Origin of the sequence: Dyadobacter sp. Leaf189, assembly GCF_001424405.1 — a bacterium.
Classification (GTDB): Bacteria; Bacteroidota; Bacteroidia; order Cytophagales; family Spirosomataceae; genus Dyadobacter.
Genome location: NZ_LMPS01000004.1, coordinates 230,687 through 346,029, shown reverse-complemented (window position 1 = coordinate 346,029; position 115,343 = coordinate 230,687). Strand labels below are relative to the sequence as shown.

Below are 115,343 nucleotides of genomic sequence, written 5' to 3'. Positions count from 1 at the left end.
TCGCCCAAACGGCCGACTCGAAAGGGAGCGCCGAGCAGGAAAAATATTCGATGTATTCTTTCTCAGTGCATTTTGTGAAGGTTAAAGTGAACGCACTTACAGGTGCTGTGCGTGTAACCAAAGCCGTCAGCGTAGCCGATTCAGGCAGGATCATCAGTCCAAAAACAGCAGCAAGCCAAATGATTGGCGGCGTGACTGGCGGCATCGGGATGGCGCTAACGGAAGAAGCGATCATTGATCACCGATTTGGCCGGTTTGTCAACAATAACCTGGCGGATTACCACGTAGCAGTCCATGCCGACGTGCCCGCGATCGAAACCATTTTCATTGATAAGCCCGACCCGATCATTAACCCAATGGGCGCAAAAGGAATGGGCGAGATTGCATTGATCGGTTTTTCTGCGGCGGTAGCCAATGCGGTTTTTAATGCGACGGGGAAGCGGATCAGGCAGCTGCCTATTACACCGGATAAGGTGATGCAGCAGGTATCTTGAAGCTCAATTTATGATTCTTGATGGTTCTAGTAAGCCAGTGTATTGCTTTTTGCCATCCGTTCTTTGGATTGCAATAACCGCGTCACCTTTGTGAATCCGATTACTTCGCCCGAGTTATCATGTATAGCAGTAATCACGATTCTTGCCCAGAACCGGGAACCATCTTTTCTAAGGCGCCAACCTTCCGTTTTTGCTGAGCCAACCGCGGTAACCCGCTGGATCAGCAACTGTGGCACCCGAAGCGCCAGATCATCATCACTGTAGAATATACTGAAATTTTTACCAATGACTTCGTGCGCTTTATAGCCTTTTAAAATCTCAGCTCCCTTATTCCAGTTTTCCACATTCCCTTCCTTATCCAGGAGAAGGATCGCGTAGTCTTCAATTTCTTCGACCATTTTGCTGAAACGAAGCGCTTTGATATCTTTTTCAGCGAGTGACTCGGTGACAATAGCACGAATCCGCTGATCCAGCAGATCAGTAGTCTAGGACATCATCGCGATCCATTCTTCATCGACTTCCTGATATCCATTTTTGACAAGACTCACAAGTGCCATGATCGTGGTTAAGGGCTGCCTTATATCATGTGACTGGATGTAAGCGATTTTTACCAGAGACTCATTCTTTGACTGGATTTCGTCCATTTGTTTCTTTAATAACTTGTCACGTATTTCCAGTTCAAGCATAAATACAACCTGTCTTGCCAGAACTGTAAGTGCGGTTTTCTGAATCTCGCTGAGATCATTGGGTTTAAGGTCGAACAAGCACAGCGTGCCAAGTTTGTACCCATTATTAAGCGCAAGGGGAACACCCGCATAAAAACGGACGCCAGGATCAAACTTTACCAGTACATTTTCATGAAACCGCAAGTCTTTCGTTGCATCAGGGACAATCATCAGCTCGTCTTCATCAATGGCATACCGGCAAAAAGAAGTTTCGTGGGGCATTACCTCGTGGTCCACTCCGATCCGTACCTTGATCCAGTTATGGTGCTCGTCCAGAAGCGTTATGAGGGCCACCGGCTTTTCACACAGGCTGGCAGCTAATTCAACGATATCCTGAAACTCCTTCTTTTTGTCAAACTCAGTTTCCAGGAGAAACCGGACCAATTTCAACCTTTCATGCTCCCTGTCCGATCCAGACTTATTCACCATAACCGTATTCTTTATCAACATGCAGTATCCCTGCGTGTCATTTAACTATAATGGGTTCTTAAACATGATATTAATCTAATCACAAAATCTTACACTATGAACTTTAAATGTTAATTCTGCACAAAGATTTCCGCAGTGTTGTTTGCCAAGGACGTTTTCCAAGTAAGTGCATGTACCGCTCAGTTAACACCGGCAAATCCACACAGCTTGGTAGTTCAGCTTTTTATTGCCAACCCAGTTTCACTCGCAAGGCGCTTTTATAGGTATCCCCAACCGGCAGATGTTTTCCTGCAACTACAATCTTTAACTTTTCGAAATAGCTGATTTTGCTGATGTTAACAATGTAGGACTTATGGATCCGGACGAAGCAATTATCCGGTAATATCTGTTCCATATTCTTCATTCGCTCCAATGTCAAAAGTTTGCCAGTTGTGAGATAAAAGACAAGGTAATCGCCCAGGCCTTCGATATAAAGGATCGTTTCGTAATCCACCTTCTGGATCTTGTATTCTGTTTTCAAAAGCACATATCCGGAGCATGGCGGCATCGCCGACGATTCCATTCGCTGCTTTGCCTTGGCTATGCCAATAAGGAAGCGGTCAAAGGTTATCGGCTTTAAAAGGTAGTCTATCACATCATATTCGTATCCATTCAAAGCGTATTCTGTATAAGCTGTGGTGATGATTACTTTGATTTTGCTATTGTTCAAAGACCTCATGATATCAATGCCTGTGATCTCCGGCATTTGTATGTCCAGGAACACCAGGTCAGCCAATCCGTTTTGAATAGCGTCAAGTGCCTGGTTGGCGCTCGTCGTTTGCAGAACAAGTTGAAGCCCCGGTGTTTTTTTGATGTAACCTGCTAACAACCGGATAGCGGGGTGCTCGTCATCTACGACGAGGCAACGCAGCACGTTATGATGCTCCATACAGTAACTGCAGTTTTACGATAAACAGGTCCCCGTTGCTTGTGATATCTAACCGGTAACGTCCGGTATAAAGCAAATTCAATCGCTGCTTTACATTATGAATGCCAATGCCCCCGGTCGCGTCCTTTCGATGACTTCCAATTGCATTGCTGCAAATGAAATCCAGTCGTACCGGGTCACTGCTGATCTCAATATTCAGCCAGCGTTTTTCGTCGCTTACTTTCCCGTGCTTAAATGCATTTTCAATGAATGGGATCAATAGGAACGGAGGTATTCTAGCCTCTTCGTGGCTGATTTTCCGGGTAATCTCTATTTCTGAGGGATGCTCAAAACGGAGTTGTTGTAACGCGACATATTTTTCGAGATAGTTGATTTCAGTGCTTAACAATACCGTTTCGTCGCTGTTGTATAGCATGTACCGGAGTAGCTCAGACAGTCCGGATATCGCCGGTAATGCAAGCGGACTCTGTTCAGACACAAGCGAGTAAATGTTGTTTAAATGATTGAACAGAAAATGCGGGTTGATTTGTGAGCGTAGTAACGACAATTCTGTCTTGCGGTTCTGCAATTCTAATGCTACTTGTTGCACTTCTTTATACTGTGAATACCTGACCAGATAAAAAACGGTAGCAAAGCCCACCTGTGTTGCAATCGGGAAAATGACCAGCTGGAAATAACGCGTCATACGCACAGGGGCATCTTCAAACAGCCTTGTCCAGGACAGCGCACAGAAAAAACTGATGATGCAGATCAGCAACAGTCCGCTGATCAGGGGTAGGTACCGCTTTCCAGGATGGTACCTGAATAGCAGAAGGTAAGCGCTTAGCGCCAGCAGATAATATATCCCAATGTCGCCTGTGAACTGTACCCATTCGGAAAGGCTGTGACTGCCATTCCCAACAGAAAAGTACCCGCGTGCCAAGGCAGGTAATTGCTTTGCGAGACCAAGCAGCGCATAAAAAACAACAAACGCTACCGAGAATAAAAGGAGCCTTTTCTTCATGGAACGAAGGTATTATAAATTTACCCTATCTACCTGACAGGGACTTACCTGTTTGTCGATGTGTTTTGCCTGTTGAACGACTTTCGGGGTTTCGGATAAACCTGCCGCCTACCTTGCCCGAAATTTAAACGTTCGATGATGAAACAATTTCCCCTGTTTTTAGCCCTTTTATGGTTGGTAAATGCAGTTGCATTAGTCCAATCCCAGCCGATTGATTCCTATTTTCAAGAACTCGGCCACCTCAAACAACATAATGGCAACATTTTACTGGCCCAAAACGGAAAGCCGGTTGTCAACTTTTCGTCTGGTTATTCAAACTTCCGCAGGCAGGTGCTAAACACCTCAGGTACTCAGTTTAATCTGGCTTCGATATCAAAGGTCATTACTGCAACTGCGGTATTGCAACTGAGAGACAGGGGCGGTTTTAATCTGGATGACGCAGTAAGTAACTACCTGCCTGACTTTCGGTACAGCGACATCAGGATCCGTCATTTGTTGACGCATACCTCCGGCCTTCCGGACCTGGAATTGTTTGAAAACCTGGTACGGCAATTCCCGGATACAATTATTACAAACCGGAATGTGTTACCGGAGCTGCACAAATGGGAGCGGGGCTTGTATTTCAAACCTGGCGATGAATTCCGGTACTGTAATACCGAGTATAATGTTCTGGCCCTTTTGGTGGAAAAAGTGAGTGGGATGCCGTTTCAGTCATATTTACAAAAATATATTTTCACACCATCGGGAATGAATGAAACCTATGTCGGCGGCGCTGAGATGAGCAGTAAAAAAGCTGCTCGTCCCACGGCGCATCCACACATGAAGCCGCACCCTGGCTACGATTCTTCGTTCGTCCTGGTCGATTCAATGTCAAGGTTCCGGTACTTGACTTATAATAACAGCGGCACAGTAGGTCAAGGCGGTGTAATCAGTACGGTCACAGATATGCTCCGCTTTGACAAGGCTTATTTTGATGGGAAACTTCTTAAAACGGGTACTATGCAGGAAGCAATGACGCCTGTCAAACTCAACAATGGACAGATATATTATTCCAAGGGAATGGATACGATGGCTGGTGAAGGTGAGATGACCTATGGCTTAGGCTGGGAGATTTTTGAGCAGAAAAGGTTTGGGAAATCTGTCGGTCACGGCGGTTTCAAATTCGGACTTGCCACTTTTTACTTGCATAACCTTGCCAAAAATCAGACGATCATAGGCTTTGACAATACTGCTGGCAGCGAGTTCGGGCGGTTCATCACATCAGCATTACTATTGTTAAATAACCAGTCGCCGCTCCCATTCAGGACCCGGAAATCATTGGTGACACTTTACGGAACAGCATTGGTAAAACGGGGTATTGATCACGCCGCAGCGCTTTTCAATGCAAACAAAGGGGACACTTTGACATACTATTTACATGAAGGAGAGATGAATGAGCTTGGCTATAATCTTTTTTATATGTCGGATATGGCAAACCATCGTGAGTTAGCACTCGAAGTTTTTAAACTGGCCACCTTTATTTTCCCTGAAAGCTTCAATACTTACGACAGCTATGGCCAACTGTTGAGGGACACTGGGAAGAAGGAAGACGCTATCCGGATGTACCGGAAATCAATTGAGTTGAACCCGGCTAATGAGGACGGAAAGAGGATCCTCAGTCAGTTATTAAAGTCAGACAGCGATCGCAATTCACCCAATCGGTAAATCCCTGCTCACTATCTGACCAAAAACGAAATCAGACTTGACTATAAACTGCAGCATTACAAATTCTACGTTTTAATTTTTTATTAAGTTAATCCTCAATCCACTAAAGAAGTAAAAACAAAAGATATATTTGAGGTCACGCGACACGATCATTGGTAATCATGAATTCCGGTAGCCTATTCGACGAAAGAGAAAGCCTCGCTGCACTGGCGCGGGGTGACGAGTCGGCGTTCGTGCAAATCTTCCAGGAGTACAGCCCCAAGGTTTACCGGGTCGCATTGAAATTTCTGGACTCCCGAGAAGCTGCGGAAGAGGTGGTACAGGATATTTTTATGGATATCTGGCTCCGTCGTGAGAAAATGGCCGAAGTTCTGAACCTGGGCGGTTACCTGCGGGGAATGGTGAGGAAGCAGGTTTACGACGCTTATCGCTCAAACACCGTATTCTCAAACCTCGCCAGCGAGCTGAATTACCTCAATCAATCAGCCAACACCACCGAACAGCTGATCCAGGAGCATGAATATGAATGCTTTTTAGAAGAAGTAATCGGCAAGCTGCCTGTTCACCAACAGGAAATTTACCGGCTCGCACGCCAGGAAGAACTTAGCCACGAGGAGATCGCCCAGCGACTGAACCTTACCCGTTTGGCCGTCAAATCTCACATGAAGCGTATTCTTAGTTTCATTCGCGTCCGGCTGGAACCCCTTTTAAAAGCTGAAATGCTGGCTTTTATTTCCCCTTTTTTGATGAATTAGAAGATCAGGATTCTCTGATTTCCTCATTATTCATTCCATTCTCAATTTATTTTGAAAATGCGTGCCCCCTGCGACACTTTTCGCAGACATGTATTTTAGAAGCCGGACAATAAGCCGGAACATCATCATTTTTTTGTTCTGATGAAAAAAGAACCAGACGGCGGGGACACACCTGATCCCGGACAAACCCAGCGATTTGATTATTTGATGGCGCGCTATATTGCCCGGGAGGCTTCCGGGGCGGAGCAGGAGGAACTGCGCTGGCTTGCCGAAAATGGTTTCGAGACACAATTCAAAAAATGGATAGACGAGCAGTACAACCTCGAAACCGGCACCGAATCCATGCCGGACCAGGTGCAGGCCGAAATCCTGGTTAATATTCTGGGTGCAACCCCGGCAAAACAAAAGTCATTTCAATTCCGGTGGAGCTGGGCAGCAGCGGCTATCCTCCTGCTGGGTTCGGTATGGTGGCTTACAGCCCGGAATGTGCCCGTCAATGAGAACATTGCCCGCACGGAAATCCATTCAGAGAATTCGGATCAGCTGAATTTTAAAGGAAAGCAATACCTGAACCTCCCCGATGGCAGCAGCGTGCTCATGAACGAAGGCAGTGAGCTGAGCTACTCTCCCGGGATGTTCGCAAAGGGTATCCGTACCGTAAACTTAAAGGGCGAAGCCTACTTTGATGTAGCGCATGATCCGAAAAGCGTTTTCCAGGTGAGGGCAGGAGAGATCCTGACGCGTGTGTTGGGGACCGCATTCAATGTCCGAGTACTGCCGGGTGAAGTGAAGGTGACAGTTACCCGCGGGCTCGTGGAAGTGGGAGGTAATGACCGAATTTATACAAAGTTGAAACCTGACGAGCAGGTTACCGTCAATGTAGAAAGTGATCAGTTCACGACCACGCGCATTGACGCAGAGCGGGAACTCGCGTGGCGAAACAACTACCTGGTTTTTGATAACATAAGACTTGAAGAAGCCCGCGAGCTGATCGAGCATCACTACGGCACCGAGCTTACATTTACCGAGCCCGAAATCCTCAAATGCCGCGTCACCGCTTCCTTCCTGAATGCAGAAGATTTGCCTACCGTTCTCAAAGTACTATCCGCATTGACGGGCGCGACCTATTCCATTGACGGAAAAAAGGCGACTATAACGGGAGGTTCCTGTACCTAACCCTTGCAAAACCAGCTTAACCAACCATAACATGCCAACCCAACACCTCCTCCGCCCACATCCCGACGACAGCTAGACGGCACGACCCGTATATGGAGTAAAAAACAAAGCCCCCCGGCGGCCACCGGAAGGCTTCAATACCGTAGCAAATGGATGTTACGGCTCCGTTTTTAACATTTTGGAATCACTAAAAACGTCTGGTAAATGTATAAAAATTTTATCAACCGGGGAAGGCATGCCCTTTCTGCCCTACAACCCGCTATTAAGTCGATCATGCGAATAGGGTTGCTCTATCTCATTATTACCGTCACCTGTGCACAGCTGCTACTGGCTAATTCGTCAGGTGCACAGTCGCTGGCCGAAATCCAGGTTTCAGTCGAGCTCAGGAACGAAGAAGTCAGGAGTCTTCTCAAACAAATAGAGAAGCAGACTGCACTGCGCTTCGCTTACATGGAAAACCAGCTGAGCCGTAAGGAAAAGTTTAATCTTCCAAAAGGCCGGTACAGGGTTTCAGAGGCGCTGAATGTCACACTTCCCGCCTTGAACCTGGCCTATATGAACACAGGGAATGTCGTGTATATCGTGCGGAAACAGCCCGACCAGAGAGAAGGGAAATCTCCGCAGGCAGGCATAAGTGAGCATACCGGGGTGGCACCTGCCGCGCCTGTTCAACTCACGGTAAAAGGGAAAGTTGCCGATGAAAAAGGGGAGGGGCTGCCGGGTGTCAACATCATTTTAAAAGGCACCCAACAAGGACAAATCAGCGATGTAAATGGCCGGTTTTCCATTGAAGTCCCCGATGAAGATGCCGTGCTGGTGTTTTCTTTCGTGGGGTACATTCCGCAGGAAGTGGCTGTTGGTAAAAAAACGGATATCGAAGTTCTGTTGAAAGTGGATCAGAAGGCGCTCGACGAAGTGGTGGTAGTCGGCTACGGCACCCAGCAACGCAAGAATATCTCTGGTTCCATCGCTACTGCACCGACAGAACTGGTCGCCAACCGGCCGGTCATGAATGTGGGCCAGGCACTACAGGGAACAGTCGCCAACCTTTCCGTGAATGTGGGTAATGGCCGGGCAGACACTTCGCCGAGCTACAACATCCGCGGTCAGAATTCAATCAACGGGACCGACGGGCCGATGGTGGTGATCGACGGCATCATTATGGACGCTGCCGCGCTCAACAACCTCAATCCCCAGGATATTGAAAATGTAAGTGTACTGAAAGATGCTGCTTCGGCCGCCATTTACGGTTCGCGTGCAGCTTTCGGGGTGATTTTGGTCAAAACCAAATCGGGCCGGACTGAAAAACCGCAGATCAGCTATAACAACAACTTCGTGATCAAGCAGCCGACTTACCGGCCGCAGATCGTGGAGGACCCGTATACCAACTTTTGGTACTCTAATCAAATGGGTGCTTTTCAGTTCGGTGCACACGTGCTGGAATATGCCCAGCGTCTGCAAAATGACCCGAGCCTGCCCAAATTCATGGAGTTCGGCGGTTCCTGGACTTACTTTGAAAGCACAAACTGGTATGATCAGATTTTCAGGAAACAAGCATTTTCAACGCAGCACGGGATCGAGATCTCCGGTAAAACGGATCGCGTAAATTATCTGTTGTCCGGAAATTTCCAGCACGAAGACGGTCTGCTTAAACCCGTTGGTGAAGATTTTAACCGCTATAATATTCGCAGCAAGCTGGATTTCAGAGTGACCGACTGGTGGACGATCGGCAACAATACCAGCTTTATGCGTAACAGCTATTCCCGCCCCAGCGCATTCAATGACGCTTTTCTGTTTTACTCTCAAACAATGGGGTCTTATGAGGCAGTACGCAATCCGGAAGGCGGCTGGTCGTCGGCGGGTGTTCAAAGTGTAGGTAAAATGATCGACGGCGGACAAGCGGAAACCACGAACAATCTCTTTCAATCATCGCTCAACACAAAGATTTCTTTACTGAAAGATGTGCTGGATTTGCAGGGCAATTTTGCTTATACCAACAATATGACGCTGAATCAGTGGGGTAATTTCTCCGTTCCCTACAAGCGCGGTCCGAGCCTGCCCTTTATTTCGGGAGGTAACAATGCGGCAGCGAGAGGTACCACGCCCCGCACCCAGATCTATATGGATGCGTATGCGAATTTTACCAAAACATTTGCGCAAAAGCATTTCGTGAACGTAATGGCGGGTTACAGCCAGGAATCGTATCGCAACCAGTATCTGTACTACGACCGGGTGGGGCTCGTTACACCTACTTTCCCTACGCCGCAGCTGGCAACAGGTACCATATCCTTGCAGGAGAGCGTCACGAAGTGGGCGATGCGAAGCGGATTTGCCAGGCTGAACTACATTTTCGACAATAAATACATTATGGAAATGAACGGCCGTTACGACGGATCTTCCCGGTTCCCGAAAGGCAAACGCTTCGTTTTCAACCCCTCGGCTTCCGTCGCGTGGGTACTCTCCAACGAATCGTTTATGGAATTCCTGACGCCGGTAGCGAGCCACCTGAAAGTGCGGGCTTCTTACGGACAACTTGCCAACCAGGCCAGCAGTGTGTTCGGGTATATGCCAACAATGGGTTTTTCAAGATTAAACGCCATGCTTGATGGTACGCGCCCGATGACCGTCGGCGCACCCGGGCTCGTGGCAGGCGACTATACCTGGGAGCGCGTGATCACGCGTAATTTGGGACTTGACATGAACTTCCTGCGCGACAGGCTTTCATTCTCGGGTGACCTTTTCATCAGGGACACAAAGGATATGCTCACCAAAGCCAAAACCTATCCCGGTACACTCGGCGCGGCTGCTCCCAATGTCAATGCGGCCGATTTGCAAACCAGAGGGTGGGAAGTTAACCTGGGCTGGCGCGACCGGTTCAAGTTGGGTAAAGACGATTTCAGATACAATTTCAATTTGATCCTTTCCGATAACCGCGCCAAAATTACCCGGTACGACAATGCGACGGGTACGCTGGACGACCATTATGTAGGGAAGCGGATCGGTGAAATCTGGGGACTTACTACACTGGGCTACTTTGGCAGCAATGATGAAGTGAAAACCCATGCAGATCAGTCGCAGGTATCCTCCAATGCCTATCCGCTTGAAGCGGGTGACCTCAAATTCGCTGACCTTAACGGGGATGGAAAGGTGAACCGCGGGCAATGGACACTCAATGATCACGGCGACTATTCTATTATCGGGAACAGCGAGCCGCGCTACGCATTCGGTCTGAACCTGCGCGGCGAATGGAAAGGCTTTGATGTGGGCGCGTTTTTCCAGGGAGTAGGCAGGCGTAATTTTTACCCGACCTACCGCAGTACTACAACGGATTACGAGTTTTACAGCTATTACGCCACGCAATGGACGCATCTCACACCGCACATGCGTGATAACCACTGGACGCCCGAACGTACTGATACATTCTACCCTCGCCTGAAACCCGGCATTGCTGAGACACCCGGCAGGGAAATGGCAGTGGAGCAAACCCGCTATCTGCAGAACGCTGCCTATTTGCGTTTGAAAAACCTGTCTATCGGGTACACGCTTCCGGCGAATGCGACCAAAGCAATCCGTCTGAGCAGGGTCCGCGTTTTTGCCAGTGGGGATAACCTCTTTACATGGAGCAAGCTTCCGAAGTTCTACCAGGTTGACCCTGAACTTGCCGGACGTGCAAGCAATGGTGGCGGGATCGCCTATTCCTTGCAGCGTGTCTTTTCTTGTGGCCTGAATGTAACTTTTTAAATCTCAAATGTCATGTGCATGCATGACATCATACTGTATCTGTTATGAAAATCAAGCTGATTAAATATAGATCCCTGGTTCCGGCAATTTTAGCCGCAATCTTCCTTGGCAGCTGCGACGACGCTTTTCTAAATGTGCGTCCCGAAACGGAGATTACTGCCGATGCATTCTTCGCTACACCTGCCGATCTTGAAATTTACTCCAATCAATTTTACACCTATCTGCCCGATCCTGTTAATGACCGGGGTTCCGACAATGTGGTGGCCACAGCTATCGATAACGAGTATGCGTATATGGTGATGAGAGGCGTGGTCAATCCGGATAATGTAGGCCAGTGGGCTTCACAATGGAACCGGTTGCGTACGATTAATTTCATGCTCGAAAGGGTAAATCAGACTACCGGAGCTGCTGCGGATATTAACCATTATGTCGGCATTGCACGTTTTTTCCGGGCTCTGCATTACTACGATCTGGTGAGACAATACTCCAATGTCCCCTGGTATGGACGTACATTAAAGACTACCGATACCGAGCTACTTTTCAAATCCCAGGATCCAAGAGCTGTTGTGGTTGATTCGATTATGGCGGACCTTGCGTTTGCGGTGGAGCATATCAAGCCTTCTATCGATGGAAAAGTATCCAAAACACGATTGACGAAGTACGCTGCGCTAGCCGCGCAGAGCCGCATTGCGCTTGAAGAAGGGACCACACGAAAATACCGCAAGGAGCTGGGCCTGAACGATGGAAACCGTTTTCTGGAAACTGCCCGGGACGCAGCAAAACAACTGATGGATACCGGTCTTTTCTCGATTGTTACTGCCAATGGGGCCGGCGAACGTAAACGAGCGTATGAAGCGCTTTTCAACAGCGAAAGCCTGAGCGGTAATCCTGAAATGATCCTGATCAGGGAATACAACCTTGCTGAAAGTGTTACCAATACCAAAAAAGCAGTTTTTAATGAAAATACCGGGTTATCGCGTGATTTGCTGGAAGCGTATCTGGCGGTCCAGAATGGAAAAGCAGTGCCGTTCCAGCAGGTTGCAGGTTATCAGACCATGACCTACTGGCAGGTCTTCCAAAACAGGGATCCCCGTCTGAATCAAACATTCATGCAGCCGGGTTTCAAAATGCCGGGCAATCCGAAGATCGCTTACCCGAACTGGAACATAGGCGGCTACCCGCAGGTCAAATCTTATCCGACAGATGCAGACCAGATTGACCTCGCAGGCGGACGCGGGCATACCGACAATCCTGTTTTCAGACTGGCGGAGGTTTATCTCAACTTCTGTGAAGCCAAGGCAGAGCTGGGTGAGCTTACGCAGGCGGACCTGGACCTGGCGATAAAACCGCTACGTGATCGTGTTGGAATGCCCGCGCCGGTGCTTGCCGACTGGCTCGCAAACATCGATGCGCGCCTTGCCGGCAAATATCCCAATATTACTTCTGCACAACGCGGAGCTGTGCTTGAACTGCGTCGTGAGCGTCGCGTGGAGCTTGCCTGCGAAGGTTTTCGCCTGAACGATCTGAAACGCTGGAAAGTAGCAAACCTCGCGGCTGAAACGCCGGTGGGCATTTACATCAGCAAACTTGGGGCGGTAGATATCTCAGGCGACGGTGTGCCGGAATTCTACATTTCGGAAGCTGGTGAAGGAATTGAGCAGGTACGTCAGCAATATCCGGGTGCCGAGATTTTCGAATATAAACTGAATGCGTCACCTTTTGAATTGACGGGCGGCGATAAAGGATTTATCAGGATCAAAGCGCAGAATAACATTTTCAGCTTTCCGGAAAAGTACTATTACCGTCCTGTCAGCAATCAGGATATACTGGTTAATCCAAACCTGAAACAGCACCCATTGTGGCAATAGCTGCTCATCAAATCCTTCCGGCGGCATAGTCGGGAGTTAATGCGTAGCCAAACGCGAAACGGATAACAAGAAGAGTGCAGATGATTGATTTCAATCGTCTGCACTCTTCTTGTTTTTACCGCAACGGAACAATGTCCGACCAATACTGGATGATTTCAAATATTATGTGCCTTTACTAAGTGTATCCGTAATGCATCCCTTTTCCGGATTTTGGCTAAGCAATGCCCCGATTTCACTACGCCGGGGAGTTAAGGGCTGATGAACTTTGCATTATCAAAATTTAATCAAAGATCAAATGAAACAGTCACAAACACCCATCATGAGTTTTAGTCCGGTTGTATTACCCGTTGCCGGCCGTCACGTAGACCTTGAAATGAAAGTCTCTGCTCCTGCCAGCGGAAATAACCTGCCGGTCATTCTTCTTTCGCATGGACATGGTCCGTCTAACTTTCTTTCTTCGTACAAGGGATATGCCCCCATGGTTGATTTCTTTGCGGCAAAAGGCTTCGTGGTAATTCAACCCACTCATCAAAATTCGAGGGCACTTGCGCTTTCTTCGTTCCTTCCGGAAGCACCCTTGTTTTGGAGTTCACGGGCAACGGATATGCAATTTATCCTGGATCATCTGGACGAAATTATTGCGACAGTACCCGGGTTGACCGGAAGAGTTGATAAAGCAAAAGTGGCTGCCGTCGGTCATTCCATGGGCGGCCAGACCGTGGCCATGCTGGCAGGTATGGAGGTAACCGACCCCGCCACAGGTAAAATAGTGAATGCTGCAGAACCGAGATTAAAAGCCCTGGTGCTGATTGGCGCGTCTGGTGGGCCCGAAGGATTTAACGGAGTAAACAGACAGCATTATCCGGTGTTGGCGGCGGGCAATTTCGGTACCATGACTTTGCCAGCCCTTATTGTGAATGGGGACAAAGACATCAACCTCATGTTCTCTGATGTGGATAATTGGCGTGCGGACGCTTATTATCAAAGTCCGGGACCAAAAGACCTGCTGACTGTTTTCGGTGCCGAACACATTTTTGGTGGCATATCAGGGTATGATGCCCGCGAAACAAGTGATGAAAATCCGGAGCGTGTTGCCTTTGTATGTGAAAGCATTCTTGCCTATGTTCGGAGTATGTTTGATCCAAACGATACAAGCTGGGAAGATGCCAGGAAAAGCCTTAACGGCGTACAGGGTGCATTAGGCAGTATTGAAAGTAAATTATAAAACAGGCATTATTATGAAGGATGAGCTGTCTAGCCATAGATTCCATTCCTTATCAAGGCTGCATAAGGCGCTGGACATTCCGGCACCTATGCACCCATTGGTAAGTTTAATCAACAATGCTGATGGGACCGTTCCGTTGGAAAGACTTCCCAGTCCCCATATTCTTAATTTTTACAAAATCTCTTATAAGATGAACTTCCAGGGGAAGTTTAAATATGGGCAGCATTACTACGATTTCGACGAGGGGGGAATGTTCTTTGTTTCGCCTAATCAGATCACGGGAGGCCACGCACCAATCAGTGATCAGTCTGGTTATACTCTACTTTTCCACCCGGATTTTTTACTGGGTTACGAACTAGCCCGGAAGATCAAAGAGTTCGGATTTTTTTCCTATTCTATCCATGAAGCGCTGCACTTATCCGAAAAGGAAAAGACCACGATCATTTCTGTTTTTGAAAGCATTGAAGAAGAATTAAAAGACAGAATCGATAATTTCAGCCAGGACGTTGTGATTTCTCAGATCGAATTGCTGCTGAATTATGCCAACCGGTTCTACAACCGGCAATTCATTACCCGTAAAGCAGTAAGCAGCGATCTGCTTCAAAAGGTGGAAGACATTTTACATTCCTACTTTCAGTCAACACCCACCCAAAAGCAGGGGCTTCCAACTGTTCAATTTCTGTCTGAGCAGTTAAACGTCAGTGCGAGTTATTTAAGTGATATGCTGCGATCACTTACCGGGCAGAATACCCAACAGCACATTCATAATCACCTGATCGAAAAAGCAAAGGAACAGTTATCGACGAGCGATGCTTCGATCAGCGAAATAGCGTACGAATTAGGGTTCGAACATCCCCAGTCATTCAGCAAACTTTTCAAACTCAAAACCAGTGTTTCGCCGTTGGATTTCAGGCGTTCTTTTAATTAAAGCATAACTGAAAACTTCTTTGGCTTAACACCAATATGCTTTTCGAATACCCTGGAAAAGTGGCTCAGGTTGGCAAAGCCGAGTTGATATCCTACCTCTGAAACCGACAGCTTTTCTGTTTTCAATAGACGCGCCGCCTCATTGATGCGGAATGCCTGATAATAGCTGAATATGCTGTTGCCGAACATTTGTCTGAATAACCTTTTCAGTTTCGTTGGACTCATTTGGGCGCTACTCGCTAATTCGCTAATTACCGGCGGGACTTCCAGGTGTTCCAGCATTTGTTCCTTAATCCGGTAAATGGTTTGAATATCCTTGCCATTTAATGCATAAAGCTGGTTTTCATTCCGCTTTTCCAGGGCCATTAACAACCGGCAAATCAGTTCCTCGGTCTTTACACGCCGAAAAAATAAGGCAAAATTGTCATCAACCGTTTCGCTTACCAGCTGATCAATGATGGTCTGTAAAGCGGGAAATACCATTTCTTCAAAAAACAAAGGCTGCGTGTTTTCCAGCAGGCCCTGCAAGACCGGCGATTTGTGAGACAAAAAGAGTCTTTTCAGATAAGTGGCGTCCATTTCTACATTGATCATTGCCCGGTTCCGTTGAATCGGAATAACCAGGTTAGGGTTCAGGCGACTGGTTACGATCAAAACCGACGGGGCCTGCTGATCTGCTGGTACATCGGTTGATGTCGTTAGCACATGCTGGAACTTAAACAGGATCATTCTTTCCGCAGTTTCTATATCCGGATTGTCAATGACGAGGTCTTCTCGGAGCTGGTAATTGAAAATAATCAGCCGGATAAACTCATTGAACTCGAACCCCGCGCAATAACCACTACCGAATTTCTGGGGAATATCCAGTCGCCAGTTTTTCACCTCTGTCCCTAGTCGATGAGCTAGCCCGATCAGCACTTTGGGTATTGTTGATTGTTTATCTTCTTCCATTAAAGTCTTTTGAGACTATTTTTGAGTCTAATGTAGCTAATTTGCTTCTAACAGACTTGGTAAGTTTGCATTGGGATTAATCAATACCAACTCATGATGCTTAGTAACAAACAGGTAGCCATTGTTGGCGCTGGGCCGGTTGGTCTTACGTTGGCCAGCTTATTACAACAACAAGGTGTCCATGTCACTGTCTATGAGCGGGACAAAGACGCTCAGGCCAGAATCTGGGGTGGGACCCTTGACCTTCATAAAGAGTCGGGGCAAGCTGCCTTGAAAAAAGCAGGTTTGCTCGAACGCTATTTTGCGCTGGCAAAACCAATGGGGAGGACTCTGGCCGATCAGCACGGCAATGTTATTTTTTCTAACAAACCAACCGCTGAAAACCAATTTGATCAACCCGAAATCAGCAGAAATGATTTACGGACTTTACTGCTTGATAGTTTGGCTACCAGCACAGTACTTTGGGACAGAAAATTGACAGGGCTTTCCCGGGACAATGGAAAATGGAAGCTACATTTTGACGGAAAACCGGATGCTGCCGCTGATCTGGTGATCGGCGCAAACGGCGGGATGTCCAGGCTAAGATCTTATGTGACAGATGCACAGGTCGAAGACACTGGCACCTTCATTATCCAGGGCGAAGTGCTTGACCCGGCACAGAAATGCCCCAACTTCTACCAATTGTGTAACGGCAATATTTTGATGAGTTCGTACCAAGGCAACTTACTGGTAGCAAACCCCGATAATCACGGGGCATTGGCTTACGGAGTAACATTCCAAAAACCAGAAGAATGGTCGAACGGTCCTGGACTGGATTTTAAAAGCCCGGCCCGTATCTGCACTTACCTTTCCGAAAGATTTGCGGATTGGGACAAGCGTTATCATGAATTGTTCAAGGCCACATCGTTCTTTGTTGGTTTGCCCACCCGAAAACTGTCTCTTGACAATCCCTGGAAAGTAAACCGACCGTTACCAGTGACACTGATCGGAGATGCCGCACATCTGATGCCGCCTTTTGCCGGTCAGGGTGTAAATATTGGCCTGATGGACGCTTTATTGTTAGCAGGTAATCTGACCAGCGATAATTATGAAACCATGCAGGCCGCTATTGAAGATTATGAGCACAAGATGTTTGCCTATGCATCTGATGCCCAAAGAGCATCCAGCGAGAATGAGATGGAGATTCGTCAACGCGACTTTACTTTCCAGAGATTCATGTCTCCGGTGCAGTAAACAATTTGTATAGGAGGGTTCTGTATGCAGTTGACCGTGAATGCATTGCTGTCAGCCTGTGGCTGTTTTTGCCGCTTTTTGTTATTTGCATTGAATGGAAATATGACACCAAAACCATTCAATAAGAATATTGGGGAAAAAAGAAATGGAGGACGATATAACTCTATTTTTGCCGCCTTTGCATCCCGAAATTTGCACTAACTCAACACAATGGAAACGCCAAGCTTACTACTGATCGACGACGAGATCCAATACAGTGAATTGACCAAGGAATATCTGGAAATGAAGGGCTGCAAGGTCATGCTGAAACACGATGGACAGGCCGGGCTCGACGCATTTAAACTACATTCGTTTGACCTCTGTGTGCTGGATGTTAAAATGCCTAAAAAAGACGGCTTTACACTGGCCGAAGAGATCAAGGAAATCAATGAAATGACACCCATTATTTTCCTGACCGGGCAATCGCTGAAAGAGGACAAGATCAAAGGCCTGACGCTCGGGGCAGACGATTATCTGACCAAACCATTCAGCATGGAAGAGCTTTACTTGCGGATTAAAGCCATTTTGAAAAGGGTAAAAGTGCAGGAGAAATCGGTTGTGATTGACCAATATCAGTGGGGCGATTCAAAATTTGACCTCGAACTCCGGGAGCTCACAGTTGCAGGTGAAAAAATCAAGCTTACTTCCATTGAGTCCAAGCTGCTGAAACTGTTTTGCGACAATCAGAATAAAGTACTCACGCGCGATGCAGCAATGATGGGAATTTGGGGCGATGAGGAGCATTACCGCGGATATAGTTTGAATGTATACGTCGGCAAGCTGCGCAAGTTCCTGAAACCCGATTCTTCCGTGGAGATCCTGAATCTGCATGGAGAAGGTTATAAGCTGGTGTATAAACAAAGTGTGGCCGGATGATCGATTTGTCTTTGCTCAAAAATCTGATGTCAGGCGATGAAAAACTTGTCGCACGTTTTATTTTGATTTTTAAAACACAGGTACCCGCGCAGGTTCGGCAACTGCCTGGCCTTTGCGAGAATCAGGAATGGGAAGAACTTTCAACTTCGTTCCACAGCCTTAAAACCCAGTTCAGCTACTTGGGCATAACGGAATTTGCTGAGCAGATGCGGGAAATGGAAGAAAATGTCGACAATGGAGATACCAGCTCAATCGCAGCCGGGATCAGTCAGTTTATAAAAGCCTTCGATCAATTCATGCAAGCGGAATTTCCGGAAAACAGCTTATAGCGTTTGCTCCATCTGCTTTGTCGCTTCCAGCAATTTCCTGATCTTATATTTTAATTTTTTGGCTTCAATGGGTTTGGTGATATAATCGTTCATACCTGCATTCCGGCACTTTTGCGCTTCGGCCGGATTCGCATTGGAAGTAAAGGCGAGAATAGGCGTGTTTTTATCTTTTTCCCGCAATCGAATCGCCTGAGTTGCCTTGTAACCGTCCATGACGGGCATTTTTACATCCATTAATATGATGTCAAAACTTGCTTCGTCCAGCTTTTTCAGCGCGATCTCACCATTGTCGGCAATCGTAACACGCACGTTCTGGATGATTTTTTTCAAAGTTTCTTCCGCCACGACCTGATTGAAGAGGTTGTCTTCCACCAGCAGGATATTCACGCCGGAAAGTATTCTTTCATTGTCTTCATCCTCCACATGCTCACCAGGGTTGCAGATCTCGAAAGTCAGGTTGAAACTGAATGTGGTACCCTGGCCCAGAATGCTGTTCACCTGCATGCTGCCGCCCTGTTCTTCCACGAGCTTTTTGGCAATAAACAATCCCAGCCCGGTCCCCGATTGTTTGGTGTTCAGATCGTCGTCAATGCGGGTGAACGTTTCAAATATATAAGCCAGCTTGTCCTGCGCAATGCCGATGCCCGTGTCGGTTACCTCGAATAGCAGCTCCTCACTTTCCCGGTCTTTGTTCACTACACTTACCCGGATCGAAACACCGCCATTATCGGTGAATTTGACTGCATTGCCGGCCAGGTTAAGCAAAATCTGATGCAGTCGGATCGGGTCGCCGATCAGTTGCAGACTTACATCATCGTCGACGGCCACTTGCAAATTAAGTCCCTTTTCTTCCGCAATTACTCTCAGGATATAACCCAGTCTGTTCATCCTGTCGCGCACCTGAAATGGTTTATTTACAAATGAAAACTTGCCAGCCTCGATTTTAGAATAGTCGAGAATGTCGTTGATGATCGCCAGCAGGTTTTCGGAAGAGTACCTGATCCCCTTCGCATACTCGGTTTGCTTCGCATCGAGCTGGGTATCGAAGATCAGCTCCGACATGCCCAGGATCGCCGTCATCGGTGTGCGGATCTCGTGGCTCATATTAGCGAAAAACTGCTCCTTGAACCTTGATTTCTCTTCCACAAGCTGCTTCTGACGTTCAATTTCCTCTTTCTGAACCTGGATTTCCGCAGTTCGTACCGCCACTTTTTGTTCCAGCTTTTCATAGAGAATCGCATTCTCAATGGAAACTGCGATTTGCCCTGACAATAACTTTAAAAGCTGTGTGCGTTCATTGGTGAATACCGCTGTGGCCAGGTTATTTTCAAGATAAAGCACACCCACCAGCTTGCCCTGGTTCAATGCCGGAATGCACAATGCAGAGCGGATTTGCCTTTCTGCGATTACCGGATCGTTTTTAAAAGCATCACTGGCAAGTGCGTCGTGCAGGACAACGTCTGATTTTGTGTGAAAAACGTGCTCGATAATGCTGGCCGGAACTTCATTCGAATCGGCCAGTCGCAGCTTGCGGACGTCGCTTACTTCATCAATCACCGATCTTCTGGCTTCAATGTACAATTCACCGCCCCAGTCCAGAACGAAATAGCCCGACTGCGCGCCCGCATTTTCAATGGCGAACTGCATGAGCTTTTCCATTAACCTGCTGAAAACTACCTCGCTGGAAATTGCAGTAGAAGCTTTCATCAGTGTAGCCAGATCCAGTGTGGAAACAATGCTCTCTCCCGCAGTAGCCTTGGAGGTGAATGGAAGCGCCTGATCAAAGATATCCTGTGAAAGCACCGGGAATTCAGCCAACAATTGTCGCTCTTTGATCACACAACCCCATTCTCTATAACCGTCCAATGCCGCACTCAGGTAAGTCAGCGCCATTTTGATCTGGCCTTTTTCATTCCAAAACCTGCCGCAAAGCTCATTGGACAGCGCTGCTTCGTGCAAATGTCCGTTCGCATTGCTGGTCTTAATGGCTTTGTCGTAGCTGACAGCGGCTTGCTCACTCTTCCCTTTTGCAGCAAAAATCTCGGCTTCGAGCAGATAAACCCTGTGTTCCAGGTTGATGGGAATGTGCCGGGAAAGCTTCCTTAATTTATCGCAATGTTTGACAGCATTTTTTAAATGAGAATTACTTCCGCGCCCCGTTTTGTAAACCGCGCTATTCAGCAGACTGAAAAAGAATGAGAAAAGCGATTCGAACTGGGTACCGCGCACATTGGTGGCAAACCGCTCAGCCTGCCGAGCATATTCCAGTCCTTTTTCAGTTTCACCGGAGAAACAGGCAAGCGCCATTTTATAGGCAAAGCAGACAAACATGCGGGAGTTATTCTTCAAAGCAAAAATGCCGGAAAAATGAGCTCCTTCATCGAAATAATCCCCGGTCAAAACGACAGGGTCATTATTCTCGCCCAGCAGGTTGCAGGCGATCTGAATCAGCGGCTCGTTATAATGCGAAACCGGTTCTTTGGAGAGCGATTTGGGCAGCTGCTTGTAACGTAGCATTTCGTGCTTTACCCAATGGAGGTTTTTTCCGGAAAGTAACAAGTGGAAACTGTAAGAGCTTGATGCATAGGAGCAATATTCCACGTCGCCACGTTCAACCCCGGTTTGGTAAGCAACCCGAAGTGGTTCGAGCGATTCATTGATATGTTCGCCCGACGAGCGGTTGACGATGTTGAACAAAAGTAATGTCCGCGCCTTTGCTGCTGAGTTTTCCATCCGGTCGGCGAGCTTCAATGCCACATTTCCGTACCGGTAACAAGCTTTATGATTTGTTTCAATGGCATTCACAATGGCGCCATAAGTCGCAAATGTGATCGCAGATTCAGGCGCGATGCCGTATTTGAGCGACAGCTCGACCATTTTGAGTACCATTACCGGGTACAGCTTGGGTATTGCAGAAAACGAGGCGGCGGTAATGTTCTGCAAAAGGCGCATCGCAGCCAGCTTATCTGGCGCGGTCATTTTAGGCAAGTTTTCAAGATCCTCGATTTGCTTGCCGCGCATCAGCCATTTGGATTTCAAATAGCCAGCGATTGTGTGAACAGTGCTGACCTTCGAAGGGAAAGTAACATTCAGATCTTTTAATACTTTCAATGACAGCGCGATAGCGTCCAAATGCTGCTCGTGAAATATAAGGCTCTGGATCTGGGTATGATACAATTCAATGCGATCTGCTGCATTTTTTGTGTGACCTAATGCCGTTTCGGCAACGCTCATACAAGTTGCTGCGTCGCCAGCCAGGTACGCGCTCTCGGCGAGATGCAGATGCAGGTCGAATGTAAGCTGATATGCATTTGTCCAATCTTCGTGAGTCAGCATTTCCTGCCCGATCCTGAAATAGGCCATAGCTACTGAATATGCAGCGGAGGATCTGGCCTTTTTGCCTGCTTCAAAATTCAGTCCGGCTATTTTATGCCGCTCTTCGGGTTGTGAAAAGTTTTTGGGGTGATGATTGAGATGGTTGACGATCTCGAAAAGCTGCTCGTAACGCTCCGCGGCCGAAAGTCTTTCAAGTAAAAAGTAGCCAATATTCACATGCATTTCGTCCCGGGATTCGGGTGAAAGCAGGTTATAAGCCGCCTGCTGCACCTGGTCATGGACAAACCGGTACCGTTTTGTTGTCAGAAACTGATGCTCATTTCCCCGGTCGGCCGAGAGGCGCAGCAAATTTTCTGTCACCGCCTCGCGCAAATCCTCCGCCGTTTCCTGCGGCGTTTTATCATTTAATGCCGAAAGCATGATCAGATCGAAATCCGAACCAATGCACGATGCGGTCACCAAGGCCTGGCGTGCTGGTTCCCCCAGGTTGTTGATCTTGGAAGTAAGTAGTTGCTGCGATGTTCCCGACAATGCATAACCGGCTACTTCCTGCTGATTCCAGGTCCATTTACGTTGCTGACTGCTGTATGCTACCAGTCCGTTCGCTACCAGGTCTTTGATCGTTTCCGAGACAAAAAACGGGTTGCCGAGCGTGCGGGTGAGCACCACGTCGGCTAGCCGGGCGGCGATGTTCGGGGGACAGGAAAGCGTGTCGGATACCATTTCAGTAATGTCCGCGGATTGTAACGGATACAATGTGAATGGGGTCAGGCCGGCTGTTGCCGCGTCCATATCCTTTAATGCAGCGCGCAGCGGATGGTTTTCAGTCAGTTCATTGTCACGGTAAGTGCCGATGATCAGCAGGTTGGAGCCTTCTACCGAGTAGGTAACCCGGCTCAGAAAGCGCAAGCTGGAAGGGTCGGCCCAATGAAGATCGTCGAGGAAAATGACAAGCGGGTGTTCCTCTTTGGTAAAAACATTGATAAACCGTGTAAACACATTCACAAAGCGGTTCTGCGCTTCAATGGGCGTCAGGCTTTCTACCAGCGGCTGCGTTCCGATGATCTTTTCCAGCTCGGGAATTACATCAATTATGATCTGCCCGAAAAGACCCACTGCGTCCAGTATCTGTGCTTTCCAGCAGCCCCGGTCACCGAGTGAAATCTTGCAGACGAGCTCTTTAAAAGCTTGTATAATCGCCTCGAATGGGATATTCTGCACATATTGGTCAAACTTTCCTGTAATAAACAACACGTTTTGAGCTTCTATCCGGTTTTGCAGCTCCCGGATCAGCGACGATTTACCGATACCCGAATTACCTGAAACCAGTACCATTTCATTGCGCTCACCAATGCGCCCGAAAGCTGCAGTTAAAAGCGCGATCTCCTGGTCACGTCCATACAGCTTATCCGGCAGACTGAACTCGCCGGCAGTATCATGCGCGGCGATTTGGACTTGAAATGCCACATTCCCCTTATTTAAATTTGTCGCGCAACATGCAAGATCGTGCCTGATCCCGCTTGTGGTTTGGTAACGCCCGGAAGGCTTTTTGGATAAAAGTTTTAGAATAATCTCCGAAACCGCAACTGGTACTTCCGGGTTAATTTCTGACGGGTTTGCGGCCGATCGCGCCATGTGTGCATGCACCAGCTCATTGGGATCGGCATTTTCAAATGGTAAAACACTGGTAAAAAGCTGGTAGAACATGACGCCCAAATGGTAGTAATCCGACCGGAAATCCACCGGAATGTCCATCAGCCCGCTTTGCTCAGGCGACATATATTGCAATGCAGCCAGGGAAGTGTTCGCCCGGGTAACCTGACCTGAATTATCCTGTAAAACGGCGTAGCATAAATCAGTCAATCGGGTTTCAAGTGTATCTGTATTGATCAGAAAATGAATCGGCCGCAGATCCGGATGCGCAATGTTATGGTATTGCAGCTCTTCGATGATCTGTGTTAAAGACGATGCAATCTTCAACGCGGCATCAATTGCTGGCCGGTTTTCTGATAGATAAGCTTCCAGGTTGCAGCCTTCGAAATCGTCCATTTCGAGCACCAGGTAATTTTCCGGCCGCAGCAAGCGACGGTGATTTAAAATCCGGCTGAATGTAAACTGGCTGCCAAATTCAAATTCCTGCTCGATTTCCTGACCAGCCGCATCGTGAACACCGTTAAAAGGAACAACCTTCAAAATCAGCGATTCTCCGGTGGCTGAATCTTCCGCGCGTACCGTTGATTTATGCAGTTCTTTATGTAATACATTGAAGATCCGGTATTCCTGAACGTTTATCATAGCCAGAGGTCGTGAGTATCGTAATACTGTGTATATCAAAGTCCTGCAAAGTCTGACTTTCACCTTATATCATCAAATCCCGCCGCCCGATTTTTATAATTTTTTATACTTTTTTAGGACTTCTTTCAATTTGACCCCTTTGCGCCGCCTTACCTTTGTCGTGTTCAAAAAATCAAATGCAAAAACAAAGCGCGATGAGAAAGATAGCAATCATGGGAGCAGGGCAGTCGGGGTTGCACCTGGCGATCAGACTTGTAAAAAGCGGATATGACGTGACGATCATTTCGGAACGTTCTGCCGAAGAGATCTTCAACGGTCCGCCGACTGGAGCAACCTATCTTTTTCACGATACGCTGCAATTGGAGCGCGAGCTTGGTCTCGATTTCTGGAACGACACAGCTTATCATTCCACAGGCTTCAATATCAATTTCGGTAAGCCGGACGGAAACTTCGCTTTCGGTATTAAATCACGCACCAGCAAGCCCGGTGTTTCCATTGATCAGCGTCTTAAATTTTACCAATGGATCAAGCTTTTTGAAAGGCTGGGAGGTAAGTTCGTAGTGAGCGACACCACACCTTCTGATCTGCTCGAATGCACAGCGCAGTTTGATCTTGTCATTGTATCATCGGGAAAGGGCCCGCTCGCGAGGCTTTTTACAAAAGATGAGCAGCGCTCTACACACGAAAAACCGGCCCGGAAGCTTGTACAGCTGCACATCAACGATTTTGAACAAACCGAAAAAACAAAATTTACTTCCATCACCCTGGATGCATTAATGGGCGGCGGAGAAATCATTACCGCGCCATTTTATCAGAAAGACGATATTCAATGTTCTTTTATATTGGTCGAAAGCATTCCCGGCGGGCCAATGGACGTGTTCGATGACGCGACGACTGCCTCAGAATTGCTCGCAAAAGCAAAAGAAATGATGCGGACATTAATGCCATGGCGCTACCCGGCCTTTGCCAATGCGGAGGTGATCGCCGACAATGCATTTTTAAAAGGTTCGTTCACGCCGGTAGTACGTAAACCGGTGGTACAGCTCAACTCAACTGCGGCAGTACTCGGAGTAGGGGATACAGTTATTTTGAATGATCCTATCGTTGGGCAAGGAGGTAATAATGCGTCCAAGATGGCCAACGTGTACGCCAAAGCGATCATTGCGAGAGGCGACAAACCTTTTGACGTAGCCTGGATGAACGAGACTTTTGAGACATTTTGGGAGTATTCGAAATATACAAACCGGTTCTCGGACATATTTCTGGCACCCGCACAGCCGCACGTGGTGGAAGTGCTCCAAGCCGCCACGGAAAATCCTGAAATCGCCTCTGATTTTGTAAACGGCTTTAACCACCCGCCCGCATTATTCCCTTGGCTCGACGATGCGGAAGAGGCTAGAAAATACCTGAACAGCAAAACCCGAACCGCAGAGCCTGTCGTGTAACAGGCCTGCGATACCCAATCGTTACTTACTCACACGTAAAATTCAAACAATGAACAAGCTCAACTTCGCATCTGTCTCAGATGCAGAACAGGAGAACTATGTCTCCGTTCCAACAGAAAAAGACTTTGTATTCGAGTCACAAACGATCTCCATGCTGCGCCAGATGCTGGCGAACGGCGGGCCTGACGAACAGGAGTATCCAATCATCGACCAGATTATGCAGCAGTTATACCGCATGAAGCAAAGTGGGATGATAGGGGAAATGGAAACTGCTTTCCTGCAAAGCATTTTTGGTAATGAATTTTTAGCCAACACCATTCACGGCTACGTGTATCGCAAACCGTTAGGCTATGCAGGCGACTACGCGCTGATCGATATGATCTATACATACGACAGTTTCAACCATCCTGATTACCAAAAGTGGGACCGTTACTTTCACTATCACGCGGCAACAGAGGCAGTGCGAAACCGGAAAGCATTTTTTAAAGACAAATTGCTGGCCAAACTGAAAGACCGCAAATCGCCGCTCAACCTGCTGAATGTAGCCAGCGGTCCCGCGCGTGACCTGTTCGAGTTGTATCAAATGATCGATCCACAGACGCTGCGAACAACTTGCGTGGATATTGATTCCGATGCCATTTCTTTTGCAGGTAACCTTTGTCAACCCTATGAAGATCAGGTTCATTTTTGCAGAAAAAACATTCTGCGCTTTTCAGGAGCTGAGAAGTATGATGTAATCTGGTCGGCTGGTCTGTTTGATTATTTTGAAGATCGCGTGTTTATCATGGCTATCAAACGGCTGCTTACTTTCCTAAAACCTGGCGGTGAGATCCTGATCGGTAACTTTTCAGAAAACAATCCGAGCCGCGGTTACATGGAAATTTTCGGCGAATGGTTCCTGATTCACAGAAGTCCCGAAGAGCTTATCCGGCTCTCCATGGAAGCGGGTGTGAATCGTGCAAACATCACCGTAGAACAGGAGCCGCTGGGCATTAATCTGTTCCTCAAAATCCGCAGCGCATTATCCGCAGAGCAGTCAGCACTCTGCATGAACTAGTCTCGCTTACCCAATTCAATTATATCCATACCAATCAAAAATTCTCAATTAACTCAAAGATGAAAAATCGCTTTTTAAAATCCGGTACATTCTGTTTTGTCTTACTATCGTCCCTGTTTGCCACCAGCTGCCGGGAAGACGAACTGCTTTCGGAGCAGGTTACTACCGAAAAAATTTCGGATTCCACGCGTGCGGCCAAGTTCGGGGTTCCTACCAAGTTTGACCAACATGTATTCGCACAGAAAATAGAAGAATATATGGAGCCGCTCGTGGCGGGATACGGCTACACCATCTACAATGACGGTGTTCCTTATTATGTGTCCAATGGCGGCGATGGTTTTGCGCGCAAACCTGTCGATACTCCTTTGCAATTCCACAGCGCAATGGCGAAACAGGAAATTTCTAAGGTGAGCCAATATGTAACGGCCATTGCGGTGATCCACGCACTTCAAAAGCATAAGGTAGACCTGGGTTCAGCGGTGTGGCCTTACCTGCCCAAATACTGGAAGCCAAGTAAGGAATTCAAGACGCTAACCTTTGAAAGACTGCTGGCGCACCAGACCGGGCTGATTGATTACCACGACCATTACAAACTGTCACTGACAGTCTCAGGCGATGTGAACAAAGCTGTTTTTGAAGCCAAGACTGTTAAAAACGACGACGTGAACTACCTGTTGCTTGGCATTATATTGCCTTATCTGGAAGCGAAGAAGCTCGCTATACAAGGAAACAGCACAAAGCTGAACAGGCTGGAACAGTCGAATGACAATTTTTTTGAGTATGGTGAACAGTTCCGTGCTTATGTGAGAGAGAATGTGTTCAAGGCTGCTGCACTGGAAAGTGCAAGTGTGATCGACTGGGGCGGCTGGAACGAAAAAGGCACTATTCCATCTTCGCAGGCCAGCAAGGGATACCCTACCAAAAATGGCGATGAGCCGGGAACGAAAAAGGTGCAGCACCTGGTCGACTGCGGAGTGACCGGCTTGTACATGAGTGCAGAGCAGTTTGCGAAATTACAATCAGCAGTTGCCCAGTTCAGGATTGTCAGCTTTGATAACCTCAACAGGATGAAATCCAAGCTACTCGGTTTTGACGGAAGCGTTGCAGGCAAAAAGAGCATTTATTACTGGAAAAAGGGCGAAGAAAATAATTGCGAAGCGATGATCATGGATTTTGGAAAAGTGCAGGTTGCAGTATTCGCTACCTCCACACACAGCCAGATCTCCAATCCTGCGGTGCTGTCGCAGATGTATGAGGCTTCTTTTAAAGAGTTGTAACAATTACATTAATATCAGCTCCAATGGCATTTAACTTTCATCATCTCATCGAGAACTTCGAATTAAGGGAACTGAAAAGTGAGACAGATATAGTTGATCATCTTACTTTAAGAAGAGAAGTTTATAAAAAGGAGTATTCCGGCGAATACATGGACAACCAGTACGATCTGTTGCCCAGTGACTGGAAAGCAAACCTGATCGGCATATTTTCAGGAGCGCGGCAGATTGCAACAATCAGGGTTGTCAAAAGACAGGTTAATGCAGCAATTGAAAAGCAGTTGCAAACTATTAACCATCAGTTTGATCTGCAAATCAAGCCTGACTTTTCAAATGTTCTGCCGACGGAATATGCATTTGATCTGGATTGTCAGGGACGGCCGGGCTATAAAGATGCGACCGTTGAGCTGAGCAGGGTTGCAGTATCCGACGAATTCCGGGGCCTGGGTTTGTGCAGGTTCGCCATGCTGGCGGCGGTCGGGATTTCAATCCTGGATAATGCCAAGTATTTTCTTTACTCCTGTTCGACCGGCTCGGTCAGGTTCCATGCAGATCTTCTGCCGATGATGGAGGGAATCACGGCGAAGCAAAACAGCGCAGGTTATCCGGGATTCAAATTCCCGACCTCGTCTGCGGCGGTTCTGTCTTCGGTCGAGCGTATTTCTCAACAACAAACGAACCAGGCCATTCTTGCAGGTATTGTGTGCAGATACGGAATGGGGGTGTTGGGCGATAATTTCTTTGCAAAAACCAATGCCGCCCAGCAGTTGCCGTCTTTCGCTTGATAAACCTTTTAATCATTGCTCATGGATTCAATGACGAAGTGCAACCACAAATCTTCGGAGCATTTAAGCGACACTTTTAAGCCTGTCTTTTATCAGCTGGACGATGTAGATGACAAGAAAAGGCTGGACTTTCTACTGGAACGAAATCCTGATGTCATGATTTTTGATACAATCTACGATCAGCTTTTTGAACTGGTAAAAATTGAAAACGCTGTTAAGAAACTAGATGACGAGCAGGCAGAGGCAGAAATCCGGAAACATCTCGATGGTCGGAAATATGCGGAATATGGTGTCTGGGTGTTTTACCCATGGAGCAGGAGGCTGGTCCATCTGCTTGACTGCGAAGCGTTTTATAAAGTCAGGACAAACAGGAATAATTGTAAAATTACCACCGGGGAACAACAGGTTCTATCAACAAAAAAAGTGGGCATCATTGGCTTGTCAATCGGACATGCTGTTGCAATGACGCTCGCCACCGAGCGATCAGTCGGCGAGCTGCGCCTGGCGGACTATGATCAGATTGAACTTTCGAACCTCAACCGTATTCAGACAAGCACGCACAATCTGGGCATGAACAAGGCGGTTGTTGCGGCCCGGGCTATCGCAGAGATCGATCCGTTCATTAAAGTGCAGGTTTACCGGAGTGGAATTTCGGAAGGCAGTATTGATCAGTTCCTTACAGAGGGAGGGAAGCTTGATGTGTTGGTGGAAGTATGTGATGGCATCGATGTTAAATTCATGGCCCGGCACAAGGCGCGTGAATATGGAATCCCGGTGGTGATGGACACCAGCGATCGCGGAATGATCGACATTGAGCGTTTTGATATGGAGCCGGAACGCCCGGTCTTCCACGGATTGTTGAACGATGTTGATGCTGGCTTTTCGGGGAATCTGACAACGGAAGAGAAAATAGAATTGGTAGGTTCGATCATCGATATGAGCAAAATTTCGGATCGGTTGAAAATTTCTATGACTCAGATAGGCAAGACGATTTTATCCTGGCCGCAACTGGCTTCCTCGGTGGCATTAGGCGGTGCTATTACTGCAGACAGCTGTCGAAAAATCCTGCTCGGCACCAATGTGAAGTCAGGAAGATATTATGTGGATATAGATCAAATAATCGGAGTCTGAATGGCTCCGATTATTTGGTTTTTTATCGAAATCGATTGGATGTACTTGTCAAGATCCACTATTAGCACCACATTGGCAGTAGAAAAAAAATCAGTATTCGGGCCAAATATTTCCTGCCCAGAGTTTATCTTCCGAGCAGGAATGCCATTTCAAAAATACCTGCTTATTCTAATCGGTTGAAACCTTCGGATCACTCAGTTGTAACAATGCGCAGCACCTTATTCAATCCTTCGCTGCTCAGTTGTAACAAATAGAGTGCAGGAGAATGGCGTGATCTGAGCTGTACCTTTTCAACATCTCCGGTTAATGTAACGCGTTTTTCTTCCACAACCCGGCCACGCACATCCCGCAATTCCAAGAGCAAGGACTTGCCTTTCATCCCTCTCACCTCTACCGCAATCTCCCTGCCCGATACCGGGTTACCCAATACCGAGATCTGCGTTACAGTAGTTGGTTCAGCCACGCCCATGCGGGTATTGATCGGAGTAACAGGGCAGACTTCCCGGACATTCCAGACATAAGTGACTGTCACTCCGCTTTGAACAGCATTAAGCGTGATCAACGGTGCGTCGGCGGCGGTACGGAGCTCGTAATCCAGATACTGGTCAGGATTTGTTGTCCAACCGGTTATACCTACCGCGGAAAAGCTGATGGATGTGCCGTCACCGCCCATTGTCTTGAACCTGACTGCACCCGTACTGCAATCATACGCTGGTGGAAGCATGACAAGCGCGTCCCCCACGGGCGGTTCCAGCGGGCATACTTCACGAATATTCCAGACATAAGTGACTGTAATACCGCTTTGCATCGCATACAAAGTAATCAGCGGCGCGTCCGGTGCGGTGCGGAGTTCGAGATCCACAAACTGATCTGCATTCATCGTCCAGCCGCTAATTCCAATGGCGGAAAAGCTGATTGCCGTACCATTGCCTCCGCTAGTTTTGAATCTGAATGCACCCGTTTTACAATCATAAGCTGGCGCAAGCAATACCAATGCGTCTCCCACAGGCGGTTCCAATGGGCATACTTCACGAATATTCCAGACATAACTGACGGTAACACCGCTTTGCATCGCATACAAAGTAATCAGCGGCGCGTCCGGCGCCGTGCGGAGTTCGAGATCCACAAACTGATCTGCATTCGTCGTCCAGCCGCTAATTCCAATGGCCGAAAAGCTGATTGCCGTACCATTGCCTCCGCTAGTTTTGAATCTGAATGCACCCGTTTTGCAGTCATAAGCTGGCGCAAGCAATACCAATGCTTCTCCCACAGGCGGCTCCACAGGGCACACTGCACGGATACTCCATACATAAGCGACGGTAACACCGCTTTGCATTGCCGACAAAGTGATCGACGGGGCATCTGCTGCGGTTCGGAGCTCGAAATCTACAAATTGATCGGGATTTGTAGTCCAGCCCGTGATACCAACAGCTGCAAAGCTGATCGCCGTTCCATCGCCTCCGGAGGTCACGAAAGTGAATGCGCCTGTTTTGCAATCATAAATAGGTGCAAGCAATACCAGCGCGCCGCCCACGGGTGGCTCGACCGGGCAGGCTTCCCGGATATTCCAGATATACGTGATGGTTACGCCACTTTGCGTTGCCGATAAAGTGATTGGTCCGGCGGTCGGTGATGCGAGCACGTCCAGGTCTATAAACTGGTTCGGATCAGTTGAAGATACCGTAATTCCTTCGGCTGCGTAAGTAATGGTTGTTCCGTCGCCACCGGTTATGTTAAATTTAAAAGCACCAGTGGTACAGTCAAAGGTAGGGGCCTGGAATACAAGGGGCGTTTCTACCACAGGCTTGACGGTTATCGTTGCAATTGCCGTGACTTCGCAGGCACCGGTTGTACAGGTTACAGAAACGACCATATCTTCTTTGAGTGGCCCGAGGGTGATGGATTCGGTAGTCTCTCCGGTCGACCATAACAGCGAGCCTGAGCATCCGACAGCTTTAACAGTTGCGCTGGACCCGGACGGGATTGTAACATTGGCAACTGTAACAGGCGCGCACCCGGCTGTGGTAACCAGGAAGGGGCCGGTTACATTTTCCGTCGCCACTTCCGAGTCTGTGATAACAGTTACGTTCCGGAAACCTACTACCGCGTTGCCGGCAATCTGGATATCTGCCTGCAGTTCACCTGCACTCAACACAGTAGTACTTACGATACTGATATCCTCTCCCAGGTTCAATACCGAACTTTTGTTGAAATTGGTATTAACCCCATTTACTGTGACTGTTAACGTTTGTCCAACTGAGCCAGTTGGAGGAGTTATACTGGTGATGGTTGGCGCGAGCGTTGCCGGAGTTACTGAAAATAATCCGATACCCGTGGCGGTCTCTGTCTCGCCACCGTTCAGCGTTGTAGTAATGGTCACATCTTTGAAACCAAGAACTGCACCAGCAGAGATTTTAACAGGGATCTCTATCCTGGTCGTGGAAATGACCGTCGGGGTTCCCGTGGTGATATCGTCGCCAGCAAAATCTACAGATGAGGAGCTATTGAAATTGGTGTTTGTACCCGTGACGGTCAATGTCAACTCACTGCCTACCGGAGCGGCCGACGGCGCTATCAGGGTAACTGCGCTGGAAACGCCGCCTACGATCAGGTTGTAGACCAGATTTTGAAACCTCTCAGTGTCTGCCGGATTTCCGCTGTTGACATCCGGGAAAAACACGAATATACCGCCCGTTTCCTGTGCGATGAACGAGTAAGTATCTATGGCAGACTCGGCGGCAATTAAGTCATTGACGAGATTCACGCCGGGCTTGCCGTCCTTGTTGTCTGATGGCGGGAAGGTATCTCCCGGATTGCTTTCCCCTTTCGAGACCGAAACAGAAGACGCTCCGCTGCAGGTACCTGACAAAAGGGTGCTTACCGACACTTTTCTCAGAATCTTGTACAATTCCACAACGGATTCCTTGCTTTGTCCCGCATGCGCATCGGCGTCGGTGTAGAGGATAATACTTCCTCCATCCTTGATCAGCGGATCGACAGCCTTAAGTGCTTCCACAGAAGCTTCCGGACAATCACTCCCACCTGAGGCGAACAATGCTGATACCTGTGCTATGATCACACTCAGATCACTCGTCGGAGGCCGGATGGTGACATCGTCCTTGAAGGTCACCAATTGAAAAACGGTACCAGTACACGTCGCGCTGGAAGCAAACTTATTCAGGTAGGTAATGATCCCCTGCCGAACACCACCGATTTCCTCTGACATACTTCCGGTATCATCCACTACAAATACAATGTCGGCGGGACGGTTTGGCCCGTCGTCAGCTCCATCTTTATGGAACATTGCTGCCTCGTCTGCGTTCACTTCATTCGTCCCCAGCTTTGTGGTGTGCATAATTGGATTTCCGGGGGAATCCCGGTGGGGTAAACCTCTGCTATGACCGAACTCGTGCATCAGTACTTCTCCCGTGGTCTCGTTACTTAGTCCGGACACAATTATAATCGATGAGCCAGGTGTGTCTGCACATGCGAGTGCCGAACCTGTGGTGCCGCAAACAAGCTCTTTGGCACTGCCCATAATTGCGGTAACTATTTTCACGAATGCACTTTTGTCATCCATGACCTTCCTCAGCTCAGCCTGCGTATTGATCACATCCATTTGATCGTCAGCAGCGCCAAAAGTTCCCATTGATCCGGACGGCGCCACTGTGACCATACATGCCACATCCTGCTCATCATTTACAATATTGTTACATTCCTGAAGAATTTTGGTTCCATAAGCGAGACTTGCAGTAGCTTTCTCCATTGTAAAATCGGCAGCTGGGACTGCCGGATGTTTTCCAAAGGTGAGGCTGTGTTTGTGTTTAATAGGAGACGGATCGATATGCTTATTGATTTGAGCAAACGAACTTATAGAAAGGCAGGATACCACAATGAACAAGACTATCTTTAATCTTTGATCGGAATATTGCGTTGGTGATTTCATAATTATATTTCCTTTCCGAATAGTTTTCTTGCACCATACATTTTGACCTTCTCATTCAATGACATTGCGTCATTAACATTGTCTATCCAATCTTTTCGCAAATCTTTCCTTTTACTCATTTCGCTTAAAATCCTGTAAGCTTCCGGCCGGCCTGATATACCAAGACCCTGAATAGCTTGTCTGCTTAATACCTCGCTTAAAGCTTCTCTTTTATAAATGCCGTAGCTGAATGCAAGCTTCTTTTCCTTCCAACTATTCAGGTTATTGTAGTTTGCGAGTTCAGTTAAAGCCAGCCTGTCTCCACTTTGAGCAATATGCCCAAGAGCCTGAAATGCTGATAAAACAGCGCGGAATCTGTCTACGGAAATTTCACCTTCCTGGCTTTGAATAAATTCTAGCAATGGCTTTGTCGCAGATGGGTTGCCAATATATCCGATAGCGGCTACTATGTTTCCCCAAAATCGTTCGAAGTCGGGATTATTAAGCATAAGAAGGAGTGCAGGAACCGCGGTAACACCATATAATTTTGCCTCATCATAAGGAAGCCCATGTATATATTCGCGCGTTACAAACGTCTTTAAGTCAACTTCCGGCCGGGAAGGTTGGCCGTGGAGGTTCAGGTAGCTCATGAAGACTACCATAAACAGTAGGATATTTACCTTCATAAATTCTTTGAGTTGAGTCAGATGAAATGATGATTTGTATTGTAAAAATTACCCACAATCAGGGCACAGTAATTCCAGTGGACGCCTGTCGGATCCCGATACTTTAATAATAAAGAATGGCTGGGCTAAGAAAATGATCAGGCGACCAATTGCCGCATCGTTTTTTTAAGATGTAAAATAGCAAGCGCGGCGAGAAGCGAGAAAAAAGAAGAAGAAACTGTAAAGATTTGCATAAGTGTAAGGTTGAGTTGTCATGAAAATCTAACTCGGAGCTGGGGCAGCGACATTACCAAACAGTATCACACTGTTTCATACAAAATGATATGGCACAAGCCACATACTTGTAAGCAAAGCAGGCAAATCAACAAGAAATTTTTTTGGTAATTCAATAAAAACACTCGATATCACCGTCGGTATCTAGCTAAACCAAAACGGAAACTATATTCAATTCTCTAAATATAGTTGTGATCAAATGTTCTCTAGCAGAAAAGCTAGGCGGGCTAAATGTTCTGAAAAATTAATTAAAAATAAATCGTTATCCCAAAATATCTACCGATTTCTTTTTTTTTAAATCTTCGTAATTACGAAATGGCTAAGAGTTTCACTTTATCTGTCAACCAGAGTTGAACCATAAATGTGCATGCAATTATACCGGAAGAAGTACAATTTTATATTTTGAATAGAATTTGTAAACAAAGAAGCCCTTCAACCAAGGGTGAAGGGCTTTTGTGCCCAGAGCCGGACAAACGTCGAATCAATTTTTCGAAGAGCTCATAACGATTTTCCATTTTAATATTAAAGTTTCGTTGACTGTAAAGCCTCCATACAGGTTCACCCCGTTTTTCATGGCAAAGCTGATAGCACGATCAGTATTGCCATTCCCACCGGGTTTATACGTACCAGCGGCCACCCACACTTCATCCCCGGCAACGGCAGCATTGATGACTGCCTGCAAATCGCCGCTTGCATTAGCCCAGGAATTAGTCCCCGAACCCGTTCCGTTTTCTTTTACATAAAATGTGGAAGCCAGCGCACCAGACGAAATGCTGGTCAGAAATAAAACAAGTAGGTAGCAAGCTGCTGCACGCAAAGAGACATGAAATGGGGCATTAGTTCTTTTTGCAGGAAGTAAACGTTGAGTCATCTAGTAATGACAAAAGCCCCTCAACTTGCGTTGAAGGGCTTTTGTATCCGCAACGAAACAAATGTCGAACCGGATGCTGGATGATTTGCAATTGTATGACCCAGATATCTGCATTAAGTTCATTAAATGCTTCTCCTTTCGATCAGCTTTTCTGAGTTATGTTCCGTCGGAAAGCGCTACTCTTTTACTATTTTCCTGATTTCGGTAATACTTCCGTTGTCAAACTTTAGAATGTTTAAACCAGGAGACAGCGTGTCTATCATAATAATGTTGGACCCAGGTTGTAAAATCTTGCTTTTATGAGATAGTACTCTCCCTGATACGTTATAATGGGTAATGTTCCAAGTGCCTTTCGTAATTGCATTAATTTCGATGTATACTTTATCAGAACCAGGGTTTGGATAGAAATTTCCGACCAGGTTTTTTTCTGTATCGCTTCCCAATGCAATTGTTTTTGAGTAAGCATATTTGGTGTCCAGATCTATCATTTTCAGGCGGTAATATGCTTTTACGGAAGGTGTTTTGGGGTCAATGAAAGTGTAAGTGCGTGATCCGTTTGGTGCTTGCGTGCCTATTTTTTCAAATGTTTTTGCATTCATGCTCCTTTGGATTTCGAAATGACTGAAATCAACTTCGGAGCTGGTTTTCCAGGTAAGCTCATTGCTTTTCTCAACGGCTTTTCCTGTGAAAGAAATTAATGTCACCGGTAAAGGTTGCGCAATTGATTTCGCTATAAAGCCGCTAAATCCTGATACAGGGAATGTCACTTCCCAAATGGAATTGGTTGCATTCCAAACAAAGCTATAATCTCCTGCATTCCAAGAATTTGCGCCGCTTGGGATATATGTGGGCGACCCGGAATAATTCAAGCCTGTCGGACTGGTCCCTGCAAATTTAACGATCTGGAAGTTGGCAATACCTGATACATCATCCGGACCGGTCGGTAAAAGGCCGGCACTTATGGTTGCATTATAGGCATCAAAATCGGATTGTGAGAAGTATAAGGTTACCGTGCCGGTTGCTGTGTTAGCGTTGGTGGCTGGTGTAATTTCATAATGCCGCGGCACATAGCTGAAAGGTGGGGTTGTTTCAAGCCAGCTCTTGATAGTAGCTTCCGTAAAGCCGTTTGTGGGTGCTACTTTGGCTATATATTCACAACCATTGGCTACCAGGGGCGTTGAGGCTACATTTTGCGTGTTGGTCGTTGCCGCAGTCGGAAGAGAGACGTTGCCACTGCAAGCCGGGGCGACAATATTGACAAGGTAATCTTCCGTCTCGCCCAGGCGATAAGCTCCGCAGGCACTTTCAGTTACGTCACCGTTGCCGGATATAACCCTCATGCGCGTTAAACCTGGCAGGGCAGTTTCCGGAATGGTGATAGAACCAGTTAAAGTGTATTCCGGTGCAAAGTTTTCTGTTGAGAGATACACTCTTTCCCCTGGCGCATCGAAACTTCCGTTATGGTTAAAATCAATCCAGACAGACGTAAAACTAGTGAAGAAAGCGCCACAGCTAGTCATCCCAATAGAAATCGGAATCGTGTTTGCTGCTGTAAGATTCGGAGCAGCAGCGAGGGAGCTGTAATCTGAATATCTGCTGAGCACCGAGCCCGGGCCTCCGGTCTGACCACAGGTAGAGGAATTATTCAATTCGCCCACCGTAACATTGGCTATATCCGCAGAATTGGCATCGCTTGAAATGGAAGTACAGGAGCAATACAGGTAAGGACCTTGCACAGCCACCGGTGTGGATATGGTTGTGCTTGCGCCGGTCGGACAGGTTACTTCGCAGTAAAAATTGTCAGGACCTGTGATGGTCGTAGTGTATGTCGCATTCGTAGCACCTGCAATCGGACCAGCATTATTATACCATTGAAACGTGTTATTGGCAGTATTTATCGCAGGGCTGAGTGAGAAAGTGAAACTCACCTCCGGGCAAACCGGGTTTTGCGTGGCTACTGCATTTAATTGTAACGGAGTTTCGGTGCAGGGAGGAGGTGGTACAATATGGATCAGATAATCTTCCGTTTCCCCTGCTTCGTAATTTTGGCAGGCAGAATTTAGTGGAGCTTGGCCAGCATTCATAACGATGCGCATTCGGGTAACCCCTAGCGATGCAGTGATTGGGATCGTAAAAGAACCGCCGAAGGTTAATTCCTGAACACCTCGTGCCTGAGTGATGAATTCACCCGGACTTTCAAAAGTGCCATTGCGGTTATAATCTATCCAGATAGCAGTATAGAAAGGAGAAGAGGTCGCGCCAGAGGTAATTGAAAATGGAATCGTGCCTAATTGATTAAACACGGGCGCGTCCACCACGGTTGTAAAGTCGCCATAGCTACCCGCCACGGAACCGGGTCCGCCGGTTTCAGAAACAGTAGTCGAATGGTTTAATGTTCCTGCTGTTACATTAGAAATATTTGCTGATGGCGCATATTGGGGGGCAGAAGGGCAATAGCATAACAAGACCGAAACAGGAATTGACCTTGTTGTTTTTGAGCCATTGGGGCAGGTTACTTCGCAATAAAAGTTATCGGGACTTGTAATTGTAGCGGTATAAGTGTTACTAGTTGCACCTGCAATGGGTCCGGCGTCATTAAACCATTGATAGGTGTTGCCAGTTGTATAAATGACTGGACTCAGAGAAAAAGTATACCTTGCTTCCGGGCAAACGGGAAGTTGTGTAGCGATGGTTTTGGTTTGTATCGGGTCACCGGTGCATGCAGGAAGTTCCCCAATGCTGACTAAATAATCTTCGGTTTCTCCCTCTCCATAATTTTCACATGCAGAGCCTACCGGGTTTTGACCGCCATTGGTAATAACTCTCATCCGCGTAGTGCCCGGCAAAGCGGTTGGAGGGATCGTAAAAGAACCGGTCAATGTCTGGTTTCCTGAATTTGGCACTGCGGTTTGATAAGCCTGTTCATCAGGACTTTCGAAAATGCCATTCTGATTGTAGTCAATCCAGATGGAAGTGGCGGCGTTGCCAGTGTTTGCACCAATTTGTATTGAAAATGGAATTGTAGCTAATCCATCAAACACAGGCGCATTAATCACGGTTGTATAATTGGAATATCTATTGATAACGGAGCCGGCCCCTCCGGTTTGAGAAAGATCAGAAGCGTTGTTCAGTGTCCCTGCCGTGACATTAAAAATGTCCGGACCTGTGGTATTGTTAGCAATAGAATTGCAATAGCATTCATTAAAAGGTATTAAACTAATGGCAACCGGAGTCGATTGGCCTGTTTGGGCCGTTTGACTGCATGTGACCTGACAATAGAAATTGTCGGCATTTGTAATGGTCGCCGTGTAGGTTGGGTTGACAGCACCCGCAATAGGACCGGCATTGTTAAACCATTGGTAAGTAAAACCGACAGCTTCAGCACTGTTGAGCGCGGAAGTTGATGAGAATGAGAGATCAATGGTTCCATTGAAGCAAGCAGTTGTTTGACTCGCAAGGGTATTTCCCGGTGCAGGTGCACCATTGCAAAGGGGCGGGGCTACAATATTTACCGTATAATCTTCTGTTTCACCACCCTCGTAACTTCCGCAAGGGTCTTCATATCCAACTGCTGCGGTAATCACACGCATTCGTGTTTGGCCGGGCAATGCATCTCCCGGAACCGTGATTGTACCTGTTACAGTAGGATTTGGTTCAAATAGGGCTCCCGACCGATACGCAAGTTCACCATTGCCGAAATTTCCGTCATGGTTATAGTCGATCCAAATTGAAATTTTAACGGAATGATAACCATTGCAATAGGCGACGCTTACAGAAAAAGGAACGGTTAAAGATCGTACGATATCCGCCGCAGACAGTTCGGTGTAATTCGAATAACTGCCCGGCACAGATCCTGTGCCAGCCGTTTGATTGCAAGTTGAAGGATTACTTAATGTGCCGATCTCCACCTTTACTATATCCTGGACTCCGCCACCGCCGGAGGCGCAATAAGTTTGAGCGTTGATGAGGCCGCTGCTGGCGAGACACAAAAGAATTGATAAAAATGTTGAGTAGAATTTGGTTTTCATCCGAATGTAGTTAAGGTCTTTTGGTCGTATCAGGCGAGGTCTTATCGCTGGCAATGCCCTTTGTTCAAAAAGCAATGCAAGGCTATAAGCGGTAAGTTGTGATACAAAAGACAGGAAATGGTAGGCAGTGCACAATAGCAAATACTTGCTATCCCTGCGTCTAGGGAGCAAGTTGATGGGCTAGCGTATTTAAATCGATAATACTGGTGAGTTCGCAAATTTCTCACGCCAATTTCGACAACGTGTCCAGCTTCGGTTTAGTCAATTGAACCGGAGTCGAACCATTGAAGGGCTGACAAGGGGTAAAGATGAGGTTTTAATAGAGCTATGAAAGCAAAAAAGCCCCTCAACTTGCGTCGAAGGGCTTTTGTACCCAGAGCCGGAGTCGAACCGGCACGAGTGTAACCTCATTGGTGTTTGAGACCAACGCGTCTACCGATTCCGCCATCTGGGCATTCTCTTACTTGTTGGGAGTGCAAAAGTAGACAGAAAAACAGATTAAGCAAGTGTCAGACGGAAAAATTTAAGATCAATTCACATTTAAATTTCGCAAGGCTTCTAACCTCTTTATTCATAGCGCAATGCTTCTATCGGGTCCAGCCGCGATGCTTTGATAGCCGGGTAAATGCCCGATATTACTCCTACAAACACGCAAACTGCAATTCCCATTGCCATCCAAAGCCATGGGATAACAAATGAGCTTTCGCTGCTGATAGAGGTGGAGATCACATTCCCGATAATAATCCCCAGGAAAAGTCCGCCGATACCTCCCAAAATGCAGACGACAATGGCTTCGATCAGGAATTGAAATCGAATAACCCGCGGCGTGGCGCCGAGCGACTTGCGTATTCCTATTTCGCGCGTCCGCTCGGTTACTGACACGAGCATGATGTTCATCAAAGCAATGGACGCGCCGAGCAGCGTGATAATGCCAATACCGAACCCGCCCAGACGAAGGTACCCGGAGACTTCTTCAAAATTCTTTGCAATCGCATCTGCGCGGTCAATTTCGAAGGAATCTTCTTTACCCAACTGGTCCTGGCGGATCGTGCGCATGATGCCGCGTGCTTCTTCCACTATAAAATCCCCGTCTGCAATATTGGGTGCAGAGGCTGTGGTACTATAAGCAAGTGTCTGGTTGGCTGCCAGTCCGCGTGCGTTTTCCAACGGGATCAAAATAATGCGGTCCGAATCATTGTCTCCGCCGAGCGATCCTTTCTTTTGCAAAACACCGATAACCCTGTACCGGCTGCCCATAAATGTGATTTCCTTGTTGACCGGATCAGCGCGTTCAAACAGCTTGCGGGCTATTTCCTGACCCAGCACAGCCACATTGAGCGACTTTTCCATATCGTTGCGGTCAATATTCCGGCCCTGATCGATCTTGTAACCTTTGATCCCGATATACTGATCGTCTGTTCCTACTACACTGCTGTTTGGATTAGTCTTTTTAGACTGGTAATTGACCTGAACTGCACCCGCAATGTCCGACGAAAGCGAAACGCGGGCATCGTATGAGTCTTTAAACTTCTGCGCAAATGCGACCGCCTGCCGGTAGTTGATCGGGGGATACTGCTTGCTGCGCCTGCCGCGGCTGAAAAAGCCGTCGTCGTACCGGTTGCGAATGGTAAAGGTATTGGCACCAAGGTCTGCGAAGCTGCTGTTCACGGAACTTTGAATTCCTTCAATGGCGGTGAGTATACCCACCAGCGAGGTTATGCCAATTGCAATGATAAGTGCGGTAAGTACCGTTCTTAGCAGGTTACTTTGAATGGACTTGAGGCCTTCGTCAACATTTTCACGGATATTCATAAGTACGGTAGCGAATGCACCAGAATGTATTACTCGTCGTTAAAAAGACCTGGGTTCCGAAATAGCAATCAACGTTACAGGATAGTACAGTTTCTGATCGGTTGATTTTATTTCTATATTTAATCATTACAATATGTAAAACTGCGCATGAAACCGGAAAGAATCAAACCAGTGATACGCCTGATTGTCCCGCTTATCATTTTTTTAGTTATCTCATTCAAAGGGATGTCCAACAGGATTTTAATCCCGATGGATGAAAGTCAGAAAAACCATTTGAAGGCTTATGGGATATCTTTCTGGATATTGAAAAATTTTGAAATGGAAATGGACTGGCTGCTCAACTACCGCGGCGGCAGCTTTATGGTGGCACACAACCAGCAGCTCGCTTCTGAAATGACGGTGCGCGGGGTCAGTTTCGAGGTGATTTCAGAAGGACAGGCAGGACAGATCCTCTCGCAGATCAGCGCGCCGGATGTGAATATGGATGCGGTGAAATTGCAGAAAGCGCCTAAAATCGCGGTTTATTCACCCAAATCGAAATTGCCCTGGGATGATGCGGTGACCTTGGTATTGACTTATGCGGAAATACCTTACGACGTGATTTACGATGAGGAGGTGCTGAGTACCAAATTGCCAGAATACGATTGGCTGCATTTGCACCATGAAGATTTCACGGGTCAATTCGGAAAATTTTATCAGTACAAGGATTTCCCCTGGTACCGCGAGCAAAAGAAGGAAGCCGAAGAGACTGCTAACAAATTCCAGTTTGCAAATGTGCCGCAAATGAAGCAGGCGGTCGCCAAGCGGATCGCCGAGTTCGTGGCGGGAGGCGGTTATATGTTTGCGATGTGCAATGCAACGGATACATTTGATATTACCCTCGCTGCCGAAGGGATCGATATTGTGGACGCCATGTACGATGGCACACCCGCTGATCCGACGGCAAACAGCAAGCTGAACTACGAAAATACATTTGCATTCAGGGATTTTAAAACAATTCCTTACCCATACGAGATCGAGTTTTCGGACATTGACAATCAGCCCGATGAACGTGGATTGAGTGAGTCCAATGATTTCTTTTCACTCTTTCAGTTTTCTGCCAAATGGGACCCGGTACCCAGCATGCTGACGCAGAATCACAAGACGATCATCAAAGGGTTTTTGGGACAAACCACTGCATTCAAAAACAGGCTGATTAAGCCAGAGGTAATTATTCTCGCTGAGAACAAATCGGCGAAAGAGGCAAGATACATTCATAGTACACATGGAAAAGGCTTTTTCACCTTTTATGGCGGCCACGATCCGGAGGATTACCAGCATCGGGTGGGAGAAGAGCCGACGGACCTGAACCTACACCCAAATTCGGCGGGGTACCGCCTGATTTTGAATAATATTCTGTTTCCGGCGGCAAAAAAGAAGAAGCTGAAAACCTAGTAACAGTTTCCTGTTCTATAACACACAAACCGTGCGGATCCGCACGGTTTTTTGCTTTTGTAAAAGGAGGTAAGTGTCTGTTGATAAGTGTGTTATCCATTGGCATGATATTCGGACTAGGTAAGGTATTATTAGCCATGAACCTTACTTAAAAAGAAAGCCTCGAAATGGATCGGGAAATTGCCCCTCACTACCTGAAAAACGCCCGCTACCGACGGTTGCTATTTGTGCTGGCCGCCGTCGTTGTGCTCGGGTTTGTTATTTATTTTTTTCGAAAATCACTTTCCAGCACGGTGGAAAGTGCGCGGATCAGGACTGCAGTGGTTGAAACCGGAGATGTTGAAAATACATTGACAGCCAGCGGAGAGATCATTCCTGCCTACGAGCAGATCTTTACCAGTCCGATCCGGGCGAGTATCAAGCGCATCCTGATCACGCCTGGCACACAGGTACGGCCGGGACAGGCGCTGGTCGAGCTTGACAAGTCATTGACCGAGATCGAGTTCGAGCGTTACCAGGACCAGCTTGCATTGAAACGGAACGGGATCGATCAGCTTAAAATGAAGCTGAACAAGGATCTGTACGATGCAGAAATCAACGATCGGATCAAGTCTTTGAACATCAACAAACTACGGGCTGATTTTGAAGATGCAAAGCGCCTGCAGAAAGTAGGCGGCGGTACTTTTGAAGACATTACCCGCGCAGAAAATGCATTGAAAATAGCCGAGCTTGAAAAAAGCCTTCTGGAAAATGACCTGCGCTACAACCGGGAATCAATGGGTGCCAGCCTGAAAGAAACCGAACTGGGTGCGCAGATTGAAGGAAAGAACCTGAAAGAGCTGCAACACAAGCTGAAAATGGCCGATATCGTGGCCGATCGGAAAGGCGTACTTACCTGGGTGAACGAAAATATCGGCTCGTCGGTGAATGAAGGTGAAATGCTGGCCAAAGTCGCCGACCTGGGCAGCTTCCGGGTTGAAGGCAGCTGCTCCGACGTATATGCAGATCAGGTGAAGACGGGCTTGCCCGTTATTATCAGGATCAATGAAGCCGAAATGCGCGGCATGATCACGCAGGTGAAGCCTTCTGTGAAAGACGGGGTGATCGGGTTTACGATTCAGCTCGAAAATGCAACCAACGAATCGCTCAGGCCCAACATGAAAGTGGAGGTATATGTGGTAACCAACAAGAGCAGCAATACGCTGCGGGTTGCCAATGGACCGGCATTTACCGGGAAGAGGAAGCAGCATGTATTTGTACTGCAAAATGGCGTCGCTTATCGCAGGGACGTGGAGCTGGGCTTGTCCAATTTCGATTTTGTGGAAGTAAAAAGCGGGTTGAAAGCAGGAGAGAAGGTGATCCTCACGGACCTGAATGCGTATGAACATCTGGAAGAAATCACCATTCAATGAGCGCGGCGATGAGAAACTTCTTCCATTTGATATTTATGCTTCTGGCTTTCTCCGCCTACGGACAGGTGCAGCAGCTGACGCTCTCCGAAGTAGTGGAAATTGCGCGGGAAAATTCCATTGCTTCCAAGCAGGCGGCTACCCAGAAGAAAACGAACTACTGGCAGTACCGTTCTTTTCTCGCCGATTACAAACCGCAGCTAAGCCTCAGCGGCACGATCCCGGGATTTAAAAGGAGTTATATAGAAGTGGTGCAGCCCGATGGTACGATCCTGTTCCAGCCGGTTTCCAACAACAATGCATTGCTGGGATTGTCACTCAGCCAGAGCATTGCGCTCACCGGTGGCAAGGTTTACGTGCAGCAGCAAATGCAGCGGTTTGATGATTTTGCAAGAAATACAACCCGGTACAATGGAGTACCTTTCGAGATTGGTATTGATCAGCCGCTTTTCAAATTCAATCCTTTGAAATGGGACAGGAAGATCCAGCCGCTGAAATACCAGGAGGGGAACCAGCAGTTTGTACAATCCATGGAGCAGATTGCGCTTGACGCTACCGGGTACTATTTTGATCTGCTGGTCGCGCAGGTGAATCTGCAGATTGCCGAGAAGAACAGGAGCAACAATGATATTTTGTACAAAATTGCGCAGCATAAACTGGAATTGGGTAAAATCTCGCAAAATGACCTTCTTCAACTCCAAATGGGTTTGCTCACTGCGCAAAAAGACCTCGCCTCTGCCCGGCAGGCCGCGGCAGTAGCTTCGCTGAAATTGAAGTTATTTATGGGCCTGAGGGACGAACGCGCCATTGCATTGGGTATCCCATTGGAGACGAAAGAGTTTGAAGTGGATACCCAGGTTGCACTTGACGAAGCTTTCGCGAACCGCTCAGCAGCAATCGGGTTTAAAAGGAAACTTCTGGAGGCAGAGCGCGACGTGCAGTCTGCCCGGAAGGACAATGGGCTGAATGCGTCGCTGGTGGCTACTTTCGGGTTATCGAACCAGGGCAGGGTGCCTGGTGACGTGTACATCAGTCCGCAGGACCGGGAGTTTGTCGAATTGCAGCTGGTATTGCCGATATTAACCTGGGGACGAAACAAGGCGCGGACGGAAGTAGCACGTACCAACCAGGAATTCGCACGGCAATCAGTAGAGCAGGATAAGTTAACCTTTGAACAGGAAATATTTACGCAGGTAACCCTTTTGCAAATGCTTCAAAAGCAGGTAAAACTCACCCGCACTGCCGACGATATTGCTGCCGAAAGGTACCAGATCGCCAAAGAAAGATTCATCCTGAGCGACCTGAGCGTAACCGACCTCGGCATCGCAACTCAGGAAAAAGACATTGCCAGAAGAGATTACGTGCTGGCATTGCGAGACTACTGGCAGTCGTATTACAGTTTGAGATTATTAACTCTTTATGATTTCGAAGCAAAAAGGAAGATAGTTTATTAGGAGGAAGGGGAGGACGGAGGAAGGGGACGAAAGGGGGTATGAGTGTTTACCGTCTGAAGTCCGCATTTATTTCAAAATCAATGTTAATACCTTTCTTCCCGTTCCTCCATCCTCCTTTTCCTCCGTAAAAGTCATTCACTCATTCACTCATTAAAAATGCGCCATGATTAATCTTCAAAATGTTGAGAAAGTTTACCGGACGAGTTCTATTGAAACGCTTGCTTTGAATAACATTAATATTCATGTCAAGAAAGGAGAGTTTGTTTCTATTATGGGGCCGTCGGGCTGCGGTAAGAGTACGCTGCTGAATATTATGGGGCTGCTTGACGAGCCTTCCAAGGGGCATATCGAGATTGATGGCAGCCGGGTAGAGCAGTATTCGGATAAAAACCTGGCCCGGCTTCGCAATCAGAAATTGGGTTTCATTTTTCAAAGCTTTCACCTGATCAATGATCTGTCGGTGATAGATAACGTCGAAATTCCGCTGCTTTACAGGAATAGCTCTGGTAAGGAGCGCAGGGAACTGGCGCAGGAGGCGCTGGAAAAAGTGGGGTTGAGCAACAGGATGAAGCATTTTCCCAAACAGCTTTCCGGCGGACAGAAGCAGCGTGTCGCCATCGCCCGGGCTATTGTAGGTAAACCCGAAATTATCCTGGCTGACGAACCTACAGGAAACCTGGATAGTGTAATGGGGAATGAAATCCTGAATATCCTGCAAAAGCTGAACAGCGACGGAGCGACGATCGTGATGGTAACCCACGACGATGCGATGGCTAAAAAGACCCACAGACTAATCCGCCTTTTCGACGGAACTCAGGTGGGATAAGGGGGAATGGGGAAAGGAGGAAAGGGACGAAGGAAGAAGAAACAAAAGTCCATCCTCCCTTTCTCCATCCTCCCATTCCTCCCCAATAAACAGATTTAACAACAAAGCACAATGCTAGCTAACTATATCAAAATCGCCTGGAAGGTTCTGCTGCGGCATCCTTTCTATACTTTTATAACACTGTTCGGCATTAGTCTTACCCTGACTGTGCTCATGGTGCTGACCTCCTTCCTGGACCATCTGTTTGGGACGCATTACCCGGAAGTGCGGCGGGACAGGTCGCTTTATATCGGGACTGTTATGCAAACGGATTCCACTATGAACAGCATGTCGTCCGGACCGGCTGGCTTTGGGTTTTTGGTAAAACATGCCAAATCCCTGAAATCTGCCGAACGTGTGAGTATCTTTTCCAATTTCAGCTTTTCCAACACCTATGTAAATGGAAAGCGGATCAAGCTGAATACCAAATATACCGACGCTGACTTCTGGTATGTGACGGGGTTCGAGTTTCTGGAAGGAAAGCCTTACAATGAAAACAATATCGCAAATGGCGATCATGTTGCTGTGATTACTGACGCATTGCGTGACCAGTATTTCGAGCCGGGTTCAGGATCTGTGGTCGGGCGAAATATTGAGATCGAGAATGTCATTTACAAAGTGATAGGAGTGGTAAAAGGCGGGCCACCGACTCGGGTGTACACTTACTCGGATATTTACTTCCCTTATACTGCGCCTAAAAGCAACTATGAGAACAAGGGAATGCGTGGCCGGTTCATTGCAATCGTGCTCGCCAAAGACCGCGCCGACCTTCCTGCGATCCAATCAGAATTTGACAGTAATATCTCGCGCATTCCTCTGGCAGAGATCGAGGATGGACAGAAGTTTACGGTACTGATCGTGAAAGCGGACAAGTACTTTAATCATTTTCTCAACACACTGGCCCGGTCCGATTCACAAAAGCTGATCTTTTATGCAATCGTGACGCTTGTGCTGGTCATGTTTATGGGTTTGCCTGCTATTAATCTGGTGAATGTAAATGTGAGCAGAATACTCGAAAGAGCGTCTGAAATCGGTGTCAGAAAAGCATTCGGTGCGCCGGCGAAGGCGTTGCTCTGGCAGTTTATCATCGAGAATGTATTTATCACGTTCATTGGCGGTGCATTCGCGCTTATTCTCTCTTTCGCAATTATCAAAATGATCAACGCCAGCGGCTGGATCGCCTACGCCGACCTGACGATCAACCTGCCCGTTTTCGCCATCAGCATCGCAGTTTGCTTGATCTTCGGTCTGCTATCCGGCGTGTTACCCGCATTCAGGATGTCAAAGCTGAGGATTGTGGAGGCTTTGAAGGGGTGAGAAAGGAGGAAGGAGGAAAGGGAAGAAGGAGGAAAGGGAAGAAGGAGGAAAGGGAGGAAAAAGGGAGGGTAGGCATAGCAGGTCGTAAATCCGGAATTTTCCATCCTCCTTCCTCCATCGTCCATCCTCCCCAAAAATTCAGTCATTCATCATTCAATAATTAAAAATGCTCTCACATCTTTTTAAATTGATCTGGAACAAAAAGGGGGCTCATGCTTTGCTTATTGTGGAGATATGGGCTTCGTTTCTCGTCCTGTTCGGCGTGCTCTCGCTGATTGTGTACAATGTGCGTAACTACTTGAAGCCTATTGGTTTTCAGTATGAAAAAGTCTGGGTTGTCGACCTGGCGAATAACCAGGACACCGTAAATGTAGCAGGCAAGCTGAACCGGATCATGGAACGGATCAGGACTTACCCGGAGGTAGAATCTGCTTCACGGATGAGCAGTAACACGCCGTTTTCGGCCAATCAGATGAGCAATTCGGTGAGCTACAAGAAGGTAAGCATCGGCAGCGACTTCTATTATACCGATGCGGAATTGTCGGAAACCATTGACCTGCCTGCCGTCAGGGGAAGGTGGTACCGCGATGCCGATCTGGTCTCCAAGTTTGTTCCCGTGGTGATCAACAAGGCATTGGAAGAAAAGTTATTTCAGGACGAAGTCGCAGTGGGCAAGGTATTGGGCGGTTCGGATAAGGTTTCTTTTAAAGTAACGGGAGTTGTAGAGCGGTTTAAGGCAAAAGGTGAATTTATGTCTGACAGCCCGGCAATGTTCCAGCTGATAAAGAAAGACGATGCATGGAATTCTAATGTGCTGATCAAAACAAAACCTGGAACAGACGCGCATTTCGAGGCGAGACTTGTGAAGGATATCGCGATGATGGCTCCGGGCTGGGGTATAGAAGTTACTTATCTGAAAGAATCCCTCAAAAACAGGCATAACCTGACACTTGTGCCGGTTATCATCTTCCTGATCGTAAGCGGATTTTTGCTCACCAATGTTGCACTCGGCCTCTTTGGTATTTTGAACCTTAACATCGGTAAAAGAAGAAATGAGATCGGGTTAAGGCGTGCGATGGGCGCAACCGAAGGAAAAGTCGCTATCCAGTTCCTGGGTGAAATATGGGTGCTGGCAAGTTTTAGTCTCCTCCTGGGCCTCGTTTTCGCAGTACAATTCCCGCTTATGCACGTTTTCGATCTCGACAACGAAGTATATCTGGTCGCGATCTTGGCGGCGATCGTAGTTATTTATATCATTGTAACCCTCTGCGCCTGGTTCCCCAGCAAACAAGCCGCCAGCATACATCCGGCGGTAGCGCTGCATGAAGAGTAATTTTAAATGAGTGAATGACCGGGAAGAGTGAATTACGATAATTGATTAAGTCTAATAGCTAACAGCTGAAAGCCAACAGCCGAAAGCCGACAGCCGAAAGCCGACAGCCCCATATTTATGCTCCTTATAGTCGACGACGATATTGCAATCCGGACTTCCCTGACTTTACTTCTCCGAAACGAGGGGTTTGATGTGAAGGGTGTTGGCTCGCCGGAGGAGGTTTTTGAGGTTTTGACATCAGTTACGCCGGAGTTGATTTTACTTGACCTTAACTTCTCTATCGAGACCTCCGGAAAAGAAGGAATGCAGCTTTTGCAGCGAATCAAGAAAAGCTATTCCGCCATTCCGGTGATTTTGATTACGGGCTGGGGTACGATCGACCTGGCTGTGAGAGGGATGCGGGAGGGTGCCATTGATTTTATTACAAAACCCTGGCAGAATGAATACCTCCTGCAATCCGTGCGCACGATCCTGAATCTCGCACAGCAGGAGCAGAAATCGGAAACCCGGCGGAAGCTGGAACAGAAGTACCATCTCGAAAACATCGTTGGACAAGATCCCAAGCTGCTCGAAATCCTTTCTACTGTGGGGCGGGTCGCCGCTACTGATGCGCCGGTATTGATTACCGGTGAAAGCGGGACAGGGAAGGAGCTGATTGCGGAGGCAATCCATTCCAACAGCAAGCGGAAATCGCGTCCGTTCGTAAAGGTTAACCTGGGCGGTATTTCGTCTACATTGTTTGAAAGCGAACTTTTCGGGCACGTCAGAGGCGCATTTACAGATGCGAAGTCTGACCGGATCGGACGGTTTGAAATGGCCAATAAAGGGTCGATTTTTTTGGATGAAATAGGGGAGCTGGATTTGCCAAGTCAGGTGAAATTGCTGCGTGTTTTGCAGGAAAGGACATTTGAGCCGCTGGGAAGCAGCAAAAGCAGGACGGTGGATGTGCGCGTGATTTGTGCTACTAACAGGAACCTGGAAGAAATGGTCGCACTTGGCACTTTCCGGGAAGACCTTTACTACCGCATTAACCTGATCACGGTGAAGCTGCCTGCACTCAGGGAGCGGCCCGACGACATTCCGCTGCTCTCGGCGTTTTTTGTAAATAATCTCAAAACCATTTACCAGCGCCCCGACCTGCAACTCAGTCAGCCTGCATTGAAGTGGCTGAGAACATTGCAATTGCAGGGGAACATTAGGCAGCTGAAAAACCTGGTTGAAAGGACCGTTTTGCTCTCGCCGAAAGACACGCTGGATATTGCTGATTTTCAGAAAAACCTGTCTGCGGGTGGACAGCCTGCTGCCGCGAAAAACCTGCCGGAAGTAGGAAGTATTACGCTTGAAGAAATGGAATACCAGATGATCAGTAAAGCAATGCAGTTTCATCAGAATAAGATCAGCAAAGTAGCGCGGTCGCTGGGTATCACTCGGTTTGCACTCTACCGAAGGCTTGAAAAGTATGGTATATCCTTCGATCCTGACGAACAATGAGGCTATCTACCCGCGCCAAATACATCAGCTACATTGCGGTACTGCATTTGGTGTTAATCATTCTGGTTGCCAATCTGCTTTCTGAAAACAAGCCATTATTCATTGCTTCCGAGGTATTTCTGTTGTTATCTGCTGCCGCATCCATTCAGCTGTACCGAAACTTTATGCAACCTATCCAATTTGTGAAATCCGGGATCGAAGCGATCAAGGACAAGGATTTTTCGATCAAGTTTGTGCCCACAGGCAAGGGTGAAATTGATACCCTGATCGAAGTTTACAACCTGATGATCGACCAGCTGCGGGAAGAGCGCACGCGCCTGCACGAGCAGCATTTCTTTCTGGAAAAGCTCATTGAAGCCTCGCCGATCTCCATTGTGATTCTCGACTATGACGAGAAAATCGATTCTCTTAACCACAAGGCGCAGGAACAATTTGGTGCGGTTGCGGAACAGTTACATGGAAAAGCATTGAATGAAACCAACCTGCCGCTGTTGCACGAGCTGGTGGATATGCAGGATGGAGACTCGCGTGTAGTGAAGACAAATGGCGTCGTGACCTTCAAGGTGCAACGCTCGCATTTTATGGATAAGGGTTTTAAAAGGTCTTTTCTGATGATCGAAGAGCTCACGAACGAGCTGCTGGTATCCGAAAAGAATGCGTATGGAAAAGTGATCAGGATGATGGCGCATGAAGTGAATAATACGCTTGGCGCCACCGATTCTATTTTACAAACTACCCGCAATATCCTGACTGATCCTGGTTTTACGGAGCTTAAAGAAGCACTCGGCGTTGCATCGGAGCGAAACGGGCGACTTACTCGCTTTATGCGGAATTTTGCCGATGTGGTCAGGTTACCGACACCCAATCGCGCAACTGCCGACTTGTCCCTGCTGGTTCGTGATGTAAGTACTTTTATGCAGGCAGCGGCATCTGAGCGTCAGGTTTCCATTCAGTTATTTTTGCCGGAGGCACCTATTGTTAAAAGTGTCGATACCGGCCAAATGGAGCACGTTCTGGTGAATGTGATCAAGAATGCAATGGAGGCTTGTGCGCCTGGGAATGTAATTGGAATACATCTGACTCAGTCGCTGCTGCTGATCAAAAACAATGGCACGCCTATTGAGCAGGAAGTGAATGCAAGTTTGTTTAATCCGTTTTTCAGTACCAAAAAAGATGGTCAGGGAATTGGTTTAACACTGACAAGGGAAATCCTCGTGAACCACAATTTCGGCTTTTCGTTGAAAACGGAAGAATACGGCTGGACTGTTTTTCGGATTGAAATGGAAGAGTGAATAAGGTACCTGACCATTCAAAATCTCATTTCGTCCTTTAATTAAACGATCCTGTATTTCTAATCTTAAAACTGCTTCTTGGATGTTTAAAGCAAGCATTTTACAGATTATGAAAAGCAAGATCACGGGCGGAGAAACTGAATTTCTGTTTTCATTTAAGATACTCCACAAATATGATGTCAAATATTATCGCTGCAAACAGACGGGATTTATTCAAACCGAGGAGCCTTACTGGCTTGATGAAGCTTATAAAACTGCGATTACAAAATTGGATGTTGGTCTGGTTCGCAGAAACTCCAACCTGGCCGATCTAACCGAAAAGCTCCTGGTCAAGTTCTTTGACTACAATGAGCTTTTTTTAGACTACGCAGGAGGGTACGGGTTGTTCACACGTATGATGCGGGATAAAGGTTTCAAATTTTACCACACAGATCAGTTTTGTGATAATCTTTTTGCCGAGTACTTCGATTTCGATCAATTAACAGAAGATAATCGATTTGAGCTTGTTACGGCTTTTGAAGTTTTTGAGCATTTAGCTGACCCATATCGGGAGATAAATGATATTCTTAAATTAGCTGATAACATCCTGTTTACTACCGAGATTATTCCCGCGAACATTGACAATATCTCGGAATGGTACTATATCTCAGGAGAAACCGGTCAACATATATCGTTCTACACAGTGAGTGCATTAGAATATCTCGCCAGGCAGTTTGGTCGCTATTTTTACACAAACGGAACGACAACTCATTTATTTACAAAAAGGTTTTTAAGCGCCGACCCATTTTTCACGCCTATTGTGCGCGAGCCGTTTTTACTTCGTAAAGCCAGAAAATATGTCAGAAGGTACGATGAAAAGGAGCGTATTCAAATGGAAAGCCTAATTGGTCACGACTGGCAATTTGTCAAGAATAAACTTAATGGCTTATGAGCGCACTAGTGCTTACGAATCTTTATCGCGAATGCATTTGCAGGGTTTGTAATCAGCAGCTGATTGATATCTTTTTCGGTAAATCCGCTTTGCTTTAATGCGGGAATGAGCTTGTCGGAAATGGAAGTATACCCTCTGAACTTTCCTCCATCGGGCTCGCCTGGCTGATACCAGCCGGCGTCGTGTGAAATCAGGACCTGATTCAACAGGCGCTTTGCTTTGAGATGATCAAGCAAAGCCGCCATTTTATCAATGTTCTCGTCGTTTATCCCATCCAAACTAATCCAGCAGCCGGTTTTTCCGATCCTTTCCATTTCCTCATAGCTGCCATTTGCATGTACCCAGACGAAAGCTGCGGGACTTACTCCGGCATTTTGCAGGATCTCGATTTCCTGAGCGGCAGGAAGTGCAGGGCCTGTGTGAGAGCAGATGGTCAGTCCCGTTTTCAGGTGTGTCAATGCAGCTGCTTTTATCAGTTTTTGGTGGAGTTCAGATAATGCGCCACTGTTTACGCCGGTTTTGATAAATCCAGGCTTCACATTTGTCCCTTCAATACCATTTTCAAATTCACTTGTCCACCGGGCTGAAAGTTGCTCAGCAGTTTCGGTAAAGGCCCATTGTGGAAGGTATTTATTATCTGATGCGCCGTAGTAGCCGGTATTTGTCAAGATTTGAAGCCCGGATAATTCCGACAGTTTTTGCAATAACCTCACATCCCGCCCCAGGAATGCCGGGGTGCATTCCACAATGCTTTGAAAGCCTCGTTCCTTAATCTCGATCAGGTAAGGAAGTACTTTTTTGATCACCTGCCCGTGCTCCCATCTGTCGGATGAAATTTTGTCGGCGCCAATGAAGTCAACAAGTACGTGTTCGTGAATAAGTGTTTTGCCAAGTCCGGAAGGTTTGATCCTGCCCTGAACTGTGTTGATATAAGTTTCTGAAAAACTGGGTATGTTAGAAAGGAGCACCGTCGCTGCCGAACTTTTGATAAATTCCCTGCGCGAATAGTTGCTGCTGCTTCGTCCCATTATTCGACAATGATAAATGGAGTCGGGCTGAATGAGATTACAAATATGATCAGCGCGCAAATCCCCAGAATAATCCGTGGCGTGTCGAGTGGTTCGTTCTGTTCAGTTTCGGGATGTTTGATTCCCAGAAAACGTCCAAGGATGAATACAAAAGGCAGGAAGCCAGTCGAACCCTGCAAATCTGGTCGCAGGTAAGACAATGCAAATTGGAGTACGACGATGATCAGGCTGCACATCAATGCGGTGCTAAGATTATCGAAAACCCTTTTAAAACAGATATAAAGCAGGTAAATGTAGATGAAAAGATACAGCAGCTGTTCGTAGAAGATTGCGTCGCTGCCCGTTGCGAAAGACTCTGCACGAAAAAGGCCAAGACCCGCATAGAATGCAAAAAGCCCGAACAGAATGGGCGCTACCACATCGAATTTCTTTTTTCCTATCAAACCGTAAAGAATGTGGCCGCCGTCGAGCTGGCCGATCGGGATCAGGTTAAGTGATGTGAAAAACAAGGCGAGATAGCCTGCCAGCAGATAAGGATAATGCTGCATTTCGTAAGGATGCGGCAGTCTCTCCGGGTTTGCAACGTAAGTTTTAAACAGCCAGAAAAGGATATTATCGCCTAATACAAGGTTACCTGAGGCATTTTCATAAACAAACTGCGGGTAGCTGGATCCGAATCGCGCATATTCCGGGTGGATCGTAAAGATATAATCCACTGGCGGCAAATGCGTAAATCCGTACCAGAGTACCGCCAGCGCCGCGACAAAGCCTGCCAATGGACCGGCGATCCCGATGTCAAAGAATTTAAGACGGGATTTTACGAAAGAAGTAATGCGGATGAACGCACCCAGCGTGCCGATACTTTGCGAGAAACCAAACCACATTGGAACGTAATAAGGCAAGGTCACTTTTACCTGATGGGCCCTTCCTACAAAATAGTGACCGAATTCGTGAATGGTCAGTATGGCAAGGAATGGAATGGAGAAATGGAAGCCTTGCTTGAATTGCTCCCAGCCCATTAACCGGGATTCAGCCTCTATGGATTTTGCGGCATCAACCCCGCCAAGAAATGCGAAAAAGTCGTAAACGAATGAGAAAATATTACCAAAAATCCATTCAGCACCTGCCAAAGTGGTTGTGATTACAGTCACAATAAAAAGTATCGCCTGAATCAGATAAGTGCGTGTGCTAGACTGCATATTCTTTTAGATATTCCAGAATGGTGGTCGGCTTTTGAACGTGAATAGTAGCAATGCCAAGCTTCGCTGCGCCTTGAATGTTGTCGTAATTATCGTCTAAGAACAGCGTCTCTTCTGCGTTAATGCCGGCCTGATCGAGCACTTTTTGGTAAATGCGCGTATCGGGTTTCATCAGGCCCATTTCATAAGAGAGGAAGACTATCTCAAAAAGATCTTCCAGCCTGTCGATACCTGTTGAAGCTTTAAGGATTTTGTTAACCTGGGTAATGTGAATGGAGCTGGTATTGCTAAGCAGGAAAATTCGGTATTTGGTCGCCAGCTTTTGAAGCAGTTCCACGCGCTCGGGGGGGAGATCAAGCAGCAGACTGTTCCAGGCTGTATCAATTGCTTCGTCGGACAGATCTGAGAAGTCCAGGATCTTTCTTACAAAATCGCGGAATCCTGCTTCGTCGAGCGAGCCTGTCTCGAAATGCCGGAAAATGTCGTTATCCCTGAAAATTTCGAGTATTTCGCGCTGTTCCCGGCCACTCAGTTCCGCAAATGATTTCGACGCAACAGGAACATCAATGTTCAGAATGACGTCGCCTAAATCGAAAATGATGTTCTTGATCTGCGGGTTTTTCATAGTTTTTTGGGTGTTGCTGGCTATTAGCTACTCAACCACAACTCCCATGGCACAGAACTTCTCAATGCGCTGGTCAATGCGGTCTTGCTCGTTGATGGAAGTAAGTGATGATATGTTTTCGAGGATTACTTCTTTCAGCTTTTCGGCCATCCAGTTATGATCCAGATGTGCGCCTCCGAGCGGTTCGGGGATAATTCCGTCTATCAGGCCGTTTTTCTTCATGTCCTTGGCCGTAATCTTCATCGCTTCCGCTGCCTGCTCCTTGAAATCCCAGCTCCTCCACAGGATCGCAGAGCAGTTTTCGGGAGAGATGACCGAGTACCAGGTATTTTCAAGCATTAAAACACGGTCACCTATCGCAATACCCAGTGCACCGCCAGAAGCGCCTTCTCCGATCACAATACAAATCACCGGTACTTTCAGCATGAACATTTCTTTCAGGTTCCGCGCGATGGCTTCGCCTTGTCCGCGTTCTTCGGCTTCCATACCCGGGAATGCACCCGGCGTGTCGATCAGCGTGACAATGGGCTTGTTGAATTTCTCGGCCAGCTTCATCAGGCGCAATGCCTTACGATAACCTTCCGGATTTGGCATCCCGAAATTCCTGTGCTGACGCTGCTTTGTGTTGCGCCCTTTCTGCTGGCCAATCAGCATAAAAGACTGTCCGCCTACATTCGCGAGCCCGCCAATAATAGCCGGATCATCACGTACCTGGCGATCACCGTGCAATTCAATGAACTCGTCACAAATCAGCTCGATGTAGTCAAGCGTGTAGGGGCGGTCCGGGTGACGTGAAAGCTGAACACGCTGCCAGCGCGTCAGGTTTTCAAAGATCTCTTTTCGAAGATTTGTGATATTGTTTTCCAATAAGGAAATGGCGTCTGAAAAATCCACATTGTTTTCCTGCGCCAATGTCTTCATTTCTTCGAGCTTACGTTCGAGCTCGGCCATAGGTTTTTCAAAATCCAGGTATGTTCTCATCTTTTAGGTTCTGGTTGGTCGGGGAAAAGCGTTTTCAGAGTTCGTAAGTGGTTCCCCTCACAGGTATTTCTACCGATTTAAAGCCATTTTCTTGAATCTTGCTTTGGAATTCAGCCATACTTTGCTGTTCTCCATGGACCAGGAACACGCGTTTGAGCTTTTCCGGGTCCTGCATTTTAACAAATCTCAGAAGATCGTTCTGATCTCCGTGGCCGCTAAATACGTCAATTTTTTCAATATTAGCCAAGACAGGCAGCTGCTTTCCGCGGATCGAGATTGTATCCTGTCCATTGAGCAGGCGCCAGCCCAGCGTGCCTTCGGAAGCATAGCCGATCATCAGGATTGTAGCGTATGGATTGCCGATGTTGGCTTCCACGTGCTGCTCCACTCGTCCGCCTTGCACCATTCCCGATGAGGAAATGATAATGCAGGGTTCATTGTAGTTGGATACAGCCCTGCTCGCATCGGCGCTTTCCAGGTAAATAAGGTTCTCGAAGTCGAAAAGCATATCATTGTCTTCCTGAAAATCCCGTGCCTCTCTGTTCAGCATTCTGGCGTGTTTCTGGTACACTTTCGTACTGCTGTGCGCAAGCGGACTATCCGAGAATACTTTGATAAACGGGAAAGACTTGTCCAGATATAACTGGTTGAGCGTGTACAGCAATGCTTGCGTACGGCCAACGCTGAACGACGGAATAATGAGCCTGCCGGGTATGTCAATGCAGGTACGTTTGATCACATCTGCCAGCGCATCCACCGGCGTGCCTGTATTTTCATGCAGCCGATTCCCATAGGTAGACTCGCAAACCAGGTAATCGACCTGCGGGACCTCCTGAGGATCAATCAGGAGCGGATAGTTTTTACGGCCGATATCTCCTGAGAAACAAAGCCGCTTCTTTTCGCCGTTTTCGTAAACTTCAAGCACAATGTGTGCAGCGCCAAGCAAATGTCCGGCCGGGTAGAAAGTCACAGTTACATTATCTGCAATGCGGTAACGGTTACCAAAAGCAACCGGCACAAAATTGTCCATTGCTTCGATCACATGTTTTTCAACATAGTAGTCTTTCGGTACCTCTTTCTTTTTGCCGCGCTTTTTAGAGGAACCCTGTCGCGCATTAAGCCGCTTCTGGTGCAGGTTGGCAGCGTCTTTCAGCAGTAGCGACGTGAGCGCCATAGTGGGCTCCGTACACACAACTCTGCCTTCGAAACCCTCCTTGTATAAATTAGGAATGTTACCTGAGTGATCAATGTGAGCGTGTGTTAATAGTACTGTATTAATGAGGCTTGGTTCAAACGGAAAGACACCTTTTTGCTCTTCATATCTGTTTTTCCTGCCAATCTCATCCAGGTCAAAATCCGAGCCGCAGTCAATCAAAATCCGGTAGTCGTCAGATTCCAGCAGGAACATGCTTCCGGTCACTTGTTGTGCAGCTCCCCAAAATGTCAATTTCATATAAAAATGGGGTGAAAACCTAAATTGGTTTCATGCATCTGACAAAAGTACCAAAAATCAGGCTGAGATTTGGGCTTAACTTATTAGTTTAGATTCTCAGGCCAAAGTTTTACCCCTGTTTTCAGCTCGACTACATCTCTATGAATTTGCGTATTTTCCTGTGTACTATCCTTTTCTGTCCCGCTGTTTTTGGTCAAAAGGTAGATAGTACCGCATTGAACAACCTGCGCGACGCAGCGCTGGAATTTCAGAACAGCGAAATGATGCGAAGCGGGACACTGGCGATCAGCATCAAGTCGGTGAAGGAGAAGGTACCTGTTTTTGGCCTGCACCAGGAAATGTCTCTTCCGTCGGCATCGACATTGAAACTCGTTTCCACCGCTACTGTACTGGCTGTTTTTGGAGGCGATTATAAATTTCAGACTTTCCTTGAACACGACGGACAAATTAAAGGGGATACCTTGCTGGGGAACCTGTACATTCACGGAACGGGCGATCCTTCGCTGGGCAGTGAGCGGTTTCCGGGCTTTCTCAAATCTCCGGAACTGATTGGTCGATGGTCGGCAGCAGTTAAAAACGCCGGAATAAAGCACATTAAAGGAAAAGTGCTTGCCGATGCTTCTTTTTTCGATAGTGAAACGGTAGCCAGTACGTGGATTTGGGGAGATATGGGCAACTATTACGGAGCTGGTGTGCAGGGACTTAACTTGAATGAGAACCTATACCGCGCCAAGTTCAGGCCCGGCTCGGAACCTGGCGATCCTGCGACATTCTTAGGCATTGAACCGGCTATTCCATATCTCACATTTACGAACCGGGTAATTACCGGTGAAAAGGGGAGTGGCGACAAAACGATTCTTTATTCCAGTCCGCTCGGGAATCAGGTGGTGCTCACGGGAACGGTACCCGCAGGTACTGCCAGCTTCACCGTTAAAGGCTCCATTCCCAATGCAGCTGAATATGCCGCATTCGCATTGAAAACGGCACTTGCTAATGCAGCAATACGAATTTATGATCAGAACCCGCCTTTTTCAGGTGTAGTCACAGGAAGTCAAAGGAAGGTCTTGGATGAATATAAATCGCCTGCGTTGCGAGAGCTTTGCCAGCAGACAAACTACTGGAGTATCAACCTTTTTGCAGATGCATTCTTAAAGCAAGCAGGAAAGAGACTTTCCGGTAAATCGGACTTCGACAATGCGGCACTCGCAGTAACCGGTTACTGGTCTGCAAAAGGAGCTGATTTGCGGGGATTTTACATTAAAGATGGCAGCGGGCTCTCGCCTTCGGGTTCTATTACTGCCGGCAGCCTGACTGAGATTTTAAATCTCGCAAACAAAGAGGCAAGCTTCAATGATTTTTATAAAAGTATTGCGGTTTTAGGTCAAAATGGTACAGTCAGAAACCTGGCAAAAGGTACAAAGGCAGCAGGAAATGTGCATGCAAAAAGCGGCTCCATTGAAGGTACACGAGCGTATGCAGGCTATTTCACGACAAAGTCTGGCGCGTTGATGAGTTTTGCGATTATTGCCAACAAGTATATGCCTGGCAGCCAGCGTATAGTTTCCGACGAACTCGTAAAGCTCATGGTCTTAATGGCGCAGTTGTGAGAAGTCTTGCTAGCTTTGCAGGATAGCTCAACTTTCGGTTACAAATGAATAAAATTGATGTATGCGTTATCTACTATGGTAAACCGTACCAAACGATCATCTCCATACTCTCGCTCCTGAAATTCAGCGGTCAGCACATTAACAAGCTTTACATTACGATAGAAAAGTCACAGCCTTACGACAAGTTCGGAGATGTGTACCATGTGATCAAAACGATTAACCCGCTGGTTGAGATCGACCTTTACTACCCCGAATACTTTTACCAGCTCGATTGTCTTGATTACGAGCGTACCCGACATGACAGCGCGTACCGTTACCATATTCCATATCAGTATGCACTTGAAAATGCGACAAGTGAATACCTGTTTATCATGCATAATGACATGGTTTTTCACCGAGATATGATCGGTGAGATGCTGCCTACATTCACTGATCCGAATGTGGCGGGAACCGGTTCAATCGGGCAATGCTGGTCGTGTCCGGGCTTTTCCGCCGGGCTTTGCCACGGATCGAAGTTTGACCAGTATGTTCCTACTCAGGAAGAGGCAATTGCGTTGCATGAAACATACAACACTCCGCGAAAGGAAAAGGATATTGAAGTGTTAAAAACAGGGCGTGTTCACCCGATGCCCGAGTGCCGCCTGAATGAATATGCCTGCCTGATCAACCTGGATTTATATAGAAAAAACACGCTGCCGGAAGGCAATAACGTATGTTTTGGTGGAAACTGGGGCTTTACTGCCGATTTGGGTACGGGCTGGTTTCACCAGATGGTCAACCAGGGATTCCGTTTTCAGCAATTTGTTTTGGAAGACTATGCGAAGCACTCACAATTCAATCCGGTAGGTCAGGGGATACAAGCTTATACCAAGGCAGACAACTACAACCTGAGCGAGCGGAATGCATTGGAATACCTCAAAGCCAACTTTAAAACAGACGCAGCACTTGACAGGAAATACAAGCTCTTATCGAAACTAAGAGTAGCCAAAGGAAAGCTGGGAAAATTCCAGGCACTCTGGGTTCATCGGGCGAAGAAGGTTTACAGGAAGGTGTTGGGGTAGGGTTTTGTCACCCTGAGCGGACCGGACCGCCGGGCGGTCCGGTCCGCTCAGGGTGACAAAAAGAAAACAATGCTCAGGGTGACAAAGCTTTGGTGAAAAAGCATAGGTAACAAGGAACAGCTACTTCACCTCCTCAATCACAAAGTTGTGATTCGTATAAATGCAAAGATCAGCTGCAACTGTGAGTCCCTCTCTCACCATTTCTCCTGCTGATAAATGCGGCGCGTGTTTTTTCAATGCCTGAGCAGCGGATAATGCATAATTTCCACCCGAGCCGATTGCTGCAATGCCGTTTTCAGGTTCCAGAACATCGCCTGTTCCTGATATAACCAGGATTTCGTCTTTGCTGGCTGTGATCATCATGGCTTCCAACTTTCTTAAATAGCGGTCTGTACGCCAGTCTTTGGCAAGTTCAATAGCGGCGCGTTTCATATTGCCGCCGTATGCATTCAGTTTTTCTTCAAACCGCTCGATCAATGTAAATGCGTCCGCTGTGGAGCCTGCAAATCCGGCGAGGATCTTTCCTCCCATCAATACCCTGATTTTTTTGACATTACCTTTGGCAACAGTATTGCCCATTGTCGCCTGCCCGTCAGCGCCGAGCGAAACTGTTCCATTGTGTAAAACTCCCAGTACGGTTGTTGCGTGTATTTTCTCCATGAATATTGACTCTGAGTGATTCGATTTGGTTAGTGCTTCAAAACAAAAGTGCCAGACCGGGAAGCCTGACACTTTGTGCATTGATTAGTATTTATAGAACTGATTTTGTCATTAAACCAGCATGCTCATCGGCTCTTCCAGCAATTTCTTAACTGTTAGCAGGAACTGGGCAGCAGTTGCTCCGTCCACCACACGGTGATCAGCAGAAAGCGTTACTTTCATAATGTTGGTCGGGTAAACCGTTCCGTCTTCTTTGAAAGCAGCAACCTTCTTGATCCCACCTACTGCAAGAATGCAGGAATCCGGCGGGTTGATGATCGCAGTAAATTCATCTACTCCGAACATACCCAGGTTGGATACAGAGAATGTATTTCCTTCCCATTCTTTCGGCTGCAATTTTTTATCCTTCGCTTTTCCGGCCAGTTCTTTTACCTCTGTTGAAATAGCAGAAAGCGTCTTTTTGTCAGCATCACGTACCACGGGAACAAGCAAACCTTCGTCTACCGCAACCGCAACACCTACATTGACATAATTGTATCTTCTGATCTTATCACCCAACCAGGCGGAGTTAACGGCAGGATGTTGCTTCAATGCAACTGCACAAGCTTTGATCACCATATCATTGAAGGAGATCTTGGCAGGGCTTACTTCATTGAGCTGCGGGCGAAGCGACATGGCTTTGTCCATTGTGATTTCCATGGTAACATAGAAATGCGGCGCAGTGAACAAGCTTTCGCTCAGGCGGCGCGCAATGGTCTTGCGCATTTGCGACACTGGTGTATCCGTGAAATCGCCGGTTGCAGGTGCGCTTGCTGCGGCTGGCGCAGCTTGTTCTGCCTGTTTTGGTTTTTCAGCAGGAGCAGCTGAGGCAGTTTCAGGCGCAGCTTGTTTAGCAGCAGGCTTGAATTCGTCTACATCCCGTTTTACGATCCTTCCATTGTCACCGCTGCCTTCGATCTGGCTCAGGTTGATTCCTTTCTCATCTGCCATTCTTTTGGCAAGCGGAGAAGCTTTGATCCGATCGCCGGAATCTGCTACGGAAACAGATTTGTCTGCTTCGCTTTCGCCAGCAGGTGCAGCTGATTTTTCCGGTGCAGGAGCACTTTCAGCAGCAGGTGCTTCGCCGTTTTCACGGGCGATCAATGCATCTACATTGGCGCCTTCTTCTCCGATTACCGCGATAATTCCATCGACAGGCACCGATTCACCTTCTTTAATTCCGACGAAAAGCAAAGTCCCGTCTTCATATGCTTCCAGCTCCATCGTGGCTTTGTCGGTTTCGACTTCTGCCAGAATATCACCGGATTTCACTTTATCACCTACTTTTTTCTGCCAGGAAACCAAAGTTCCCTCTTCCATCGTATCGCTCATTTTGGGCATACGAACCACAGCAGCATTGATTTTCTCGGCAGGTGCACTTGCAGGAGCGGGTTCCTTGGCTTCCTGCTCGGGGGTTACGGTTTCCACCGCAGCTGCTTCCGGCGCTGGTTTTGTATCCTCTTTTGGTGCGGCACTTCCGTTGCTTGCAGCTCCGTTGCTGCCACCTTCCAGCAGCGATTTATAATCTTCACCTTCGTTACCTACTACCGCCATAACTCCGTCAACTGGCACGGAATCACCTTTATTAACTCCGATGTAGAGAAGCGTACCGTCATAGTAAGATTCCATTTCCATCGTAGCCTTATCGGTTTCTACCTCAGCCAGGATATCGCCGGATTTTATTTTATCACCTACTTTTTTGTGCCATTCCGCGATAACACCCTCTTCCATGGTGTCGCTCATTTTGGGCATACGAATTACTTCTGCCATATCGCTTGTTAAGGTATTTTAGTTTCTTCGGTCTTAAATTAGATTCAGGTCAAAATTACAATAAAAGGCCAATTCTGCACCCAGTTTTGAGATAATTCTAAAACCCGGAACGCATTAATTGATCTTCAATACAGCCATAAACGCCTCCTGCGGGATCTCGACGTTACCAACCTGACGCATTCGTTTCTTTCCTTTTTTCTGTTTTTCAAGAAGCTTTCGTTTCCTTGAAATATCACCTCCGTAACACTTGGCCAATACGTCTTTACGCATTGCTTTCACTGTTTCCCGTGCAATGATCTTCTGACCTATCGCTGCCTGGATTGCAATTTCAAACATCTGCCGTGGGATCAGCTCACGCAATTTTTCGCAAAGCTTTTTACCCCATTCGTAAGATTTTGACCTGTGTACAATAGCAGATAATGCATCCACCGGCTCGCCGTTGAGCATCACATCCAATTTCACCATATCCGACTCCTGGTAACCTGCCAGTTCGTAGTCAAGGGAGGCGTAGCCGCGGGAAATGGTTTTAAGTTTATCAAAAAAGTCAAACACAACCTCAGCCAGCGGGATCAGGAATTGCAGCTCCACGCGCTCGGAAGTAAGGTAAACCTGATTTTTCAGGATACCTCTCTTGTCCATACACAAGTTCAGGATCGGACCGATGTAGTCCGACTTGGTAATAATCTGTGCATTGATATAAGGTTCTTCAATAACCTTAATATGATTTGGATCAGGCATCTCGGAAGGTGCGCTGATGTTCAGGAGCTTGTCTTTTGTATTAACCACCCGGAACTGCACGGAAGGAACGGTCGTAATCACCGTCATATCAAATTCCCTTTCCAGCCTTTCCTGCACGATTTCCATGTGGAGCATGCCAAGAAAGCCGCAACGGAACCCGAACCCAAGCGCAGCAGAAGTTTCCGGCTCCCATACAAGCGCCGCATCGTTCAGCTGCAGTTTCTCCATTGCTTCACGGAGCTCTTCAAATTCGCTGGTGTCAACAGGGTAAATGCCGGCAAAAACCATTGGTTTTACCTCTGAAAAACCAACAATAGCTTCTTTGGCGGGACGATCAATATGTGTGAACGTATCGCCTACTTTTACTTCTTTCGCAACCTTAATACCGGAAATCAGGTAACCTACATCACCACATTCCACGACTTGCTTTGGGATCTGCTGCAAGCCGAGTGTGCCGATTTCGTCAGCAATATATTCTTTTCCGGTCGCCATGAACTTAACCCTGTCGCCTTTACGGATACTTCCGTTTTTCACCCGGAAAATAACTTCGATACCGCGGTATGAATTAAAAACCGAGTCGAAAATCAACGCTTGCAAAGGTGCTTCGGGATCGCCTACCGGGGCAGGAATGCGCTCCACGATGGCATTCAGGATATCTTCAATGCCAATTCCCTCTTTTCCACTTGCAGGAATGATATCTTCCCGCTTGCAGTCAAGCAGGTCCACCATTTCATCTTTGATCTCCTCTGGCATTGCACCGGGAAGGTCAATTTTGTTGAGGACCGGAATGATCACCAGATCGTGGTTGATCGCAAGGTATAAGTTGGATATTGTCTGCGCCTCAGTGCCTTGTGATGCATCCACAAGCAGCAATGCACCCTCACAGGCCGCAATAGAGCGGGATACTTCGTATGAAAAATCGACGTGCCCGGGGGTATCGATCAGATTGAGGATGTATTCTTCTCCCTTGTAAATGTAGTTCATCTGAATCGCGTGGCTCTTGATTGTAATGCCTCGTTCGCGTTCCAGATCCATATTGTCCAGCAGCTGCGCCTGCATTTCCCGCTGCGTTACTGTTTTGGTAAATTCAAGCAGACGGTCGGCCAGGGTACTTTTGCCGTGGTCAATATGGGCAATAATGCAAAAATTACGGATTTTCTTCATGAAAATGGTTACTATTCAAATGCTTTGCGGTACAAACTCGGTTCAAAGCAAACACAAAATTACGAGGGGATTTAATATTTCAACTGCTTTTCTCAGGTAACTTGAAAGTATTACCGCGGTGAGGTGTTTTCAGGAAAATTGACTTAGTCCAGCGACACCATCGCTTTGATCACTCCTTTCGCGGGATCAAGCCAGCTTTCGAAAGTATCTTTTACCTCTCCGAAAGTGACCCGGTGCGTAATATATGTTTTCGGGTCGACCTGCCCGTTTTTCATGTTTTTAATTACATGTTCAAAATCTTCCCGTGTTGCATTGCGGCTGCTCATCAATGTGGCTTCGCGTTTGTGAAACTCAGGGTGGCTGAATGTAATATCTCCCTTTTGCAGGCCCACAAGCACATAACTGCCTCCATGTGCGAGGTAGGTAAACGCCGTGTTGATGGCGCGCAGGCTTCCCGTCGCGTCGATGATCACAGTTGGCATTTCGCCATTTGTGATTTCTGCTAACCGTTCCAAAACAGGCTCCGTTAATGCATTCACGGTGTGTTGCACGCCGATTTTTTCACGACAAAAAGCAAGTCTGGCATCGTTGATATCCAATGCGATGACATTCCCGCCGGCTATTCTGGCAAATTCCATGGTACCCAGCCCGATAGGTCCTGCGCCTACTACCAGCACATTTTCACTTTCCCGAACACGCGCGCGCCTCACCCCGTGTGCGCCAATGGCCAGGGGTTCCACCAATGCAAGTTCGTCGAAGCTGAGGCCGTCGCCATGCACCAGGGAGTAGGAGGGCACCGAGAGATACTCCACCATTCCGCCGTCAATGTGAACACCCGATACTTTCAAAGTAGTGCAGCAATTTGGCTTACCATTCCGGCAGGCAACACATTTCTGGCAATTGAAATAAGGTATGAAGGTGACAGCTTCACCGACTGAAAAATCATTACGATCTGTATTTACAACCTCTCCTGCCAGTTCGTGCCCCAGGATTCGGGGATAGTTGAAAAAAGGCTGCGTTCCTTCAAAGGCGTGCAGATCGGTTCCGCATATCCCTATTCGTCTGATGCGGATCAGCGAGTGACCAGACAGGATTTCAGGCTGTAAAGTATCCTGGTATTCAAAGTGGCCTGGTGTAGTGCAGACAAGTGTTTTCATTTGGCGAGGCGTCACTGAGTATTGGAATTAAAACAGATTAAGAATTGGCAAGCGCACGGTCCAGGTGTACATAGCCACCATCGACATAAATCAACTGTCCGGTTGTGTGGCTGGAACGCTCGGAAAGCAGGAATACTGTAGTATTTGCAATTTCTTCGGAAGTTGTCATCCGATTTTCGAGCGGAATATTGGCGGTAATGGAAGCTAACTTTTCAGCAGGATTTGGCAAAGTTTCAATCCAGCGTTCGTAAAGCGGCGTCCAGCATTCAGCTACAACAACTGCGTTGACCCGGATTCCGTATTTCAACAGTTCAACCGCCCATTCACGCGTTAATGCATTTCTTCCGCCATTGGCAGCGGCGTAAGCTGAGGTGCCTCCCTGGCCTGTATCCGCAGTTTTAGAGGTAATATTTACAATCGCGCCTTTGGATTGTTTCAATGCAGGCAAGGCATAATGCGCCATAAGGTAGTAATGCACAACATTTTTATGCAAAGAGGCGATGAAGCCGTTGTAGTCGCCATTTTCAAGACCAACACCGTCGTTTACACCTGCATTATTGACCAGGCCGTCGATCCGTCCGTACTTTTCCAAAACAGCTTTGACCGCCTTCTCAGATTCTTCCGGTTGCGTAAGCTCTGCAACAACCTGAAATGAGGCGAAACCCTTCGAGGCGAGATCATCCACGATTTTCTGATTATCATCTGCATTCCGGCCTACGATTACCGGAATAGCGCCCTCTTTTGCCAAAACCTGCACGATCCCTTCGCCGATTCCCTTTGCGCCGCCGGTAACGATAACTACTTTATTTTGAAGCTGTAAATCCATATTGTTAAAGAATTCAGGTTAGTGGTTTCAATAAATCAATGTGAAGTTCCGAGTGTGACTTTTTTGATAGAGTTATTTTTAACAGCAAAATAAAGAACAACCAGAAAGCACACCGCAGGAACAACGTAGGCGGTTTGGATAGAAGAAATGTCAGAAACCTGTCCCATAATAACGGGAAAGAAAGCGCCTCCGACAATAGACATAATCACAAGGGAAGAGCCAATTTTAGTCTTTTCACCAAGTCCGCGGATACTCAATGCAAATATTGTAGGGAACATGATCGACATGAAGAACTGCACGCCCACGAGCGCGTATACCGCCGCCATTCCCGTGGTAGTCACCGCTACTGCGAGCAGGGCTACATTCAGAATACTATATAATGCAAGCAGTCGGGGCGGAGCTATGAAACGCATCAGGTAAGTGCCAATGAAGCGGCCGATCATAAAGCTCAAAAATGCGCCCGAGAGGAGGTATGCAGCTGTTTTTTCTTCTATCCCCGCCACTTTATCAGAAAAACGGATAAAAAAGCTGCTGATACAAACCTGTGCACCAACATAGAAAAACTGCGCGGTAGCACCCAGCAGCAGGTTTTTCTCACCCCAAATAGAGCTACCGGCGGTGCCTTCGCTGTCATTTTCGTCCTTGATTTCCGGAAGGGAAGTCCGCCAGATCAGCACTGCTACCAGCAACACAACCAAGCCAATTACTATAAATGGTACCTGCACCGAGGCGGCTTCCGCATTGAGATAGGAGTCAAGTGCTTCGCCGGACATGGCCTGTTGCTCTTGCTCCGAAAGTGTTTTGCCCGACAAGATGAAGGTACCGCCCATCAAAGGTGCCAGAAATGCGGCGAGTCCATTAAAGGATTGTGCAAAATTCAGGCGCTGCGTAGCCGAATCAGGATCGCCTAAAACAGTTATATATGGATTTGCAGCGGTTTCAAGCATGGTCAGTCCGCTTGCAATGATGAATAACGCGATCAGGAAAAAGCCAAAATGGCGCATTTCAGCAGCCGGGTAAAACAGGAATGTGCCAAACGCAAAGAGCAGCAATCCTACAGTAATCCCAGCTTTATAGCCGTATTTTTTCATAAACAGTCCTGCCGGGAATGCGATGAGGAAATAAGCAATGTAAGAGGCGGAGTCGATCAGGGCAGATTCAAAATCGCTGAGCTGGCAGGCCTTCTTCAAATGCGGGATCAGTATCGGGTTGAGGTTGAGGGCAAAACCCCAGAGAAAAAACAGCGAAGTGATCAGGATAACAGCCAGCCGCGTTTTACGATCGGTCATAGGAGGTGGAATTTGAGTTCAGGAACGGGTGTAAAATAAAACAAAACAATTCAAAGGAATTATATTTTTTTACCCGCTAAACCAACCTACCTGATGTTCAGTTGTTGCTGTACCTCGTCTTTTCGCCGGCGGGAGACCTCCACCCGCGAGCCATCGGCGAGTACCAGGTATTCGTTATTGCTGCTGATACGAACGATGTATTCCATGTTCACCAGATGCGATTTGTGCGTGCGGACGAACTTGAAATCCACCAGCATATCTTCAAAATGTTTAAGTGTTTTGCTGGCTATAAAGGTTTTATTGTCTTTCAAATGGATAACCGTGTAGTTCCTGTCGGCCTCAAATCTGAGGATCTCGCCAACCATGAAAAAGAAGATACCCTCGGTAGACGCAACTGCCAGTTTGAATTCCTTGTACTCCTTCTTTTCGAAGTTGCTGACCAGGTTTTCATATCGCTGGACTTTCTGTCTGGCCGAATCGCGTCTGAATAAATGCCTTCTTACTGCCACGACAAGATCCGCAGGATCAATTGGTTTTAGAAGATAATCCACGGCACTGAACCTGATCGCCTGAATGGCGTACTGGTTGTACGCGGTAGTGAAAATGACATTAAAGGAAGGTTTATCAATTGCTTTAAGAAGTTCGAAACCGTTCTGGTGCGGCATTTCGATGTCTAAAAAAACGAGCTCAGGGGAATATACCTGCAGCACACTCAGTGCTTCCGCGACGGAAGATGCAATTCTTAATTCCACGATTTGCGGTACATACTCGTGGATGTACTTATATAGAATGCTGCGCGACTTGAACTCGTCGTCTACTATCAATGCTTTGATCATGAGGGTAATATTTAGTTTGTTGATGGATGTGTACTTATTTCTAAGCACGTCCTGCAAGGTAAGTTGCTTGTGCCATCAGCGCCGATGGAATGTGCAATCGGCACTGATGGTTTATTTGGTGGATTGTCGATAGAGACGCGCCGATTTCCTTTTATTAAGTGGATTTGACCGGCAGCTAATCGGAATAACAGCTAGTGAAAGCATAGGTTAAGTTTGTCTGCTCATGTCAAACTCAATCGTCTTTTATGAAGCACCTTATCCGATTCGTCTTATTTTTCTTCCTCGCAGGCACCGTTCACGCGCAGGTACCGCAACAATTCAGCTTCCAGGGCGTAGCCCGGGACGCAGCCGGCAAAGTGGTTCAAAACCGTAACATCGGTCTGCGCATTTCAGTCAGGCCAACCACTGCACTCGGTAGCCCGGTTTATCAGGAAACACATGCAACGCAGACCTCTGCCAATGGAATTTTCAATATTTCGGTAGGAGCCGGCCTCGTACAAAGCGGTCAGTTTGCCGACATTAAATGGGACAGCGACAAATTTTTCCTGCAAGTAGAAATGGATCCGGATGGCGGAAGCAATTATATCAATCTGGGAGCGACGCAATTATTGAGTGTACCTTATGCATTGCACGCAGAAGAGGCGGGTAGGTGGAAGAATGATGATCCGGTAGTGCAACAGGGAAGTTACTCTAAAGGAAAACAATTGCCAATATTAGATTGGGAGCCTGGTAAAACCAAAATGTTGTGGTATCCACGTAAAGGTTCATTTCGCTTCGGATCCTGGAACGGGGAACACGTTTGGTCTGAACAAGGTATAGGTGACTTTTCCTTTGCTGGTGGAATTAACGCTGTTGCAAATGGCTATATGTCGTTTGCATATGGAGCAACCGTGAAGGCATCTGGACAGTTCTCCTTTGTATTTGGCTCGTCCTCAGAAGCGCTGCTCAACAGTATTGCTCTTTGCTTTGATGCAAAAGCGCTTGGTGAGTCTTCTATTGCCATTGGGGATAGAATACAAAGCCTCGGCTCCAAGTCAGTCGCTCTCGGTTATAATCTTCAGAGCAACTCGAAATACGGAATTAGCTTTGGATTAAGTAATGATATTTCAGATGCTGTTGACAATGATCTTAAACCAACTCATCGTTTATTTCAGATCGGAAATGGTGACGAGAATGTTGGAGGTGCGAGGAGAAATGCACTTACGATTCTGAGAAACGGTAATGTTGGGATTGGTAACAATGTCTTGAATCCAACTCACATTCTTGATGTAGGGCATAGAATTCGATTACGGAACAATCCAAATGGAATGACGGCTGGGCTTTGGCTCGATAATGATGCCGGTGCGCAGTACTGTTTTGTTGGTGGACTTGATAACAACCGGACAGGATTTTACTTTGAAGACGGAGGATGGATGTTTACAGTGCGAAACAATGGAAACACTTTCATCGCAGGAACTCTTACCCAAAACTCCGACCTCCGCCTCAAACGCGATATTCTCCCCATATCTGCCAACTTTGAAAAGCTATCTTCTATTTCCGGTAGGTATTATTACTGGAAAGATCCGCAGCGTAGTCAGGGTTTGCAAACGGGTTTGATCGCCCAGGAAGTGGAAGGTGTTTTTCCGGAGCTTGTTGAGACTGACAAGGATGGATATAAGTCAGTTAACTACATTGGCTTGATCCCGCATTTGCTGGAAGCAGTGAAGGAGTTGAAGCGCGAAAATGCACGGCTTGGCAGCGAGAACAAAAAGCTGGCCTCGGACGCGACCAAAATGGCTGACTTGCAGAAGAGGATAGAGGTAATCGAGGCGAGTTTGGTGCATTTACAAGCAACTTCATCTAACTAAGCGCGCTATGATTATTTTAATATGGATCTGCATCGTGGCAGATGTAGCGGCGGCGGTTTTCCTGCTTGTTACTTCCATGACTTCAAACCAGGATGCAGCAGGTGCAGGAATGGTGCTGCTGCCAGCTATTTTGCTGATCGGACTGGCTTTGCTCTCCTACTTTTTAATGCAGAAACAACACAATGGATGGGCATTTGTAACAAGCGGTTTTCCCGCGCTTATCCTGCTGTATCTGCTCTTTATTTCTGTAACCTGAATCAGGCGTGCTCCTGATACGGTTTGCTTTGGAAACTATAAATAAGGTAAAACAATGCAGGCAGGATAAACACACTGCCTAGCAGCAAAGCCATTCCAAGTGCCTGCATTGTTTTTTCCTGACCGCTGTGCTCTACGAGAGATAAGTACCCGTTTTTTAAAATAACGATATTGGGAAAGTGGCGGAAGGTGGTCGTAAGCAAAATCATGGTTACCTGAAAACCTGCAAGCGGGCGGAGGAGCCTGATCTTTCCCTGATAAAGCTGCTGCCACATATAAACAAGTGAAAGCGTAGCGGCCACAATGGCAATTCTGCCCACCCAATTGCCAAATACCCACTCAAACAAAGGTATGTTCTCAAAATAGGCAGCAGTGAATACCAGCGCGCCGCATACCACCGCAGCAATATTGAAAAACTGCGCCTTATGTGCGAAACGAAGCCTGTCATTTTCATTATCGGTTTCACCTATCAGGTATACCGAGGCCAGGAAGCCGCAAATTGCCACGGTAAACAGTCCAACCGCCACTGAAAACCAGTTAAGCCAACTCATAATATAAGCTTCCATAAAACTTCTTGCCTCTGGATTAATATGTCCTGAAACTGCACTTCCAGCTATTATCCCCAGGAACAAGGGTGTGATAAAACTGGAAACAGCGAAGATTGTATTGTAAATGCTCTGCATATCATCTACAACGGCATCATAATGCCGAAACGTAAAGGCAGTACCTCTCGCGATTATTCCCATCAACATGATCGTCAACGGAATATGCAGGAAGACCGACATGGTGGAATAGATCACCGGAAAGCCAACGAACAGAATCACGATTGCGATAATAAGCCACATGTGATTAGCTTCCCATATCGGGCCAATTGCAGAATAGAGCGTTTTCCGGGTGATTGCCTTGTTCTTTTTCGACGTAAACAACTCAATAATACCAGCACCAAAATCCGCTCCGCCCATCAAAAGATAGAGCAAGATCGATGTCCAGAGGAATGTGATGACGACGTAGAGCATTTTTAATGAGTGAATGAGTGAATGAATGTTTTAAGGAGTAAAGGGAGGATGGAGGAAAGGGACGAAAGGGGGCAAATCAACATCCTCCCTTTCCTCCTTATTTATCATAAAGCGTTCCCACCATCTTAATCTGCCTGTAAAGCATGAAAGCCACGAACATTGCAAGTGATGCGTAAACTGCTGTGAATAGGTAGAATGAATAGGCGATGCCTGGCATAGGAGTTACTGCGTCGGCAGTTCGCATTACTTCGTATATAATCCAGGGTTGGCGACCTACTTCTGTAACTGTCCAGCCTGCTTCTACGGCGATGAAGCCCAGCGGAGTGGCAAATACGAAGAGTTTCAAGAGCCATTTTGAACCAAGCCAGTCACGTTTTTTCCATAAAGCCAGAAAGTAAATCGCCGAGATCAGCATCATCGCCATTCCCATTCCCACCATAATTTGAAAAGCATAGTGGGTAGTTGCGACTGGTGGATGGTTTTCTGGTTTGATCTTGTCAAGACCTGTTACTTCCGACTCAAAATCGCCATGAGCGAGAAAGCTCAGAAAACCAGGGAGCTTGATAGCATACTTAACTTCTTTGGCCTCTTCGTCAGGAATTCCACCGAGGATCAGTGAAGCAGATTTTTCAGTTTTGAAATGGGCTTCCATAGCGGCAAGCTTTGCAGGCTGTCTCTCCGCTACGTCCTTTGCAGAAATGTCGCCGCTGAGTGGTTGCAGAATGGCGGCTGCGCAGCCAAATATCGCTGCAATCTTAAATGATTTTGAATGGAAAAGTACATTGTTACCTCGCATGATCATCAATGCATGCACACCCGCAACTGCAAAGCCCGTGGCTACAAAAGCAGCTATTGTCATGTGGAGCGCCTGCGAGAACCACGCTTTGTTAAACATCGCCTGGATCGGGTCAATGTTCAGGTACTGTCCGTTTACAAAATCAAACCCGGCGGGACTGTTCATCCACGCATTTGCAGCTACCACCAGGATCCCCGATGCGAGGCCGCTTACTCCGACAATCACGCCTGTAAACCAATGGAACCATTTGTTAAACCTGTCCCAGCCGTAAAGAAAGAAGCCCAATGCAATCGCCTCAATAAAAAATGCCGTTCCTTCCAGAGAAAACGGCATTCCGAAAATGGGTCCTGCATGCTTCATGAATTCCGGCCAGAGCAGCCCCAGCTCGAAACTTAGCACCGTGCCCGAAACTGCACCCGTTGCAAAGAAAATAGCGACGCCTTTGCTCCAAGCTTTGGTAACATTCTTGTAAACAGGTTCGCCAGTCCGCAGCCAATAAAAGTGAGCAACTGCCATGAAAAATGGCATCACCATACCAATGCAGGAAAATATAATGTGAAATCCCAGAGATAGGGCCATTTGGGATCTCGCAGCAATGAAATCGTCCATTTGGAGTAGAAATTAAGGTGCTTCAAAGCTAGTGAAGTATCCCCTAACTACCGCCTTCCAGCTGAAAAGAATCACGACTCCTCCGATTCCGAAGACTTATTTTTCTCGGCCAGTCTGCGCTTCACAATGTCTGCGGGGTATTTCAATGCCAACTCCCTGATCTCGTACGTAAATTCCTTGAAAGTCTCTTCCCAAACCGCTGCCTCGCCGGGTTCGTACTCGTAAAATCCATGTGAGTTGAGGATACCTTTGCCGCCTTCACGCACTACTTTATCAATAAGCTCAGGCACTTCGGTACTGTTATTCAGCGTTGGCAACAGGTTTTTCATTACGGTATGATAGGCAGGCACGCCGGTAAGGTCCATCCAGCGGAAAATTCCCACCATTGTCATGAAGTAGCCCGCATTGTTCCGGCACGAGCGGTCCACATCTTCTATCGTCGCATACCCGTTCTCGACCAGGCTGATCGCCTCCCGGTACATCGCGTACATCAGTCTGTTAGTTATAAAGCCGGCGATATCTTTCCGCACCAGAATAGGTTCTTTGCCCCATTCATGCGAAAGTTCATACAAGTATTCGCCGTATTTAATGTCTGACTGATCGCCGCAGATGATTTCCAGAAAACGTGTGGTATGTGCCGGCTCTGTCCAGTGCAAGCCCAGAAACCGCTCGGGGTGCTGGGTGAGTTTTTGTAACTCGCTGATCGGAATGGCAGACGTGTTGCTGGATAATATCGCATCGGGTTTGATCACCGCCTCAATCTTTTGGTAAACCGATCCTTTGACGTCAATATTTTCAATCGTGCACTCATTCACGAGTTTGCAAGGGTGCAGCACACTGTAATCTTCCGTGATAATCAGCCTTCTGAGGTAATATTCAGGCTCATTCTCGATCAGCCCATTCTCCCAGGAATTCTGTAAATGTTCCCTGATCCTTCTTTCGGCATGATCCATATCTGCACTCAGCGGTGCTACCGCGGCGACCTGATGTCCCGCGATCAGCAAGCAGGTTACAATGCTGCAACCCATTAAACCCAGTCCGACAATGCCGACGGGTATTTCATTCGTGTTCATAAACAGCAGAGTTTAGGTACTTTAATGTCTGTTTTTAAAACTGCTATATACGAAAAAAGCCCCGGAATCATTGATCCCGGGGCTCTTACCTGTTTCAAAAAACTATCTTGACCAGCTGTTCACTTCTGATTCAACTTCCTCTCTGGTCTTACCTAGTTTCTTCTGAAGTTTTCCAAGAAGTTCATCTTCTTTTCCATCTTCGTACAACAGGTCGTCGTCAGTCAAATCTGCATATTGCTGCTTGAATTTTCCTTTAATCTCGTTCCAGTTTCCTTTTACTTGTTGTGTGAATGCACTCATGACTTTGGTTATTTAGTTTGAAAAATACTTATTAACGTCAGTTGAAAAAGCAGGTTCAAGAACTGTACCAAACATCCTGAGACTTGTCAGGGCACATTTTCAAAGTTTGTTTTGAGAAAGAAATTCCCGCAACTGTCCAATTTTTTCTAAGATCAGGAATGAATTAGCTTGTCAAGACGCACGATACCCTGGACCATCGAGCGCACTGAATGGTAGTTTACCTTCCACGAATGGCTCATGTGTTTCCAGATCGGCTCGCCCTGTCGCGTAAGTAACGGCAGCCACTCGCCAACTTCCGAATGGATCATGTGGTCAAAAACAAAACGATGGGTTGCGTCGTAGGCTTTCAGGTATTTTTCGTCGCCATAGACACGGTATGCATCCAGCATTCCGATAATGACTTCTGCCTGCTGCCAAAATTCTTTTTCCCGATCGTAAACCTCGCCAGCGTGCGAGCCTTCCACATACACTCCGCCAAATTCCCAGTCGATACCATGCTCTACCGCGTGATCGAAGGACGCCAGTAGTTGTTCCCGGTAATCATCGTAAGAAATGCCGGCAATATCCAGCGCATGCATCAGCAGCCACGCAAACTCTACATTATGTCCGTAGCTTGTATTATCTTCCGCGGAGCTCTTCATACCATCTTCACTAAACCGGTCCCAACCCCAGATAATGTCGAATTTGATCTGCGGGGCCACCGTCCAATCTGCCCAGAATTGCGGAATACCCGTTTTATAAACCGGGTGCATGATCTTGTTGATCAGCAATTGTATAATTTCCAACAGCTTGCGTTTGTGTACCTGCTGCTGGCTTGCTTCATATAAAGTTGTAAACGCTTCCATTAAATGCATGTGCGCATCGAGCGTCTTGCGGTCGCCGCCTGCCGGGCCCGGACCTTTCAGATCCCAGTTGCGGTGGAACATTTCGAAGTATCCGCCATAGTAAGTATCCGCACCATGTTTTTGAAGCAGGTCAAATACCTTCTCAGCATATTCCAGTCCGCGCGGGTCACCGGTTGCAAGCGTGTACTCGGCAAGACTGTACATGGCGAAACTATGACCATAAATGATCTTTTCGTCGATCTTTACATTGCCTTTACGGTCCATTAACCAGTAAAAACCGCCATGTTCCTTGTCCCACATTTTATCAATCAGGAAATCGACGCCGTGCCTGGCTATTTCGACGTATCTTCCCTCACCGTAGCCGGCCCGGTGTGCAGACGAGAATGTGAAAACGGTCCGAGTTTGCGCGATTAATGATTTTTCATCTTCACCTGAGTCATTTCCTGCATTGTCGAAGTGTGTGATAAAACCGCCATTTTCTTTGTCAACACACCTGTTTTCCCAAAATGGCAAAAGTTCGTTCATTAAGTGGTTGTGGATTTCGGCTCGGTAGCTTTTTAATTGTTCAATGTTCATCGGGTATAAAAAGGTAAGTTTTTTGATTTAACTGCTGTTTTGTTCAAATGGGCTATCTGCCGGAATTTATTGTATTAAAACAACCCATTACCCCGCGCAGGCCAGATCTACTAGGTAAGTCAGACCGATAAAATAACTACTGAGGTGCATTCGACGGAGAGGTAAGCAGCAATTGATTTGCAAATGCTGGTACATACTTTTTAATTCGCAGAACATTCTTTTGATATACTTCCTATGAGCAACTCCGAAATCGTCGAGATCCTTGAACTTACTGCCAAATTGCTCGAACTGCACGGTGCAGATCCGTTCAAAATCAAAGGCTATTCGGTAGCTGCATTTTACCTTGACAAATACAAGGAAGGTGAGCTGCGGAACATGAGCGAGGCTGAACTCACCAAATTACAGGGCGTCGGAAAAAGTACTGCGGCTAAAATCGCGCAGATTGCCCGCACAGGCACATTCCCCGAGCTGGAAGAACTCATCAGCAACACGCCGCTGGGGGTAATGGAGATGTTCAATATCAAGGGAATTGGTCCTAAAAAAATCGCAGTACTCTGGAAAGAGCTCGGCATTGATAACCTGCACGAACTGGAACTTGCGTGCCTCAATGGGGCTGTTGCGAAGCTGAAAGGTTTTGGGGGTAGTATCCAGCAAAAGATACTCGACTCGCTCGCTTTCCTGAAAGATCAGGCCGGGAAGCTTAGAATGGATAAGGCGGAAGCGGTGGCCAATGCGATCATTGCCGAGTTAAGGAAAACGTTTGAGCCGGTAGAAGCAGCCGGGGATATTCGCCGCAAGTCCGAGATTGTAGATACGATCCGCATTTTGGCAGTGACCGATTCGCCGGCTTTGTTACATAATACAATTGGCGAAATTGACTGGCTCGTGCAAAATGAAAAGCAATCTTCTCCATTCGTCTGGCGGGGTAATGTGCAGGATGTGGCGGTGGCAGTTGAAATCGTAGCCGTAAAACCTGAACGCGCAATTAACGAGCTGTTTCTCGAAACAGCTGATGCAGAACATCTGGGCTTTCAAAATGCTTCCGGTACTTCCATCTGGCGGCAGGCTTATTACGAAAGTGCGGATTCCGAAGCAGCCATTTACGAGAAAGCAGGCTTTCCTTATATAGTACCCGAAATGCGCGAAGGAGCCGAGGAATTCATCTGGGCCGAAAAGCACAAGACCGAAGAGCTGGTAACATGGGACGATCTTCGCGGTATCCTTCATAACCACAGTACTTTCTCTGACGGTCAGCATACTTTGGAGCAAATGGCGGTGCACTGTCGTGACCTGGGGTTTGAGTACCTCGGCATTGCCGATCACTCGCAAACGGCGGTTTATGCTCAGGGACTTAGCATTGAACAGGTAATCAGCCAGCACCAGGAAATCGAAAAACTGAATGCTCGCTTTGCTGCTGAAAATCCAGCCAAACCATTCAAAATACTAAAAGGCATTGAATCCGATATCCTCGGCGACGGTTCTCTCGATTACCCGACGGATATACTTGCATCCTTTGATTACATTGTTGCCTCTGTGCACAGTAACCTGACGATGTCACAGGAGAAGGCGACGACGCGGCTGCTGAAAGCCATTGAAAATCCATATACCACGATACTCGGTCACCCAACAGGCCGACTGCTGCTGTCACGAGAAGGTTATCCCATTGACCACAAAGTAATTATAGATGCCTGCGCCGCAAACCAGGTGGTGATAGAGATCAATGCATCGCCCTGGCGGCTGGACATCGACTGGCGCTGGATTTCCTATTGCATGGAAAAGGGAGTGTTACTTAGCATCAATCCCGACGCCCACGCCATGGAAGGCTACCAGGATATGCACTACGGAGTAGCCAACGCCAGAAAAGGCGGGTTAACAAAGGATATGACGTTTAATGCATTTGACCTGGGGAAAATGGAGGAGTATCTGAGGAAGAGAAGAGAAGGAGTGAGGGCGTAAATTTTGAACTTCAAACCTCAGACTTCAAACCTCAGACCTCAAACTCTAAACTCATAAACTCTAAACTCCTAATACACCTTCAAAACATGTTCCTGCTGGTAAATTTCGGCTGGGAGGTGGTTGATGATTCCTTGCTTTAATGCATCTATCAGCCTTGTTTTCATTTGTTCACGGTTGACGATCAGGCCGACTTCGCGTGCTGGTTCGGGGAAGCGGAAGTGGCGAATGTGTTTTTTGCGTTCTTCGGAAAGCTCCATCACTGTCATTTCAGGCAAAATCGTGATCCCGCCATTTCGTTCGACCATTCTGATCAAGGTTTCCATACTGCCGGAGCGATAGCTGAAACTGCTGCCAAACTGACTGTTCCGGCTTAGTTCACACAGGCGCTGGATCTGCGTCCTGAAACAATGTCCCTCTTCCAGCAGCCAGAGTTCATTGGGTTCTATATCCGTAGGTAAAATGTACTGCTTGTTGTACAGGTCGGTGTTTTCAGAAACAAATGCGAAAAAGCGCTCCTTATATAGAGGCAGCTCCTGCAAGCTGCTTTCTTCCGACAGCGAAGCGATGATACCTACATCCAGATTGCCCATTTTCAGTTCGGAGATAATCTTCTCCGTGATCATTTCCGAAACGTGCAGTTTGATGTCGGGATATTCAGCAATAAATGGATTGACAAAATGCGGAAGCAGGTAAGGTGCAATGGTCGGGATCACACCTACACGCAACTCCCCGGAAAGATCGCCGTTGAAATGCTTGGCAATTTCATTCATTCGCGAAGTTTCACGCAGAATGGTCTTCGCCTGATCAATAATCTCGCGGCCGATTCCGGTGGGTACAATGGGCTGTTTGGTACGATCGAAAATCTTCACTGAAAGTTCTTCTTCCAGCTTTCTGATCATCATCGACAAAGTGGGCTGCGTTACATTACAATGTTCTGCCGCCTGCACAAAATGCCGGTAATTGTCAACCGCAACGATATATTCCAGCTGTTGAATGTTCATAAGTTCTAAATCCCAATCTATCCTGCGAAGATAAAAAATAGATTTTGCTTATATGAAACCCACTCTCATCAACATTGTTGATCTGTTTGTGAGTAGTATTAAAGCTTTATTAAATTTTCATATATCGCGATTTCCGGCGCGATTTTCTCGCTTACTCTTCTAAATTCGCTTTTCGAAACTATCGCTCACTTTAAATTTCAAACTATGAAAAATCTCAAAGTGCTCATGATGCTTGCCTTTCTGGCACTAACCGCTCCAGTAATTGCACAAACGACCGTTCAGGACAAAGACAAAACGGCTGTTAAAACCAAAAAAGATGGGACACCAGACAAAAGGTATGCGGAGAATAAAAAATTAAAAAAGGACGGAACGCCTGATAAACGCTATAAATCAAACAAAGCAGATTCAACAAAGGCAAAGAAGAACTAGGTAACATATTCTTTCCTGAAAATTAGGGTAAGCGCCCGGCTGGTTGTCATTCCAATGAACAACCCAAGTCGGGCGCTTTTCTATTATAAAATCAATCAATGCGATGGATGCAGCCATAGCCGATCATGCAACAATTCTGAGCAGGGACCGGGAGTCGGAATTTGAGCGGATTTTCAAAAAACACTTTAAAGGACTTCATGCTTATGCCTGCACGATACTCCGGGATGATTTCATGGCAGAAGAAATGGTACAGAATGTCTTTTGCCGGCTTTGGGAAAAGGCGGAGCAGCTTGAAATCCGCGAATCGCTCAGCGGCTATCTGTATCGTTCCGTCTACCACGAAAGTCTGAACTATATCAAGCACTTGAAGGTGCGTGACGCTTATCAAAGCTACGCGATCCACCAAATGGACCATACCGACAATGCATCTCACGGTATTGAACTTGCAGAACTGGAACGCAGACTGGATACTGCATTAAAGGAGCTACCCGAAAAATGCAGGACGATTTTCCAGATGTCCCGCTTTGAAGAACTCAAATACCAAGAAATAGCCGAGCGGCTGGACCTGCCCGTTAAAACCGTGGAAAATCAAATGGGCAAAGCATTGCGGCTTTTAAGACTAAAACTGGTCGATTTTCTGCCAGCATCATTCCTTATATTTTTTCTTAGTTAACCCATCATGAAACAAGAATTAGACCGGCCCATAGATGATCTGCTCGTCAAGTCGCTGCTTGATGAAGCCACGGTCGCCGAACAAATGGAAATCAATCAATGGTTATCCGACAGCGATGATAACCTGCGTTATTTTGAGCATTTTGAACTGATCTGGAACCAGAGTAAACAACTGGAGTTAGTGAGCAGGGTAGATGAAAATGCTGCCTGGGCAAGGTTCAAAGACCGCGTGAACAAGGAGCAGCAGGAGTATGCTACTGTTGTGCCTTTGCATTCAAAGCGTGGCTTTTCACTGTTCAGGATTGCAGCGAGTATCCTATTCGCGGCTTGTGCTGGCTGGCTTACTTATCTGTTGGTTGAAAACCAGCATCAAAGCCGGCAAATCACGATAACTTCGGGTGAACAAACCCTGACGGATACTTTACCAGATGGCTCTGTGGTGACTTTAAACCGCAAATCTTCTATCACTTATCCAAAAGAATTCAATGGCGGAACAAGACAGGTAGCATTGTCGGGAGAGGCATTTTTTGATGTACAGCCAGACAAAAGCAAGCCTTTCATTATCTCCGTCAATAATGTGAAAGTGCGGGTAGTAGGGACTTCATTCAATGTAAAAGACAATGCGAAGCAAACCGAAGTAATCGTGGAAACCGGACTGGTGGAAGTGGCGCAGCATGCGAAGAAGATCAGGGTGAAGCCCAGGGAAAAAGCGACTGCATCTCACGATACGAAGGATTTGGTGAAGCAACAATCCGGCGATGAGTTTTACAAATACTACCGTACCAACAAGCTCGTCTGCAACGATACGCCGCTCTGGCGCCTGGTTGAAATCCTGAATGAGGCTTATGATGCTGATATTGTAATTGAAAACGAGAAAATCCGAAATCTGGCTATCAATACCACCTTTGAGCAGAAATCACTGGAAGATATCATTGCTGTAATCAGCGAAACTTTCAGGATCGACGCGCAAACTAAGGAAAAGCAGATCATTTTGAAATAGCCCTTATCTTTCGGAATGATTTTGACTTCTAGCTTCATTCGTGCTTTACGGCTGGCCATCGTCCTTATTGTAGTTCCTCTTACAAGCTTTGCCCAGCAATTACTTAACAAACCGGTTGCCATTTCTGTGAAAGGGCAACCGGTTTCCGAGGTTTTAAAGATGATTGGTGTCCAGGGTAATTTTTACTTTTCATACAACAGCAATATCATTTCCGGCGACAGTCTGGTAAGTCTGAATGTAACCCGGAAATCCGTGAGCGACGTTCTTTTTCAGCTTTTTGGAGACAAGTATCAGTACAAGGAAAAGGGAGATTACCTGATCATACTTCCAGCGGCAAGGGATAGAACGATGGTTTTGACGGGCTACATTGTTGACCAGGAAACCAATGCACCAGTGGATTATGCGAGTGTTTACTCGCGGCAACTGCTGATTTCTACCATGTCGGAAGATGATGGACACTTTCGTTTGAAGGTCAGAGAACGTGCGTTTCCGGTGCATGTGGTAGTGAGCAAGGTAGGTTATGCGGACACTACGATCGTGTTTGACAATCCTGGAAAGACAGAAATGCGGGTATTGATTAATCAAAAAGCCGTGGAGCTGGATCCGTTGATCGTGCGTTACTCAGAAGGAGAATCAACCTGGCTGGGAAGGTTGTTCCTCTCGGCTAAAACACGTATGCAGAGCCGAAATATCAGCCGGTTTTTCGTCGCACTTCCTTATCAGGCTTCCCTGACGCCGGGTTTGGGAACACACGGAAGGATGAGTCCGCAGGTTGTTAATAAGTTTTCGCTCAACATTTTAGGTGGATATACTGCCGGTGTGAATGGCGCGGAGATTGCGGGCGGTTTCAATATCTCGCGGCAGGATGTGCGATATGTGCAGATCGCGGGCGTGTTCAATGTGGTATCGGGCAAAGTAGACGGTGTGCAGGTGGCAGGTTTTCACAACCAGATTATCGACTCACTCAGCGGCGTTCAGGTATCAGGGTTTAGCGGGATTGTTAAAAAGCAAATAGCAGGTGTTCAGGTCAGCGGTTTCCTCAGCCGCGGCGGTGAAGGCATGAGCGGCGCGCAGGTAGCGGGCGCACTTAACCTCCTTAAAGGACAGGGCAGCGGTGCACAAATTTCCGGCGCTTACAACCAGGCATCGGAAAACTTTAATGGCGTGCAGATAACCGGAGCTGCCAATCTTGCAAAAAAAACAATGGTCGGAATGCAAATCACCGGAGGTTTGAACATCGCCCGTGAGGAACTGCGCGGCATGCAGCTGGGTACGTTCAACTATGCCAAAAACCTGAAAGGATTTCAGCTGGGTATAATCAATGTGGCGGATAGTTCGTCCGGTGCAAGTTTCGGGCTGATCAACATCATCCGGAAAAGCACATCCAATATTTCGGTTTTTGCAATGGAGACGACGCCATTCAACGTTGCCTGGAAAATGGGGACGCACCGGTTTTACAGTATTCTCACTGCCGGAACGGATGCCGGTGCCGAAAAAAGGACGTACCAGTTTGGCGCCGGCTTTGGAAAAGAGTTCTTTCCATTTAGAAAAGTGGGCTTTTTTACCGAGCTCATGAGTTTGAACATGTTCCAGGGTGACTGGGAGAATACGCCTGTGATGCACCGTTTGCAGGTCGCTGCTACCTGGAAGCCCTCCAAGCGGATAGTTATCTTCGCCGGTCCGGCTTATTCATTTTATTACAACGATTTAAGAGAGAGCAAACCCGGCTACAAATCCTTTCCACCTTCCGGGTATCCTTCTACCAAAATAAGCAACAAAGTCACATCCTGGCTAGGCTGGCAGGGCGGCATCAGCTGGCGTTATGGGCGGTTATAAAAGGATTAACTGCAATCTTCTATTTTCCTGAAAATATTTGGAGTGAGTTCTTTTGAAGTGAATCTTATATCCAACATTTCTGAACCGCTCAATGATTCGCCATGAAGTTGCTTCGCTAAAATGTCCTTCATAAGCGAAATCTGCGCCGGCCGAAATAGCTTCTTCTACAAGTTTGTCAAAAGTCCGCGCCAACTCTTCTCCTGCCTTCTCTTTGGCATATTTAGAAACTTTAAATGCCCTGTAAAACTGATCGACGAATTGATAGAAGGTCTTATCGCCATCAAACACTTCGAGATCTACATGGTCAGGTAATAGGCTAGTGCTAAGGACAGATTTTCCGGCTCCGTTAGGACCGGTAATTACAAAAAGTTCAGGCATAAAGCACGCCCGGTATACCGTGTTTCTCTCTGATCTGAGCTGCTTCGGGTAATGTCAAGGTTCTTATTTCAATTGGGTAGCGTTCGTCTGCGCTGAGTTGCATCAGCTTCATTGAACCATTCGGATATTCGTGAATAAAGCCATTTTCAGCAAATTCAGCATCCCATATCATGAATACCGATCCCGATTCCAGAGTCTTCAATCTAAGCTCTTCGATCCCGAGGTTCAGCTTTGTTTCGTCTGTGTGTTTCATGAGTGGATAGTGATTTATCTGAAAGAACTTAGGTTGAATATATCTAACTGATGGCGTAAATAGAAAAAAAATCACTCAAATTTTTAGGGTTAGCCGCATTCGTGTTGTCAGTGTTGTACATACGGCGGCGAGAGAGCATTGAAGGCCTGCAATTGAATTGATCGCGACTGGCTGTATGTATTTGAATCATCTGTTTAAATACATTACTATGAAAACTCCATTCGCAATACTGTTCAAAATTTTGGTAACAGTAATTTCAGTTATTACTTTCTCAACAAACGCATTCGCGCAAAAAGACACTACTTCCCTCATTCACGCAGGGCTTATATATCCGATCAGTTCAAATGGGCAGCGTGCTGCCGAGTATACCAACCGCTTTTCATTGCATGCGATCGCTGGCTTGTCCAGGAATGAAACCGGTGCAGCAGTTGCCGGTGCAGCCAATGTGATCAAAAAAGAGGCGAAAGGGACCCAAATCGCAGGCGCAGCCAACCTCATCGGCGGCTCTGCACATGGAGCCCAGATCGCCGGGGCGGTTAATATCATCGGTCAGTCTGCGCAGGGAATGCAGATCGCGGGATTTTCCAATGTGATCAAAGAAAGGGCAGAAGGTGCGCAAATTGCCGGGTTTATGAACCTGACCGGCACCTCGAACTCCGTGCAGATCGCGGGTTTTACCAACATCGTTAAAGACAGTGCGCAGGGGGCGCAGGTAGCCGGCTTTCTCAACAAGGCTGGTAACACCAATGCACAAATCTCCGGTTTTATGAACATCGCGAAGAAAGTAAAAGGTATCCAGTTAGCCGGTTTGATCAACATCGCCGACAGCAGCGACTATCCCATTGCATTGTTCAACTTCATCAAAAACGGAGAGAAATCCATTACATTCACATTGGACGAATCCATGACGGGCATTGCGTCATTCCGGTCGGGAGGGAGGGTTTTATACGGAATCGCGGGAGTAGGGTATAACCTCAAAGACAATGACAAACCGCTGTATGCAGTAGAGGCGGGTTTAGGCGCTCATATCGGACTCGCACCGCAGTTCAGGATCAATGTGGAAGCGGTTAGCCAGTCACTTTCAGACTTCGACGGAGGCCACTTTTTTAAGAATTCGATACGTATTTTGCCCGCATACAAAGCAGGAAGCCGCTTTGAGATCTTTGCAGGTCCGACTGTTAACTACGCGACACACGAACGCGGCGAAGAATTCAGCTTTGTAAATAAATACCTCTGGAAGAATAAGAAGTCGGAGGATTTCCAGGGCGTATACATCGGATTTAATGTGGGTGTACAGTTTATTTTATAGTAAACCTTCTGGTCTTACTCCAAATTGTTGTAAAATTCAGCAGAAGGTAGCACTTGTCTACATTCTTGCAAATTGCAGCCGAAATAGTAATTTTCTCATAACCAGTTGTTTGTAGGTTTGGCCGGACGGGGGTATCATTATTTACCTTTTCCGGTCAAACCAATTTATTTACCAAAACAAAGGACTATGAGAAAATTAGCATTTTTGGGTGTGTTCCTGGTCGGCGGAATGTTTGCTGCGTGTACGGATGACGACGAAACAACAGACCCAACTCCCGTATTGCCTGAGCTGAAAGTAAGTACTACGCTTTCGGGTGCAAACGCAATACCAGCTAATCCATCAACAGCTACCGGTTCAGTAGATGGTGTGTTAGATCAGGAATCGAGGATCCTGAAACTGAATATTATGTACAGTGACTCGACTTCCGATTCAACAGCGACGGATTCTGTGTTTACACCAACCGCCTGGGCTATCTACAAGGCATCGGCAGATTCAACAGGTTCACTGGTGATTGATTTGGGAAAAGACATTAAATCTCCTTCCGCTTTCGTCGATACGTTGACAGAGGCGCAGGTTGCAGACTTGAAGGCTGGATTGTATTACGTGAACATACACACCGTGAAATATCCAACAGGAGAAATTCGCGGCCAGCTGAAAACAGAAGATTAATACTCAACGTTGCGGAAAAGAAACGCTGCAAGAAAAGAGCGGTATCTGTTAAGATCCGCTCTTTTTGCATTGATATGTTTTTTATTTAAAACAATCCTTTGGCCTTTTCAAGTGCATTGTCCAGTCCGGATGCGTCAGAACCGCCGGCAGTTGCGAAAAATGGCTGACCGCCACCTCCACCGCGAATTTCCTGCGCCAGCTCTTTCACAATCTTACCTGCATTCAGGCCGGTCTCCTGCACAATGTTCTCTGCGATGAAAACAGAAAGCTGAGGCTTACCCGCGATCTCGGCACCAAAAACAGCAATCAGATTTTCGACCTGGTCGCGGAGCTCGTATGAAAGTTGCTTTAACGAGTCAGCCGAGGGAACACTTACCTTTTCTACAATGAGGTTAAATGTCCGGTGCGTCTCCATGTTTTCAATGAGCGCAGCTTTAAGCGACTGGATTTTCTCATTTTCGAGATTCGTAATTTTCTTCTGCAATGCAGTACGCTCGTCAAGTAACCCTTCCACTGCTTTTACCAGGTCTGTCGGATTTTTGAGCAGGTCTTTAATTTTGTTCAAAACAGCTTCCTGAGCACGCATCAGTTCCAGTGCTTTTTCACCTGTAACCGCCTCCACACGGCGAACTCCTGCTGACACAGAACCTTCGGAAGTAAACTTGAACACGCCAATCTGACCGGTAGAAGGCACGTGTGTACCTCCGCACAGTTCAAAGGAGTAGGTTGGATCGAAGATAATCAGTCTTACAAAATCGCCATATTTTTCACCAAATGTAGCAGTAGCTCCTTCATTCAGCGCCTGCTGGATCGGTACATTGCGGCGTTCTTCCAATGCGATATTTTCGCGTATTTTTTCATTCACGCGGTCCTCTATTTTCGAGAGTTCCTCGTCTGTTACTTTGGTGAAATGTGAAAAGTCAAAACGCAGCACCTCATCATTCAGGAAAGATCCCTTCTGTCCCACATGAGAGCCAAGTACTTCCCGCATAGCCGACAGCATCAGGTGGGTTGCCGAGTGATTGGATTCAATTTTGGCGCGACGGTATTTGTCAATTCTTGCAGTTACAATACCTGCATCCTGCAAAACTTCATCCAGCTGCTTGTCACGTGAAATGTGAACGAAAAGATCATTTTCTTTCTTGGTATCAACGATATTGATCTTTCTTCCTCCATTTTCCTTGTCGCCTCCATTTACCAGAAGTACCCCTGTATCACCAACTTGTCCGCCCATTTCAGCGTAAAAAGGTGTGCGGTCGAGTACAATATGGTACTCTTCGCCGGTTTTAGTCTTTACTTTTCTGTATTTGACGATGTGACTGTGGGTTTCTTCAAAATCATAGCCCAGGAATTCAACACCATCTGCTTCTCTTACTTCAATCCAGTCAGTAGCTTCTTTGGCAGCATCCTGGCGTGATCGTTTTTTCTGTTCCGCCAATGCGTCCTGAAAGCCAGCCTCGTCGATCAGCAATCCTTTTTCTCTCGCGATCAATGCAGTAAGGTCAACCGGAAATCCGAACGTATCGCTGAGTTCAAAAACCTCATCGCCCGGAATCGTATTGATGCCTTTGCTTTTTAATGTAGCTGTGATCACATCAAGTCTTTTCAGTCCGGATTCAAGTGTACGCAGAAAGCTTCTTTCTTCTTCCAGAATTACCTTGGCTACAAATTCTTCCTGCGCTTTCAGTTCGGTGAAAACATCTTTGAACTGATCAGCGAGAACGGCAACGAGCTTGTAGAAAAATGGCTCCTGAAAGCCGAGGTAAGAATAACCGTAGCGAACTGCGCGGCGCAAAATCCTGCGGATTACATACCCGGCCTTTACATTGGAAGGCAGCTGCCCGTCGGTAATCGCAAATGCGACTGCGCGGATGTGATCTGAAATCACGCGCATTGCTATGTCCGCAAAAGGCTCCTCGCCCGATCCGTACCTTTTACCCGAGAGCGTTTCCAGCACCTGGATGGTGTTCTGGAAAACATCCGTATCGTAATTGGAAGTTTTTTGCTGGATCGCCATACAAAGCCGCTCAAAGCCCATTCCGGTGTCGACGTGCGTAGCAGGAAGCGGGATCAGTGAACCATCTGCCTTGCGCTCAAACTGCATAAAAACCAGGTTCCAGATTTCAACCACCTGAGGATGGTCGTTATTCACCAGCAACTTGCCCGAAACCTCTGCTACTTCTGCCGCACTTCTTAAATCAACGTGGATTTCGGAACACGGACCACAAGGGCCAGTATCGCCCATTTCCCAAAAATTATCTTTTTTGTTGCCAAGAATAATGCGGTCTTCTCCAACAATGCCCTTCCACAAGTCCCAGGCTTCCTGGTCAAAAGGCACACCGTCGCTGGCATCGCCTTCAAAAACGGAGACATACAATCTGTCCTTTGGCAATTTGTAAACCTCCGTCAAAAGCTCCCAAGCCCAGGCGATCGCTTCTTTTTTGAAATAATCACCAAACGACCAGTTACCGAGCATTTCGAACATGGTATGGTGATAAGTATCAAATCCGACGTCCTCTAAATCATTGTGTTTACCAGATACGCGCAGACATTTCTGCGTGTCGGCAATTCTTCTTGAAGGCGGTGTTCCGTTTCCTAAAAAAAAGTCTTTAAACTGCGCCATTCCCGAGTTGTTGAACATCAGCGTGGGATCGTTTTTGGCTACCAGGGGAGCCGAAGGCACGATGAGGTGTTGCTTACTGCGGAAAAAATCGAGAAAAGCCTGACGTATTTGATGCGAGGTCATTGTGTATTTGTTGTACTAAGTCTCCTGAAATGAGCCGCAAAGGTAAATAAAATTACGGATTGCTCTCGTCGCTTTCACGATATGGTCATTGATTGTGCCAGGGCTCACACCCAACTCTCCAGCGACGTCGCGGTGACTTTTTCCTTCTATTTTACACAGCCAGAAAATACGGCGCCGCCTCGGAGGAAGCTGCTTAATGGCGAGTTTAAGTAGCAGCTCCTGTTTTTCTTGGCGCGGTGATTGTTCAACTTCTACCTGGAACGGTTGATATTCAGTACTTAGCTGTTCTCTGATGCGCTGCTCGCAAGCGGCACGCGCCTGCAAGGTCAGCGAAGTGTTCCGGCAGATCGTGAACAGGTACCTTTTTACATGTTTCACCTTCGCGAGGCTCTTTTTATTTTCCCACATCTTCAAAAAAACATCCTGCGCAATGTCCTGCGCCTGTTCCCTTGATTTGGTAAGCTTATGCGCATAGCCGCAGATCTTGTCGTGATAGGCTATGTAAAAGGTGGTAAAAGCAGAATCGCTGTCTGCTTTTACCAGCTCGAGCAGTGTTTCCTCACACAGGTCAGATTCTTGATGCAAGTCCATGGTAGTTTAGTGTGCCGGGTCAAATTAGGTACAAATCTGACTGGGTGATCATCCAGGAAATGCGAATGGGACCGTGGGTTATTCTGCGGTATTAGCCAATGTGCAAGGTTAGTATATGATCAATTTTTCGGTAAATACGGATTCGTTTAACTGATTTTGCACCTTTAAAATGTAAATTCCGGGAAGCAAGGCATTGCCTTGGAAGTGGGTACTACCAGCCGTATTTACCTTAAAAGAGTGCTTTTCAGCACCTGAAATGTCGTAAAGTGTGCCTGTCAGTAATTCGACATTTGCATTTTCAGCCTGCTTTACCGCCAGCCTGAAAACATTGCGTTCCACATAGACCAGCTCAAACACCGACTCGCATTGCTGAGCGGCAAAGCGTATTGTTGACAGGGTTGTTTTTCCGTCAAAGTCAACTTGCCTCAGGCGATAGTAGCTTTTTTGCTTCGGGTCAGGATCAGAAAATTGATAAGTGATAGCTACACTGCTTGCTCCCGCCGCTTTTACCTTACCGATCTCCTTGAAGTTGCGTGAGTCGGTACTTCGTTCAATGGCGAAATAATCCGCATTCGTTTCTTCTGCGGTCGTCCATTCCAGGTGTGTTCGGCACTTTGCGGAACGTACTTCAAAGCTGACCAGCCGAACAGGCAGCGCAACATTTACAACGGAACTGAAAAACGCAAATGCAGCCGCAGTCACAGCCATTTCCTGAATCGTAAACTCCGACATTTCAACCGCCTCCCGCGCATCAGTATACCTTCTCAGCACCGGATAAGGATCTTCTTTCTTGAAACCGTAAGGATATCTGTTCAGCGAATCCTGAATGGCAAAGCTGGATGGGCGGTTCATTACCAGCGATGCTGCCGGTCCAAAAACAGGTACACCAGGCACAGGATCTGCAAACTGGCTAGTAGCAGTCGACCAATGCAGCGGAAGGCGCGGATTATTCTTGCCCATGCCAGTAATGAAAGTTTTAGATAGCGGATTGTTGCCCAACGAGATATCCAGCTGAATTTTGGCAAGATCCAGCAATTCGGGTTTTTGAAGCAGATAGCTGAACATAATGTAATCAAATGCATAGCTCTGTGCCATTCCGAATGTACCGTAGCCTATATAATTCTTGAAAGGATGGTAAGCGCCGCGGTAGGCGTGGATATTCATGGTGCGGTCGTAATAGCTGGCCAGGACTTCGCTTTCCAGCTTTTCCTTGAACTCAGAGACAATCGTCCCATCAGTAGCAAACTTTGTCGTTGCATAAGCCCACGCGGCTTTCATGGTATGCTGCTGCCAGCTCATCGTCGCATGGAACTCGTGCGGGATTTGTGCGTACAAATTCAGGAAATCGGTATTGTATCCCGCCTGACCAGTCGCCTTATATAATTCTGCAGCCGCCCATGCGCGGTTGTCACGGTCTTCGGGATCAGGGTAGGGGCCTGCTGAAATGCCCGGAACACTCACTGGTGCAGACGCTTGCTGATGCGCAGCCAAAAACGCCCAGGCTTTGGTAGCTCTTTCAAGGCAGGAATCCGCGTAGGCAGGAAAATAGTTTTTCAGGTTCCGGTAAGCCATCGCCATTGCAGCCGCGAACATAGCTGTCGATTGTGTCGTTTTTTCAGAAACAAAAAGCGTTTTCGTCTCCTGCTCAGGCATTCCGGTTGACCATAATGCAGGGGTAACCCGGAAGTAAACACCGCCGTCCGGCGCCTGCATTTGTTTCAGCCAGTCCAATTCGTATTTCGCTTCGTCGAGTATATCCGGGATCTGGTTGCCGCTCTCAGGAATATTGAGGTGCGTATCAGGGAATTTCTTGGGATAGAGCTCAAAGGCGGTAAACAAGGTGAACAATGCACTGGCGGCAGTAGGAACGTACCTTCCATAATCGCCCGCGTCCAGCCAGCCGCCCTGCATCGGGATTTTGGTTCCGGGAGCAAAGTCTGTGTCGTTGTAAAGCGGCGAGTTAAGATGGCTGGCGTGTATCTCAGCTTCTCCGCCGGGCAGACCATTTCTCGCCCATTCTCCTGCGTTTGCCTGGTTCAGCGTGCCGGCTCTCTGGAAAAATAGTCCGCGGGCGGTATGGAAGTAGGTTTCATCGTAAATGTCTGTCTTAATCTCAAAACTTTCTGACCGGCCTAAACCTGCCACATATATATAGTATTTGCCGGGCGTAGTGAATGAGGAAAAATCTAGCTCAAAGACCATTTCACCGCTAAAAAGCGAATCGATTTTCAGAAAACTACTTGTTCCTGCAAAAACAACTTCGTCTTGCTGATTAAAAAGCTTGAAACCCGGCGGGTTGATGGTGTCAATGGAAAGAGGCCCTGCATCTCCCAGAAAATTGCCGAGCTTAGCCAGCTTTGGGCTATTCGGCAGATATCCGACCTGATTCACCTTTACGTTTCCCAGCATTACCTGATCCGAAAATGTGAATGTGGTGTCGAATGTGCCTGTATTGCCCGCAGGATCTTTGAGCTTCGTAACCTGCAAGGTGTAAGCGGCGCCATTTGTTAGCGGTTTTTCAAATATTAAAAACAGCTCATGCTGTACGATAGCGCTTCCTGACTGTGGGGTCAGGGCCGTGACAAACGCATGTCGACCTATTTTAACAGGATGTGCGGCGTTTTGATAATCCGGATCGGTGGGGCTGCTGACGCTGTAATTAGCTAGGGTATAGCACGTTTCCTTATCTGGCCGCTCGCTGATGTGGAGTTTGGCGACTTGGTTTGATACGGGCTCAAATTTAATCCCGGGCGGAGTTTGGTCGCGAAGCGAGATATCATCAACATAAAACATTACCTGAGCGGCCGTTGTCCCGAATTCAAGAAATTCAATGGAGCCAAGGTTATAGGTATCTGTTTTCAGGGCGGTTAACGGAACTACTACCTCCTGGTAATCAGTACCAATAGCTCCGCCTCCTTGCAGGTATGGTTGCAGGTCTACCCAGTTTCCCTTGGCGAAATAAGTGGCAAAGCGAATGGAAGTGGTTTGTTCGGGTTGATTCGATTTAATATAAAAGCGAAGCTCGTCAAACCTCGAAATATCAGCCCGCCACATGCCGGCGCAGTTGAATGCAATGCGGGGAGAATGCGAATTATCGGGTTCCGCCCGGAAGTAATAATCGCCTTCGTGCGCGTCGGGGCCCGACAGTATCGACCCGTAAGCCGTGGTACAAGTTGCAGGGCCGGTATTTTCCCCGTCCCAGAGTAGTTTGTTCTGCGCTGCCGCCGCTTGCTGCAACACTGAAACCACCAGAATTGAATAAAGTAGCTGTCTCATAAGCATGTTGGTTGGTGCAATCAATGTTATGACTGACAGCTGCGCCGGAATATATGTTTTGGTTGGAAAAAGTTTCAGCCATTTCACGACCGGTTTGGTGCAGGTTGGTGGGAGATGACCGTTTTTCAGTGAGTATAAACAGCTGACAGGCCTCTTTTTTGATCAGAAGCTTAACAGAGAAATAATACAGACACCTTGCGCTGATTGAATCTTTTGCAAAGCTGTAAACTTTAACGCGCTACAAAAATGAAACCGTTTTCAGAGTTATCGGCTGAGGAGTTGGCGATGGAAAACCTCTTCATTCGCTGGGTGCGTTTCCCTGACGATCAGGCTATCCGTTCGTTTTGGGAGAACTGGATTATTAAGTATCCGTCCAGGCAGGAAACTGTCGAAAAAGCCCGTGAGCTCGTACTTATCGCATCAGACTGGCGGCCGGATTCACTGACCAGTCAGGAAGTGAATTCTATATGGGGAAGAATCCGCAGCTCCCTGGATATAATCGGCGACCGTGAAGCAAAAAAATCCACCGGAGACGCTTCCGGCAATAACTCTATTGCGAGAAGCATTATCCTGATTCTGATGTCAGTAACTTTTCTTTTTTTTTTATTCTACTTCATTTTTACTAGCCACTAAGCTGGTTTCCGTGCCCGATCCTGCACTCTTCGGATAATTGCCTTTTTTATTCACCTGGCTGACAAACTTCTGTACAATCCTTCCTGATTTTTCCTGGTATAGTTCAATAAATCGGTTTTACTGTCAAGGCATAATACGTATATATTTTTGTACTATATGGTAAGATTTTACAATAAAATATTTGTAAATGTCTATCTTGACAACGTTCCCGACATCGATTGCATAAATAAACTTCCCTGATTAGTTCCGTTTTTCTTGCCGAATCTCTATCCTGAGTCCAAGTTTCAAATTGTACTTTGAGTGTAAATAATATGGTTATTGAAATTGTTCAAAAGTGCATTGAATAGCGCTACCCCAGGCACACGAATCCCCGATAAGTCACCACTCGTTTACGATAAATAAATATTTCAAGAAAAAGTATACTTTTTCTTTTAAGGGTTTTATGTGGTAAAGTCGTCAAATAAAATAATTGAAGGAACCTTAATGCAAATCATGTAAGCGTATGAAAAAAAACTTTACGACTGTTGGTCAGATACTTAGGCAGCTGACAATGGCGGGGATCATTGTCACGGGCTTTGCAGGCCAGGCGCTTGCCACGCGGCCTGCCGAAAATGTTGTTTCAGTAATCGACCGGACTGTAACTGGCAAAATTCTGGCTGCCGAAGACAACACACCGATTCCCGGTGTGTCGGTAGTATTGAAAGGCAGTCGCAACGGTACCAATACCGATGCAGACGGATCATATAAAATCGATATTCCCGAAGACGGCGCAGTACTCGTATTTTCAGCAGTGGGATTTGTCACTCAGGAAATTGCGGTAGGCAACAGAAGTGTGATAGATATCACGCTGGCAAGTGACCTGAAAACGCTGGGCGAAGTGGTAGTTGTGGGTTATGGAACTCAGAAAAAGAGCCAGTTGACCGGTGCCATTTCATCAGTAGGTTCAAAGGAAATCGGAGAATTGCCGATTACCAATGCGCGCCAGGCTTTGCAAGGCCGTGCAGCGGGTGTGGACGTGGTACAGGCGAGCAGCAAACCTGGTGCCGGTCCTACTGTCAGGATTCGCGGAAGAAGGTCTATCAATGCTTCCAACGATCCGCTGTATGTAGTGGACGGTATCCCGCTGGCGGGTAACATCGACGATTTTAACCCCAATGATATTGCCTCTATGGAAGTATTGAAAGATGCTTCTGCAACTGCAATCTACGGTTCACGCGGCTCAAACGGGGTTGTCCTGATCACAACCAAGCGCGGTAAGCCGGGCAAAACGGTTGTGAGCTATGACGGCTACTACGGTTCTTCCAAAGAACTCGGAAAAATTGACGTAATGAATGGTCCCGAGTTTGCTGAGTACAAACGCGAGTCGAGAAGGGCTGTGATCGATGCAAAAACAGGCCTGCCGCTTTACCCTGCCGGACCAGCCACTGCCGAGGCTGATGCTAAATTGTTTGAGCCCATTGAATTGGACGGTATCAAGAACAACCGTACTACGGATTATCAATCTTACCTGCTGCGCCCCGGCCATATTCAGAGCCACCAGGTGGGTTTACAGGGTGGAAATGAGAAAACCCAGTTTGCCATTTCTGCCAACTACTTTAATGACAAGGGAATTATCTACAACCAGGACTTTACGCGTTACACTTTTCGCATTAACCTCGATCATCAGATCACCAAAAGGATCAAGATCGGGACTTCTACGTTGGGTGTATACAGCACAAGAAACGGGGAGAACTTCAACCCATTCGGCGGGGCGCTCGCGGAAAATCCATTGGGAAAACCTTACGACGACAATGGAAAGCTGATATTTCTGCCGACTACCGATGGTTTGAGAACCAACCCGATTGCTGAAATCGTACCAGGCGCTCAGATAGACCTGACCAAACGTATCAGGCTTTTCAACAGTATTTACGGAGAATGGACGATCCTGGAAGGTTTAAAATACCGCGTCAATTTTGGTCCTGACCTCAACAACCGCCGCATCGGACGTTTTGTGGGCAGCCAGACCAATGCACGACGCGGCGGAGATCCGACCGGTTTCCAGTTTAACGAATACCAGTTCAACTATACATTGGAGAACATTTTAATGTATAACAAACAGTTTGCAGGCAAGCATAACCTCGGTGTGACGCTGCTTCACTCGGTTCAGAAAGACGATTTGGAAACCAACACATTCAGTGTGACCGGGATACCAGCAGAGTCGCAGGAGTTTTACAACCTAGGCCAGGCAACGATTGTGAATGGAGTAGGCTCCAACCTCGCACGTTGGGTGCTGAACTCCTACATGGCGCGTGTCAACTACGATTATAATGAAAAATACCTGTTGACAGTTACAGGCAGGTACGATGGTTCATCGCGGTTTGGTGCAGATACCAAATACGGATTTTTCCCGTCGGTTGCACTTGGCTGGAACATCAGCAACGAGCCTGTCCTTAAAAACGTAAACTGGGTAGACGAATTGAAACTCCGCGCCAGCTATGGTTCTACGGGTAACACGGCCATCGATCCTTATCAGACGCAGGCATTGCTGAGCCGGACTTCCTATGCTTTCGGCGCGGCTGCCGGTTTCGGTTATGCACCGGGTACGCTAGGTAACTCATTGTTGAAATGGGAAACTACATCTACCGCCAACGTCGGTCTTGATTTCAGTGTTTTTAAAGGCCGGGTATCCGGTTCTCTGGAATATTACCAGGCAGATACCAAAGACCTGCTTTTGCTGGATCAGCTTCCGATCACAAGCGGTTTCAGCCAGGTACGCCGTAATGTAGGAAGTACACGGAACAGCGGTATAGAGGTAACATTATCCACTGTGAATGTGGATGCGCCAAACGGATTTCGCTGGAATACCGATTTTCAGCTGACGAAAAACAAGGAGAAAATTCTTGAACTCTTCAATGGAAAAGTCGACGATATCGGTAATGCGAGATTCATCGGCCAGCCGCTTACTGCTTATTTTGACTACAAAAAAATTGGTATCTGGCAGTTGAACGAGCTTGATGAAGCGAAGAAATACCAGAGTGCGCCGGGACAAATCAAGATCCAGGATACAAATGGTGATGGTAAAATTGATCCGTTTGACCGTGTGATCCTGGGATCACAGGTGCCCAAGTTTTCTGCGGGTATGACCAACCGTTTTGAGTTCAAAGGTTTCGATTTGTCGATCTTCGTTTTTGCGAGATTCGGAAGTATGTTCCGCAGCTTGTTCCACCAGGACAATATGACACTGGCGGGCCGCTATAATAACCTGGACATCGACTACTGGACTCCGGAAAACCCAACGAATGAGTTTCCAAGACCAAACCAAAGCCAGGAATTCCCGCCGTTCCGCTCGACAGTACTTTATTTTGACGGTACATTCATTAAAGTACGTAACATCAACCTGGGATATAACTTCCCGTCCAAGCTGACAGAAAAAATGAAAATCGGTAGCCTGCGCGTATTTATGAGTGCCCAGCAGCCATTCATTTTCTCCGAGTACAGGACGAAATACAAAGGGATCGACAACGAAACGGATGGGGATATCAACGCCGACCAGACACCGGCTGTAAGACAAATTACATTTGGTATTAACCTGAAAATCTAAGTTCAACCAGTCGCTTACTATTATAATTATATAGATATGAAGGCATTATTTCGATTTAAAGTACTACTGGCTGCAACGCTGTTGTTGGGGAGCCAATCTTGCAGCGACCTGCTGGAAGAGACGCCGATCTCGCAGGTAGGCAGTGAATACATCAATACGCCGGCTGGTTTTGAAGCAGCCGTCAAGGGAGTTTATTCTTCTCTCCGGAACTACTACGGAACGGAGGACGCCATGACATTAAGTATCTTTGGTACTGATACTTATACAATGGGAGCCGATGGTTCTTTCAAATTTGTCAACCAGTATACCTCGCAGATCGACGGCAGGCTGGCGGTGACCAATGCGATATGGAACAGCTTTTATCCCGCGATCAACACCGCTAACATCGTTATCGATGTATCGCCGAACATTACTGGTCTGGACCCGGCTTTGGTGAAGCGCCGCGTGGCTGAGGTTAAATTTTTGAGAGCGCACCATTACTTTATTCTGGTTCAAATGTTCGGACCGGTTTCTCTCGTAACAAAAGGGAACCTGGTGGCCAACAAGGAATTCAACCGCGCTCCTGTTCCCGAGATCTATGCACAGATCATTTCCGATCTTGAATCTGCATTGCCTGATTTAGGATTGGCAACATCTGACTACGGCCGGGTAACAAAAGCGGCAACTGAGCATTTGCTGGCAAGAGTTTACCTTACCAAAGCAACATCAGAAGCCAAAGCGGCAGATGATTACGTAAAAGCAGCTACTTATGCGCAGAATGTGATCAAAAATTATTCATTCTCCCTGCTGCCGGATTTTGCAAGTGTTTGGGTACAAGGCGGAGGCGAGATCAATAATGAGGTGATTTTTGCGACGCAGTATACTTCCGATCCATTGACAAACGGAATCGGTAACCGTACCCACCTTTATTTCGGCATGGAATACGATACCCAGGCAGGAATGCAGCGGGATACCGAAAACGGACGTCCGTTCAAGCGCTTTAAACCAACTACTTACATGTTGGAAACCGTTTTTGCGCCAGCGGACCGCGTGAATGATTCCCGTTACAAAAAGACTTTTAAAGACACCTGGCTGAGTAACAAACCGGGCAAGTATACCAACCTTTTTGATACCTCTAAAAAGGAGCTGACATTTGCCGCGGGAGACACAACGATCTTTATTCCAGGTTACGAAATGTCGGAAGCTGAGCGCGCAAAACGTCCCTATCAGGTACTTACGCCAAGCTTGTACAAGGCGAACTTATTCCCTGTGTTAAGAAAGTTCCTCGATGCACTTCGTCCGGACAGGACTTACGAGCAGGGTAGCCGCGACTTTTTGATGTTCCGCCTGGCTGAAACGCATTTGATAGCTGCGGAAGCGCTTATTCGTCAGGGTAAAAATGCAGAAGCTGCCGAGCACATCAATGTTGTTCGCCGCCGCGCAGCCTGGCCTGGCAAAGAAGCCGCAATGGAAATTACGGCTGCAAAAGCAACAATGGACTTTATTATGGAAGAGCGCGAGCGCGAGCTGGCGGGCGAAATGTTCCGTTGGTTTGACCTGAAACGCTGGGGTAACCTGGTAGAGCGCGTGAAGATGTACAATCCGGACGGCGCTGCCAATATCAAGGAGTTCCACAACCTGCGCCCCATTCCTCAGGATCAGATCGACCGTACTGCCGGCGGCCCGTCTGCCTATCCTCAAAATCCGGGATATTGAGGAGGCACAGTTTGAAACTGACCTATAATTTAATGCAAGATCAAAGAGGAAAGTCCCTGATTCAGGGGCTTTCTTTCTTTATACAGTCTATGCTTGTGAACCGACTTTTGACCAAATATTAAATCATGGATATGAATGCTACAAACCGCCGCGACTTCATTAAAACCGCAGGGATAGCGGCCGCAACTTTGCTTTCTGCCAGCTCCCGGGCTGAATACCTGCTTAAAAAGGGAGATATCAGGATCGCATATTCCTCCATTACCTGGGGCGGGAAGGACGAGCAGGCCATTACGGAACTGGCCGGACTGGGCTTTCGCGGAATCCAGCTGCGCGCCAATACTTTCGGGCCTTACCGCAACAAACCTTCGGAGCTGAAAGCCCTTTTGGAAAAAAATAACCTGACACTCGCGATGTTTTCAAGTGGCAATGTAGAAACGGATCCTGCGAAGTTGCAGAGTACCATTGACACGCACGTAGCGCACGCCAGCTTTGTGAAGGCGCTCGGCGGGAATGCATTGCAGTTAACCAACAGCCTTCGCCCGAAAGACAGGCTTCCTACCACGGAAGAGTTGAAGAAGCTCGCTGAGGTAATGAACGAAATCGGTAAACAAACGGCAGATCTGGGTGTGCAGGCGGTTTACCACAACCACATGAACCAGCTTGGTGAAACTCCGGAAGAGGTGGATGTGATCGTACAGGCAATGAACCCGAAATACATCAAGCTGCTGCTGGATATTGCGCACTACAAGCAGGGTGGCGGCGAGCCTCAGGACGCGGTGATTAAATACAAAAACATCCTGCATTCACTGCATTTGAAGGATACTAAACCAGCAGAGACCAAAAACGGCTATAAATTCGTAGAGCTGGGGCAGGGCAGGGTAGACGTTCCGGCTGTATTTGCTTCCCTCGAAAAAATCAAATTCAAAGGTTGGGCCGTGGTTGAACTTGACGGGGTACCTGATCCTGAGAAGTCGCCGCTGGTTTGCGCCGAGATCAACAAAAAGTATATTACAGAAAGCCTGAAATATCCATTGTAAGTCAGCAGGATTGATGTTCTTGCAAATCCGGCAGCGGGTTTCTTTTTGCATTTGCTAGCCTGAACCGTTTTTGTAGGGGTAGTTATTGAAATAAATCGTTTAAATGTTCGGGTCTGGAAGACGCATTTGTTAGTTTTTCCACCGATACAACAATTCCTTTTTAAGATGAAAAAAATCAAAATCGCCTTCATCGGGCTGCTTTCGCTGGCTGCATTCTCGCCCGCATTCTCTCAGAAAACAAAGGGCGGCTGGCAGAATCTGTTCAATGGAAAAGACCTTTCCGGCTGGAAGCAACTGAATGGACAGGCTAAATACGAAGTAAAAGACGGCGCCATTGTGGGTACGTCGGTAATGGGCACACCGAATTCTTTTCTCACAACAGAAAAAGATTACGGCGACTTTATCCTGGAAGTGGATGTGAAGGTAGATAACAAGCTAAACTCGGGGATCCAGATCAGAAGTTTGTCAAAGCCGGATTATCAAAATGGGCGCGTTCACGGATATCAGGTAGAGATTGACCCAAGCGACCGCGCGTATTCAGCGGGGATTTATGATGAGGCCCGCCGCGGCTGGCTGTACCCGCTCGACCTGAACCCGGATGCAAAAACGGCCTTCAAGAAAGAGCAATGGAACAAATACCGCATTGAAGCCATCGGAAATTCCATCAGAACCTTTCTGAATGGTGTGGCAGTAGCACACGTGATCGATGATGTGACGCCGAGCGGTTTCATCTGTCTGCAGGTGCATTCCATCGGAAGCAAGGATCTGGAAGGTACGCAGGTAAGCTGGAAGAATGTCCGCATTCAAACCACGAACCTGAAACCAAGTCCCGCTTCCAACATCCGCATTGTGAACCTGATCCCGAATGCGCTGGATGCTGCGGAAAAGGCGCAGGGATGGTCGCTGTTATACGATGGAAAATCTGCGGATCAATGGCGTTCTTACGGCGGCACCGACTTTCCGTCCAAGCGCTGGGGCTACAATGATGGCACAATCACGATCTCGAAATCTGACGGATCAGAGACCGGAAACGACATTGTTACTAAAAAGCTGTACGGTCCTGCATTTGAATTTGAATTTGAATTCAAGCTGACCGAAGGCGCTAACAGCGGCGTGAAGTATTTTGTAGACCAGAAATTTAACTCCAATGGGAAATCAGGGATTGGCTGCGAATACCAGGTACTCGACGATGAAAAACATCCCGATGCCAAGCTGGGTAAAAACGGTAACCGTACCATCGCTTCCTTTTACGACGTGATCCCCGCCGACAGGCCCAAAAACGCTGTTAAGAAGATTGGTGAATGGAACCAGGGGCGCATTGTGGTGCAAAAAGATGGTACCGTGCAGCATTTTCTCAATGGGTACAAAGTGGTGGAATATGTGCGTGGCTCGCCGCAGTTCAAGGATTTTGTGATGAGCTCCAAATTCAAAAACTTCGAAGGATTCGGAATGTCGCAGCAGGGAAATCTGCTGTTGCAGGATCACGGCGACAATGTTTCTTTCCGCAGTTTGAAAGTGCGTGAGCTTTGAAAATGACGGTCTGAAAAAAGATTCAAATTTACAGTAGATAATCTGACAAGTCCTATTTACAACTGATTGCCGTCGCAATCGGATCTGACAATTAAAATTAACCTTTTAATAAAATGACAAGCAGAAGGGAATTTCTCAAAAATACAGCACTGGTATCTGCGGGTGTGGCCGTCGGTGCGAATGCTTTCAGTGCAGCCAGCTACCGCCGTATCCTTGGCGCGAATGACCGCGTTCGTGTTGGTATCATAGGGTTTTCAGACCGTTTTCGCAGCTCACTGGCACCCAGCTTTTCTGATCATGCCAAAGAATTGAATTTCGAGTTCATGGGTGTGTCCGATCTTTGGAACCGCCGCCGCGACGAGGCCGAAGCTTTCATGAAAGGTAAACCTTATGCGTCCAATGAATTCGTAAAAGCACGCAATAATGAAGAACTGCTGGCCCGCAAGGACGTGGATGCTGTCATTATCAGTACGGCGGATTTCCAACACGCATTGCATTGCGCCGAAGCAGTGAAATCGGGCCGCGATGTGTATGTGGAAAAACCTTTTGCGGAAACACTTGAAGATGCGAAAGTGGCATTGAAAGCAGTAGAGGCTTCCAAGCAAATTGTACAGGTAGGTTCACAGCGCCGCAGCGCACCCAACTATTGGGCTGCTTATGAATATATCAAATCCGGAAAATTCGGTGACATTACTACGGTGGAAATGACCTGGAATGTAAACCAGCCGGGCAGGTGGAGAAGAAAAGAGCTGGTATCCCAGATCAGAAAAGAAGATACCGACTGGACCCGATTCCTGATGAACCGTCCAAAAGTAGAGTGGAACCCACGCTACTATCTTGAATTCCGCCTTTTCTATCCATATTCATCTGGTATCCCCGGACAATGGATGGCGCACCAGATTGATACTGTGCACTGGTTCTCAGGCCTGGATGCGCCGCGGAATGTGGTGGCAAATGGCGGGATCTATACCTGGAAAGATGGCCGCACGAATGTAGATACGTTCAGTGCCGCATTCGAGTACGGACCTTTTGACGATAAAAGCAAAGGATTCCAGGTGATCTATTCTTCCCGTTTCAACAATGAAGCAGGAGGGGTGAAGGAATATTACTACTCAAACGGTGGTATGATCAACTTGGATACCAACAAGATCACACCGGAAGGCGGCTTGAAGGCGAAAGATGCGAAGTCAATGGGATTAGAAGCCAACCTGCTTCCTGAAATGTCCTTAAAAACAGGCGATAAGATCGCGACAGATGCCAATACCGGGGCCGATCCGATGACTTCCCTGCACATGCGCAACTGGATGGAATGTATCCGCAGCCGCAAAGAGTCAAATGCACCGGCGCGGGTTGGGTTCAACCACTCGGTTGCCAATATTATGGCGACACAGGCGCTGCACACAGGCAAACGTGTAAGTTGGGATAACAAGAAAAAGGAGATTGTTTTAAGCTAGGTATTGGTCTGTTTTGGTTTCAACAACTTAAATGTATTGACGGTGAAATTTAAAAAAACGGGTTTAATGCTGGCAACACTTTCGTTTACTGCACTTGCCAGCGTGGCAAGCGCTCAAAAGGTAGACCTGATCAGGAATGAGCAGGAGAAGAAAGTGGATGTGAAAATCGACGGCAAGCCTTTTACTTCTTACTATTATCCGGGTGAAAGTGTCCTGAAAAAGGCGGTTCTTTATCCTGTTCACACTGCCAAAGGTACGGTCATCACAAGAGGCTGGCCGCTCGATCCGCGTGCCGGCGAGCGGGTAGATCACCCGCACCATGTGGGGATCTGGCTGAATTACGAAGATGTGAACGGAAACGATTACTGGAACAATTCGAATGCGGTAGACCACGCAAAACGTGCTTATGGTACGATCCTGCATACCGGCATTACTTCGGCAAAAGGCGGCAAAGACAAAGGCGAACTGACTGTTACCGCCGACTGGGTCGATAAAAATGGTACGCTGACTTTGAAGGAAGTTACCAAATACACTTTCAGTGGCAAAGGCGACCACCGTTTGATCGACCGCAGTACTACATTGACTGCTGTACTGGATGAAGTTGCGATGCCCGACATCAAGGACGGAATGTACGCGATCCGTGTGGCGCGCGAACTGGAACTTCCTTCCAACAAGCCCGAGATTTTTACGGATGCAAGCGGCATTGCCACCAAGGTACCAGTTATGAACAATGAGGGAATTACCGGTAACTACCGCAACAGCAATGGAATTGAGGGAGAAGCTGTGTGGGGCAAGCGTGCGATCTGGTGCAACCTGACCGGCAAGATCAAAGACGAAAACATCAGCGTTGCAATCATCGATCATCCAAAAAATGTGGGTTATCCTGCTTACTGGCACGCTCGTGGCTACGGTTTATTTGCTGTAAATCCGCTTGGTATGAAGGCTTTGAGCGACGGAAAGGAGGTGCTGAATTTCAAACTTAAAAAGGGTGAGTCTACTACATTCCGTTACCGTATGGTAATTGCTTCCGAGCATTTGAAAGATGCTACTTTGAATGACTTGGCAGCCGCCTACGCGAAAACAGAATAGCAATTATCTTGCAGAAATAACTAACAAGAGCTCCGGTTATGCCGGGGCTTTTTTGTTGAATACACTTACACACGATTTAGCATGAAGTTACCCAGGTATCCTGTGCGGCAATTAAATGAATGTACTTATCAGTTTTTCAGCAAAGGTAGATTTGAATCTGAAACCAACTATAAAGCGTTTATCTTTTACGCCGCAGTTTAATTATATTTGATCAGGGTAAACAAACAGACGTAACAATTTCCTTTCTCGTTCGATAAAAGCAAAAGCTAAAATGCCTTCACAAATCTACATTGCGATGCTCCGGGGAATTAACGTGAGCGGGAAGAATATGATCAAAATGTCCGCTCTGGCGCAGCTTTTCACAGAGCTCGGGTTGGGGAATGTCAAGACGTATATACAAAGTGGGAACGTACTTTTTAGTGGTAAAAGTACCTCTGAGCAGGAGCTCGCAGCGGAAATCAGCGCGGGGATCAAGCGTGTGTTCGACTTTCAGGTAGAAACACTTGTGGTCAGTCTGCCAACTTTGAATGCAGTTCTGCAAGGTAACCCGTTTATCAATGAAAGGAATGAGGATGTCGCCAAGCTGCACGCGACATTCCTGTACCAACTCCCCGATGCCGGGCAACTGGCCAAGATTGACCCTGGTAAGTTCTTGCCTGATGAATTTATGCTTGTAGGCGAAACCATCTATGTTTTCTGTCCTGAGGGGTATGGACGGACGAAACTGACCAATAACTTTTTTGAAAACAAGCTGAAAGTCACGGCAACTACCCGGAACTGGAAGACAGTTACGGAGCTTGTCAGGCTAGCGCAGGAAATGGAGGCAGAGTCCTAGTACTTTGATAGGGACGGAAGAAGTCGTATTCTTGACTTCCAAAACTCGCTTATTGCAGTAACCGACCGCATTTCCTTCCAGTATATGAAAGACAATTCAAGACGCAAATTCATTCAGAATGTAGGCCTGGCTTCGCTGGCATCTGTTTCGACCCTGGCTGCCGAGCCGGAAAGAACCAGAGAACTTTTCATTCATCACGTATTCTTTTATCTCAAAGACCCTAACAATGCCCAGGATGAGGCGAAGCTGCTGGAAGGGCTGCACAAGCTGGCGAAAGTACCTACCATCCAATATGTGCATATCGGCAAGCCCGCCGAGACAAGCCGCTCCGTGATCGTTCGTGATTATACATTTTCGTGGATGTGCTTTTTCAAAAACATCATTGAGGAGGAGATATACCAAACCCACCCGATCCACCTCGACTTTATCAAAGAGTATTCGCATTTATGGGAAAAGGTGGTTGTGTACGATTCAGTTGGCCCGAAGAAAGTAGGGTAACTGCAAAAGGAGCCTTTTAGCTACAAAACTTCACCTTCATGATCTTTAAAACGTTCTTGTCCAGGATCTGCACAATTTCAATAATCCTTTATGTTGTGCAGGTTCAAAAACCTCTTTTCGCCCAGCATACAAGTGACGAGATCCGCCTTAATCAGGTGGGTTTTTATCCGAATGGTCCCAAGCTGGCGATCGTTTCGGGCGACAAGTATACCGACTTCAGTGTGCTTAATGCAAGCTCGGGCAAAGTGGTTTTTAAAGGTAAACTCGGGCCGCAGCTTACCAGTCAGCATTCTGGGAAAGTGACCCGGCCTGCCGATTTCACAAGTGTTGTCAAGCCCGGAAAGTACGTGATCGCACTTTCGGGAACAGTGAAGTCTGCACCCTTCGAGATTAAGAAGAATGTTCATAAAGGTGTGGCGCAAGCTTCATTAAAGGGCTTTTACTACCAGCGTGTGTCCGTCGATTTACCCGAAAAATATGCCGGTAAATGGGCGAGACCGGCGGGCCACCCCGACACCAAAGTGCTCATTCATCCTTCGGCAGTATCCGGGGACAGGCCTGAGAATTTCGTGATCAGTGCTCCGCGGGGCTGGTATGATGCCGGTGATTACAATAAGTATATCGTCAATTCGGGCATTACAGTGGGCACTTTGCTGTCGCTGTACGAAGATTTTCCACTCTATTTTGAAAATTTCAACACCAATATTCCTGAAAGCAACAACTCGGTACCCGACCTGCTTGACGAGGTGCTATACAACCTGAGGTGGATGCTGGCTATGCAGGATCCCGCCGATGGGGGAGTGTACCACAAGCTGACCAATCCGCGTTTTGACGGAATGATCATGCCCGATGCAGCCGACAAGCCGAGATACGTAGTCCAGAAAAATACGGTTGCTACCCTTGACTTTGTTGCCGTTATGGCGCAGGCCGGACGTATTTTCAAGAACTTTGAAAACAAACTTCCGGGACTTTCCGACTCCTGCCTGGTAGCTGCTGTGAAAGGCTGGGAATGGGCTAAAAAGAACCCCGATGTTTACTATAATCAAAATGAAATCAATGCAAAGTTTGATCCCGATATAGTTACAGGTGCCTACGGAGACAGAAGTGCGGCGGATGAATGGATCTGGGCGGCCAGTGAAATGTATGCAACCACAGGAAAAGCAGACTACCTCAAAGGTGTGGACATGAAATTCGGCGCGCCTATGCCGCTACCTACATGGAGTATGGTACAAGCGCTGGGATATTATACGCTGTTGCGTATGGCCGAGGATCTTAAAACAGAAGCGGCGGTTGTGGATCCCGTAAAAAAGAGTGTTACTGCATTCTCTGACGAGCTTTTGAAAGAACTCGAAAAACAGCCTTATAACACGGTAATGGGCAAGAATGCAAAGGATTATTCGTGGGGCAGCAGCTCTGTAGCGGCTAATCAGGGAATTGCATTACTCTACACATTCAAGCTCACGAAAGACAGGAAGTACCTGCTAGCCGCGCTTGGTAACCTCGACTACCTGCTGGGCAGAAATGCCACTACCTACTGTTTTCTGACAGGTTTTGGATCAAAAAAAGTAATGCACCCGCATCATCGCCTGTCCATTGCCGACGGGATCGCCGATCCGGTACCCGGACTTTTGTCTGGCGGGCCGAACCCGGGGCAGCAGGATAAATGCACTACTTATACCAGTAAGTTTGCCGACGAATCCTTTACGGACGACGATTGTTCCTATGCATCCAATGAAATAGCAATCAACTGGAATGCGCCAATGGTTTATCTGTCGGCAGCAATAGAGGCATTAATGGAAAAGTAGTTATTTGACGGGAACAGTAGGTGGGGTTTCATTATAACCCTTCTTGCCTGTCATATTTTCCTCTTCCGATTCTTTGATCGCCTCTTTTTTCAGCGTTTTTTGAGGTTTGGCGCTATCATCTTCGTGCTTCGCTTCGCCTTTTGGTCCCGGACGTGATGGTGAGCTTCCTTCGATATCCTTTTCGTTTTCTTTTTCTTGCGCGTTCATAGTTTGTTTGCTTTTTCATGTATTTAGCAAAATTCATTCCTGCCTATACGCGACGGCGCGGAAATTTAGGGGAATGAAAAAGATTGGTCGTAACAACCTTCATTCAAAGTACTACAATATTCATTTTACAACACATCCAGCTTATGAGTATGCTTGAATCATTTTCGCAGATCCGGAACTTGTTGAAAAACATTGACATTGCCGCATTGAACAAACTTTCCAGGAAAGTTGACTTGAACCAGCTGATGGGAGTTGTTTCAAAAATGAGCGAGGAGGATCTGGGGAAAATGTTGAAATTCATGCAGGCAGGTTCGGGTAAGAAAAAGGCACTGCCGGTTGTAAATGGGGACTTTTATGAACTGACTGATACGCTGCAACCCGAAGAAAAGCTGATCCAGCTGAAAGTGCGTGAGTTCATGGAAACAGAGATCAAGCCCATTGCAAACCACTATTGGAACAATGCCCAGTTTCCAATGCACATTATTCCATTAATGGCGAAGCTGGATATCTGCGGTTTGACCTATAAAGGGTACGGTTGTGCCGGGAAGTCGGCATTGCTGGAAGGCTTTATCGCTATGGAAATGGCGCGTATTGACTCATCCATTTCCACATTTTTCGGTGTGCATAGCGGACTCGCGATGGGTTCTATCTACCTCTGCGGCTCCGAAGAACAAAAGCAATACTGGCTGCCCATCATGCAGAAAATGCAGGTTATCGGCGCTTTCGGGTTAACCGAGCCGGAAGTCGGCTCGGGTGCGGCTGGCGGATTGACCACTACCTGCAAAAGAAATGGCGATGAATGGACGATCAATGGTCAGAAGAAATGGATCGGTAACGCCACCTTCTCTGATATCACAATCATCTGGGCGAGGGATCTGGACGATAATCAGGTAAAGGGATTTATCGTGAAAAAAGAAAATCCCGGCTTCAAAGCAGAGAAAATGCAGGACAAAATGGCTTTGCGCACAGTCCAGAACGCATTGATCACACTTACAGACTGCAAAGTCCCGGAAACTGACAGGCTGCAAAACGCGAACTCTTTCAAGGATACAGCAAACGTACTGCGGATGACGCGGGCCGGTGTGGCCTGGCAGGCGGTTGGCTGCGGACGCGGTGCTTATGAGCTTGCATTAAAATACACAATGGAAAGAAAACAGTTCGGTCGCCCCATTGCAGGGTTCCAGCTGGTACAGGACCTGCTCGTTACAATGCTGGGAGATCTTACCGCTATGCAGACGATGGTTTTCAGGCTCTCTCAATTGCAGGATACTGGCGTACTTACCGACGAGCACGCGTCTCTGGCAAAAGTATTTTGCACGCTCCGCATGCGCTCCATTGTTGATCACGCACGCGAGCTCTTCGGAGGAAATGGTATCTTGCTGGAATACGACATTGCCCGTTTTGTAGCCGATGCAGAGGCGATATACTCTTACGAAGGTACCAAGGAGATCAATTCGCTGATTGTTGGTCGGGCGATAACCGGAGAAAGCGCTTTTGTATAATAACAAAAATGGTTGTGGCGCTTAATTAAGATTTAAGCCCACAGCCAGCCCTATATAAGGTTTTCCATGGTAAATCCAGCTGTCGCGGTTTTTATCGAGAAGGTGGTCCAGTCCGCCGATGATACCGAATGTAATCTGATTTAACCCCATCAGTACCGCCACGCCTTTCGACCAGACCAGCCCGTCGTACTCAATATTAATCGCATTGTTGGTAACCCACGGGTTCATAGCTGTTACGCCAAGACCCGTAATCAGTCCCGCCGAAATTCCGTAATGCTTTACATCCTGCGTGACCCTGCCGATCGGGTTCTTTTTGTAAGAAAGGCGGTAAATATCTGAACGGTATCCAAGGTAAACGACCCCATTTACATTGTTGCTGAACTGCTTCGGAAACGATTCAGCAGTAGGACGAAATTTGAGCGGAATCGTGAGGATATCTACATCAAAACCATTCTGCCAGTACTTATTTGCCCCGAGCGTTTCCTTGTCTGACTTCTGCGGATAAGACTTTTTCTGCATGGTGGTACTTTTCAGGTCCATTCTTTTCCAGCCTTTCTGCAGGGAATAGACCACGATGGAATCTTCGGTATTTTCAATGTAAACCTGCCGGTTCTTTCCTTTGAGCTCGGTATGATAAACGCCGTCTGCGAAATTGAACTTCGGACTGTCTTTCGCACTCCTGCAGCTGTAAATCAGGGAAGTGGCAACAATAATTAAAAGTGAACGGATCAGCATTATGGCATTTTTAGCGTAATAGGTAAACATTTGTCTCATCCCTACTGATTTTACAGCCTAGATAAGGGGATACACGCAATCTTCTACTTGATGTCGCAAACACCCCCTCTTATTGCCGTATCCACACAGCGTTCCGAGTACGCGGGGATAGTAGTTTTGTATTGTCAAAGCATTTAAATAAAACACTCAAACTCCTGAAATCATGGAAGCAACATTTGGCAGTGAGCCTGTAAAAGCCAGGTCTTCGAAAGGTGTATTGGCAGGTAAAATCATCAGTACTTTGTGCGTGTTATTCCTTCTTTTTGATGCGATCATGAAAGTAATCAAAGAGCCGCATTCCATTGAGGGATCCGCGCAGCTGGGCTGGCCCGTGGATCAGGTACAAAGTATTGGAATTGTGTTGCTGCTGAGTACGATATTGTACATCATCCCGCGTACAGCAGTGCTGGGAGCCATTTTGATTACGGGCTATCTCGGAGGGGCAATCGCGATTATGGTGCGTGCGGGACAGCCGCTGTATTTCGCACTCGTATTCGGAATCCTGGTGTGGGTTGGATTGGGCCTGCGGAATGATCAGGTAAAAAGAATGCTTTTATCCAGATAGAATCAACAACCTGATCTCATTCTTAAAGAAACAACCGGATGTTGCGCAGCGCGGGCAAGTTAACCCGCCCGCAACTGCTCAACTTCCTGAATTGCCTGCCGCTGTTGCGGCATAATAATCTCAAATCACGCTAAAAAGCATTATTTAGCCGGGGTAATCACGATGTTACGGTATTCCACCGGACCGTGGTCGCCCTGAATGTACAGTGGTCCCGGCTCTCCTTCGTTGCTGTCCAGCGCTCCGCCGGTAATGCCCGGGATTTCCTGGTTACTGATCACCGTTTTGCCATTTGCCACGAGCGTCAGCATTCTGCCGATCAATGTGATATCGTAGGAATTCCACTCACCAGCGTCTTTGGCAACCATTTCACTCGGAGCAATAAATCCGTAAACCGATCCCATTTGATCTAGCGCAGGCTCCATTCCTTTGCTGTCGGTTACCTGCACCTCGTATCTGCCTCTCAGGTAAATCCCGCTGTTGCTTCCTTTCGGAATGCGGAACTCGATGTGCAGCTTGAAGTCGCCGAATTTCTGGTCAGTGATCAGGTTAGCGCCTGATTTAGGGCTGCGCAAAATACCGTTTTCGGCGACCCATTGATTTTCGCCTCCTACTGCATGCCAGCCTTTGATTTCATTGCCGGCAGTGAGCTTCACAGGGGTACCCCACGCGGGAGTTCCTTTTCCGCGGAGTGCAGGAGCGCGAACTCCTTTCCAGGTGTAGGTTTTTCCTTCCGGAGTGGTCATTGAGCCGCTCAGTGTTTCGCCTGATATAGTACCTTCGACGGTCAGGTTCTTGTCACCGCGCTCCCATTGTGGGGGGATCTCGAATTTAAATTTCCCATCAGCAAATTGTACCTCTGCAATGGGGCGGGCGCTGCCGGAGAAGCTGGTAAACTGTCCAACCAATGTTTTGGTACCAGAGTGGCGTACTTCAAGCCAGGACGGGGCAGGCTTGCCGTCTCTGTCCACGGTAATGTCCCAGCGGCCTTCCAAAGGTGAGGCGAGTGGTTTTGCTTCCAGCGGCGCAGCGGCAATGGAAGCGGCGGATAATGCAAGGCAGAAAAGCCTTTTCAGGTTAAGTCGGGATAATTTGATCATTGTATTGTGAATATTAAGAAAGGTCAATTTATGGATAAATTTCCAGAAAAATCTTGCGATCTGTTGCTGGAATGTAGCTGGTACTTCGTCCGGCGCTTTATTATAAAAACAACCGGAATTGCTTTTGATGCAGATCGACTTTGTGTAGATTTGAAGAAATGCACCTCATAATGAAGAGTCTTGATAAAAGTTTCCTTGACGACCTGGCAAGGATCGAGCAAATTCCGATAATCCCCAAAATGCTTGAAGTGATCTGCAAATCAACCGGAATGGGATTTGCGGCAGTGGCGAGGGTAACAGATGAAAAGTGGCTGGCATGCAGCGTTCGGGATGAAATCGAATTCGGCTTGAAGCAGGGCGAAGAGTTGCCGCTGGAAACGACAATATGTAACGAAATCAGGCAGCGCCACGAGCTGGTAGTTATCGATAATGTGGATGAAGACGGTATTTACTGCAATCATCACACTCCCCGAACTTACGGTTTCAAAAGCTACATTTCCGTTCCGATTTTCCTGAGAAACGGACAGTTCTTTGGCACGCTCTGCGCCATTGATCCCAAACCGGCCGCACTCAGCGACGTGAAGACAGTAGGGATGTTTGAAATGTTCACAGACCTGATTTCATTCCATTTACAAAATATAGAAACTGTTGAAAAAAGCAGGCAGGCAGTGAGCGACCTGAATCACCAGCTTGCAGATTCTATTAATATCAATCACCAGTTCCATTTCATTTCTAATCACAATCTGCAGGAGCCGCTGCGCAAAATGCGTGTGTTTACGGGAATGCTCATCGACGCTACTGACAAAAACGATACGTCCAAAGCCCGGATCTACGCCGAGAAAGTCGATACCTGCGCACAGCAATTTTCATCCATTGTTACCGAGCTTTCTGAATTTGCCGAGCTGTACAATGAGACGAATTTCGAAGCGGTGAATCTGAACGATGTGGTATCAGAAGTAACAGAGCTGCTATCTCCGAGGCTTGAAGCAGCGGGTGCCAGTGTGCAGGTGAGCGCGCTTCCTACCGTAATTGCAAACCGTTTTCAAATGGCGCAGCTGTTTAGTAACCTGATCACCAATTCAATGCAGTTTCCTAAAACAGATGGTGCGCATTTGATAGAGATTTCCACCAAAATCCCGCAGGAAAACAGCGCGGCAGACCGGCTGGCAAAAGGGAAAGAAATGTTAGAATTACAGATTCAGGACAATGGTTCAGGGTTCTCAGAAACGCACCTGGAACGTATTTTCGATATTTTCTCAAAATTCCCCGGCTACAAAAGCGGGCAGACAGAGGGTAATTCTCTTGCCTACTGCCGTAAGATCGTGAGCAATCACGGCGGCCGCATTACTGCCCAGTCAGTAGAAGGAAAAGGGACGCTCTTTGTGGTGACGCTTCCTCTAAAAAGACGCCCCGCGGCGAGTCATTAACACTTACCACAGGGCGAAACCCACTAAATAATCCTATGAAATGTTAACTGATGCGAGCCTATAATCCGCGGCCGGTCTGATGCTGTAATTCATCGATTTTTTTCGAAGCTTCTGCTTTGGTCAGCTTATCGTCAAATTCAACTCCTGCTTCGTCCGAAAGCGTTTTCAGATAAGATTGCTGTGCGCCTGTCATCGGTTCGTCGCCGGTTGTCCATTGATCAGGATCTTTCACGGTATTAGAGCCTTTGAGTGCCGCAGCGTCATTTGCTTCATTTTCTTTTTGACTCGATTGGTTTTTGTCTGAAGTAGCCATTTTGTTGATGTTTTTTCTAACTACAAACAAAAAAACCGAGCCAGTCAGCCGGCCCGGTCTATTGTAAAAAAGAGAATGTTAGCCCATTGCATTGGGATCAGCTGTGACTAGGAAAGTTGATCATCCAGTTCACCCCGTATTTGTCCTGAAAGCTGCCGAAATAATCACCCCAGAAAGCATCTTCCATTGGCATTTCAATCTTGCCGCCTACTGAAAGGCCATTGAAAAGACGATCGGCCTCTTCGCGGTTATCAGCAAACACGGAAATGTAAGCATAGTTGCCCATGCTGAGTGTGTGGCCTGCGGAAGGCAGGATATCGGATGCCATCAAAACGTCATCCTTACCGATTGGAAGCGAGATATGCATGACGCGGTTCCGCTCATTTTCAGGAAGCTGCTCAGTTCCGGGCATTTCCGACATGCGGTTTACAGCCATGAATTCACCACCGAATACAGATTTGTAAAAGGTAAAAGCCTCTTCTGCATTGCCATCGAAGTTGAGGTAAGTGTTTATTTTCGGCATGATGAGAATGTTTTTGGTTGACAGGTTTTGTTTAAGTTTTGGAAAACCAAAATTAAGCTGCCTTCTCAAACCAAATCGTCCCTAAAAGGGACATTCGCGGGGGGCGGTTGGGACAACGATTGTCGGGTTGTGTAATATATGTGTTTGGCGTGAATGCCAGTTTCGCCAGCTGTATTTGCAGCCTAACTTTTCTTCAAAAATTTGAAAAGGATTTTGTTAACAATTTCCAGCAACACCCGGAAACTGTTCGGTTTTACGAAGAAATCGTCTGCACCAGCTGCTAATGCTTTCTTTTTTAGGTCGGGATTGTCAGAGGTAGATAGCATTACTGTCGGCAATGCAGCCAGTTCCGAATCTGATCTGATTTCCTTGATGGCTTCAATACCGTTCATTTTTGGCATATTCATATCCACCATCACCACGGTGTTAGAAAGGTCATCGGAGTCTTTCACATTTTCCAGCAGCTCCTTTCCGTCCTCCGCTTCAACCACCTTCACATTTGCATTCGCCTCTTCCAGTGCATCCTTAATCAGCATTCTATCGTCTTCGTCATCATCTGCAAGATGGACTGTCTGACCTTCTTCCATATCGTATTTGTATTTGATACAAAATTATCAAATAATCTCAATTGTTGATCAAGCCAAGATTAAGTTGACAATAGAGCGATCTGGGGCAGATTATGTGACAGTTTTCAGTGCTTTAAACCTCTTCTGGCGAACGTTGTTTGACCTTCCTGTTTCTGACGCGACTGAATATAAACCAAAGAAAAGGAACGATCAGCAGAAATGGCCATATGCTGATCATGGTCAGAGAGAAGGCACGAAGGTTATCCCAGCCTTCTGAAAAAGAAATGCCAAGCTCCTGCATGAATGACGATGAGCCACCGCTAACTGTGTAGAACTCAATCTGCAGCGTCGCATATTGTACCTGGTCTTTCAAGAGTTTCAGTTGTCCTTCGGTTGCCTCAATTTCTGTCCTGATGGCGCCGAGCTCTTTTTCAATCGCCAGAATGTCGGCTACGGAAGATGCTTTTGCAAGCAATTGCTTGTAACGGTTTTCAATATCCTTCTTCGTTTTCAGCCGGGCCTCGCTATCGATGTACTCTGCCGTCACATCCCTGACCCTGATTTCTTTCTTGTCAAAATGGCTGATTCCTTTTGTGGCGGCATTTATGAAGCTGTCAAACCGGGCAGCGGGTATCCGCACCAGCATCACATAATTGATCCTGTCGTAAGATTTGGTCTGCTGATCGGTTGCGATATAAGCCTCATTTGCCGCAGCGGCCGTGGTAATTTGCTTTCTTGTGTTTTCCGGATTGGTGGTTTCAAATGCAAGCTCACCTTCCCTGATCAGCTTGCGTGGGATCGCAGCATCGTTTGCAGACGCAGGTTTTACCCCATTTTCGCTGGGCACCTTCGGAGGCGAAGCAGGCATTTCAACTTGAAAAGCAATGTCCTGCGCATTCTCATTCTGCTGAGAGCACCCTGCAAGCAGCAGTACAAAAAACAAGATCAGATTTTTCATAGGGCTATTATATAATTTAATTAAATATAAAGATTGTTTGTTTTTGTGAAAATACTCCTGATATACTTTTTTTTCGGCGTTCGTCAATTGATCCAATGTAGCTGTTGGTGTGCGATAAATTTAGTAGCTTCGATATATGAAAGCGAAAGAAAAAAGTGCATCAGGACGAGCTTCAAGAAGTAATCCATACCTAACTAAGCGCTTGCTGATCAGTCGTGCACAAAGCGCGGGGAGGGCTGCTGCCAAGGAAGCAATGCAGATCATGGGCTATGTAGTAACCGTGACAGACGGGTGGGTCGTGAAACGCTTTGCGGACGGATCTGTTGAGAAAATCAAGGAGTTGAAAGGTTAGCCAAAATTGAAAGACAACAACACACTATCACATCAAGAACTTCGTCTCCGTATTTTCGCTGGCCCAAATGGGTCAGGAAAAAGCACCGTCATAAAGTCAATTGGTGAGACAGTAGTTAACGGAAAGCCACTTTATTTGGGTATCTACGTCAATGCAGATGATATTGCCGTCGCAATCAGAAAAGGCACAT

General features: G+C 47.2%; 92 protein-coding genes and 1 tRNA gene (2 of these 93 running past the window's edge). 51 read left to right on the top strand and 42 right to left on the bottom strand.

What is annotated here, in order from left to right; translation table 11 throughout:
- On the top strand, nt 1–494 hold the final stretch of the coding sequence (locus ASG33_RS10735) for a xanthine dehydrogenase family protein molybdopterin-binding subunit (protein ID WP_056284275.1). It extends 1,735 nt beyond the left edge of the window; the window shows 494 of its 2,229 coding nt (coding positions 1,736–2,229); the start codon falls outside the window, past its left edge; it ends in the stop codon at nt 492–494.
- A gap of 26 nt (nt 495–520) precedes the next feature.
- Here ASG33_RS10735 and ASG33_RS10730 read toward each other — a convergent pair whose 3' ends face one another.
- From ASG33_RS10730 to ASG33_RS10715, 4 genes are all read right to left on the bottom strand, one after another.
- The gene (locus tag ASG33_RS10730; RefSeq protein ID WP_056284272.1) at nt 521–892 is read right to left on the bottom strand and encodes a PAS domain-containing protein; all 372 of its coding nucleotides are present in this window, start codon (nt 890–892) and stop codon (nt 521–523) included.
- Between the two features lie 87 nt (nt 893–979).
- Nucleotides 980–1,648, bottom strand: a complete 669-nt coding sequence (locus ASG33_RS10725) for a GAF domain-containing protein (RefSeq protein ID WP_162242741.1) — start codon at nt 1,646–1,648, stop codon at nt 980–982.
- Between the two features lie 223 nt (nt 1,649–1,871).
- On the bottom strand, nt 1,872–2,576 hold the full coding sequence (locus ASG33_RS10720) for a LytTR family DNA-binding domain-containing protein (protein WP_056284268.1): 705 nt from the start codon (nt 2,574–2,576) through the stop codon (nt 1,872–1,874).
- Nucleotides 2,563–3,579 carry a sensor histidine kinase gene (locus ASG33_RS10715; RefSeq protein ID WP_056284264.1) on the bottom strand — a complete coding sequence of 339 codons (1,017 nt, stop codon included), beginning with the start codon at nt 3,577–3,579 and terminating at the stop codon, nt 2,563–2,565. Before ASG33_RS10715 ends, ASG33_RS10720 begins: the two co-directional genes overlap by 14 nt.
- Nucleotides 3,580–3,717: 138 nt before the next feature.
- On the opposite strand from ASG33_RS10715, the gene ASG33_RS10710 reads away from it, so the two are divergent.
- The 7 genes from ASG33_RS10710 (at nt 3,718) to ASG33_RS10680 (ending at nt 14,976) form a co-directional block, all read left to right on the top strand.
- A complete protein-coding gene (locus ASG33_RS10710; protein ID WP_056284260.1) occupies nt 3,718–5,283 on the top strand; it encodes a serine hydrolase in 1,566 nt (521 codons plus the stop codon).
- Between the two features lie 161 nt (nt 5,284–5,444).
- Nucleotides 5,445–6,038 (top strand): RNA polymerase sigma factor, encoded by a 594-nt coding sequence (locus tag ASG33_RS10705; RefSeq protein WP_056284255.1) that lies wholly within the window; start codon nt 5,445–5,447, stop codon nt 6,036–6,038.
- Nucleotides 6,039–6,179: 141 nt separating this feature from the next.
- Nucleotides 6,180–7,214, top strand: a complete 1,035-nt coding sequence (locus ASG33_RS10700) for a FecR family protein (protein WP_056284252.1) — start codon at nt 6,180–6,182, stop codon at nt 7,212–7,214.
- A gap of 204 nt (nt 7,215–7,418) precedes the next feature.
- Nucleotides 7,419–10,955 (top strand): TonB-dependent receptor, encoded by a 3,537-nt coding sequence (locus tag ASG33_RS10695; RefSeq protein ID WP_056284248.1) that lies wholly within the window; start codon nt 7,419–7,421, stop codon nt 10,953–10,955.
- A gap of 44 nt (nt 10,956–10,999) precedes the next feature.
- A complete protein-coding gene (locus ASG33_RS10690) occupies nt 11,000–12,823 on the top strand; it encodes a RagB/SusD family nutrient uptake outer membrane protein (RefSeq protein WP_056284245.1) in 1,824 nt (607 codons plus the stop codon).
- Nucleotides 12,824–13,118: 295 nt separating this feature from the next.
- On the top strand, nt 13,119–14,048 hold the full coding sequence (locus tag ASG33_RS10685; RefSeq protein ID WP_056284242.1) for an alpha/beta fold hydrolase: 930 nt from the start codon (nt 13,119–13,121) through the stop codon (nt 14,046–14,048).
- A 13-nt stretch (nt 14,049–14,061) separates the two neighbouring features.
- Nucleotides 14,062–14,976 (top strand): AraC family transcriptional regulator, encoded by a 915-nt coding sequence (locus ASG33_RS10680; protein WP_056284239.1) that lies wholly within the window; start codon nt 14,062–14,064, stop codon nt 14,974–14,976.
- Here ASG33_RS10680 and ASG33_RS10675 read toward each other — a convergent pair.
- Complete coding sequence (locus ASG33_RS10675) at nt 14,973–15,926, bottom strand: AraC family transcriptional regulator (protein ID WP_056284236.1); 954 nt, start codon at nt 15,924–15,926, stop codon at nt 14,973–14,975. The two genes, ASG33_RS10680 and ASG33_RS10675, sit on opposite strands and share 4 nt — an antisense overlap.
- A gap of 93 nt (nt 15,927–16,019) precedes the next feature.
- Between ASG33_RS10675 and ASG33_RS10670 the strand changes: the two genes are divergently transcribed.
- From ASG33_RS10670 to ASG33_RS10660, 3 genes are all read left to right on the top strand, one after another.
- Nucleotides 16,020–17,159, top strand: coding sequence for an NAD(P)/FAD-dependent oxidoreductase (locus ASG33_RS10670; protein ID WP_056284233.1), 1,140 nt, complete (start codon nt 16,020–16,022; stop codon nt 17,157–17,159).
- A gap of 210 nt (nt 17,160–17,369) precedes the next feature.
- Nucleotides 17,370–18,074, top strand: a complete 705-nt coding sequence (locus ASG33_RS10665; RefSeq protein WP_056284230.1) for a response regulator transcription factor — start codon at nt 17,370–17,372, stop codon at nt 18,072–18,074.
- Nucleotides 18,071–18,403 (top strand): Hpt domain-containing protein, encoded by a 333-nt coding sequence (locus tag ASG33_RS10660; RefSeq protein ID WP_056284227.1) that lies wholly within the window; start codon nt 18,071–18,073, stop codon nt 18,401–18,403. The genes ASG33_RS10665 and ASG33_RS10660 overlap by 4 nt, the downstream gene beginning before the upstream one ends.
- On the opposite strand, the gene ASG33_RS10655 is transcribed toward ASG33_RS10660, so the two are convergent.
- A complete protein-coding gene (locus ASG33_RS10655) occupies nt 18,398–24,034 on the bottom strand; it encodes an AAA family ATPase (protein WP_056284224.1) in 5,637 nt (1,878 codons plus the stop codon). The genes ASG33_RS10660 and ASG33_RS10655 overlap by 6 nt on opposite strands.
- 194 nt (nt 24,035–24,228) lie before the next feature.
- Here ASG33_RS10655 and ASG33_RS10650 point away from each other — a divergent pair, with 194 nt between their 5' ends.
- Genes ASG33_RS10650 through ASG33_RS10630 form a run of 5 tightly spaced genes read left to right on the top strand, consistent with a single transcriptional unit; the run spans nt 24,229 to nt 29,726 of the window.
- Nucleotides 24,229–25,479: a styrene monooxygenase/indole monooxygenase family protein gene (locus tag ASG33_RS10650; protein ID WP_157474700.1), complete on the top strand. Its 1,251-nt coding sequence runs from the start codon at nt 24,229–24,231 to the stop codon at nt 25,477–25,479.
- Between the two features lie 49 nt (nt 25,480–25,528).
- Nucleotides 25,529–26,536, top strand: coding sequence for a class I SAM-dependent methyltransferase (locus tag ASG33_RS10645; RefSeq protein WP_056284218.1), 1,008 nt, complete (start codon nt 25,529–25,531; stop codon nt 26,534–26,536).
- A gap of 59 nt (nt 26,537–26,595) precedes the next feature.
- The gene (locus tag ASG33_RS10640; RefSeq protein WP_056284212.1) at nt 26,596–27,813 is read left to right on the top strand and encodes a serine hydrolase; all 1,218 of its coding nucleotides are present in this window, start codon (nt 26,596–26,598) and stop codon (nt 27,811–27,813) included.
- A 23-nt stretch (nt 27,814–27,836) separates the two neighbouring features.
- Entirely contained in the window at nt 27,837–28,595 is a 759-nt protein-coding gene (locus ASG33_RS10635; protein WP_056284209.1) for a hypothetical protein, read from the top strand.
- A gap of 21 nt (nt 28,596–28,616) precedes the next feature.
- Complete coding sequence (locus ASG33_RS10630) at nt 28,617–29,726, top strand: ThiF family adenylyltransferase (protein ID WP_056284207.1); 1,110 nt, start codon at nt 28,617–28,619, stop codon at nt 29,724–29,726.
- A gap of 190 nt (nt 29,727–29,916) precedes the next feature.
- Here ASG33_RS10630 and ASG33_RS10625 read toward each other — a convergent pair whose 3' ends face one another.
- From ASG33_RS10625 to ASG33_RS10600, 6 genes are all read right to left on the bottom strand, one after another.
- Nucleotides 29,917–33,492, bottom strand: coding sequence for a zinc-dependent metalloprotease family protein (locus tag ASG33_RS10625; protein ID WP_056284204.1), 3,576 nt, complete (start codon nt 33,490–33,492; stop codon nt 29,917–29,919).
- Between the two features lie 182 nt (nt 33,493–33,674).
- Nucleotides 33,675–34,337: a HEAT repeat domain-containing protein gene (locus ASG33_RS10620; protein ID WP_056284201.1), complete on the bottom strand. Its 663-nt coding sequence runs from the start codon at nt 34,335–34,337 to the stop codon at nt 33,675–33,677.
- Nucleotides 34,338–35,091: 754 nt separating this feature from the next.
- The gene (locus tag ASG33_RS10615; protein WP_157474698.1) at nt 35,092–35,481 is read right to left on the bottom strand and encodes a hypothetical protein; all 390 of its coding nucleotides are present in this window, start codon (nt 35,479–35,481) and stop codon (nt 35,092–35,094) included.
- A 176-nt stretch (nt 35,482–35,657) separates the two neighbouring features.
- Entirely contained in the window at nt 35,658–39,509 is a 3,852-nt protein-coding gene (locus tag ASG33_RS10610; RefSeq protein WP_056284187.1) for a GEVED domain-containing protein, read from the bottom strand.
- A gap of 370 nt (nt 39,510–39,879) precedes the next feature.
- Nucleotides 39,880–39,963, bottom strand: a tRNA-Leu gene (locus ASG33_RS10605).
- A 113-nt stretch (nt 39,964–40,076) separates the two neighbouring features.
- Entirely contained in the window at nt 40,077–41,321 is a 1,245-nt protein-coding gene (locus ASG33_RS10600) for an ABC transporter permease (RefSeq protein ID WP_056284185.1), read from the bottom strand.
- Nucleotides 41,322–41,468: 147 nt separating this feature from the next.
- Here ASG33_RS10600 and ASG33_RS10595 point away from each other — a divergent pair, with 147 nt between their 5' ends.
- The 9 genes from ASG33_RS10595 (at nt 41,469) to ASG33_RS10555 (ending at nt 52,847) form a co-directional block, all read left to right on the top strand.
- Nucleotides 41,469–42,755 carry an asparagine synthetase B gene (locus ASG33_RS10595; protein ID WP_409012514.1) on the top strand — a complete coding sequence of 429 codons (1,287 nt, stop codon included), beginning with the start codon at nt 41,469–41,471 and terminating at the stop codon, nt 42,753–42,755.
- Between the two features lie 167 nt (nt 42,756–42,922).
- Nucleotides 42,923–44,167, top strand: coding sequence for an efflux RND transporter periplasmic adaptor subunit (locus ASG33_RS10590; protein ID WP_056284182.1), 1,245 nt, complete (start codon nt 42,923–42,925; stop codon nt 44,165–44,167).
- 8 nt (nt 44,168–44,175) lie between these two features.
- On the top strand, nt 44,176–45,618 hold the full coding sequence (locus tag ASG33_RS10585; RefSeq protein WP_056286355.1) for a TolC family protein: 1,443 nt from the start codon (nt 44,176–44,178) through the stop codon (nt 45,616–45,618).
- Nucleotides 45,619–45,781: 163 nt separating this feature from the next.
- A complete protein-coding gene (locus tag ASG33_RS10580) occupies nt 45,782–46,444 on the top strand; it encodes an ABC transporter ATP-binding protein (protein WP_056284175.1) in 663 nt (220 codons plus the stop codon).
- Nucleotides 46,445–46,555: 111 nt separating this feature from the next.
- Nucleotides 46,556–47,800, top strand: a complete 1,245-nt coding sequence (locus ASG33_RS10575) for an ABC transporter permease (protein ID WP_056284172.1) — start codon at nt 46,556–46,558, stop codon at nt 47,798–47,800.
- 166 nt (nt 47,801–47,966) lie between these two features.
- Nucleotides 47,967–49,133, top strand: a complete 1,167-nt coding sequence (locus tag ASG33_RS10570) for an ABC transporter permease (RefSeq protein ID WP_056284166.1) — start codon at nt 47,967–47,969, stop codon at nt 49,131–49,133.
- 117 nt (nt 49,134–49,250) lie between these two features.
- Nucleotides 49,251–50,624: a sigma-54 dependent transcriptional regulator gene (locus ASG33_RS10565; protein WP_056284163.1), complete on the top strand. Its 1,374-nt coding sequence runs from the start codon at nt 49,251–49,253 to the stop codon at nt 50,622–50,624.
- On the top strand, nt 50,621–51,916 hold the full coding sequence (locus ASG33_RS10560) for a PAS domain-containing sensor histidine kinase (RefSeq protein WP_056284154.1): 1,296 nt from the start codon (nt 50,621–50,623) through the stop codon (nt 51,914–51,916). The genes ASG33_RS10565 and ASG33_RS10560 overlap by 4 nt, the downstream gene beginning before the upstream one ends.
- A gap of 109 nt (nt 51,917–52,025) precedes the next feature.
- Nucleotides 52,026–52,847: a class I SAM-dependent methyltransferase gene (locus ASG33_RS10555; RefSeq protein ID WP_162242740.1), complete on the top strand. Its 822-nt coding sequence runs from the start codon at nt 52,026–52,028 to the stop codon at nt 52,845–52,847.
- A gap of 5 nt (nt 52,848–52,852) precedes the next feature.
- On the opposite strand, the gene ASG33_RS10550 is transcribed toward ASG33_RS10555, so the two are convergent.
- The 5 genes from ASG33_RS10550 to ASG33_RS10530 are packed head-to-tail and all read right to left on the bottom strand — an operon-like array spanning nt 52,853 to nt 58,133.
- Entirely contained in the window at nt 52,853–53,875 is a 1,023-nt protein-coding gene (locus ASG33_RS10550) for a phosphotriesterase (protein WP_056284146.1), read from the bottom strand.
- On the bottom strand, nt 53,875–55,074 hold the full coding sequence (locus ASG33_RS10545; RefSeq protein ID WP_056284141.1) for a site-2 protease family protein: 1,200 nt from the start codon (nt 55,072–55,074) through the stop codon (nt 53,875–53,877). Before ASG33_RS10545 ends, ASG33_RS10550 begins: the two co-directional genes overlap by 1 nt.
- The gene (locus tag ASG33_RS10540; protein ID WP_056284137.1) at nt 55,064–55,699 is read right to left on the bottom strand and encodes an HAD family phosphatase; all 636 of its coding nucleotides are present in this window, start codon (nt 55,697–55,699) and stop codon (nt 55,064–55,066) included. Before ASG33_RS10540 ends, ASG33_RS10545 begins: the two co-directional genes overlap by 11 nt.
- A gap of 27 nt (nt 55,700–55,726) precedes the next feature.
- Nucleotides 55,727–56,680, bottom strand: a complete 954-nt coding sequence (locus tag ASG33_RS10535) for an acetyl-CoA carboxylase carboxyltransferase subunit alpha (protein ID WP_056284134.1) — start codon at nt 56,678–56,680, stop codon at nt 55,727–55,729.
- A 34-nt stretch (nt 56,681–56,714) separates the two neighbouring features.
- Nucleotides 56,715–58,133, bottom strand: coding sequence for an MBL fold metallo-hydrolase RNA specificity domain-containing protein (locus ASG33_RS10530; RefSeq protein WP_056284131.1), 1,419 nt, complete (start codon nt 58,131–58,133; stop codon nt 56,715–56,717).
- A gap of 140 nt (nt 58,134–58,273) precedes the next feature.
- On the opposite strand from ASG33_RS10530, the gene dacB reads away from it, so the two are divergent.
- Both dacB and ASG33_RS10520 read left to right on the top strand, forming a co-directional pair.
- Nucleotides 58,274–59,740 (top strand): D-alanyl-D-alanine carboxypeptidase/D-alanyl-D-alanine-endopeptidase, encoded by a 1,467-nt coding sequence (gene dacB / locus ASG33_RS10525; protein ID WP_056284128.1) that lies wholly within the window; start codon nt 58,274–58,276, stop codon nt 59,738–59,740.
- Nucleotides 59,741–59,784: 44 nt separating this feature from the next.
- Complete coding sequence (locus ASG33_RS10520) at nt 59,785–60,801, top strand: hypothetical protein (protein WP_056284125.1); 1,017 nt, start codon at nt 59,785–59,787, stop codon at nt 60,799–60,801.
- Nucleotides 60,802–60,921: 120 nt separating this feature from the next.
- On the opposite strand, the gene hslV is transcribed toward ASG33_RS10520, so the two are convergent.
- The 7 genes from hslV to ASG33_RS10485 form a co-directional block, all read right to left on the bottom strand.
- Nucleotides 60,922–61,461 (bottom strand): ATP-dependent protease subunit HslV, encoded by a 540-nt coding sequence (hslV, locus tag ASG33_RS10515; protein WP_031529165.1) that lies wholly within the window; start codon nt 61,459–61,461, stop codon nt 60,922–60,924.
- Nucleotides 61,462–61,572: 111 nt separating this feature from the next.
- Complete coding sequence (locus ASG33_RS10510) at nt 61,573–63,270, bottom strand: pyruvate dehydrogenase complex dihydrolipoamide acetyltransferase (protein ID WP_056284122.1); 1,698 nt, start codon at nt 63,268–63,270, stop codon at nt 61,573–61,575.
- A gap of 114 nt (nt 63,271–63,384) precedes the next feature.
- Entirely contained in the window at nt 63,385–65,172 is a 1,788-nt protein-coding gene (lepA, locus tag ASG33_RS10505) for a translation elongation factor 4 (protein WP_056284121.1), read from the bottom strand.
- Between the two features lie 143 nt (nt 65,173–65,315).
- A complete protein-coding gene (locus tag ASG33_RS10500) occupies nt 65,316–66,329 on the bottom strand; it encodes a zinc-binding alcohol dehydrogenase family protein (RefSeq protein ID WP_056284118.1) in 1,014 nt (337 codons plus the stop codon).
- A gap of 37 nt (nt 66,330–66,366) precedes the next feature.
- On the bottom strand, nt 66,367–67,155 hold the full coding sequence (locus ASG33_RS10495) for an SDR family oxidoreductase (RefSeq protein WP_056284117.1): 789 nt from the start codon (nt 67,153–67,155) through the stop codon (nt 66,367–66,369).
- Between the two features lie 35 nt (nt 67,156–67,190).
- Nucleotides 67,191–68,444 carry an L-fucose:H+ symporter permease gene (fucP, locus tag ASG33_RS10490; protein WP_056284113.1) on the bottom strand — a complete coding sequence of 418 codons (1,254 nt, stop codon included), beginning with the start codon at nt 68,442–68,444 and terminating at the stop codon, nt 67,191–67,193.
- 86 nt (nt 68,445–68,530) lie between these two features.
- A complete protein-coding gene (locus ASG33_RS10485) occupies nt 68,531–69,280 on the bottom strand; it encodes a LytTR family DNA-binding domain-containing protein (RefSeq protein ID WP_056284109.1) in 750 nt (249 codons plus the stop codon).
- Nucleotides 69,281–69,525: 245 nt separating this feature from the next.
- Between ASG33_RS10485 and ASG33_RS10480 the strand changes: the two genes are divergently transcribed.
- On the top strand, nt 69,526–71,127 hold the full coding sequence (locus ASG33_RS10480; RefSeq protein ID WP_056284106.1) for a tail fiber domain-containing protein: 1,602 nt from the start codon (nt 69,526–69,528) through the stop codon (nt 71,125–71,127).
- A gap of 7 nt (nt 71,128–71,134) precedes the next feature.
- On the top strand, nt 71,135–71,383 hold the full coding sequence (locus ASG33_RS10475; RefSeq protein WP_056284103.1) for a hypothetical protein: 249 nt from the start codon (nt 71,135–71,137) through the stop codon (nt 71,381–71,383).
- Nucleotide 71,384: 1 nt separating this feature from the next.
- Here the strand turns inward: ASG33_RS10475 and ASG33_RS10470 are convergent, their stop codons facing one another.
- From ASG33_RS10470 to ASG33_RS10450, 5 genes are all read right to left on the bottom strand, one after another.
- Nucleotides 71,385–72,398, bottom strand: coding sequence for a cytochrome d ubiquinol oxidase subunit II (locus ASG33_RS10470; RefSeq protein ID WP_056284101.1), 1,014 nt, complete (start codon nt 72,396–72,398; stop codon nt 71,385–71,387).
- Nucleotides 72,399–72,495: 97 nt separating this feature from the next.
- Entirely contained in the window at nt 72,496–73,803 is a 1,308-nt protein-coding gene (locus ASG33_RS10465) for a cytochrome ubiquinol oxidase subunit I (protein ID WP_056284098.1), read from the bottom strand.
- A 71-nt stretch (nt 73,804–73,874) separates the two neighbouring features.
- On the bottom strand, nt 73,875–74,876 hold the full coding sequence (locus ASG33_RS10460; RefSeq protein WP_056284095.1) for a 3-hydroxyacyl-CoA dehydrogenase family protein: 1,002 nt from the start codon (nt 74,874–74,876) through the stop codon (nt 73,875–73,877).
- A 102-nt stretch (nt 74,877–74,978) separates the two neighbouring features.
- The gene (locus ASG33_RS10455) at nt 74,979–75,176 is read right to left on the bottom strand and encodes a CsbD family protein (protein ID WP_056284092.1); all 198 of its coding nucleotides are present in this window, start codon (nt 75,174–75,176) and stop codon (nt 74,979–74,981) included.
- Nucleotides 75,177–75,328: 152 nt separating this feature from the next.
- Nucleotides 75,329–76,597: an AGE family epimerase/isomerase gene (locus tag ASG33_RS10450; protein WP_056284090.1), complete on the bottom strand. Its 1,269-nt coding sequence runs from the start codon at nt 76,595–76,597 to the stop codon at nt 75,329–75,331.
- A 234-nt stretch (nt 76,598–76,831) separates the two neighbouring features.
- Here ASG33_RS10450 and ASG33_RS10445 point away from each other — a divergent pair, with 234 nt between their 5' ends.
- Complete coding sequence (locus ASG33_RS10445) at nt 76,832–78,553, top strand: DNA polymerase/3'-5' exonuclease PolX (protein ID WP_056284087.1); 1,722 nt, start codon at nt 76,832–76,834, stop codon at nt 78,551–78,553.
- Nucleotides 78,554–78,621: 68 nt separating this feature from the next.
- Here ASG33_RS10445 and ASG33_RS10440 read toward each other — a convergent pair whose 3' ends face one another.
- A complete protein-coding gene (locus ASG33_RS10440) occupies nt 78,622–79,554 on the bottom strand; it encodes a hydrogen peroxide-inducible genes activator (protein ID WP_056284085.1) in 933 nt (310 codons plus the stop codon).
- A 204-nt stretch (nt 79,555–79,758) separates the two neighbouring features.
- On the opposite strand from ASG33_RS10440, the gene ASG33_RS10435 reads away from it, so the two are divergent.
- From ASG33_RS10435 to ASG33_RS10420, 4 genes are all read left to right on the top strand, one after another.
- Nucleotides 79,759–79,983 (top strand): hypothetical protein, encoded by a 225-nt coding sequence (locus tag ASG33_RS10435; protein WP_056284081.1) that lies wholly within the window; start codon nt 79,759–79,761, stop codon nt 79,981–79,983.
- 103 nt (nt 79,984–80,086) lie between these two features.
- Nucleotides 80,087–80,656 (top strand): RNA polymerase sigma-70 factor, encoded by a 570-nt coding sequence (locus tag ASG33_RS10430; protein WP_056284078.1) that lies wholly within the window; start codon nt 80,087–80,089, stop codon nt 80,654–80,656.
- A 6-nt stretch (nt 80,657–80,662) separates the two neighbouring features.
- The gene (locus ASG33_RS10425) at nt 80,663–81,655 is read left to right on the top strand and encodes a FecR family protein (protein ID WP_056284075.1); all 993 of its coding nucleotides are present in this window, start codon (nt 80,663–80,665) and stop codon (nt 81,653–81,655) included.
- Between the two features lie 15 nt (nt 81,656–81,670).
- Nucleotides 81,671–83,491, top strand: coding sequence for an STN and carboxypeptidase regulatory-like domain-containing protein (locus ASG33_RS10420; protein ID WP_056284072.1), 1,821 nt, complete (start codon nt 81,671–81,673; stop codon nt 83,489–83,491).
- Here ASG33_RS10420 and ASG33_RS10415 read toward each other — a convergent pair.
- Entirely contained in the window at nt 83,486–83,869 is a 384-nt protein-coding gene (locus ASG33_RS10415; RefSeq protein ID WP_056284069.1) for a zeta toxin family protein, read from the bottom strand. The genes ASG33_RS10420 and ASG33_RS10415 overlap by 6 nt on opposite strands.
- Nucleotides 83,862–84,122, bottom strand: a complete 261-nt coding sequence (locus ASG33_RS10410; protein WP_056284067.1) for a hypothetical protein — start codon at nt 84,120–84,122, stop codon at nt 83,862–83,864. Before ASG33_RS10410 ends, ASG33_RS10415 begins: the two co-directional genes overlap by 8 nt.
- Before the next feature lie 208 nt (nt 84,123–84,330).
- Here ASG33_RS10410 and ASG33_RS10405 point away from each other — a divergent pair, with 208 nt between their 5' ends.
- Both ASG33_RS10405 and ASG33_RS10400 read left to right on the top strand, forming a co-directional pair.
- Nucleotides 84,331–85,431 (top strand): hypothetical protein, encoded by a 1,101-nt coding sequence (locus ASG33_RS10405; RefSeq protein ID WP_082489224.1) that lies wholly within the window; start codon nt 84,331–84,333, stop codon nt 85,429–85,431.
- Between the two features lie 186 nt (nt 85,432–85,617).
- Complete coding sequence (locus ASG33_RS10400) at nt 85,618–86,100, top strand: CHRD domain-containing protein (protein WP_056284061.1); 483 nt, start codon at nt 85,618–85,620, stop codon at nt 86,098–86,100.
- 85 nt (nt 86,101–86,185) lie between these two features.
- Here ASG33_RS10400 and alaS read toward each other — a convergent pair whose 3' ends face one another.
- The 3 genes from alaS to ASG33_RS10385 all read right to left on the bottom strand — a co-directional run bounded on the left by alaS (nt 86,186) and on the right by ASG33_RS10385 (nt 92,713).
- Entirely contained in the window at nt 86,186–88,846 is a 2,661-nt protein-coding gene (gene alaS / locus ASG33_RS10395; RefSeq protein WP_056284057.1) for an alanine--tRNA ligase, read from the bottom strand.
- Nucleotides 88,847–88,861: 15 nt separating this feature from the next.
- Nucleotides 88,862–89,437, bottom strand: coding sequence for an RNA polymerase sigma factor (locus tag ASG33_RS10390; RefSeq protein ID WP_056284054.1), 576 nt, complete (start codon nt 89,435–89,437; stop codon nt 88,862–88,864).
- Nucleotides 89,438–89,545: 108 nt separating this feature from the next.
- The gene (locus ASG33_RS10385) at nt 89,546–92,713 is read right to left on the bottom strand and encodes a glycoside hydrolase family 9 protein (RefSeq protein WP_162242739.1); all 3,168 of its coding nucleotides are present in this window, start codon (nt 92,711–92,713) and stop codon (nt 89,546–89,548) included.
- A gap of 246 nt (nt 92,714–92,959) precedes the next feature.
- On the opposite strand from ASG33_RS10385, the gene ASG33_RS10380 reads away from it, so the two are divergent.
- The 10 genes from ASG33_RS10380 (at nt 92,960) to ASG33_RS10335 (ending at nt 106,869) form a co-directional block, all read left to right on the top strand.
- Nucleotides 92,960–93,346, top strand: a complete 387-nt coding sequence (locus ASG33_RS10380; RefSeq protein WP_056284048.1) for a hypothetical protein — start codon at nt 92,960–92,962, stop codon at nt 93,344–93,346.
- Nucleotides 93,347–93,848: 502 nt separating this feature from the next.
- Nucleotides 93,849–96,926, top strand: a complete 3,078-nt coding sequence (locus ASG33_RS10375) for a TonB-dependent receptor (RefSeq protein ID WP_229238619.1) — start codon at nt 93,849–93,851, stop codon at nt 96,924–96,926.
- 36 nt (nt 96,927–96,962) lie between these two features.
- On the top strand, nt 96,963–98,621 hold the full coding sequence (locus tag ASG33_RS10370; RefSeq protein ID WP_056284046.1) for a RagB/SusD family nutrient uptake outer membrane protein: 1,659 nt from the start codon (nt 96,963–96,965) through the stop codon (nt 98,619–98,621).
- A 125-nt stretch (nt 98,622–98,746) separates the two neighbouring features.
- Nucleotides 98,747–99,658 (top strand): sugar phosphate isomerase/epimerase family protein, encoded by a 912-nt coding sequence (locus ASG33_RS10365; RefSeq protein ID WP_409012513.1) that lies wholly within the window; start codon nt 98,747–98,749, stop codon nt 99,656–99,658.
- Between the two features lie 165 nt (nt 99,659–99,823).
- Nucleotides 99,824–101,188 (top strand): DUF1080 domain-containing protein, encoded by a 1,365-nt coding sequence (locus ASG33_RS10360; protein WP_056284043.1) that lies wholly within the window; start codon nt 99,824–99,826, stop codon nt 101,186–101,188.
- 113 nt (nt 101,189–101,301) lie between these two features.
- The gene (locus tag ASG33_RS10355) at nt 101,302–102,642 is read left to right on the top strand and encodes a Gfo/Idh/MocA family protein (protein ID WP_056284041.1); all 1,341 of its coding nucleotides are present in this window, start codon (nt 101,302–101,304) and stop codon (nt 102,640–102,642) included.
- Between the two features lie 66 nt (nt 102,643–102,708).
- Nucleotides 102,709–103,731 (top strand): PmoA family protein, encoded by a 1,023-nt coding sequence (locus ASG33_RS10350; protein WP_200942764.1) that lies wholly within the window; start codon nt 102,709–102,711, stop codon nt 103,729–103,731.
- Between the two features lie 271 nt (nt 103,732–104,002).
- Nucleotides 104,003–104,566: a DUF1697 domain-containing protein gene (locus ASG33_RS10345; RefSeq protein ID WP_056284039.1), complete on the top strand. Its 564-nt coding sequence runs from the start codon at nt 104,003–104,005 to the stop codon at nt 104,564–104,566.
- Nucleotides 104,567–104,650: 84 nt separating this feature from the next.
- Nucleotides 104,651–105,064 (top strand): Dabb family protein, encoded by a 414-nt coding sequence (locus tag ASG33_RS10340; RefSeq protein ID WP_056284036.1) that lies wholly within the window; start codon nt 104,651–104,653, stop codon nt 105,062–105,064.
- A gap of 38 nt (nt 105,065–105,102) precedes the next feature.
- Complete coding sequence (locus ASG33_RS10335) at nt 105,103–106,869, top strand: glycoside hydrolase family 9 protein (protein ID WP_056284034.1); 1,767 nt, start codon at nt 105,103–105,105, stop codon at nt 106,867–106,869.
- Here the strand turns inward: ASG33_RS10335 and ASG33_RS10330 are convergent, their stop codons facing one another.
- Nucleotides 106,870–107,076 (bottom strand): hypothetical protein, encoded by a 207-nt coding sequence (locus ASG33_RS10330; RefSeq protein WP_056284030.1) that lies wholly within the window; start codon nt 107,074–107,076, stop codon nt 106,870–106,872. It lies immediately after the preceding gene.
- Nucleotides 107,077–107,219: 143 nt separating this feature from the next.
- Here ASG33_RS10330 and ASG33_RS10325 point away from each other — a divergent pair, with 143 nt between their 5' ends.
- A complete protein-coding gene (locus ASG33_RS10325) occupies nt 107,220–108,578 on the top strand; it encodes an acyl-CoA dehydrogenase family protein (protein ID WP_056284027.1) in 1,359 nt (452 codons plus the stop codon).
- 21 nt (nt 108,579–108,599) lie between these two features.
- Here ASG33_RS10325 and ASG33_RS10320 read toward each other — a convergent pair whose 3' ends face one another.
- Nucleotides 108,600–109,313 carry a hypothetical protein gene (locus tag ASG33_RS10320; protein WP_157474696.1) on the bottom strand — a complete coding sequence of 238 codons (714 nt, stop codon included), beginning with the start codon at nt 109,311–109,313 and terminating at the stop codon, nt 108,600–108,602.
- A gap of 202 nt (nt 109,314–109,515) precedes the next feature.
- Here ASG33_RS10320 and ASG33_RS10315 point away from each other — a divergent pair, with 202 nt between their 5' ends.
- Nucleotides 109,516–109,917 carry a DoxX family protein gene (locus ASG33_RS10315; protein ID WP_056284021.1) on the top strand — a complete coding sequence of 134 codons (402 nt, stop codon included), beginning with the start codon at nt 109,516–109,518 and terminating at the stop codon, nt 109,915–109,917.
- Nucleotides 109,918–110,057: 140 nt separating this feature from the next.
- Here ASG33_RS10315 and ASG33_RS10310 read toward each other — a convergent pair whose 3' ends face one another.
- Nucleotides 110,058–111,014 (bottom strand): DUF1080 domain-containing protein, encoded by a 957-nt coding sequence (locus tag ASG33_RS10310; RefSeq protein WP_056284019.1) that lies wholly within the window; start codon nt 111,012–111,014, stop codon nt 110,058–110,060.
- Nucleotides 111,015–111,184: 170 nt separating this feature from the next.
- On the opposite strand from ASG33_RS10310, the gene ASG33_RS10305 reads away from it, so the two are divergent.
- Complete coding sequence (locus tag ASG33_RS10305) at nt 111,185–112,441, top strand: ATP-binding protein (RefSeq protein WP_056284016.1); 1,257 nt, start codon at nt 111,185–111,187, stop codon at nt 112,439–112,441.
- A 58-nt stretch (nt 112,442–112,499) separates the two neighbouring features.
- Here the strand turns inward: ASG33_RS10305 and ASG33_RS10300 are convergent, their stop codons facing one another.
- From ASG33_RS10300 to ASG33_RS10285, 4 genes are all read right to left on the bottom strand, one after another.
- Nucleotides 112,500–112,754 carry a DUF3072 domain-containing protein gene (locus tag ASG33_RS10300; RefSeq protein ID WP_056284013.1) on the bottom strand — a complete coding sequence of 85 codons (255 nt, stop codon included), beginning with the start codon at nt 112,752–112,754 and terminating at the stop codon, nt 112,500–112,502.
- Nucleotides 112,755–112,851: 97 nt separating this feature from the next.
- On the bottom strand, nt 112,852–113,277 hold the full coding sequence (locus ASG33_RS10295) for a VOC family protein (protein ID WP_056286342.1): 426 nt from the start codon (nt 113,275–113,277) through the stop codon (nt 112,852–112,854).
- A 182-nt stretch (nt 113,278–113,459) separates the two neighbouring features.
- Nucleotides 113,460–113,864: a response regulator gene (locus ASG33_RS10290; RefSeq protein WP_056284010.1), complete on the bottom strand. Its 405-nt coding sequence runs from the start codon at nt 113,862–113,864 to the stop codon at nt 113,460–113,462.
- A gap of 112 nt (nt 113,865–113,976) precedes the next feature.
- On the bottom strand, nt 113,977–114,801 hold the full coding sequence (locus ASG33_RS10285) for a DUF4349 domain-containing protein (RefSeq protein WP_056284008.1): 825 nt from the start codon (nt 114,799–114,801) through the stop codon (nt 113,977–113,979).
- A 136-nt stretch (nt 114,802–114,937) separates the two neighbouring features.
- Between ASG33_RS10285 and ASG33_RS10280 the strand changes: the two genes are divergently transcribed.
- Entirely contained in the window at nt 114,938–115,153 is a 216-nt protein-coding gene (locus tag ASG33_RS10280) for a hypothetical protein (RefSeq protein ID WP_056284005.1), read from the top strand.
- A 6-nt stretch (nt 115,154–115,159) separates the two neighbouring features.
- Nucleotides 115,160–115,343 carry the 5' end (the start) of a zeta toxin gene (locus ASG33_RS10275; RefSeq protein WP_157474694.1) on the top strand. 596 nt of this gene lie beyond the right edge of the window, so 184 of the gene's 780 nt are visible here — the first part of the coding sequence; it begins with the start codon at nt 115,160–115,162; the stop codon falls past the right edge of the window.

Excerpts from the sequence above, each read along its gene's own strand:
- ASG33_RS10730 (WP_056284272.1), bottom strand. The coding sequence starts at position 892 with ATGGTCGAAGAAATTGAAGACTACGCGATCCTTCTCCTGGATAAGGAA.
- ASG33_RS10725 (WP_162242741.1), bottom strand. The coding sequence starts at position 1,648 with ATGGTGAATAAGTCTGGATCGGACAGGGAGCATGAAAGGTTGAAATTG.
- ASG33_RS10720 (WP_056284268.1), bottom strand. The coding sequence starts at position 2,576 with ATGGAGCATCATAACGTGCTGCGTTGCCTCGTCGTAGATGACGAGCAC.
- ASG33_RS10715 (WP_056284264.1), bottom strand. The coding sequence starts at position 3,579 with ATGAAGAAAAGGCTCCTTTTATTCTCGGTAGCGTTTGTTGTTTTTTAT.
- ASG33_RS10710 (WP_056284260.1), top strand. The coding sequence starts at position 3,718 with ATGAAACAATTTCCCCTGTTTTTAGCCCTTTTATGGTTGGTAAATGCA.
- ASG33_RS10705 (WP_056284255.1), top strand. The coding sequence starts at position 5,445 with ATGAATTCCGGTAGCCTATTCGACGAAAGAGAAAGCCTCGCTGCACTG.
- ASG33_RS10700 (WP_056284252.1), top strand. The coding sequence starts at position 6,180 with ATGAAAAAAGAACCAGACGGCGGGGACACACCTGATCCCGGACAAACC.
- ASG33_RS10695 (WP_056284248.1), top strand. The coding sequence starts at position 7,419 with ATGTATAAAAATTTTATCAACCGGGGAAGGCATGCCCTTTCTGCCCTA.
- ASG33_RS10690 (WP_056284245.1), top strand. The coding sequence starts at position 11,000 with ATGAAAATCAAGCTGATTAAATATAGATCCCTGGTTCCGGCAATTTTA.
- ASG33_RS10685 (WP_056284242.1), top strand. The coding sequence starts at position 13,119 with ATGAAACAGTCACAAACACCCATCATGAGTTTTAGTCCGGTTGTATTA.
- ASG33_RS10680 (WP_056284239.1), top strand. The coding sequence starts at position 14,062 with ATGAAGGATGAGCTGTCTAGCCATAGATTCCATTCCTTATCAAGGCTG.
- ASG33_RS10675 (WP_056284236.1), bottom strand. The coding sequence starts at position 15,926 with ATGGAAGAAGATAAACAATCAACAATACCCAAAGTGCTGATCGGGCTA.
- ASG33_RS10670 (WP_056284233.1), top strand. The coding sequence starts at position 16,020 with ATGATGCTTAGTAACAAACAGGTAGCCATTGTTGGCGCTGGGCCGGTT.
- ASG33_RS10665 (WP_056284230.1), top strand. The coding sequence starts at position 17,370 with ATGGAAACGCCAAGCTTACTACTGATCGACGACGAGATCCAATACAGT.
- ASG33_RS10660 (WP_056284227.1), top strand. The coding sequence starts at position 18,071 with ATGATCGATTTGTCTTTGCTCAAAAATCTGATGTCAGGCGATGAAAAA.
- ASG33_RS10655 (WP_056284224.1), bottom strand. The coding sequence starts at position 24,034 with ATGATAAACGTTCAGGAATACCGGATCTTCAATGTATTACATAAAGAA.
- ASG33_RS10650 (WP_157474700.1), top strand. The coding sequence starts at position 24,229 with ATGAGAAAGATAGCAATCATGGGAGCAGGGCAGTCGGGGTTGCACCTG.
- ASG33_RS10645 (WP_056284218.1), top strand. The coding sequence starts at position 25,529 with ATGAACAAGCTCAACTTCGCATCTGTCTCAGATGCAGAACAGGAGAAC.
- ASG33_RS10640 (WP_056284212.1), top strand. The coding sequence starts at position 26,596 with ATGAAAAATCGCTTTTTAAAATCCGGTACATTCTGTTTTGTCTTACTA.
- ASG33_RS10635 (WP_056284209.1), top strand. The coding sequence starts at position 27,837 with ATGGCATTTAACTTTCATCATCTCATCGAGAACTTCGAATTAAGGGAA.
- ASG33_RS10630 (WP_056284207.1), top strand. The coding sequence starts at position 28,617 with ATGGATTCAATGACGAAGTGCAACCACAAATCTTCGGAGCATTTAAGC.
- ASG33_RS10625 (WP_056284204.1), bottom strand. The coding sequence starts at position 33,492 with ATGGAGAAAGCTACTGCAAGTCTCGCTTATGGAACCAAAATTCTTCAG.
- ASG33_RS10620 (WP_056284201.1), bottom strand. The coding sequence starts at position 34,337 with ATGAAGGTAAATATCCTACTGTTTATGGTAGTCTTCATGAGCTACCTG.
- ASG33_RS10615 (WP_157474698.1), bottom strand. The coding sequence starts at position 35,481 with ATGACTCAACGTTTACTTCCTGCAAAAAGAACTAATGCCCCATTTCAT.
- ASG33_RS10610 (WP_056284187.1), bottom strand. The coding sequence starts at position 39,509 with ATGAAAACCAAATTCTACTCAACATTTTTATCAATTCTTTTGTGTCTC.
- ASG33_RS10600 (WP_056284185.1), bottom strand. The coding sequence starts at position 41,321 with ATGAATATCCGTGAAAATGTTGACGAAGGCCTCAAGTCCATTCAAAGT.
- ASG33_RS10595 (WP_409012514.1), top strand. The coding sequence starts at position 41,469 with ATGAAACCGGAAAGAATCAAACCAGTGATACGCCTGATTGTCCCGCTT.
- ASG33_RS10590 (WP_056284182.1), top strand. The coding sequence starts at position 42,923 with ATGGATCGGGAAATTGCCCCTCACTACCTGAAAAACGCCCGCTACCGA.
- ASG33_RS10585 (WP_056286355.1), top strand. The coding sequence starts at position 44,176 with ATGAGAAACTTCTTCCATTTGATATTTATGCTTCTGGCTTTCTCCGCC.
- ASG33_RS10580 (WP_056284175.1), top strand. The coding sequence starts at position 45,782 with ATGATTAATCTTCAAAATGTTGAGAAAGTTTACCGGACGAGTTCTATT.
- ASG33_RS10575 (WP_056284172.1), top strand. The coding sequence starts at position 46,556 with ATGCTAGCTAACTATATCAAAATCGCCTGGAAGGTTCTGCTGCGGCAT.
- ASG33_RS10570 (WP_056284166.1), top strand. The coding sequence starts at position 47,967 with ATGCTCTCACATCTTTTTAAATTGATCTGGAACAAAAAGGGGGCTCAT.
- ASG33_RS10565 (WP_056284163.1), top strand. The coding sequence starts at position 49,251 with ATGCTCCTTATAGTCGACGACGATATTGCAATCCGGACTTCCCTGACT.
- ASG33_RS10560 (WP_056284154.1), top strand. The coding sequence starts at position 50,621 with ATGAGGCTATCTACCCGCGCCAAATACATCAGCTACATTGCGGTACTG.
- ASG33_RS10555 (WP_162242740.1), top strand. The coding sequence starts at position 52,026 with ATGAAAAGCAAGATCACGGGCGGAGAAACTGAATTTCTGTTTTCATTT.
- ASG33_RS10550 (WP_056284146.1), bottom strand. The coding sequence starts at position 53,875 with ATGGGACGAAGCAGCAGCAACTATTCGCGCAGGGAATTTATCAAAAGT.
- ASG33_RS10545 (WP_056284141.1), bottom strand. The coding sequence starts at position 55,074 with ATGCAGTCTAGCACACGCACTTATCTGATTCAGGCGATACTTTTTATT.
- ASG33_RS10540 (WP_056284137.1), bottom strand. The coding sequence starts at position 55,699 with ATGAAAAACCCGCAGATCAAGAACATCATTTTCGATTTAGGCGACGTC.
- ASG33_RS10535 (WP_056284134.1), bottom strand. The coding sequence starts at position 56,680 with ATGAGAACATACCTGGATTTTGAAAAACCTATGGCCGAGCTCGAACGT.
- ASG33_RS10530 (WP_056284131.1), bottom strand. The coding sequence starts at position 58,133 with ATGAAATTGACATTTTGGGGAGCTGCACAACAAGTGACCGGAAGCATG.
- dacB (WP_056284128.1), top strand. The coding sequence starts at position 58,274 with ATGAATTTGCGTATTTTCCTGTGTACTATCCTTTTCTGTCCCGCTGTT.
- ASG33_RS10520 (WP_056284125.1), top strand. The coding sequence starts at position 59,785 with ATGAATAAAATTGATGTATGCGTTATCTACTATGGTAAACCGTACCAA.
- hslV (WP_031529165.1), bottom strand. The coding sequence starts at position 61,461 with ATGGAGAAAATACACGCAACAACCGTACTGGGAGTTTTACACAATGGA.
- ASG33_RS10510 (WP_056284122.1), bottom strand. The coding sequence starts at position 63,270 with ATGGCAGAAGTAATTCGTATGCCCAAAATGAGCGACACCATGGAAGAG.
- lepA (WP_056284121.1), bottom strand. The coding sequence starts at position 65,172 with ATGAAGAAAATCCGTAATTTTTGCATTATTGCCCATATTGACCACGGC.
- ASG33_RS10500 (WP_056284118.1), bottom strand. The coding sequence starts at position 66,329 with ATGAAAACACTTGTCTGCACTACACCAGGCCACTTTGAATACCAGGAT.
- ASG33_RS10495 (WP_056284117.1), bottom strand. The coding sequence starts at position 67,155 with ATGGATTTACAGCTTCAAAATAAAGTAGTTATCGTTACCGGCGGCGCA.
- fucP (WP_056284113.1), bottom strand. The coding sequence starts at position 68,444 with ATGACCGATCGTAAAACGCGGCTGGCTGTTATCCTGATCACTTCGCTG.
- ASG33_RS10485 (WP_056284109.1), bottom strand. The coding sequence starts at position 69,280 with ATGATCAAAGCATTGATAGTAGACGACGAGTTCAAGTCGCGCAGCATT.
- ASG33_RS10480 (WP_056284106.1), top strand. The coding sequence starts at position 69,526 with ATGAAGCACCTTATCCGATTCGTCTTATTTTTCTTCCTCGCAGGCACC.
- ASG33_RS10475 (WP_056284103.1), top strand. The coding sequence starts at position 71,135 with ATGATTATTTTAATATGGATCTGCATCGTGGCAGATGTAGCGGCGGCG.
- ASG33_RS10470 (WP_056284101.1), bottom strand. The coding sequence starts at position 72,398 with ATGCTCTACGTCGTCATCACATTCCTCTGGACATCGATCTTGCTCTAT.
- ASG33_RS10465 (WP_056284098.1), bottom strand. The coding sequence starts at position 73,803 with ATGGACGATTTCATTGCTGCGAGATCCCAAATGGCCCTATCTCTGGGA.
- ASG33_RS10460 (WP_056284095.1), bottom strand. The coding sequence starts at position 74,876 with ATGAACACGAATGAAATACCCGTCGGCATTGTCGGACTGGGTTTAATG.
- ASG33_RS10455 (WP_056284092.1), bottom strand. The coding sequence starts at position 75,176 with ATGAGTGCATTCACACAACAAGTAAAAGGAAACTGGAACGAGATTAAA.
- ASG33_RS10450 (WP_056284090.1), bottom strand. The coding sequence starts at position 76,597 with ATGAACATTGAACAATTAAAAAGCTACCGAGCCGAAATCCACAACCAC.
- ASG33_RS10445 (WP_056284087.1), top strand. The coding sequence starts at position 76,832 with ATGAGCAACTCCGAAATCGTCGAGATCCTTGAACTTACTGCCAAATTG.
- ASG33_RS10440 (WP_056284085.1), bottom strand. The coding sequence starts at position 79,554 with ATGAACATTCAACAGCTGGAATATATCGTTGCGGTTGACAATTACCGG.
- ASG33_RS10435 (WP_056284081.1), top strand. The coding sequence starts at position 79,759 with ATGAAAAATCTCAAAGTGCTCATGATGCTTGCCTTTCTGGCACTAACC.
- ASG33_RS10430 (WP_056284078.1), top strand. The coding sequence starts at position 80,087 with ATGGATGCAGCCATAGCCGATCATGCAACAATTCTGAGCAGGGACCGG.
- ASG33_RS10425 (WP_056284075.1), top strand. The coding sequence starts at position 80,663 with ATGAAACAAGAATTAGACCGGCCCATAGATGATCTGCTCGTCAAGTCG.
- ASG33_RS10420 (WP_056284072.1), top strand. The coding sequence starts at position 81,671 with ATGATTTTGACTTCTAGCTTCATTCGTGCTTTACGGCTGGCCATCGTC.
- ASG33_RS10415 (WP_056284069.1), bottom strand. The coding sequence starts at position 83,869 with ATGCCTGAACTTTTTGTAATTACCGGTCCTAACGGAGCCGGAAAATCT.
- ASG33_RS10410 (WP_056284067.1), bottom strand. The coding sequence starts at position 84,122 with ATGAAACACACAGACGAAACAAAGCTGAACCTCGGGATCGAAGAGCTT.
- ASG33_RS10405 (WP_082489224.1), top strand. The coding sequence starts at position 84,331 with ATGAAAACTCCATTCGCAATACTGTTCAAAATTTTGGTAACAGTAATT.
- ASG33_RS10400 (WP_056284061.1), top strand. The coding sequence starts at position 85,618 with ATGAGAAAATTAGCATTTTTGGGTGTGTTCCTGGTCGGCGGAATGTTT.
- alaS (WP_056284057.1), bottom strand. The coding sequence starts at position 88,846 with ATGACCTCGCATCAAATACGTCAGGCTTTTCTCGATTTTTTCCGCAGT.
- ASG33_RS10390 (WP_056284054.1), bottom strand. The coding sequence starts at position 89,437 with ATGGACTTGCATCAAGAATCTGACCTGTGTGAGGAAACACTGCTCGAG.
- ASG33_RS10385 (WP_162242739.1), bottom strand. The coding sequence starts at position 92,713 with ATGAGACAGCTACTTTATTCAATTCTGGTGGTTTCAGTGTTGCAGCAA.
- ASG33_RS10380 (WP_056284048.1), top strand. The coding sequence starts at position 92,960 with ATGAAACCGTTTTCAGAGTTATCGGCTGAGGAGTTGGCGATGGAAAAC.
- ASG33_RS10375 (WP_229238619.1), top strand. The coding sequence starts at position 93,849 with ATGAAAAAAAACTTTACGACTGTTGGTCAGATACTTAGGCAGCTGACA.
- ASG33_RS10370 (WP_056284046.1), top strand. The coding sequence starts at position 96,963 with ATGAAGGCATTATTTCGATTTAAAGTACTACTGGCTGCAACGCTGTTG.
- ASG33_RS10365 (WP_409012513.1), top strand. The coding sequence starts at position 98,747 with ATGGATATGAATGCTACAAACCGCCGCGACTTCATTAAAACCGCAGGG.
- ASG33_RS10360 (WP_056284043.1), top strand. The coding sequence starts at position 99,824 with ATGAAAAAAATCAAAATCGCCTTCATCGGGCTGCTTTCGCTGGCTGCA.
- ASG33_RS10355 (WP_056284041.1), top strand. The coding sequence starts at position 101,302 with ATGACAAGCAGAAGGGAATTTCTCAAAAATACAGCACTGGTATCTGCG.
- ASG33_RS10350 (WP_200942764.1), top strand. The coding sequence starts at position 102,709 with ATGCTGGCAACACTTTCGTTTACTGCACTTGCCAGCGTGGCAAGCGCT.
- ASG33_RS10345 (WP_056284039.1), top strand. The coding sequence starts at position 104,003 with ATGCCTTCACAAATCTACATTGCGATGCTCCGGGGAATTAACGTGAGC.
- ASG33_RS10340 (WP_056284036.1), top strand. The coding sequence starts at position 104,651 with ATGAAAGACAATTCAAGACGCAAATTCATTCAGAATGTAGGCCTGGCT.
- ASG33_RS10335 (WP_056284034.1), top strand. The coding sequence starts at position 105,103 with ATGATCTTTAAAACGTTCTTGTCCAGGATCTGCACAATTTCAATAATC.
- ASG33_RS10330 (WP_056284030.1), bottom strand. The coding sequence starts at position 107,076 with ATGAACGCGCAAGAAAAAGAAAACGAAAAGGATATCGAAGGAAGCTCA.
- ASG33_RS10325 (WP_056284027.1), top strand. The coding sequence starts at position 107,220 with ATGAGTATGCTTGAATCATTTTCGCAGATCCGGAACTTGTTGAAAAAC.
- ASG33_RS10320 (WP_157474696.1), bottom strand. The coding sequence starts at position 109,313 with ATGCTGATCCGTTCACTTTTAATTATTGTTGCCACTTCCCTGATTTAC.
- ASG33_RS10315 (WP_056284021.1), top strand. The coding sequence starts at position 109,516 with ATGGAAGCAACATTTGGCAGTGAGCCTGTAAAAGCCAGGTCTTCGAAA.
- ASG33_RS10310 (WP_056284019.1), bottom strand. The coding sequence starts at position 111,014 with ATGATCAAATTATCCCGACTTAACCTGAAAAGGCTTTTCTGCCTTGCA.
- ASG33_RS10305 (WP_056284016.1), top strand. The coding sequence starts at position 111,185 with ATGAAGAGTCTTGATAAAAGTTTCCTTGACGACCTGGCAAGGATCGAG.
- ASG33_RS10300 (WP_056284013.1), bottom strand. The coding sequence starts at position 112,754 with ATGGCTACTTCAGACAAAAACCAATCGAGTCAAAAAGAAAATGAAGCA.
- ASG33_RS10295 (WP_056286342.1), bottom strand. The coding sequence starts at position 113,277 with ATGCCGAAAATAAACACTTACCTCAACTTCGATGGCAATGCAGAAGAG.
- ASG33_RS10290 (WP_056284010.1), bottom strand. The coding sequence starts at position 113,864 with ATGGAAGAAGGTCAGACAGTCCATCTTGCAGATGATGACGAAGACGAT.
- ASG33_RS10285 (WP_056284008.1), bottom strand. The coding sequence starts at position 114,801 with ATGAAAAATCTGATCTTGTTTTTTGTACTGCTGCTTGCAGGGTGCTCT.
- ASG33_RS10280 (WP_056284005.1), top strand. The coding sequence starts at position 114,938 with ATGAAAGCGAAAGAAAAAAGTGCATCAGGACGAGCTTCAAGAAGTAAT.